Origin of the sequence: Streptomyces roseoviridis (assembly GCF_039535235.1) — a bacterium.
GTDB classification, from domain to species: domain Bacteria; phylum Actinomycetota; class Actinomycetes; order Streptomycetales; family Streptomycetaceae; genus Streptomyces; species Streptomyces roseoviridis.
Genome location: NZ_BAAAWU010000001.1, coordinates 2,798,439 through 2,910,577, shown reverse-complemented (window position 1 = coordinate 2,910,577; position 112,139 = coordinate 2,798,439). Strand labels below are relative to the sequence as shown.

Annotated in this window: 108 protein-coding genes and 1 pseudogene (1 of these 109 only partly in view); 58 read left to right on the top strand and 51 right to left on the bottom strand. The window is 72.8% G+C overall.

Annotated elements, in window-relative coordinates; all coding sequences use genetic code 11:
- From ABD954_RS12965 to sucD, 4 genes are all read left to right on the top strand, one after another.
- Positions 1-905, top strand: partial view of a DUF5682 family protein gene (locus tag ABD954_RS12965; RefSeq protein WP_345486180.1) — the 3' portion only. The gene continues 1,987 nt to the left of window position 1, outside the view; only the last 905 of its 2,892 coding nucleotides appear in the window; its start codon lies beyond the left edge, outside the window; its stop codon occupies positions 903-905.
- Positions 902-2,167 carry a vWA domain-containing protein gene (locus ABD954_RS12960; protein ID WP_345486179.1) on the top strand — a complete coding sequence of 422 codons (1,266 nt, stop codon included), beginning with the start codon at positions 902-904 and terminating at the stop codon, positions 2,165-2,167. The genes ABD954_RS12965 and ABD954_RS12960 overlap by 4 nt, the downstream gene beginning before the upstream one ends.
- 496 nt (positions 2,168-2,663) lie before the next feature.
- On the top strand, positions 2,664-3,842 hold the full coding sequence (sucC, locus tag ABD954_RS12955) for an ADP-forming succinate--CoA ligase subunit beta (protein WP_345486178.1): 1,179 nt from the start codon (positions 2,664-2,666) through the stop codon (positions 3,840-3,842).
- A gap of 19 nt (positions 3,843-3,861) precedes the next feature.
- Positions 3,862-4,746, top strand: coding sequence for a succinate--CoA ligase subunit alpha (sucD, locus tag ABD954_RS12950; protein WP_345486177.1), 885 nt, complete (start codon positions 3,862-3,864; stop codon positions 4,744-4,746).
- 171 nt (positions 4,747-4,917) lie between these two features.
- Here sucD and ABD954_RS12945 read toward each other — a convergent pair whose 3' ends face one another.
- On the bottom strand, positions 4,918-6,372 hold the full coding sequence (locus ABD954_RS12945) for a sigma factor-like helix-turn-helix DNA-binding protein (protein WP_345486176.1): 1,455 nt from the start codon (positions 6,370-6,372) through the stop codon (positions 4,918-4,920).
- Positions 6,373-6,492: 120 nt separating this feature from the next.
- Between ABD954_RS12945 and ABD954_RS12940 the strand changes: the two genes are divergently transcribed.
- On the top strand, positions 6,493-8,001 hold the full coding sequence (locus tag ABD954_RS12940; protein ID WP_345486175.1) for a cell division protein PerM: 1,509 nt from the start codon (positions 6,493-6,495) through the stop codon (positions 7,999-8,001).
- Between the two features lie 378 nt (positions 8,002-8,379).
- On the opposite strand, the gene ABD954_RS12935 is transcribed toward ABD954_RS12940, so the two are convergent.
- Positions 8,380-9,066, bottom strand: a complete 687-nt coding sequence (locus tag ABD954_RS12935) for a hypothetical protein (RefSeq protein ID WP_345486174.1) — start codon at positions 9,064-9,066, stop codon at positions 8,380-8,382.
- Between the two features lie 208 nt (positions 9,067-9,274).
- Here ABD954_RS12935 and purN point away from each other — a divergent pair, with 208 nt between their 5' ends.
- From purN to ABD954_RS12920, 3 genes are all read left to right on the top strand, one after another.
- Complete coding sequence (gene purN, locus ABD954_RS12930; RefSeq protein WP_345486173.1) at positions 9,275-9,904, top strand: phosphoribosylglycinamide formyltransferase; 630 nt, start codon at positions 9,275-9,277, stop codon at positions 9,902-9,904.
- The gene (gene purH, locus ABD954_RS12925; protein WP_345486172.1) at positions 9,879-11,444 is read left to right on the top strand and encodes a bifunctional phosphoribosylaminoimidazolecarboxamide formyltransferase/IMP cyclohydrolase; all 1,566 of its coding nucleotides are present in this window, start codon (positions 9,879-9,881) and stop codon (positions 11,442-11,444) included. Before purN ends, purH begins: the two co-directional genes overlap by 26 nt.
- 232 nt (positions 11,445-11,676) lie before the next feature.
- Positions 11,677-13,149 carry a DUF2079 domain-containing protein gene (locus tag ABD954_RS12920; RefSeq protein ID WP_382745638.1) on the top strand — a complete coding sequence of 491 codons (1,473 nt, stop codon included), beginning with the start codon at positions 11,677-11,679 and terminating at the stop codon, positions 13,147-13,149.
- 84 nt (positions 13,150-13,233) lie between these two features.
- On the opposite strand, the gene ABD954_RS12915 is transcribed toward ABD954_RS12920, so the two are convergent.
- Positions 13,234-13,902, bottom strand: a complete 669-nt coding sequence (locus ABD954_RS12915; RefSeq protein WP_345486170.1) for an RDD family protein — start codon at positions 13,900-13,902, stop codon at positions 13,234-13,236.
- A gap of 228 nt (positions 13,903-14,130) precedes the next feature.
- Between ABD954_RS12915 and ABD954_RS12910 the strand changes: the two genes are divergently transcribed.
- The 3 genes from ABD954_RS12910 to ABD954_RS12900 all read left to right on the top strand — a co-directional run bounded on the left by ABD954_RS12910 (position 14,131) and on the right by ABD954_RS12900 (position 16,827).
- The gene (locus ABD954_RS12910; RefSeq protein ID WP_345486169.1) at positions 14,131-14,991 is read left to right on the top strand and encodes a bifunctional methylenetetrahydrofolate dehydrogenase/methenyltetrahydrofolate cyclohydrolase; all 861 of its coding nucleotides are present in this window, start codon (positions 14,131-14,133) and stop codon (positions 14,989-14,991) included.
- Positions 14,892-15,521: a DUF3017 domain-containing protein gene (locus ABD954_RS12905; RefSeq protein ID WP_345492124.1), complete on the top strand. Its 630-nt coding sequence runs from the start codon at positions 14,892-14,894 to the stop codon at positions 15,519-15,521. The genes ABD954_RS12910 and ABD954_RS12905 overlap by 100 nt, the downstream gene beginning before the upstream one ends.
- 316 nt (positions 15,522-15,837) lie before the next feature.
- Positions 15,838-16,827, top strand: a complete 990-nt coding sequence (locus ABD954_RS12900; protein ID WP_345486168.1) for a malate dehydrogenase — start codon at positions 15,838-15,840, stop codon at positions 16,825-16,827.
- 154 nt (positions 16,828-16,981) lie between these two features.
- Here the strand turns inward: ABD954_RS12900 and ABD954_RS12895 are convergent, their stop codons facing one another.
- Both ABD954_RS12895 and ABD954_RS12890 read right to left on the bottom strand, forming a co-directional pair.
- Complete coding sequence (locus ABD954_RS12895) at positions 16,982-17,710, bottom strand: isocitrate lyase/PEP mutase family protein (RefSeq protein ID WP_382745640.1); 729 nt, start codon at positions 17,708-17,710, stop codon at positions 16,982-16,984.
- The gene (locus ABD954_RS12890; protein WP_345486167.1) at positions 17,707-18,231 is read right to left on the bottom strand and encodes a carboxymuconolactone decarboxylase family protein; all 525 of its coding nucleotides are present in this window, start codon (positions 18,229-18,231) and stop codon (positions 17,707-17,709) included. Before ABD954_RS12890 ends, ABD954_RS12895 begins: the two co-directional genes overlap by 4 nt.
- A 47-nt stretch (positions 18,232-18,278) precedes the next feature.
- On the opposite strand from ABD954_RS12890, the gene pdxR reads away from it, so the two are divergent.
- The gene (pdxR, locus tag ABD954_RS12885) at positions 18,279-19,697 is read left to right on the top strand and encodes a MocR-like pyridoxine biosynthesis transcription factor PdxR (protein ID WP_345486166.1); all 1,419 of its coding nucleotides are present in this window, start codon (positions 18,279-18,281) and stop codon (positions 19,695-19,697) included.
- A gap of 284 nt (positions 19,698-19,981) precedes the next feature.
- On the opposite strand, the gene ABD954_RS12880 is transcribed toward pdxR, so the two are convergent.
- The 3 genes from ABD954_RS12880 to ABD954_RS12870 form a co-directional block, all read right to left on the bottom strand.
- Positions 19,982-21,163, bottom strand: a complete 1,182-nt coding sequence (locus tag ABD954_RS12880; protein WP_345486165.1) for a methyltransferase domain-containing protein — start codon at positions 21,161-21,163, stop codon at positions 19,982-19,984.
- Positions 21,160-21,300 (bottom strand): hypothetical protein, encoded by a 141-nt coding sequence (locus tag ABD954_RS12875; protein ID WP_345486164.1) that lies wholly within the window; start codon positions 21,298-21,300, stop codon positions 21,160-21,162. Before ABD954_RS12875 ends, ABD954_RS12880 begins: the two co-directional genes overlap by 4 nt.
- A 256-nt stretch (positions 21,301-21,556) precedes the next feature.
- Positions 21,557-21,799 carry a hypothetical protein gene (locus ABD954_RS12870; protein WP_345486163.1) on the bottom strand — a complete coding sequence of 81 codons (243 nt, stop codon included), beginning with the start codon at positions 21,797-21,799 and terminating at the stop codon, positions 21,557-21,559.
- 357 nt (positions 21,800-22,156) lie between these two features.
- Between ABD954_RS12870 and ABD954_RS12865 the strand changes: the two genes are divergently transcribed.
- Both ABD954_RS12865 and ABD954_RS12860 read left to right on the top strand, forming a co-directional pair.
- Positions 22,157-22,984, top strand: a complete 828-nt coding sequence (locus ABD954_RS12865; RefSeq protein WP_345486162.1) for a helix-turn-helix domain-containing protein — start codon at positions 22,157-22,159, stop codon at positions 22,982-22,984.
- Positions 22,981-23,187: a DUF397 domain-containing protein gene (locus ABD954_RS12860; RefSeq protein WP_345486161.1), complete on the top strand. Its 207-nt coding sequence runs from the start codon at positions 22,981-22,983 to the stop codon at positions 23,185-23,187. Before ABD954_RS12865 ends, ABD954_RS12860 begins: the two co-directional genes overlap by 4 nt.
- 123 nt (positions 23,188-23,310) lie before the next feature.
- Here the strand turns inward: ABD954_RS12860 and ABD954_RS12855 are convergent.
- Positions 23,311-23,622: pseudogene (locus ABD954_RS12855) on the bottom strand (hypothetical protein); the annotation flags it as partial.
- Between the two features lie 111 nt (positions 23,623-23,733).
- On the opposite strand from ABD954_RS12855, the gene ABD954_RS12850 reads away from it, so the two are divergent.
- On the top strand, positions 23,734-24,018 hold the full coding sequence (locus ABD954_RS12850) for a hypothetical protein (protein ID WP_345486160.1): 285 nt from the start codon (positions 23,734-23,736) through the stop codon (positions 24,016-24,018).
- 6 nt (positions 24,019-24,024) lie between these two features.
- A complete protein-coding gene (locus ABD954_RS12845) occupies positions 24,025-25,215 on the top strand; it encodes a glutathionylspermidine synthase family protein (RefSeq protein ID WP_345486159.1) in 1,191 nt (396 codons plus the stop codon).
- Between the two features lie 164 nt (positions 25,216-25,379).
- Here the strand turns inward: ABD954_RS12845 and rocD are convergent, their stop codons facing one another.
- From rocD to ABD954_RS12830, 3 genes are all read right to left on the bottom strand, one after another.
- Positions 25,380-26,585 carry an ornithine--oxo-acid transaminase gene (gene rocD, locus ABD954_RS12840; RefSeq protein ID WP_345486158.1) on the bottom strand — a complete coding sequence of 402 codons (1,206 nt, stop codon included), beginning with the start codon at positions 26,583-26,585 and terminating at the stop codon, positions 25,380-25,382.
- 143 nt (positions 26,586-26,728) lie between these two features.
- Positions 26,729-27,511: a hypothetical protein gene (locus tag ABD954_RS12835; protein WP_345486157.1), complete on the bottom strand. Its 783-nt coding sequence runs from the start codon at positions 27,509-27,511 to the stop codon at positions 26,729-26,731.
- On the bottom strand, positions 27,504-28,217 hold the full coding sequence (locus ABD954_RS12830) for an RNA polymerase sigma factor (RefSeq protein WP_382745643.1): 714 nt from the start codon (positions 28,215-28,217) through the stop codon (positions 27,504-27,506). Before ABD954_RS12830 ends, ABD954_RS12835 begins: the two co-directional genes overlap by 8 nt.
- A gap of 17 nt (positions 28,218-28,234) precedes the next feature.
- On the opposite strand from ABD954_RS12830, the gene trpS reads away from it, so the two are divergent.
- Positions 28,235-29,248 carry a tryptophan--tRNA ligase gene (trpS, locus tag ABD954_RS12825; protein WP_345486155.1) on the top strand — a complete coding sequence of 338 codons (1,014 nt, stop codon included), beginning with the start codon at positions 28,235-28,237 and terminating at the stop codon, positions 29,246-29,248.
- A gap of 110 nt (positions 29,249-29,358) precedes the next feature.
- Positions 29,359-29,955: a 2'-5' RNA ligase family protein gene (locus ABD954_RS12820; protein ID WP_345486154.1), complete on the top strand. Its 597-nt coding sequence runs from the start codon at positions 29,359-29,361 to the stop codon at positions 29,953-29,955.
- Between the two features lie 100 nt (positions 29,956-30,055).
- Here ABD954_RS12820 and dprE2 read toward each other — a convergent pair whose 3' ends face one another.
- Together dprE2 and dprE1 are read right to left on the bottom strand one after the other, a co-directional pair.
- Positions 30,056-30,811 carry a decaprenylphospho-beta-D-erythro-pentofuranosid-2-ulose 2-reductase gene (gene dprE2 / locus ABD954_RS12815; protein ID WP_345486153.1) on the bottom strand — a complete coding sequence of 252 codons (756 nt, stop codon included), beginning with the start codon at positions 30,809-30,811 and terminating at the stop codon, positions 30,056-30,058.
- 9 nt (positions 30,812-30,820) lie between these two features.
- A complete protein-coding gene (dprE1, locus tag ABD954_RS12810; RefSeq protein ID WP_345486152.1) occupies positions 30,821-32,197 on the bottom strand; it encodes a decaprenylphosphoryl-beta-D-ribose oxidase in 1,377 nt (458 codons plus the stop codon).
- A gap of 164 nt (positions 32,198-32,361) precedes the next feature.
- Between dprE1 and ABD954_RS12805 the strand changes: the two genes are divergently transcribed.
- The 4 genes from ABD954_RS12805 (at position 32,362) to ABD954_RS12790 (ending at position 35,389) form a co-directional block, all read left to right on the top strand.
- Positions 32,362-32,940, top strand: a complete 579-nt coding sequence (locus ABD954_RS12805) for a phosphatase PAP2 family protein (RefSeq protein ID WP_345486151.1) — start codon at positions 32,362-32,364, stop codon at positions 32,938-32,940.
- Positions 32,933-33,892 (top strand): decaprenyl-phosphate phosphoribosyltransferase, encoded by a 960-nt coding sequence (locus ABD954_RS12800; protein WP_345486150.1) that lies wholly within the window; start codon positions 32,933-32,935, stop codon positions 33,890-33,892. The genes ABD954_RS12805 and ABD954_RS12800 overlap by 8 nt, the downstream gene beginning before the upstream one ends.
- 77 nt (positions 33,893-33,969) lie before the next feature.
- Positions 33,970-34,359 (top strand): GtrA family protein, encoded by a 390-nt coding sequence (locus tag ABD954_RS12795; RefSeq protein WP_345492120.1) that lies wholly within the window; start codon positions 33,970-33,972, stop codon positions 34,357-34,359.
- A gap of 16 nt (positions 34,360-34,375) precedes the next feature.
- Entirely contained in the window at positions 34,376-35,389 is a 1,014-nt protein-coding gene (locus ABD954_RS12790; RefSeq protein ID WP_345486149.1) for a YihY/virulence factor BrkB family protein, read from the top strand.
- On the opposite strand, the gene ABD954_RS12785 is transcribed toward ABD954_RS12790, so the two are convergent.
- Positions 35,343-36,614: a D-alanyl-D-alanine carboxypeptidase family protein gene (locus tag ABD954_RS12785; RefSeq protein ID WP_345486148.1), complete on the bottom strand. Its 1,272-nt coding sequence runs from the start codon at positions 36,612-36,614 to the stop codon at positions 35,343-35,345. The two genes, ABD954_RS12790 and ABD954_RS12785, sit on opposite strands and share 47 nt — an antisense overlap.
- Before the next feature lie 133 nt (positions 36,615-36,747).
- Here ABD954_RS12785 and ABD954_RS12780 point away from each other — a divergent pair, with 133 nt between their 5' ends.
- The 3 genes from ABD954_RS12780 to ABD954_RS12770 all read left to right on the top strand — a co-directional run bounded on the left by ABD954_RS12780 (position 36,748) and on the right by ABD954_RS12770 (position 40,186).
- Entirely contained in the window at positions 36,748-36,993 is a 246-nt protein-coding gene (locus ABD954_RS12780) for an SCO4848 family membrane protein (protein ID WP_345486147.1), read from the top strand.
- Positions 36,994-36,997: 4 nt separating this feature from the next.
- Positions 36,998-38,443: a metallophosphoesterase gene (locus ABD954_RS12775; RefSeq protein WP_345486146.1), complete on the top strand. Its 1,446-nt coding sequence runs from the start codon at positions 36,998-37,000 to the stop codon at positions 38,441-38,443.
- Positions 38,444-38,626: 183 nt separating this feature from the next.
- Positions 38,627-40,186, top strand: a complete 1,560-nt coding sequence (locus tag ABD954_RS12770) for an ABC transporter substrate-binding protein (RefSeq protein ID WP_345486145.1) — start codon at positions 38,627-38,629, stop codon at positions 40,184-40,186.
- A 64-nt stretch (positions 40,187-40,250) separates the two neighbouring features.
- On the opposite strand, the gene ABD954_RS12765 is transcribed toward ABD954_RS12770, so the two are convergent.
- From ABD954_RS12765 to ABD954_RS12755, 3 genes are read right to left on the bottom strand one after another with little or no spacing between them, the layout of a single operon-like run.
- A complete protein-coding gene (locus tag ABD954_RS12765; RefSeq protein ID WP_345486144.1) occupies positions 40,251-40,991 on the bottom strand; it encodes a TetR/AcrR family transcriptional regulator in 741 nt (246 codons plus the stop codon).
- 23 nt (positions 40,992-41,014) lie between these two features.
- Entirely contained in the window at positions 41,015-41,482 is a 468-nt protein-coding gene (locus ABD954_RS12760; RefSeq protein ID WP_345486143.1) for a thiol-disulfide oxidoreductase DCC family protein, read from the bottom strand.
- Between the two features lie 19 nt (positions 41,483-41,501).
- Positions 41,502-41,951, bottom strand: coding sequence for a hypothetical protein (locus ABD954_RS12755; protein WP_345486142.1), 450 nt, complete (start codon positions 41,949-41,951; stop codon positions 41,502-41,504).
- Positions 41,952-42,075: 124 nt separating this feature from the next.
- Here ABD954_RS12755 and ABD954_RS12750 point away from each other — a divergent pair, with 124 nt between their 5' ends.
- Both ABD954_RS12750 and ABD954_RS12745 read left to right on the top strand, forming a co-directional pair.
- Positions 42,076-42,858, top strand: coding sequence for an alpha/beta fold hydrolase (locus ABD954_RS12750; RefSeq protein WP_345486141.1), 783 nt, complete (start codon positions 42,076-42,078; stop codon positions 42,856-42,858).
- 442 nt (positions 42,859-43,300) lie between these two features.
- A complete protein-coding gene (locus ABD954_RS12745) occupies positions 43,301-43,834 on the top strand; it encodes a MarR family winged helix-turn-helix transcriptional regulator (protein WP_345486140.1) in 534 nt (177 codons plus the stop codon).
- A 3-nt stretch (positions 43,835-43,837) separates the two neighbouring features.
- On the opposite strand, the gene ABD954_RS12740 is transcribed toward ABD954_RS12745, so the two are convergent.
- From ABD954_RS12740 to ABD954_RS12715, 6 genes are all read right to left on the bottom strand, one after another.
- A complete protein-coding gene (locus ABD954_RS12740; protein ID WP_345486139.1) occupies positions 43,838-44,362 on the bottom strand; it encodes a hypothetical protein in 525 nt (174 codons plus the stop codon).
- Positions 44,363-44,460: 98 nt separating this feature from the next.
- Positions 44,461-45,219 carry a succinate dehydrogenase iron-sulfur subunit gene (locus ABD954_RS12735; RefSeq protein WP_345486138.1) on the bottom strand — a complete coding sequence of 253 codons (759 nt, stop codon included), beginning with the start codon at positions 45,217-45,219 and terminating at the stop codon, positions 44,461-44,463.
- The gene (gene sdhA / locus ABD954_RS12730; RefSeq protein ID WP_345486137.1) at positions 45,219-46,973 is read right to left on the bottom strand and encodes a succinate dehydrogenase flavoprotein subunit; all 1,755 of its coding nucleotides are present in this window, start codon (positions 46,971-46,973) and stop codon (positions 45,219-45,221) included. The genes ABD954_RS12735 and sdhA overlap by 1 nt, the downstream gene beginning before the upstream one ends.
- 25 nt (positions 46,974-46,998) lie before the next feature.
- A complete protein-coding gene (locus tag ABD954_RS12725; RefSeq protein WP_128982419.1) occupies positions 46,999-47,475 on the bottom strand; it encodes a succinate dehydrogenase hydrophobic membrane anchor subunit in 477 nt (158 codons plus the stop codon).
- A gap of 8 nt (positions 47,476-47,483) precedes the next feature.
- Positions 47,484-47,864, bottom strand: coding sequence for a succinate dehydrogenase, cytochrome b556 subunit (gene sdhC, locus ABD954_RS12720; protein ID WP_189948009.1), 381 nt, complete (start codon positions 47,862-47,864; stop codon positions 47,484-47,486).
- Between the two features lie 192 nt (positions 47,865-48,056).
- Positions 48,057-48,557, bottom strand: a complete 501-nt coding sequence (locus tag ABD954_RS12715; RefSeq protein WP_382745656.1) for a 2-oxo-4-hydroxy-4-carboxy-5-ureidoimidazoline decarboxylase — start codon at positions 48,555-48,557, stop codon at positions 48,057-48,059.
- A 288-nt stretch (positions 48,558-48,845) separates the two neighbouring features.
- On the opposite strand from ABD954_RS12715, the gene ABD954_RS12710 reads away from it, so the two are divergent.
- The 4 genes from ABD954_RS12710 to ABD954_RS12695 all read left to right on the top strand — a co-directional run bounded on the left by ABD954_RS12710 (position 48,846) and on the right by ABD954_RS12695 (position 52,344).
- A complete protein-coding gene (locus ABD954_RS12710; RefSeq protein WP_345486135.1) occupies positions 48,846-50,486 on the top strand; it encodes a beta-N-acetylhexosaminidase in 1,641 nt (546 codons plus the stop codon).
- A gap of 174 nt (positions 50,487-50,660) precedes the next feature.
- Positions 50,661-51,308 (top strand): DUF4328 domain-containing protein, encoded by a 648-nt coding sequence (locus ABD954_RS12705; RefSeq protein WP_345486134.1) that lies wholly within the window; start codon positions 50,661-50,663, stop codon positions 51,306-51,308.
- Positions 51,309-51,373: 65 nt separating this feature from the next.
- Complete coding sequence (locus ABD954_RS12700; RefSeq protein WP_345486133.1) at positions 51,374-51,904, top strand: hypothetical protein; 531 nt, start codon at positions 51,374-51,376, stop codon at positions 51,902-51,904.
- Positions 51,905-51,918: 14 nt separating this feature from the next.
- On the top strand, positions 51,919-52,344 hold the full coding sequence (locus tag ABD954_RS12695; protein ID WP_345486132.1) for a hypothetical protein: 426 nt from the start codon (positions 51,919-51,921) through the stop codon (positions 52,342-52,344).
- Between the two features lie 56 nt (positions 52,345-52,400).
- Here ABD954_RS12695 and ABD954_RS12690 read toward each other — a convergent pair whose 3' ends face one another.
- On the bottom strand, positions 52,401-53,165 hold the full coding sequence (locus tag ABD954_RS12690; RefSeq protein WP_345486131.1) for a Clp protease N-terminal domain-containing protein: 765 nt from the start codon (positions 53,163-53,165) through the stop codon (positions 52,401-52,403).
- A 364-nt stretch (positions 53,166-53,529) separates the two neighbouring features.
- On the opposite strand from ABD954_RS12690, the gene ABD954_RS12685 reads away from it, so the two are divergent.
- Positions 53,530-54,231 carry an RNA polymerase sigma factor gene (locus ABD954_RS12685; protein ID WP_345492118.1) on the top strand — a complete coding sequence of 234 codons (702 nt, stop codon included), beginning with the start codon at positions 53,530-53,532 and terminating at the stop codon, positions 54,229-54,231.
- Complete coding sequence (locus ABD954_RS12680) at positions 54,231-55,283, top strand: hypothetical protein (protein ID WP_345486130.1); 1,053 nt, start codon at positions 54,231-54,233, stop codon at positions 55,281-55,283. The genes ABD954_RS12685 and ABD954_RS12680 overlap by 1 nt, the downstream gene beginning before the upstream one ends.
- Before the next feature lie 231 nt (positions 55,284-55,514).
- On the opposite strand, the gene ABD954_RS12675 is transcribed toward ABD954_RS12680, so the two are convergent.
- Positions 55,515-56,408 (bottom strand): L,D-transpeptidase family protein, encoded by an 894-nt coding sequence (locus ABD954_RS12675; protein WP_345486129.1) that lies wholly within the window; start codon positions 56,406-56,408, stop codon positions 55,515-55,517.
- Between the two features lie 226 nt (positions 56,409-56,634).
- Here ABD954_RS12675 and ABD954_RS12670 point away from each other — a divergent pair, with 226 nt between their 5' ends.
- From ABD954_RS12670 to ABD954_RS12660, 3 genes are all read left to right on the top strand, one after another.
- Positions 56,635-58,215 carry an acyl-CoA mutase large subunit family protein gene (locus ABD954_RS12670; protein WP_345486128.1) on the top strand — a complete coding sequence of 527 codons (1,581 nt, stop codon included), beginning with the start codon at positions 56,635-56,637 and terminating at the stop codon, positions 58,213-58,215.
- 90 nt (positions 58,216-58,305) lie between these two features.
- On the top strand, positions 58,306-58,959 hold the full coding sequence (leuE, locus tag ABD954_RS12665) for a leucine efflux protein LeuE (RefSeq protein WP_345486127.1): 654 nt from the start codon (positions 58,306-58,308) through the stop codon (positions 58,957-58,959).
- A gap of 37 nt (positions 58,960-58,996) precedes the next feature.
- Positions 58,997-59,818, top strand: coding sequence for a MerR family transcriptional regulator (locus ABD954_RS12660; protein WP_345486126.1), 822 nt, complete (start codon positions 58,997-58,999; stop codon positions 59,816-59,818).
- 15 nt (positions 59,819-59,833) lie between these two features.
- On the opposite strand, the gene ABD954_RS12655 is transcribed toward ABD954_RS12660, so the two are convergent.
- Together ABD954_RS12655 and ABD954_RS12650 are read right to left on the bottom strand one after the other, a co-directional pair.
- Positions 59,834-61,153, bottom strand: a complete 1,320-nt coding sequence (locus ABD954_RS12655; protein ID WP_345486125.1) for an alpha-2,8-polysialyltransferase family protein — start codon at positions 61,151-61,153, stop codon at positions 59,834-59,836.
- Positions 61,150-62,145, bottom strand: a complete 996-nt coding sequence (locus ABD954_RS12650; protein ID WP_345486123.1) for a glycosyltransferase family 2 protein — start codon at positions 62,143-62,145, stop codon at positions 61,150-61,152. Before ABD954_RS12650 ends, ABD954_RS12655 begins: the two co-directional genes overlap by 4 nt.
- Positions 62,146-62,344: 199 nt before the next feature.
- Between ABD954_RS12650 and ABD954_RS12645 the strand changes: the two genes are divergently transcribed.
- The 12 genes from ABD954_RS12645 to ABD954_RS12590 all read left to right on the top strand — a co-directional run bounded on the left by ABD954_RS12645 (position 62,345) and on the right by ABD954_RS12590 (position 76,344).
- Entirely contained in the window at positions 62,345-63,646 is a 1,302-nt protein-coding gene (locus ABD954_RS12645) for a DUF6716 putative glycosyltransferase (protein WP_345486122.1), read from the top strand.
- The gene (locus ABD954_RS12640; RefSeq protein WP_345486121.1) at positions 63,646-64,845 is read left to right on the top strand and encodes a cytidylyltransferase domain-containing protein; all 1,200 of its coding nucleotides are present in this window, start codon (positions 63,646-63,648) and stop codon (positions 64,843-64,845) included. The genes ABD954_RS12645 and ABD954_RS12640 overlap by 1 nt, the downstream gene beginning before the upstream one ends.
- 14 nt (positions 64,846-64,859) lie before the next feature.
- Positions 64,860-65,756, top strand: a complete 897-nt coding sequence (locus tag ABD954_RS12635; RefSeq protein WP_345486120.1) for an N-acetylneuraminate synthase family protein — start codon at positions 64,860-64,862, stop codon at positions 65,754-65,756.
- Complete coding sequence (locus ABD954_RS12630) at positions 65,753-66,931, top strand: hypothetical protein (RefSeq protein WP_345486119.1); 1,179 nt, start codon at positions 65,753-65,755, stop codon at positions 66,929-66,931. Before ABD954_RS12635 ends, ABD954_RS12630 begins: the two co-directional genes overlap by 4 nt.
- A 116-nt stretch (positions 66,932-67,047) precedes the next feature.
- Positions 67,048-68,277, top strand: coding sequence for an amidohydrolase (locus ABD954_RS12625; protein WP_345486118.1), 1,230 nt, complete (start codon positions 67,048-67,050; stop codon positions 68,275-68,277).
- Positions 68,278-68,592: 315 nt separating this feature from the next.
- Entirely contained in the window at positions 68,593-69,645 is a 1,053-nt protein-coding gene (locus ABD954_RS12620; RefSeq protein WP_345486117.1) for a BMP family lipoprotein, read from the top strand.
- 151 nt (positions 69,646-69,796) lie between these two features.
- Positions 69,797-71,509, top strand: a complete 1,713-nt coding sequence (locus tag ABD954_RS12615) for an ABC transporter ATP-binding protein (RefSeq protein ID WP_345486116.1) — start codon at positions 69,797-69,799, stop codon at positions 71,507-71,509.
- Positions 71,506-72,618, top strand: coding sequence for an ABC transporter permease (locus ABD954_RS12610; protein ID WP_345486115.1), 1,113 nt, complete (start codon positions 71,506-71,508; stop codon positions 72,616-72,618). Before ABD954_RS12615 ends, ABD954_RS12610 begins: the two co-directional genes overlap by 4 nt.
- The gene (locus tag ABD954_RS12605) at positions 72,615-73,880 is read left to right on the top strand and encodes an ABC transporter permease (protein WP_345486114.1); all 1,266 of its coding nucleotides are present in this window, start codon (positions 72,615-72,617) and stop codon (positions 73,878-73,880) included. Before ABD954_RS12610 ends, ABD954_RS12605 begins: the two co-directional genes overlap by 4 nt.
- Positions 73,881-73,885: 5 nt before the next feature.
- Positions 73,886-74,278 carry a cytidine deaminase gene (locus ABD954_RS12600; RefSeq protein WP_345492116.1) on the top strand — a complete coding sequence of 131 codons (393 nt, stop codon included), beginning with the start codon at positions 73,886-73,888 and terminating at the stop codon, positions 74,276-74,278.
- 83 nt (positions 74,279-74,361) lie between these two features.
- Positions 74,362-75,639, top strand: a complete 1,278-nt coding sequence (locus tag ABD954_RS12595; RefSeq protein WP_345486113.1) for a thymidine phosphorylase — start codon at positions 74,362-74,364, stop codon at positions 75,637-75,639.
- Between the two features lie 117 nt (positions 75,640-75,756).
- Positions 75,757-76,344 (top strand): Uma2 family endonuclease, encoded by a 588-nt coding sequence (locus tag ABD954_RS12590; protein ID WP_345486111.1) that lies wholly within the window; start codon positions 75,757-75,759, stop codon positions 76,342-76,344.
- On the opposite strand, the gene ABD954_RS12585 is transcribed toward ABD954_RS12590, so the two are convergent.
- Positions 76,337-77,422, bottom strand: coding sequence for a HEAT repeat domain-containing protein (locus ABD954_RS12585; protein WP_345486109.1), 1,086 nt, complete (start codon positions 77,420-77,422; stop codon positions 76,337-76,339). The two genes, ABD954_RS12590 and ABD954_RS12585, sit on opposite strands and share 8 nt — an antisense overlap.
- On the bottom strand, positions 77,419-78,078 hold the full coding sequence (locus ABD954_RS12580) for an HAD family hydrolase (RefSeq protein ID WP_345486107.1): 660 nt from the start codon (positions 78,076-78,078) through the stop codon (positions 77,419-77,421). Before ABD954_RS12580 ends, ABD954_RS12585 begins: the two co-directional genes overlap by 4 nt.
- A 44-nt stretch (positions 78,079-78,122) precedes the next feature.
- Here ABD954_RS12580 and ABD954_RS12575 point away from each other — a divergent pair, with 44 nt between their 5' ends.
- Both ABD954_RS12575 and ABD954_RS12570 read left to right on the top strand, forming a co-directional pair.
- Positions 78,123-78,455, top strand: a complete 333-nt coding sequence (locus ABD954_RS12575) for an STAS domain-containing protein (protein ID WP_345486105.1) — start codon at positions 78,123-78,125, stop codon at positions 78,453-78,455.
- 95 nt (positions 78,456-78,550) lie between these two features.
- Positions 78,551-80,653, top strand: a complete 2,103-nt coding sequence (locus ABD954_RS12570; protein WP_345486103.1) for a ligand-binding sensor domain-containing protein — start codon at positions 78,551-78,553, stop codon at positions 80,651-80,653.
- A gap of 67 nt (positions 80,654-80,720) precedes the next feature.
- Here the strand turns inward: ABD954_RS12570 and ABD954_RS12565 are convergent, their stop codons facing one another.
- The 3 genes from ABD954_RS12565 to ABD954_RS12555 form a co-directional block, all read right to left on the bottom strand.
- On the bottom strand, positions 80,721-81,671 hold the full coding sequence (locus ABD954_RS12565; protein ID WP_345486101.1) for a sigma-70 family RNA polymerase sigma factor: 951 nt from the start codon (positions 81,669-81,671) through the stop codon (positions 80,721-80,723).
- Positions 81,672-81,772: 101 nt separating this feature from the next.
- Positions 81,773-82,468, bottom strand: a complete 696-nt coding sequence (locus tag ABD954_RS12560; RefSeq protein WP_345486098.1) for a L,D-transpeptidase family protein — start codon at positions 82,466-82,468, stop codon at positions 81,773-81,775.
- Positions 82,469-82,548: 80 nt separating this feature from the next.
- Positions 82,549-83,850, bottom strand: coding sequence for an MFS transporter (locus ABD954_RS12555; RefSeq protein WP_345486096.1), 1,302 nt, complete (start codon positions 83,848-83,850; stop codon positions 82,549-82,551).
- A 62-nt stretch (positions 83,851-83,912) separates the two neighbouring features.
- Here ABD954_RS12555 and ABD954_RS12550 point away from each other — a divergent pair, with 62 nt between their 5' ends.
- Positions 83,913-84,866, top strand: coding sequence for a LysR family transcriptional regulator (locus ABD954_RS12550; RefSeq protein WP_345486094.1), 954 nt, complete (start codon positions 83,913-83,915; stop codon positions 84,864-84,866).
- Here ABD954_RS12550 and ABD954_RS12545 read toward each other — a convergent pair.
- Both ABD954_RS12545 and ABD954_RS12540 read right to left on the bottom strand, forming a co-directional pair.
- Positions 84,855-85,625, bottom strand: coding sequence for an alpha/beta fold hydrolase (locus ABD954_RS12545; RefSeq protein WP_345486092.1), 771 nt, complete (start codon positions 85,623-85,625; stop codon positions 84,855-84,857). The genes ABD954_RS12550 and ABD954_RS12545 overlap by 12 nt on opposite strands.
- 127 nt (positions 85,626-85,752) lie before the next feature.
- Entirely contained in the window at positions 85,753-86,550 is a 798-nt protein-coding gene (locus ABD954_RS12540; protein WP_345486090.1) for a GNAT family N-acetyltransferase, read from the bottom strand.
- A 107-nt stretch (positions 86,551-86,657) separates the two neighbouring features.
- On the opposite strand from ABD954_RS12540, the gene ABD954_RS12535 reads away from it, so the two are divergent.
- Both ABD954_RS12535 and ABD954_RS12530 read left to right on the top strand, forming a co-directional pair.
- The gene (locus ABD954_RS12535; protein WP_345486089.1) at positions 86,658-87,812 is read left to right on the top strand and encodes an adenosine deaminase; all 1,155 of its coding nucleotides are present in this window, start codon (positions 86,658-86,660) and stop codon (positions 87,810-87,812) included.
- Positions 87,813-87,995: 183 nt separating this feature from the next.
- Entirely contained in the window at positions 87,996-88,424 is a 429-nt protein-coding gene (locus ABD954_RS12530) for a hypothetical protein (protein WP_345486087.1), read from the top strand.
- A gap of 78 nt (positions 88,425-88,502) precedes the next feature.
- Here the strand turns inward: ABD954_RS12530 and ABD954_RS12525 are convergent, their stop codons facing one another.
- From ABD954_RS12525 to afsQ1, 5 genes are all read right to left on the bottom strand, one after another.
- Positions 88,503-88,703: a PspC domain-containing protein gene (locus ABD954_RS12525; RefSeq protein ID WP_345486085.1), complete on the bottom strand. Its 201-nt coding sequence runs from the start codon at positions 88,701-88,703 to the stop codon at positions 88,503-88,505.
- 89 nt (positions 88,704-88,792) lie between these two features.
- Positions 88,793-89,368: a VanZ family protein gene (locus ABD954_RS12520; RefSeq protein WP_345486083.1), complete on the bottom strand. Its 576-nt coding sequence runs from the start codon at positions 89,366-89,368 to the stop codon at positions 88,793-88,795.
- A gap of 55 nt (positions 89,369-89,423) precedes the next feature.
- A complete protein-coding gene (locus ABD954_RS12515) occupies positions 89,424-90,056 on the bottom strand; it encodes a hypothetical protein (RefSeq protein WP_345486082.1) in 633 nt (210 codons plus the stop codon).
- Entirely contained in the window at positions 90,053-91,642 is a 1,590-nt protein-coding gene (locus ABD954_RS12510) for an ATP-binding protein (protein ID WP_345486081.1), read from the bottom strand. Before ABD954_RS12510 ends, ABD954_RS12515 begins: the two co-directional genes overlap by 4 nt.
- Positions 91,639-92,316 (bottom strand): two-component system response regulator AfsQ1, encoded by a 678-nt coding sequence (gene afsQ1, locus ABD954_RS12505; protein ID WP_265869013.1) that lies wholly within the window; start codon positions 92,314-92,316, stop codon positions 91,639-91,641. The genes ABD954_RS12510 and afsQ1 overlap by 4 nt, the downstream gene beginning before the upstream one ends.
- Before the next feature lie 169 nt (positions 92,317-92,485).
- Here afsQ1 and ABD954_RS12500 point away from each other — a divergent pair, with 169 nt between their 5' ends.
- A complete protein-coding gene (locus ABD954_RS12500) occupies positions 92,486-93,208 on the top strand; it encodes a SigE family RNA polymerase sigma factor (RefSeq protein ID WP_345486080.1) in 723 nt (240 codons plus the stop codon).
- Positions 93,209-93,341: 133 nt separating this feature from the next.
- Here ABD954_RS12500 and ABD954_RS12495 read toward each other — a convergent pair whose 3' ends face one another.
- The gene (locus ABD954_RS12495; protein WP_345486078.1) at positions 93,342-94,040 is read right to left on the bottom strand and encodes a uridine kinase family protein; all 699 of its coding nucleotides are present in this window, start codon (positions 94,038-94,040) and stop codon (positions 93,342-93,344) included.
- Positions 94,041-94,104: 64 nt separating this feature from the next.
- On the opposite strand from ABD954_RS12495, the gene ABD954_RS12490 reads away from it, so the two are divergent.
- Positions 94,105-94,497, top strand: a complete 393-nt coding sequence (locus ABD954_RS12490) for a hypothetical protein (RefSeq protein ID WP_345486076.1) — start codon at positions 94,105-94,107, stop codon at positions 94,495-94,497.
- Here the strand turns inward: ABD954_RS12490 and ABD954_RS12485 are convergent.
- A complete protein-coding gene (locus ABD954_RS12485) occupies positions 94,430-95,974 on the bottom strand; it encodes an MDR family MFS transporter (RefSeq protein ID WP_345486074.1) in 1,545 nt (514 codons plus the stop codon). The two genes, ABD954_RS12490 and ABD954_RS12485, sit on opposite strands and share 68 nt — an antisense overlap.
- A 2-nt stretch (positions 95,975-95,976) precedes the next feature.
- Positions 95,977-96,567, bottom strand: a complete 591-nt coding sequence (locus ABD954_RS12480) for an NADPH-dependent FMN reductase (protein WP_345486072.1) — start codon at positions 96,565-96,567, stop codon at positions 95,977-95,979.
- 137 nt (positions 96,568-96,704) lie between these two features.
- Between ABD954_RS12480 and ABD954_RS12475 the strand changes: the two genes are divergently transcribed.
- Entirely contained in the window at positions 96,705-97,448 is a 744-nt protein-coding gene (locus ABD954_RS12475; protein WP_345486070.1) for a TetR/AcrR family transcriptional regulator, read from the top strand.
- Between the two features lie 51 nt (positions 97,449-97,499).
- On the opposite strand, the gene ABD954_RS12470 is transcribed toward ABD954_RS12475, so the two are convergent.
- From ABD954_RS12470 to deoC, 3 genes are read right to left on the bottom strand one after another with little or no spacing between them, the layout of a single operon-like run.
- Positions 97,500-98,387, bottom strand: coding sequence for an aldehyde dehydrogenase family protein (locus ABD954_RS12470; RefSeq protein WP_345486068.1), 888 nt, complete (start codon positions 98,385-98,387; stop codon positions 97,500-97,502).
- Positions 98,380-99,816 carry an aldehyde dehydrogenase family protein gene (locus ABD954_RS12465; protein ID WP_345486067.1) on the bottom strand — a complete coding sequence of 479 codons (1,437 nt, stop codon included), beginning with the start codon at positions 99,814-99,816 and terminating at the stop codon, positions 98,380-98,382. Before ABD954_RS12465 ends, ABD954_RS12470 begins: the two co-directional genes overlap by 8 nt.
- Positions 99,817-99,821: 5 nt before the next feature.
- Positions 99,822-100,781, bottom strand: coding sequence for a deoxyribose-phosphate aldolase (deoC, locus tag ABD954_RS12460; RefSeq protein ID WP_345486066.1), 960 nt, complete (start codon positions 100,779-100,781; stop codon positions 99,822-99,824).
- A 456-nt stretch (positions 100,782-101,237) separates the two neighbouring features.
- Between deoC and ABD954_RS12455 the strand changes: the two genes are divergently transcribed.
- Positions 101,238-101,885 (top strand): PH domain-containing protein, encoded by a 648-nt coding sequence (locus ABD954_RS12455; RefSeq protein ID WP_345486064.1) that lies wholly within the window; start codon positions 101,238-101,240, stop codon positions 101,883-101,885.
- An 81-nt stretch (positions 101,886-101,966) separates the two neighbouring features.
- On the opposite strand, the gene ABD954_RS12450 is transcribed toward ABD954_RS12455, so the two are convergent.
- From ABD954_RS12450 to ABD954_RS12430, 5 genes are all read right to left on the bottom strand, one after another.
- Positions 101,967-105,377 carry a FlgD immunoglobulin-like domain containing protein gene (locus tag ABD954_RS12450; RefSeq protein WP_345486063.1) on the bottom strand — a complete coding sequence of 1,137 codons (3,411 nt, stop codon included), beginning with the start codon at positions 105,375-105,377 and terminating at the stop codon, positions 101,967-101,969.
- 129 nt (positions 105,378-105,506) lie between these two features.
- Positions 105,507-106,682 (bottom strand): mannosyltransferase family protein, encoded by a 1,176-nt coding sequence (locus tag ABD954_RS12445; protein WP_382745658.1) that lies wholly within the window; start codon positions 106,680-106,682, stop codon positions 105,507-105,509.
- 336 nt (positions 106,683-107,018) lie between these two features.
- On the bottom strand, positions 107,019-108,677 hold the full coding sequence (locus tag ABD954_RS12440) for a phospho-sugar mutase (protein ID WP_345486061.1): 1,659 nt from the start codon (positions 108,675-108,677) through the stop codon (positions 107,019-107,021).
- Between the two features lie 230 nt (positions 108,678-108,907).
- Positions 108,908-109,711, bottom strand: coding sequence for a purine-nucleoside phosphorylase (locus tag ABD954_RS12435; protein ID WP_345486060.1), 804 nt, complete (start codon positions 109,709-109,711; stop codon positions 108,908-108,910).
- A 259-nt stretch (positions 109,712-109,970) separates the two neighbouring features.
- Positions 109,971-110,408 (bottom strand): gamma-glutamylcyclotransferase family protein, encoded by a 438-nt coding sequence (locus ABD954_RS12430; RefSeq protein WP_345486059.1) that lies wholly within the window; start codon positions 110,406-110,408, stop codon positions 109,971-109,973.
- A 240-nt stretch (positions 110,409-110,648) separates the two neighbouring features.
- Between ABD954_RS12430 and ABD954_RS12425 the strand changes: the two genes are divergently transcribed.
- Positions 110,649-112,088: an NAD(P)H-quinone dehydrogenase gene (locus ABD954_RS12425; protein ID WP_345486057.1), complete on the top strand. Its 1,440-nt coding sequence runs from the start codon at positions 110,649-110,651 to the stop codon at positions 112,086-112,088.
- The last annotated feature ends 51 nt before the right edge of the window (positions 112,089-112,139 follow it).

Sequence of the window (112,139 nt, the reverse complement as noted above, 5' to 3'; positions counted from 1 at the left end):
GGTCGGCCCCGGACGAGGACGTGCCGGCCCGGGCCGACGAGGGCCCGCCCACCGAGGCCGAGGCGGCCGGGACCCCGGCCGGCCAGACCCACGCCGCCGGACGGGAGGCCGCCGGGCCCGCCGGACGGGAGGCCGCCGGACCGGAGGCCGCCGGGCCCGCCTCGGCCCGACCGGACCACCACAGGGGGCCCGCCGACGCCCGAACGGCCGCTGCTGACGGTGACCGCCCCGCCCATGCGAGGACGGGCCTGGCCGGGCCCGAGGCCGCCGTGCCCGACGCTGTCGTACCCGAAGCCGTACCCGACGCCGCCGCGTCCGAGGCCGTGCCCGGGGCCCCCGGGCCGGGTCACGGCGGCCCCGCCCAGCCACCGGCCCGGCCCTCCGAGCCCCACACCGGGCTTGCCTCGCGGTGGAGCGGTGTGCTGTGGCGGCTCGTCGGGCGGGAGCGGGTGCCCGGGGTGTTGCGGGGGCGGGCAGCACGGTTGCTGTTCGACGAGGGGCGGATCGGCGAGGGCGAGGCAGCGCGGCTGATGGGGCTCGCGCTGTCGCCCGGTACCCCGCCCGCCGACGCCGCCGCGTGGATCGAGGGATTCGTCGGCGGCGCCTCCGGAGGCGGTCTGCTGCTCGTCCACGACGAGCGGCTGCTCGGCCTGGTCGACGACTGGCTGGGCGCCGTACCGGCCGAGGCGTTCACCGACGTGCTGCCGCTGCTGCGCCGGACCTTCGCCGCGTACGAGACCGGTGTGCGCCGCACCCTCGGCGAGCTCGTCGCCCGTGGCCCCGCCACGGCCGGCCCCGGCCGGCCCGCCGCCGTACCCGGCTTCGCGCCGGACCTCGACGAGGGGCGCGCCGACGCCGTCCTGCCCCTGCTCCACCTCATCCTCGGCACGGAGGCATCCGTATGAACGCCACCCCGCACCCGACCGGTGCCGCCTCGGTCCCCGCCGTCACTCCGCACTCGACCGCCGCCGCCCCGGTCCCCGCCGTCACGCCGCACCCGACCGCCGCCGCCCCGGTCCCCGCCGTCACCCCCGCCACCGCCGACGAGCGGCTGCGCCGCTGGCGGCTGGTCCTCGGCGGCGGCGAGGCCGACGGCACCGGCCGCGCCCTCACCGGTAGTGACGCCGCCATGGACGGTGCCCTCGCCGCCCTCTACGACAAGGCGCCCCGCGGCCGCGAACGCTCGGCCGGTCTCGGCGGATCCGCGCCCTCCGTGGCCCGGTGGCTCGGCGACATCCGCACCTACTTCCCCCAGACCGTCGTCCAGGTCATGCAGCGCGACGCGATCGACCGCCTCGGGCTCGCCACCCTCCTCCTGGAACCGGAGATGCTGGAGGCCGTCGAGCCGGACGTCCATCTCGTCGGCACCCTGCTGTCCCTGAACAAGGCCATGCCGGAGACCACCAAGGAGACCGCGCGGGCCGTCGTCCGCAAGGTCGTCGAGGACCTGGAGAAGCGGCTCGCCACCCGCACCCGGGCCGCCCTCACCGGCGCCCTGGACCGCTCGGCCCGCATCAGCCGCCCCCGCCACCGGGACATCGACTGGGACCGCACCATCCGCGCCAACCTCGCGCACTACCTGCCGGAGTACCGCACGGTCGTCCCCGAGCGGCTGATCGGCTACGGCCGGGCCTCCAAAGCGGTCAGGAAAGAGGTCGTCCTGTGCATCGACCAGTCCGGTTCCATGGCCGCTTCCGTCGTCTACGCCTCCGTCTTCGGCGCCGTCCTCGCCTCCATGCGGGCGATCACCACCCGGCTCGTCGTCTTCGACACCTCCGTCGTCGACCTCACCGACCGGCTCGACGACCCCGTCGACGTGCTCTTCGGCACCCAGCTCGGCGGCGGCACGGACATCAACCGCGCGCTCGCCCACTGCCAGTCGAGGATCACCCGCCCGGCCGACACCGTCGTCGTCCTCATCAGCGACCTCTACGAGGGCGGCATCCGCGACGAGATGCTCAAGCGGGTCGCCGCGATGAAGGCGTCGGGCGTGCAGTTCGTCGCCCTGCTCGCCCTCTCCGACGAGGGGGCGCCCGCCTACGACCGGGAGCACGCGGCCGCGCTCGCCGCCCTCGGCGTCCCCGCCTTCGCCTGCACCCCCGACCTCTTCCCCGAGGTGATGGCCGCCGCCCTCGAGAAGCGCCCGCTGCCGATACCCGCCACCTGAGGCCGCCGGGGGCGAGACCGGCCACGGTCCGCCGGGGAGGCTGCCCCGGGAGTACACCACCGGAGTCCACGGGGCGGGTCCCGTCGCCTGTCCGCCGCCTCCGGCCGGTGCGGAATCCGTCGCGGCCCGACCGCCCGGACGGGTGCCCGGCGGCCGACTGAGGTCCATATCACAGTCCGGCCCCGGCGGCCCTCACCTCGCGGGGCGGCGCGCCGTGAGGGGCCCGACGCCCGCGCGCGGCCTGCCACAAGGAGGTGATGCGGCGCCGTCACGGGGCCTACGGAACGCCCCGCCGCCCCTACGATCTGTGACCCGTATCACCGCTCCGTTGTGACCTGCGATTTAGGGACCCACGGCCCACGGGGATAACCTGCGAGACGGACATGCCGCGTCCACGGACACCGTGTACGCCTCCCTAGTGACAGCGCAGTCACGTTGCCCTTCGCGGCACGCCCACGCAGACAACGAACCGCGATCATCTAGAAAAGGGACGCGCGTGGACCTGTTCGAGTACCAGGCGAGGGACCTCTTCGCCAAGCACGGTGTACCGGTGCTGGCCGGTGAAGTCATCGACACGCCTGAGGCGGCGCGCGAGGCCACCGAGCGGCTTGGCGGCAAGTCGGTCGTCAAGGCGCAGGTGAAGGTCGGCGGCCGTGGCAAGGCCGGCGGCGTCAAGCTGGCCGCCACCCCGGACGAGGCCGTCGCCCGTGCGACGGACATCCTGGGCATGGACATCAAGGGCCACACGGTCCACAAGGTGATGATCGCGGAGACCGCTCCGGAGATCCTCGAGGAGTACTACGTCTCGTACCTCCTCGACCGCACCAACCGCACCTTCCTCGCCATGGCCTCCGTCGCCGGTGGCATGGACATCGAGGAGGTCGCCGCGACGACCCCCGAGAAGCTGGCGAAGGTGCCGGTCGACGCCAACAACGGCGTCGACATCGAGAAGGCCCGCGAGATCGTCGCCCAGGCGAAGTTCCCGGCCGACGTGGCCGAGAAGGTCGCCGAGATCCTCGTGACCCTGTGGAAGACCTTCGTCGCCGAGGACGCGCTCCTCGTCGAGGTCAACCCGCTGGCGAAGGTCGCCTCCGGCGACGTCATCGCCCTCGACGGCAAGGTGTCCCTGGACGCCAACGCCGACTTCCGTCAGCCCGAGCACGAGGCGCTCGAGGACAAGGCCGCAGCCAACCCGCTCGAGGCTGCCGCCAAGGCCAAGGGCCTCAACTACGTCAAGCTCGACGGCGAGGTCGGCATCATCGGCAACGGCGCCGGCCTGGTCATGTCGACCCTGGACGTCGTCGCGTACGCCGGTGAGAACCACGGCGGCGTGAAGCCCGCCAACTTCCTCGACATCGGCGGCGGCGCCTCCGCCGAGGTCATGGCGAACGGCCTGGAGATCATCCTCGGCGACCCGGACGTCAAGTCCGTGTTCGTCAACGTCTTCGGCGGCATCACCGCCTGTGACGAGGTCGCCAACGGCATCGTGCAGGCCCTGGAGCTTCTCGCCTCCCGTGGCGACGAGGTCACCAAGCCGCTGGTCGTGCGCCTCGACGGCAACAACGCGGAGCTGGGTCGCAAGATCCTGTCGGACGCCAACCACCCGCTGGTCCAGCGCGTGGACACCATGGACGGCGCGGCCGACAAGGCCGCCGAGCTCGCGGCTGCGAAGTAAGGGACGAGGACAAACAGCCATGGCTATCTTCCTCAACAAGGACAGCAAGGTCATCGTCCAGGGCATGACCGGTGCCACGGGCATGAAGCACACCAAGCTCATGCTGGGTGACGGCACCAACATCGTCGGCGGCGTGAACCCGCGCAAGGCCGGCACCAAGGTCGACTTCGACGGCACCGAGGTCCCGGTCTTCGGCACCGTCGCCGAGGCGATGAAGGAGACCGGCGCCAACGTCTCGGTCCTCTTCGTCCCGCCGGCCTTCGCCAAGGCCGCCGTGGTCGAGGCGATCGACGCCGAGATCCCGCTCGCCGTGGTCATCACCGAGGGCATCGCGGTCCACGACTCCGCCGCGTTCTACGCGTACGCCGTGGAGAAGGGCAACAAGACCCGCCTCATCGGCCCGAACTGCCCCGGTCTCATCACCCCGGGCCAGTCGAACGCCGGCATCATCCCGGGCGACATCACCAAGCCGGGCCGCATCGGCCTGGTCTCGAAGTCCGGCACGCTGACGTACCAGATGATGTACGAGCTCCGTGACATCGGCTTCTCCTCCGCCGTCGGCATCGGTGGCGACCCGGTCATCGGCACCACGCACATCGACTGCCTGGCGGCCTTCGAGGCCGACCCGGACACCGACCTGATCGTCATGATCGGCGAGATCGGCGGCGACGCCGAGGAGCGTGCGGCCGACTTCATCAAGGCCAATGTCACCAAGCCGGTCGTCGGCTACGTCGCGGGCTTCACCGCCCCCGAGGGCAAGACCATGGGCCACGCCGGCGCCATCGTCTCCGGCTCCTCCGGCACCGCCCAGGCGAAGAAGGAGGCCCTCGAGGCCGCCGGTGTCAAGGTCGGCAAGACCCCGACCGAGACCGCCAAGCTGGCGCGCGCCATCCTCGCCGGCTGACACACGCCGCGCACACCGTGCACGTCGGCACGAGCCGACGCGACCGGACACGGGCTGACTCGCACAGCAGCCTGACAGGCCGTCACGACGCGGACGGCCGTACGTGAGCGGGCCCCGCCCCTCCCGGGAAACCGGGCGGGGGCGGGGCCCGCTCGCATGCGCGCCGCCGGCTCACTCGGGGCGCGGTACCAGCCGCTCCGGTCCGGGGTGCGGGGCGGACCGCAGCCGGTCGCGGAGTTCCTTGTCCTCCGGGCCCAGCTTCTGCGGGCCGCCGCTGACCGGGACGCCCTCGACGACCTCGCCGGGGGCGTTGACGGGGATGTACCGGGTCGGCGCGGTCGCCGCGGTGAAGGCCGTGACGCCGATCAGCGCGGCCGTCAGCCCCATCACCGCCCGGGTGAACAGCCGGGTCCGCCGCTCGCTGCCGCTCCGGACGCTGCTCGCCGGGGCCAGCGTCGCCGTCGGCGCCTCCGCGACGAGCGCGCTCAGCCGACGCTGCAGGGCCTCGGGGTCCGCGAGCTCCGGCACCCGCTGCCCGATGACCGCGCGGGCGTGCAGCAGCCGGTTGCCGGCCGCCGGGGTGCTGGCCTCGGTCTCCGCCGCCGTGTCGGGCAGGTCGAGGCCGAGGCCGTCGTAGAGCAGGACGGTGCGGCGGTACGGGGGCGGCAACTCCAGCAGGGCCCCGAGCAGGGCGCGCCGGGACGCCTCGGTCGGCGGGGAGTCGGGGTGCCGGTGGCGGCGCCGGAAGCGGTGCCAGGGGGACAGCGCGTACTCGTGCGCCACCGCGCGGACCCAGCCCACCGGATCGGCGTCGACGGCGACCTCGGGCCAGCGCTGCCAGGCGTGGTGGAAGGCGTATTCGACGGACTCGCGGGAGAGCCGGCGGCGGCCTGTGAGCAGATAGGTCTGGTGGACGAGGCCCGGGGCGGCGTACGCGTACAGGGCGTCGAAGGCCGCCTCCGGGGTGAGCGCGGGCGGATCCGGCTCGGCGGCGATGTCGATGTCGATGTCGGGCTCGCTGGTGGCGGTGGGGGCCGTGGCGGTGGTCGCGACGGGCGCGGGGGTCTCCCTCGGCTCACCGGGCTCACCGGGCTCACCGGACTCGCCGGGCCCTCCCGGCAGGAGGGAGACCTCCCGAGCCTGGGACGGCTTCGCCGCGTCCGCCGCGTAGGCCGCCGAGTACGCCCTGTCCGCCGTGTCCGCCGTGTCCGGCGTCGCGTCCACTGGGGCGGGTTTCAGGCGTTCCCGGGGCGGGCGGGACCCTTCCCGGGCCACGGAGGCGGCGGTCGCCGATTCCGGCACGCCGGTGGAGCCGGGCGTCGTGGGCGACTTGGGCGGCCGGGCGGTGCCCTTCGCGGCCGGGCGCGGCCGCGTGGCGGCGGGCGCCGGGCGGGCGGGCTTCTCGGTGCGGGGCGCCGTCGGCTCCTCGTACACGCCGAGCAGCTTCGCGTACGCCTCCCGCTTGCGTCCCCGGGGGGAGCTGCGGCCGGTCTCCCAGGCGCGGACGGTGGCGCGGGTGACACCCAGAGCCTCCGCGACCTGCTCCTCGCTCAGCGAGAGCACCTCACGCAGCCGGCGCCTCTCCTTGGGAGAGGGCAGCGAGACGGACGGACTCGTCGGGCTCATCGGCGTCGACCTCCCGCGGCGCAGCTCTGGGCGGAAAAGTACATAAACGTATATTGAGCGACACAACGGTCATTCGCCCGTTACGAGGGCGAACAGCGTGTCGCTGGCAGCATGGGCCCCGTGACGTACGTGACCGAACAGCGCCCGCCCCTGGTGCCCGAGGCCGCCGCGCCGGGCCGCCGTTCCGCGGCCCTGGCCACCGCGTTCGTGCGCGGCGGGGTCGCGGCCGGGCTCGGGCTCGGTGCGCTGTCCGTCCTCGTGATCGCCGCCTGGATCGCCTCGCCCTTCTCCGACAGCGGCCCCGGAGGCGCCCTGCGCACCGCCGCCGGGCTGTGGCTGCTCGCCCACGGCGCGGACCTGATCCGCACCGACACGGTGTCCGGTGTCCCCGCGACCCTCGGCGTCACCCCGCTGCTGCTCAGCGTCCTGCCGTGGTGGCTCGCGCACCGCGCGGCCCGTGACACCCTCGATCCGGACGACGGCCGTCCCGCGCCCTCGACGGCCGGTGCCGTCGCCGCCGTGACCGGGGGATACCTGCTGGTCGCGGCCGTGGCCCTGGTCTACACGGAGGCCGGGACGCTGCCCGCGGACCTGCCCACGGCGGGCGCCTGGACGCCCCTCACCGTCCTCGGTGCCGCGGCCGCGGGCGCCTGGACGGCGCACGGCCGCCCGCTGCCCGGCCGGGAACAGAGCGCGGTCGCCCTGCGCGCCGCCGGGCTCGCGCTCGCCGGCCTCCTCGGCGGCGCCTCCCTCCTCACGGCGGCCTCGCTCCTGTGGCACGTCGGCGCCGCACAGGCGTCCTTCCACGGCCTGGCCGGGGAGTGGTCCGGCCAGGTGTCCCTGGCCCTTCTGGTGCTCTCCCTGCTGCCGAACGCGGTCGTCTGGAGCGTCTCGTACGGGCTCGGGCCGGGCTTCTCGCTCGGTACGGGCGCCCTCGTCACCCCGCTCGGCTCCACCGGCAGTCCCGCGGTGCCCGACTTCCCGCTGCTCGCCGCGCTCCCCGCCGAGGGCCCCACCCGGTGGCTGCACTGGACGGCGGCGGCGATCCCGGCGGTGGCGGCCCTGGCGCTCGGGCGCCGCGTGGGCCGGGCCGCCGGTGCGTGGACGGGCCGGGAGACGGCGCTGGCCGCGCTCGGGGCGTCCTGGGCCTGCGGGGCGGCCGTCGCGGTCCTCGCGGCGGCGGCCGGCGGCCCGCTCGGCTCGGACCGGCTCACGTCCTTCGGGCCGGTGTGGTGGCAGACGGGCGCGGCGGCGGTGCTGTGGTGCACGGCCGTGGGCGCGCCGACGGCCCTGGCGGTACGGGGATGGGGGCGCCGCCGCCTGCGCCGCGCGGCGGAACGTGCGGCCGCCGCGGCGCCGCCGCAGCCCGCACTCCCGCCCTCCCCCTCAGGTACGGGCGCCAGGGCGGCATCCGGCTCCGACGCCGGCAAGAACCGGCAGGGCCTCGGCTCCCCGGACGGCTTCCACGCCTCCGCCGGCGCGCTCGCGGCCCTGGACGCTCTGGACGCCCTGGACGAGGACCCCTCCGACGAGGGCTACGGCTTCCTCCCCGCCGCGTGGGAGCCCTCCACGCGACCCGCCACCCCGCCACCGCCGCCACCGTCGTCCCCGCCGCCACCCGCGAGCTGACCCCGTCCGGCAGGCGTGGCTGGGCCCGCTCCCGCCCATCCGCCCGGTTCCGTACGCTGCGGTGCCGGGCGGTCGGTGCGGCCCCGCTGCCGTGCGCCCACCTGGTCCGTACGCCGGCCCGCCGTCCGCCCGTACGCCGTACGCCGTCCGCCGTCCGCCGGTACGCCCGTACGTCGGCCCGCCGTCCGCCCGTACGCCGTCCGCCGGCACGCCGTCCGCCCGTACGCCGGCCCGCCGTCCGCCGGCACGCCCGTACGTCGGCCCGCCGGCCGCCGGTCGGCCGACGGCGCCGGGGCTGCGGCCGCCGTCGGCCCGCCCCGTCCGCCTTCGTCCGCCGTATACGCGCGCCCCTTCACCGCCCCCTGCGCCGGAAGCGTCCTACTCCCGCACCCCGAACGTGTCCTGCAGCGGCTTCGGCAGCAGGTCGTTGCAGGCCAGCTGGCTCTGCTTGGTGAGGGCGTCGGCACGGCACTCGTAGAAGTCGCGGTACGCGAGGTGCATCGCGAAGCCGCTCGCCACGATCATCAGGGCCACCGCGGAGGCGACCAGGCCGCTGATCGCGGCCGTCCGCTGGGAGCGGGCCGCGCCCGCGGCGGCGGACGTCTGGGCGGGGGAGTGGGGCGCGTCCGGGGTCTTCGCCTTGGCGCGCAGGCCGCTGATCGCCCAGTACAGGCCGAGCGCGCCGAGCAGCAGCGCCAGCTCGGGGATGTCGAAGATCGCGAAGAAGAAGGCCCACATGCCCGACAGCACCGCGTACCGCGCGCGGCGCTGGGCCGGGTCGGTCGGGTCCCAGCGGAGCCCCGGGCCCTGGCCGCCCTCGGGGCCGCCCCGGCCGCCGCCCGACGGCTGCTCGGGACGGCGGCCGAAGCCGTCGGAGGAACGTCCTGGCTGGCTGCTGCTCCAGCCGGGGCCGGACGCCGAACCGTCCCCGTGGGCCCCGTCGGCCCCCTGTCCCTCCTGCCCTTCCTGACCCTCCGGGCGCCGCGGGCGCCACGGCTGGTCCGGCTGCCCCTCCGGGGGCGGTGCGAACGGGTTGTCGTCGTTCGTGGACTGGCGATCCGGCATGTGCTGGATGTCTTCCCTCTGTCTGTCGTGCGCGGGTGTGGCGTGTCGTCGGACCCAGACGCTACCGCCCGGCCCCGCCCCCGTCCCGTGGGGGCCGTCCGGAGTGCCGGTATCGTTGCTGACGGTCGGCCCCTTCGTAGGGTTCCCCGTATCGAGGGGCGCGATTCGTTCGTACGACCGCACAAACACCACGGAAAGAGTGACCCCAGTGGCTGCCGCCCGCCTCGTCGTCCTGGTCTCCGGCTCCGGCACGAACCTCCAGGCACTGCTCGACGCGATCGCCGCCGACCCCGAGGGCTACGGCGCCGAGATCGTCGCCGTCGGCGCCGACCGCGACGGCATCGCCGGACTCGACCGGGCCGAACGCGCCGGGCTCCCCACCTTCGTGTGCCGCGTCAAGGACCACGCGACGCGCGAGCTGTGGGACCGTGCCCTGACCGAGGCCACCGCCGCGTACGAGCCGGACCTCGTCGTCTCGGCCGGCTTCATGAAGATCGTCGGCAAGGAGTTCCTCGCCCGCTTCGGCGGCCGGGTCGTCAACACCCACCCGGCGCTGCTCCCCAGTTTTCCCGGTGCCCACGGCGTGCGCGACGCGCTCGCCTACGGGGCGAAGGTCACCGGATGCACCGTCCACTTCGTCGACGACGGTGTCGACACCGGCCCGATCATCGCGCAGGGCGTGGTCGAGGTGCGGGACGAGGACGATGAAGCCGCGCTCCACGAGCGCATCAAGGAAGTCGAGCGCTCGCTGCTCGTCGAGGTCGTGGGGCGCCTCGCCCGCAACGGCTACAGCATTGAGGGACGAAAGGTTCATGTCGGTGAACACGGACACCGTTAAGCCCATCCGCCGCGCGCTGGTCAGCGTCTACGACAAGACGGGGCTCGAAGAGCTGGCCCGCGGTCTGCACGAGGCCGGGGTCGAGCTCGTCTCCACCGGCTCCACCGCGTCGAAGATCGCCGCGGCCGGCGTTCCGGTCACCAAGGTGGAGGAGCTGACCGGCTTCCCCGAGTGCCTGGACGGCCGCGTCAAGACCCTCCACCCGCGCGTGCACGCCGGCATCCTCGCCGACCTGCGCCTGGAGTCCCACCGCGAGCAGCTGGCCGAGCTGGGCGTCGAGCCCTTCGACCTGGTCGTCGTGAACCTCTACCCGTTCCGGGAGACCGTCGCCTCCGGTGCCACCCCCGACGAGTGCGTCGAGCAGATCGACATCGGCGGTCCGTCGATGGTCCGCGCCGCGGCCAAGAACCACCCGTCCGTGGCCATCGTCACCAGCCCCGAGCGGTACGCCGACGTCCTCGCCGCGGTCCAGGCCGGCGGCTTCGACCTGACCGCCCGCAAGCGGCTGGCCGCCGAGGCGTTCCGGCACACCGCCGCCTACGACGTGGCCGTCGCCGGCTGGTTCGCCGACGACTACGCGGCGGCCGACGACAGCGGCTTCCCCGGCTTCCTGGGCGCCACCTACGAGCGCAAGAACGTGCTCCGCTACGGCGAGAACCCCCACCAGGGCGCCGCGCTGTACGTCGACGGCACGGGCGGCCTCGCCGAGGCCGAGCAGCTGCACGGCAAGGAGATGTCGTACAACAACTTCACGGACACCGACGCCGCCCGCCGGGCCGCGTACGACCACGACGAGCCGTGCGTCGCGATCATCAAGCACGCCAACCCGTGCGGCATCGCGGTCGGCGCCGACGTCGCCGAGGCGCACCGCAAGGCGCACGCCTGCGACCCGCTGTCCGCGTTCGGCGGCGTCATCGCCGTGAACCGCCCGGTGTCGGTCGAGATGGCCGAGCAGGTCGCCGAGATCTTCACCGAGGTCATCGTGGCCCCCGGCTACGAGGACGGCGCCGTCGAGATCCTCGCCCGGAAGAAGAACATCCGCGTGCTGCGCGCCGAGGGCGCCCCGGCGGGCCCGGTCGAGGTCAAGCCCATCGACGGCGGCGCCCTCCTCCAGGTCACCGACCGCCTCCAGGCCGACGGCGACGACCCGGCCAACTGGACCCTGGCCACCGGCGAGGCCCTCTCCGCGGAGGAGCTGGCCGAGCTGTCCTTCGCCTGGAAGGCGTGCCGCGCGGTCAAGTCCAACGCGATCCTGCTCGCCAAGGACGGCGCCTCGGTCGGCGTCGGCATGGGGCAGGTCAACCGCGTCGACTCCGCGAAGCTGGCCGTCGAGCGGGCGGGCGAGGAGCGGGCGCGCGGCTCGTACGCCGCCTCCGACGCCTTCTTCCCCTTCCCCGACGGCCTGGAGATCCTGACCGCCGCGGGCGTGAAGGCGGTCGTGCAGCCGGGCGGATCGGTGCGCGACGAGCAGGTGATCGAGGCCGCGAAGAAGGCGGGCGTGACGATGTACTTCACGGGCACGCGCCACTTCTTCCACTGAGCCCCCCCGCGTGTGACGCGGACAAGGGCTCGCCGGTACGAGGTGCGTACCGGCGGGCCCTCCGCGCGCCGCCGGCCGCCCGTCCGGCACCGTCTGCCGTCCGCCCCGGTGCCCGCCCTCCCCAGGGCCGTCCGCCCGGCGCCGCGGACCGGCCCCGGCCGCCGATTCCGCCGGTCGGGTGGTTCTGTTCTAATGGGTTGCTCTTTGTCGGCGGCTGGTCCATGGGGGCACGGTGTTGGATGTGCACGACGGTTCCGCGGCGGCGGCCTCCGCCCCGGCGGACGGCCGGCGCCCGTCCGGCGAGGAGGTTCCGGCGGCACCGCCGGCGCCCGCGGCCGCGCCCCTCCTCCCGTACGCGCTGATCGCGACGGTGCTCGGCGGCCTGTACTTCCTCTACTCGTGGGTCCAGTACGAGCGCTTCCGCACGCCCTCCTGGGACCTCGGGATCTTCGAGCAGTCGGTCCGGGCCTACGCCGAGCTGCGCGCCCCGATCGTCGACATCAAGGGCCCCGGCTTCCTCATACTCGGGGACCACTTCAGTCCGGTGACGGCGCTCCTCGCGCCGTTCTACTGGGTGTGGTCCTCCCCGCTCGTCCTGCTCCTCGCCCAGGCCGCGCTGTTCGCCGCCTCCGCCGTCGTCGTGGGCCGCACCGCCCAGCAGGTGCTCGGCAGCCGTGCCGCCGGGATCGGCCTCACCGTGGCGTACGGGCTGTCCTGGGGGCTCCAGGAAGCGGTCAAGTCCGACTTCCACGAGATCGCCTTCGCCGTCCCGCTGCTCGCCCTGGTCTGCCGGGCCCTGCTCCTCGGCCGCTGGAACGCGGCCGTCGCCTGGTCCGTGCCGCTGGTCCTCGTCAAGGAGGACATGGGCCTGACGGTCGCCATGGTCGGCGCGGTCCTCGCCGTCAAGGGCCAGAAGCGGCTCGGCGCCGCCCTCGCCGGCTTCGGCGCGGCGTTCTTCGCGCTGACGGTGCTGGTCCTCATCCCGGCCGCGAGCCGGGTCGGCCAGTACGACTACTGGGCCAAGATCGAGAAGACCGGCGACGGCGCCGAGGTCTCGTTCCTCGACTCCCTCCTCGGGGCCTTCGCGCACGGCGAGAAGTGGGAGATGCTCCTCTTCCTCGTCGGCATCACCGGCTTCCTGTGCCTGCGGTCGCCGCTGATGCTGCTCGTGCTGCCGACCCTCGGCTGGCGCTTCCTCTCGCACGACCCCAACCACTGGGGCATGTTCTGGCACTACAGCGCCATCCTCATGCCGGTCGTCTTCCTCGCCCTGGTCGACGCGGTCCGCGCCGTCCGCAGCTCGCCGCGCCCCTGGCTCGCCTCGTACGGGAAGGTCGTCGTCCCCGTCGTCACGGCGATCGCGATCGTGCACGCCCTGGACATGCCACTGCGCGAGCTGCTGCGCTCCGAGACCTACCGGACCGACGCCCGCACCCTGGACGCGCGGCAGGCGGTGGCCGCGGTGCCGGAGGGCGCGAGCGTGGAGACCAACGTGACGCTCATGGCCCACCTCACCGGGGACCGCACGGTCTACTGGGTCGGCGGGGCGCAGGGCGTCAGCCCCGACTACCTGGCGCTCGACCTCGCCTCCGGCTGGTCCCAGCCGGTCACCGACCCGGTCGGCCTGGCCTCCCAGCTGCACCCGGAGGCGCGCTACGAGGTGTCGGCGCGGGCCGGGCAGTTCGTGGTGCTGAAGCGGACGTAGGCGTACGTACGCGGGCGGGCCCCCGGTTCTCCTCGAACCGGGGGCCCGCCCGCGTACGTCCGTCAGCCCGTCAGGGTGCCGCGGTCAGCGGTTCTCCTTGATGACGACCGTGCTGCACATCTTGTCGGAGAAGGTCTGCTTCTTGTCGTCCCAGATGGGCCACAGGTAGCCGATGTAGCAGGCGATGCTGTCGACGAAGTGGGCCAGCTGGCGCACGAAGGCCATGCCGAAGCCGAGCGGGGCGCCGGTCGCCTCCTTGAGGGTGCGCGTGCCGACGAGCTTCTTGCCGATGGTCTGGCCGGTGGCGCCCTCCTTGTAGATCTGGAAGAAGAACATGCCGACCATGTAGAGCAGCCCGATCAGGGCCAGGACACCGCCCACGCCGCTGCCCTGGCCGTCGGACATCGCCATGCCGATGCCGCCCAGCAGGTAGTACGGGACGAGCATGATGAGGGAGTCGATCAGGCGGGACAGGAAGCGCCAGCCCCAGTGCGCCAGCGGCGGCTGGGCGCCGTAGCCCATCGGGGCCTGCGGGTAGCCGCCGCCGTACGGCTGCTGGACCGGCGGCGCCTGCGGGTAGCCGTACTGCTGCGGCACGCCCTGGGGGGCCTGCTGCGGGTAGCCGTAACCGGGCTGACCCTGGGGCTGGCCGTAACCGGGCTGACCCTGGGGCTGGCCGTAGCCCGGCTGTCCCTGGGGCTGGCCGTAGCCGGGCTGCTGCCCGTAGGGGTTGTTCGGGTCGCCGAAGCTCATGGGGGGGTTCCTCCGTGGGGTCTTTGCGGGGACGACGCGGCCCGCACCGAGGAAAAGTCAGCGAACACAAAAGAGCGGTCTGTCCCCCCAGCACTGCCCGCGGCACTGCGCAGATCATCGTCGTCAAGTGCCGACTCCTTGTCCAGTCGGTAGGCGGTGCGGTTGTGCATCTGCAATCTCGGCTTCCGAATTGGAAACCGGCGGGGTCCATCCGGGAGGATGGCCCGCATGAGCGCCCAGATTCTCGATGGCAAGGCCACCGCAGCCGCGATCAAGTCCGACCTGACCGCCCGTGTGGCGGCCCTCAAGGAGCGGGGCGTGACGCCCGGACTCGGCACCGTCCTGGTCGGGGACGACCCGGGCAGCCAGAAGTACGTCGCGGGCAAGCACCGCGACTGCGCCCAGGTCGGCATCGCCTCCATCCAGCGCGAACTGCCCGCCTCCGCCACCCAGGAGGAGATCGAGGCGGTCGTGCGGGAGCTCAACGAGGACCCGGCGTGCACCGGGTACATCGTGCAGCTGCCGCTGCCCAAGGGCATCGACGAGAACCGCATCCTGGAGCTGATGGACCCGGCCAAGGACGCCGACGGCCTGCACCCGATGAACCTCGGCCGGCTGGTCCTCAACGAGCCCGCCCCGCTGCCGTGCACACCGAACGGCGTGATCACGCTGCTGCGCCGGCACGGCGTCGAGATCAAGGGCGCGGAGGTCGTGGTCGTCGGCCGCGGTGTCACCATCGGGCGCCCGATGCCGCTGCTGCTCACCCGCCGCTCCGAGAACGCGACCGTGACGCAGTGCCACACCGGCACCAAGGACCTCGCGGCCCACCTGCGGCGCGCCGACATCATCGTCGCGGCGGCCGGTGTGCCGCACCTGATCAAGCCGGAGGACGTGAAGCCGGGCGCGGCCGTGCTCGATGTCGGCGTCTCCCGCAACGACGAGGGCAAGATCGTCGGCGATGTGCACCCCGGCGTCGCCGAGGTCGCCGGCTGGATCTCGCCGAACCCCGGCGGCGTCGGCCCGATGACCCGCGCCCAGCTCCTGGTGAACGTCGTCGAGGCCGCGGAGCGCGCGGCCGGGATCCGCTGACCGTGTCCTCCTCCGTGTCCTCCGCCGCCACGCCGGAGGAGCCGGGCCGGGCGGACGGGGCGGGAGCCGCGAGCGGGTCCGGCGGTACGGGTGGTACGGACGGTGCCGCCGACGCGGCCGGCGCGCCCGTCTCGCGCCGGCACCCCCGCGCGAAGCTGACCACGACGACCGCCCGTCCTGAGGGCGGCGGCCGGGCGGCATCCGGGGACGCCCCGGCGCCGGCCCGTCAGTGGCCGCTGCTCACCGTGCTCGGGATGGCCGCGCTCGGCCTGCTCATCACCGGCACCGACCTGTTCCCGCAGTCGTTCCGGGTCGGCACCCTGCTGGTCGGGGTCGCGCTCCTGACCGGGGCGGTGCTGCGGCGCGCCCTGCCCTCCGTCGGCATGCTGGCAGTGCGCTCGCGGTTCACCGACATGATCACGTACGGGGTGATGGGCGGCCTGATCGTGCTGCTGGCGCTCATGGTGCAGCCGGAGCCCTGGCTGCGGATCCCGTTCCTGGAGGACGTCCTCCACCTCACGGTGACGTAGCCGCCGGCAGAACGGGGCGCCCGTCCTCTCCCCCGAGGGAGGACGGGCGCCCCGCGATCAAGAGTCATGTACGTGCCAAGGGTGGTTCAAGGGCTGCTGGCGCGCTGTGGCACGGAGGTGACCATTCCGGTACCTCCCTGTCCGGTAGGCGGGTGGCAGTGAGCCGTCCCACAAGGGGGCGGGGATTGGGCGGGGCCCGGGTCGGATAGCCTGACCGCTGGATATCTCTTCATGTCGAGACACCGATCGATCAAGAGGGGTTATCCCACCACCAGGGGCAGGGACCCCCACCGCCAGCTGTCTTACGGAGATCGCCATGACCCGCACTCCCGTGAATGTCACCGTGACCGGCGCGGCCGGCCAGATCGGCTACGCGCTGCTCTTCCGCATCGCCTCCGGCCACCTGCTCGGCGCGGACGTGCCGGTCAAGCTGCGCCTCCTCGAGATCCCGCAGGGCGTCAAGGCCGCCGAGGGCACCGCCATGGAGCTCGACGACTGCGCCTTCCCGCTGCTCAAGGGCATCGACATCTTCGACGACCCGAACAAGGGCTTCGAGGGCGCCAACATCGCGCTGCTCGTCGGCGCCCGCCCGCGCACCGCGGGCATGGAGCGCGGTGACCTGCTCTCCGCCAACGGCGGCATCTTCAAGCCCCAGGGCAAGGCCATCAACGACCACGCCGCGGACGACATCAAGGTCCTCGTCGTCGGCAACCCGGCCAACACCAACGCCCTCATCGCCCAGCAGTCGGCCCCGGACGTCCCGGCCGAGCGCTTCACCGCGATGACCCGCCTGGACCACAACCGCGCCCTGTCGCAGCTGGCCCAGAAGACCGGCGCCTCCGTCGAGGACATCAAGCGCCTCACCATCTGGGGCAACCACTCCGCCACCCAGTACCCGGACATCTTCCACGCGGAGATCGCCGGCAAGAACGCCGCCGAGGTCGTGAACGACGAGGCGTGGCTGGCCGACACCTTCATCCCGACCGTCGCCAAGCGCGGTGCCGCGATCATCGAGGCCCGTGGCGCGTCCTCCGCCGCCTCCGCCGCCAACGCCGCCATCGACCACGTCCACACCTGGGTCAACGGCACCCGCGAGGGCGACTGGACCTCCATGGGCATCCCGTCGGACGGCTCCTACGGCGTCCCCGAGGGCCTGATCTCCTCCTTCCCGGTCGTCTGCAAGGACGGCAAGTACGAGATCGTCCAGGGCCTGGACATCAACGAGTTCTCCCGCGCCCGCATCGACGCCTCCGTCAAGGAGCTCGCCGAGGAGCGCGACGCGGTCCGCGAGCTCGGCCTCATCTGAGTCCGCCGAGCGCGCTGAACCGGCTGGGCCCCCGAGCCCACCAGGGCACCCGTTCTCGACGCGGCGCCCCCGGCCCCACCGGCCGGGGGCGCCGCGCGTTTCCAGCCGCCCCCGGCCGGTTACCGCTTCGAAAAACCGTTCCCTCCACCGGCCGTCAGGACGTGAGCAGCTCCTCGGCCAGTTCGCCGACGTGCACCAGGGTGCGCAGCAGCAGCCCCGGCCCGAAGGTGATCCGGGTCGCGCCGAGCCGTCCCAGCTCCGCGAACGACGGATCCCCGGGCCGGAAGAGGAAGTTGAGCGGTCCGCGGACCGCCGCCCGGATCTCCGGCAGGTCCCCGGCCGGTGCCGTGATCGGGTAGACGCAGTCGGCCCCGGCCGCCTCGTAGAGCAGGGCCCGCTCGACCGCCGCGGCCGCGGTGTGCCCGTGGAGGTACGTGTCGACGCGCGCGTTGACGAAGAGCTCCCCTCCGGCCTCCGCCCGTACCGCCGCGAGGAAGTCCGCCTGCGCGGCGGGCTCCTCCAGGCCGTGCGCGCGGTCGGAGTCCTCCAGGTTCACCCCGACCGCGCCGGTCTCCAGGACCCGGTGCACCAGCTCCTTCGGGGAGAGGCCGTAGCCGCCCTCGACATCGGCGGTGACCGGTACGGACACGGCCCGGGCGATCCGTGCCACGGCGGCGAACATCTCGGCGGCCGGGGTGGCGCCGTCCTCGTGACCGAGTGCGGCGGCGACCCCCGCGCTCGGGACGGCCAGGGCCGGGAACCCGGCCGCCTCGAAGGCGCGCGCGGAGGCCGCGTCCCAGGGGCCGGGCAGGACCAGCGGGCGGCGGCTGCCGGCCCGCACGAGGTGCAGCTCGCGCAGCACCTCGGCACCCGCGGCGCTCACCGCTTGTACGCGCCGGGGGTGTAGTGACCCGGGGTCGTGCGGGTGGTGACGCCGATCCGGTTCCAGGCGTTGATGACCGTGATCGCGCCGATCACCTGCGCGAGTTCGGCCTCGTCGAAGTGCGCGGCGGCCTGCGCGTACACCTCGTCGGGAACGAAGCCGTCGGTGAGGACGGTGACGGCCTCCGTCAGGGCGAGGGCGGCCAGTTCGCGCTCGGTGTAGAAGTGCCGCGATTCGCGCCAGGCGGACAGCTGGACGATCCGCTGCACGCTCTCACCGGCCGCGAGCGCGTCCTTGCTGTGCATGTCCAGGCAGAACGCGCAGTTGTTGATCTGCGAGGCACGGATCTTGATCAATTCGTAGAGGGTCGGGTCGATGTGCCTCGACGCGGCGATCTCCAGGCCCACCATGGCCTTGTAGAACTCCGGGTGCTGCTCGGCGAAGGCGAGCCGGGGCGGGTGCTCGGCGGCGTACGGGCTCGGGGTGCGCGGTCGGTGCAGTTCCTGGGCGATGGTCGTCATGACGATGACCGTACGGGCCCAGTGGTGCCCGGGTATGGTCCACTTCCATGGGGAAGGACTGGGCCACTTTCGGCGTCGACCTGCATCTGGAGATGACGGGGAAGGGCCTGCGCAACGGGCTGATGGACGCCCTGCGGGAAGCCGTGCGCAGCGGTCGGCTCGCGGCGGGCGTCCGGCTGCCGTCCTCGCGCGCCCTCGCCGCCGACCTCGGCGTGGCCCGCAACACCGTCGCCGACGCGTACGCGGAGCTGGTCGCCGAAGGCTGGCTCACGGCCCGGCAGGGCTCCGGGACCCGGGTGGCGCCCAGGTCGGCCCCCCGTCGCCCCACGACCCCCGGCCGGGCGCCCGTCCCGCCGCCCCCGAGCGGCAAGCCCACGTACAACCTGCGGCCCGGCACGCCCGACCTCGCCTCCTTCCCGCGCGCCGAATGGCTCAAGGCATCCCGCAAGGCACTCATGGCCGCGCCCCACGAGGCCTTCGGTTACGGCGACCCGCGCGGCCGGATCGAACTGCGCACCGTGCTCGCCGAATACCTGGCCAGGGCGCGGGGCGTGTACGCGACGCCGGAACGGATCGTCGTCTGCTCCGGGTTCGTGCACGGACTGATGCTCATCGGGCAGGTGCTCCGCGCCCGTGGCGTGCGGGAGGTGGCCGTCGAGTCGTACGGCCTCGACATCCACTGGGACCTGCTGGGCCGCGCCGGCATCCGGATGCCCGCCCTGCCCCTCGACGAACACGGCACCCGCACCGAGGAGTTGGGATGCGGGGAGCTGGCCGGTGCGGGAGCGGTCCTGATGACCCCCGCCCACCAGTTCCCGCTGGGCGGCGCGCTGCTGCCCGACCGGCGGGCGGCGGCCGTCGACTGGGCGCGCGCGGCGGGCGGCCTGATCCTGGAGGACGACTACGACGGGGAGTTCCGCTACGACCGCCAGCCGGTCGGCGCGCTCCAGGGCCTGGACCCGGAGCGTGTGGTCTACCTCGGCACCGCGAGCAAGTCGCTCGCGCCGGGGCTCCGGCTGGCATGGATGGTGCTGCCGGAGCACCTCGTCGAGGAGGTGGCGGCGGCGAAGGGAAAGGTGGACTGGATGTCCAGCGCCACGGACCAGCTGACCTTCGCGGAGTTCCTCGCCTCGGGGGCGTACGACCGGCACGTCCGCGCGATGCGGCTGCGCTACCGGCGCCGCCGCGACCAACTGGTGGAGGCGGTCGCCGCCCGCTCGCCCGCGACCCGGATCAGCGGCATCGCGGCCGGACTCCACGCGGTCCTGGAACTGCCCGCCGGCACCGAGGCGTCCGTCACCCGCGCCGCCGCCTTCCAGGGCCTCGCCCTCCTGGGCGTCAACCGCTTCCGCCACCCCACCGCACCCCCCTCCCGCGACGCCCTCGTCGTCGGCTACGCGACACCCCCGGACAGCGCCTGGTCGGGCGCGCTGGAGGCGCTGATGCGCGTCCTGCCGGACTCGTGACGCGAAGGTGCCCCGCTCGGCTCTGACCATTCGCGGGCCACGCGGTCACCCCGCGACGGCGAACGCGGACACGGGGAACGGGGGCCCTCGTCCGTGTACGGGTGGTTCACGCCGCACGTGCCGCGTTCGACCGCCCGGAGCCGTTCGCTGATCCCTCCGGAATTCCCCATGCCGTCGTCCAGGGCGTACGGGCCGGTCGTCGCTCTCTTTCGCTCCCGCATCCCCGAGAGCGAGCCCCGCCGATGCACCACGGGGGCAGCGCACGGACGGGGCGGTCTTACAGATCAGCGCGCCGTGGGGACGGGCTGATCGGGGGTGTCCAGCCACGCGGACTCTCCCGTGGCGGTGACTGTCAGGCCGAAGCGTTCCGGGCCGGGACGGTCGTGCAGCAGCCACCATGCGTGTGCCGCTTCCACCTCGCCCCAGAGTCGGCGCGGGCCGTGCTGCCACACCGTGAACCGGTCGTCCGACTCCCCGTCCCAGTCCACGGCGGCCCACGACGTGGCGTCGGTCGTGGCGACCCACAGCCGGGAGGTGACCCCCTCCACGTCCGGCTTGTCGTGCCACGTCCACCACACGTCTCGGAGCTGTAGCCCCATGGCGAACTGCGCGGCCAGGTCGTCACCGGTCACCCGCCACGGCGGAAGGCTGGTGGTCGACTCGTCGGGCTGGTGGTCGTCGCGCACCACGTCCCGGTAGATCCGCAGGTCCGTGCGCTGGTTCCGCATGAGCATGAACGCGGAGTGAGGCGAGAACGGGCCCGACGCGGTGCCGGTGTCGTCCACGGTCATGCGCAGCAGCCCGTAGCAGACCCAGGGGCTTTCCCACGGCGTCAGGATGACGCCCCCGGGCTTCACCTGGTCGACCCATGGACGCGGGACGGACCGCACGGAGCACGTCGCCACGAGCCGGTCATACGGAGCGTGGTCCGCGTACCCCTCGGCACCGTCGCCGGTGATCACGTCCGCGGGCACGTCCTTCCCGCAGAGCCGTTCCCGCGCTTCGGACGCCAACGCGGGGTCGACTTCCACGGTCGTCACGTTCCCCGGGCCGGCGGCGTGGGCCAGGAGACCCGCGCTCCAGCCGGTTCCGGTGCCGATCTCCAGGACCCTGTGTCCGTCGTGCACGTCGAGCATGTGCAGCATCCGGAACACGATGCTCGGGGCGCTCGCGGACGAGGACGCCCACCGTTCCCCGCCCTCGGGGTCCTCGCCGTCGTTGATCTGCGTCACCACGGAGTCGTTCGCGTAGACCGCCCGCAGCCACGTTTCCGGGGCGTTGGTGCGGTCGCACGGCTCCAGTTCGTCACCCAGGTAGATGCGCTCGGGGACGAACGTGGAGCGGGGCACGGCCCACGCCGCACGCTCCCACTCGGACCCCATCGGCGTACCCAGGTCGTCGTTCACCGCGCCGAGCAGACCGCAGAGGGCGATGCGCTCGGTCGCTGCGAGATCCGTTGCCGTCACGCGCGCTCGTCCTTCTTGTGCTTCGGCGGGTCCTTCGGCTTGGCCGTGTCGGACGACGGCTTGGACGTGCCCGGGTCCTTGCCCCCGGAGTGCTGCCCGTTGCCGCCGCTGCCGCCCTTGCCCGTTCCCCATCCCATGCTGTTCTCCTCTTGTCGGTCATGGCCTTCTGCGGAACCCGCCCGGCGGTCTTCCGTCCCCACGGAGGGACCACCGGGCGGGCGTGCTGCCCCCGGACGCGTCGGCGCGGGTCGGACAGGATGCGCCCGGGGTGTTCGGCTCCGAGACCCGGCGGGACGCCGGTCTGATTCGTCGTGCCCGTTCACTGCCGGGGAACGGACTCCGCCGGATCTCGGAAGTCTGTGGATGGTGCGAGCAGTGCCCAGCCGGTCGCCGTCACCGCCGCGGTGGGGTGCCCTCGGGGATGGCCAGTTTCGGCGGCTCGTGCGGATGGTTCCGGATCTCCACCACGCAGTCCGTGGCGCGGGAACCGTCGCCCCCCGCGGAGTAGTAGCGGGACCACTGCGCCAGGACGCCGCAGGCCCCGCACCCCTCGGCCGGCTCGACACGGGAGGGGAATCCTTCGTCCTCGGACAGCGCCGGAGGATGCTGCGGGCGGCTCGGACGCTCGCCCGTCACCGCTCCACCTCCGTCACCCGCGTGGTGAGAACGCGGATACGCGTGCACTCCTCCTCGGTCGGTCGGCGCAGCGCGTCAAGGCCGGCGGTCCATGCGGCGCCTCCGCCGGGGGGTGTGAGGCGGACCAGTTCACCGTCCCACGAGGTCACCCTGCCGAGCCTGGGCCCCGTCTCGGTGTCTTCCACCATGAACGTTCCGAGGCCGGGGACCATCGTCGGTCCCGGATCCGGACGAGCGTCATGTTCGAGCACGATCGATCCTCTCCGTAGCGCTCCAACTGCGAAGCGTCGCCAGAGTGGCCTACAGTCGAGAGCCTTTCAACGTGTCAGGAAAGGACGGAAGGTTGGTGACGGGCCCTTGAACATCAAAGAGTTAGACCCGGACGCATCCCCGCAAGCGGCATTCGGAGCGCGTCTGCGCAGGCTGCGGCAGGAACGGGGCTGGTCCCAGGATGAGTTGGGCGAGGCGATGGAGTACTCGTCGACGCATATCTCGTCCGTTGAAACTGGACGCAAGATGCCGACCTTGCGCCTCGCTCGGCGCGCGGACGCGGCGTTGGGGACCAGCGACACGTTCGAGCGTGAGTGGCGCGAGATGACGCAAGGGGCCCTCCTGGAGGGCTTTCCCGAGTACGTGGAGCACGAGGGGCGAGCTGTAGAGCTGAGGTTGTTCGAGGTCGGGATCATTCCTGGCCTGATGCAGACGCCGGAGTACGCCCAGGTTCTCGCGGACAGTGCCGTGCGCCGGGGTGCCATCACAGCCGAGCAGGCAAGGGAGCGCGTCGACTTCCTTGCGGAACGGCAAGCGGCGATCATGCGGGCGAACCCGCCTACGCTCATGATCGTGATGGACGAGAGCTGCATCCGTCGTCCGATCGGCAGTCCGAAGGTCATGGGCGACCAGCTCGACCGCTTGGTGGAGCTTGCCCAGCTGCCCTTTACGGTCGTCCAGGTGGCCCCGTTCCACATAGGTGAGCGGCGAACCTTCGGCCTGCCCGTCAACCTCCTGACCCTGCCCGACTGGACAGTCATCGCGTACGCCGAATCCCAGGCACAGGGCCACTTGCAGCGTGAAACGGCGAGTGTGCTGCCCATGTTGACGGCCTACCATCAGCTTCAGGCCGAATCGCTCACGCAAGCGGACTCCGTGGCGATGATCAGCGAAGCGCGAAAGGGTTACCCGTGACGACCGAACACCCGCAGTGGTTCACGTCCTCTTACAGCAACAACGGCGGCAACTGCGTGGAGGTCGCCCGCAATCTCGCCGTCTCCCGCGGCGTCGTTCCCGTCCGTGACTCCAAGGACCCGAGCGGCCCGGCCCTGGCCGTGCCCGTCGTCGCGTTCTCCTCGTTCATCGCGGGGGTCAAGGACGGCAAGCTCGACGCCTGAACTGCCAAGGCCCCGCCCCGCCCGTCCCCAGCAGGGAGCCTGGCGGGGCCTTGTCGTAGAGCACGTAGGCCGCGGTGCCGCCGAGGAGGAGGGCGTGGAGGGCGGGTCGGCCGGGTCGTCCCGGTCGATCCGGCGCAGCCGCACCCCGAGCAGTCGTGAGGCGGTCAGCACCGTCACGGCGAGACCGGCCGCGAGCGACGCCCCCACCACGTAGATCGGCAGCGTCCGCAGGGCCACGATCTGGAGCAGGAAGCCGAGACCGTCCAGGCCGAGCCCGGCCACGTACCGCCACTGGCGCAGTGCCCGCCACATCAGGGCGACGTCGACTCCGCCGCCCGTGCCCGGCGCGGCGGCCCGGGCGCCGAGTGCCTGGAACACCGGCGCGGCGCCGAAGCAGAGCGCGGAACCCAGTGCGCACACCCTCCCAAGAAGCACGAAAGGGACTCCAGTGCGACGGGAGGCGGGCGCCCCTGCGCCCCGGGCCTACACTGTGCGATCGCAACCAGGCACGGGCGGCGTCGCCGGGCGGACAGGGGAGAACGGAACATGCGCAGACTGAGGTCCGGCACGGTGGTGCTCGGCGGCGTGAGCGTGCTCGCGGCCACGCTCACCGCATGCGGCTCGGAACCCGACCGCCGCTGCGTCGACCCGGTCACCTACAAGGAACTGCCGGACTACAAGTGCGACTCCAGTGGTGACGGCTCGTCCACGAGCGGCCGCTACTACTACGGCGGATCGGTCAGCGGCGGGCGGGCCAGCGGCGGCAGCTTCGACAAGTCGGCCGTCGACAGCGGCGGCTTCGGCGGCGGATCCTCCTCCTCCGGCGGCTGATCCCGCATGGAGCGCCACACCATCGAGCCGCGCCCCGGCTGGCAGGAAACGGTCGAGGAGCAGGGGCTGATCTATCCGTTGACCCGCTACCCCGACGGCTCGCTGCGGCCCTACTGGGACGAGAGCGCCTACTACTCCTTCAGCCTGCCCGAGGTCGAGGCCCTGGAGGAGGTCGTCGAGGAGCTGCACGCGCTGTGTCTCGCGGCGGCGGCCCACATCGTCGAGAAGGATCGTTTCGCCGAGCTTGGCATCACCGACCCCCGGCTCGTCGCCCGGGTCACCGAGGCCTGGCGCCGCCGGGCCGAACTCCCCACCCTCTACGGGCGCTTCGACCTCCGCTACGACGGTACGGGCCCGGCCAAGATGCTGGAGTACAACGCCGACACGCCCACCTCCCTGGTGGAGGCCGCGAGCCCGCAGTGGTTCTGGATGGAGGAGCGCTTCCCCGGCGCCGACCAGTGGAACTCCCTCCACGAACGGCTCGTCGACGCCTGGAAGCGGCAGGCGCACCTGCTGCCGCCCGGCAGCCCGGTCCACTTCGTGCACTCCGAGGGCGACGAACTCGGCGAGGACCTGATGACCGTCGCGTATCTGCGCGAGACCGCCCAGCAGGCCGGTCTCGACACGGAGGCGCTCTCCGTCGAGCGGATCGGCTGGGACCGGATCTCCGGCCGCTTCGTGGACGACCGGCTGCGGTTCATCCGGGCCTGCTTCAAGCTCTATCCCTGGGAGTGGCTGACCACGGACCGCTTCGGCCCGTACGTCCTCGACACCCTCGACAACGGCGGCGGCACCGGCACCACCTGCTGGATCGAGCCGGCCTGGAAGATGCTGCTGTCCAACAAGGCGCTCCTCGCGATCCTGTGGGAGCTGAACCCGGGCCACCCCAACCTGCTGCCCGCCTACCTCGACGGCCCGCGCGAACTCGCCGCCGCCGGCGGCCCCGGCTACGTCGCCAAGCCGCTGCTCGGCCGGGAGGGCGCCGGCGTCACCCTCCACGAGCCGGGTGCCGAGCCGGTGCGGCGCGAGGAGCCCTGCTGCTACCAGGAGCTGGCCCCGCTGCCCGACTTCGACGGCAACCGGGTGGTGCTCGGCGCGTGGACCGTCGGGGACGAGTCGGCGGGGCTCGGCATCCGGGAGTCGGCGGGCCTCGTCACGGACGAGTACGCCCGCTTCATCCCGCACGTCATCCTCTGACGCGGGCGCCCGGACCGGGCCTGCTCGCGGGCGCCGTCCCGCGGAGCCGGTACCACGGGCCCGGGCCCCGGCCGTCGGAGCCCGCCGGCCCCCACCGGTCCCCGCCCACGCTCGGCGCCGCACCGGCCGGTGGGTGCCCGCCGGCCGGTGCGGCGCCTGGCGGCTCAGGCCGACAGAACCGCCCGGAGCTGTTCCAGGCCCCAGTCCAGGTCCTCCTTGCCGATCACCAGCGGCGGCGCGATGCGGATCGTCGAGCCGTGGGTGTCCTTCACCAGCACGCCCCGCTCCATCAGCCGTTCCGAGATCTCCCGGCCCGTGCCCTTCGCGGGGACGATGTCCACGCCCGCCCACAGGCCGCGCCCGCGCACCGCCTCCACGGCCCCGCCGCCCACCAGCAGGCCCAGCTCCGCGTGCAGGTGCTCGCCCAGCTCGGTCGCCCGCTGCTGGTACTCGCCGGTGCGCAGCATCGCGATCACCTCCAGGCCCACCGCACAGGCCAGCGGATTGCCCCCGAAGGTCGACCCGTGCTCCCCGGGCCGGAACACCCCGAGCACGTCCGCGTCCGCGACCACCGCCGACACCGGCACCACGCCGCCGCCGAGCGCCTTGCCGAGGATGTAGACGTCCGGCACCACGTCCTCGTGCTCGCACGCGAAGGTCTTCCCCGTGCGGCCCAGGCCCGACTGGATCTCGTCCGCCATGAACAGCACGTTCCGCCGGGTCGTCAGCTCCCGCACCCCGCGCAGATAACCGGCCGGCGGGACCAGGACCCCCGCCTCCCCCTGGATCGGTTCCAGCAGCACCGCCACGGTGTTCTCCGTGACTGCGCTCTCCAGCGCGGTCAGGTCCCCGTACGGCACGATCTCGAACCCCGGCGTGTAGGGGCCGTAATGGTCGCGCGCCTCGTGGTCCGTGGAGAAGCTGACGATCGTCGTGGTCCGGCCGTGGAAGTTGTTGGCCGCCACCACGATCTTCGCGTGCCCGTCCGGCACGCCCTTCACCTCGTACCCCCACTTGCGGGCGGTCTTCACCGCCGTCTCCACGGCCTCCGCCCCCGTGTTCATCGGCAGCACCATCTCCTTGCCGCACAGCTCGGCCAGGCGCGCGCAGAACTCGGCGAACCGGTCGTGCTGGAAGGCGCGCGAGGTGAGCGTCACCCGCTCCAGCTGGGCCCTGGCGGCGTCGATGAGGCGCCGGTTGCCGTGGCCGAAGTTCAGCGCCGAGTACCCGGCGAGCAGGTCGAGGAAGCGGCGCCCCTCGACATCGGTCATCCACGCCCCTTCGGCGGTGGCGACCACCACCGGCAGCGGGTGGTAGTTGTGGGCGCTGTGCGCGTCCGCGGCAGCGATCTCGTCTTGCGTCCTCGACACGGGATCTCCGTTCGTCCTGCGGGAGGGGCGGGTGTGGCTCCCCTTTCTTATCGTCGCTCGGATACCGGACGGGGAAACCTGCGCGACGGCGCGCCCGCCACTGTGGAAACACCCACGGCGGCCGTCCGGAGCGGGCCCGGCCGCTACGGAACCGAGCCCGCGATCCGTATCGCCTCCGCCCGGTCCGCCACCCCCTCCAGGCGGAGGGTCAGCGCGCCCCCGTTCCCGGTCCACAGAAGCGTGGGGCCCGCCGTGCGGGTCGAAGCGGTCCAGCTGCCGCCGGCCGGGTCCGTCAGCGGGAAGGTCAGCAGGTGCGGCCGGGCGAACCAGTACGCCTCCGTCCCGTCCGGCAGCGCCACCCCCTGAGGAGGGGAGCGCACCGACTTCGCGAAGCCCAGGTCGAGGCTGCCCGGGAAGACGTCGAGCCGCACCACGCTGCCTTCCCCGGCCCGCCAGCACAGGCCGACCACCGCGCGCGGCCCGGCCCCCGTGACGGTCACCGCGTCCGGCGCACCCAGCGCCCGCGGCAGCACCGGCGTGAACCCGGCCCGCCGTCCGGCCTCCGCGACGCTCAGCCCGGGGCCGCCGGCCGGGCAGCCCGGCACCGGTGCTCCCGGTGCGGGCCGCGCACCCGGCTCGTACCGCACGTCGACCCCGCCGAAGCCCAGCCACTCGACCACCCCGGCCCGCACCGGCGGCGTCAGCACCAGCACCACCAGCAACCCGGAGAACGCGGCGAGCAGCCGCTTCCAGCGGTCCCGCAGCCAGGCGAGGCGGCGCGGAGGCGGAGCCGGCGGGGGCACGCGCTCGGCGAGCAGCTGGGCCAGCACCCGCTCGGCCATCGTCCCGCCGTCCACGTCCGGCACCGGCAGCCGGCGCCCCAGCTCCCGCAGCTCCTTCGGCAGCCCGCCCTCCCGGTCACCCATGCTCCTCACCCCCTTCCTCCGGAAGCCGTGCTCCCAGCTTCTTCAGCGCCCGGCTCAGCCGGGACTTCACCGTCCCCCGCGGCCAGCCCAGCGCCGCGGCCGTCTCCCCCTCGTCCAGCTCCAGCAGATAGCGGTGGACCACCACCAGGCGGTGCTCCTCGCCCAGAGCGTCGAGCGCCGCAAGCAACTGCCGCCGCCGCTCCAGCTCCTCCGCCGCCACCGCCGGGTCCGCGCCCTCCGGTATCAGCGGCTCGCCCGCGAGCAGCTCCGCCTCCCGGCCCGCCACCGCCCGCTGCCGGCCCGCCGAGCGCAGTGTGTTCCTCGTCTCATTGGCCACGATGCTCAGCAGCCACGGCCGGAACGACGCCCCTTCCTTGAAGCGCCCCAGCGAGCGGTACGCCTTGAAGAAGGCCTGCTGCACCACGTCCTCGGCGTCGGCGCCCGCCCCGCAGGCCACCGCCGCACGCAGCGCGACCCCCGTGTGGGCGCGGACCAGCTCCGCGTACGCCTCGGCCTCCCCGGCGCGTACGCGTGCGATCACCGCGGCCTCGTCCTCGACGACGCCCCCCTCCCCAGACTCCCGCCGGGACCCGGCCCGGGATCCGTCCCCGGACCCCTCCGGAGACCCGCCCCGAGCCCCCTGCCGGCTCTCCTCCCGCGTCCTCACACCTCTGATACACCGGCAGTCCGGGATCGGTTCCCACACCTGAGAGAATGATGGGCATGGCCTCTGAACGTCCTCGCGTGCTCTCCGGAATCCAGCCCACGGCAGGCTCGTTCCACCTCGGCAACTACCTCGGTGCGGTGCGTCAGTGGGTCGCGCTGCAGGAGTCCCACGACGCCTTCTACATGGTGGTGGACCTGCACGCGATCACGGTCCCGCAGGACCCCGCGGAGCTGCGCGCCAACACCCGGCTCGCCGCCGCCCAGCTGCTCGCCGCCGGCCTCGACCCGGAGCGCTGCACCCTCTTCGTCCAGAGCCACGTCCCCGAGCACGCGCAGCTCGGCTGGGTCATGAACTGCCTCACCGGCTTCGGCGAGGCCTCCCGCATGACCCAGTTCAAGGACAAGTCCGCCAAGCAGGGCGCCGACCGCGCCACCGTCGGCCTCTTCACGTACCCGATCCTCCAGGTCGCCGACATCCTGCTCTACCAGGCGAACGAGGTCCCGGTCGGCGAGGACCAGCGCCAGCACATCGAGCTGACCCGCGACCTCGCGGAGCGGTTCAACGGACGCTTCGGCGAGACGTTCACGATCCCGGCGCCGTACATCCTCAAGGAGACGGCGAAGATCTACGACCTCCAGGACCCGGCGATCAAGATGAGCAAGTCGGCGTCCACGCCGAAGGGCCTCATCAACCTCCTCGACGACCCGAAGACGACCGCGAAGAAGGTCAAGAGCGCGGTCACGGACACCGACACGGTCATCCGCTTCGACCCGGAGAACAAGGCCGGCGTCTCCAACCTGCTGACGATCATGTCCGTGCTCACCGAGACGTCGGTCGCGGACCTGGAGAAGAGCTACGAGGGCAAGATGTACGGCGCCCTCAAGACCGACCTGGCCGAGGTCATGGTGGACTTCGTCACGCCGTTCCGGACCCGCACCCAGGAATACCTGGACGACCCCGAGACGCTGGACTCGGTCCTGGCCAAGGGCGCAGAGAAGGCGCGGGCGGTCGCCGCGGAGACGCTGGCGCAGACCTACGCGAAGGTGGGCTTCCTGCCCGCCAAGCACTGAGTCCGAGGACCCTGGCCGAAAGGGTGGTGCAGGCCGCACACTGGCGGCGGCACCACCACACGGGTGCCGGCGGACGACGACGGACGACGAGGGACGATGGAGGAGAACGAGTGGGGACCGTAACGATCGGTGTCTCGATCGCGGTCCCGGAGCCTCACGGCAGCCTGCTCCAGGAGCGGCGCGCGGGCTTCGGGGATCCCGCCGCGCACGGCATTCCCACCCATGTCACGCTGCTCCCGCCGACCGAGGTGGACCGGGAGCGGCTGCCCGGGATCGAGGCGCACCTCGCCGGGATCGCGGCGGTCAGCGACCCGTTCACGATGCGCCTGGAAGGCACCGGAACGTTCCGGCCGCTGTCCCCGGTCGTCTTCGTGAAGCTCGTCGAGGGCGCCCTCGGCTGCGACCGGCTCCAGCAGCGCATCCGCGACGAGGCCGGCCCGGTCCCGCGCGAGCTGCAGTTCCCGTACCACCCGCACGTCACCGTCGCCCACGGCATCCCCGACGCGGCGATGGACCGCGCCTTCGAGGAGCTGGCCGGTTACACGGCGCAGTGGACCTGTCGCTCCTTCGCGCTGTACGAGCAGGGCGCCGACGAGGTGTGGCGCAAGCTCTACGACTACGAGTTCGGCAGCGGCCGGACCGCCTCGGCCGTCCCGGCCCAGGGCGGAAGCCCGGTCGAGAGCCCGGCCGCGTCTCCCGCGCGCTGAGCCGGCCCCACACCGCCAGGGGCCGGAACAGCGGCTCCCCCCGGGGGCTCGGCCTCACATCGGCAGGCGGCCGGATCAGCGGCTCCCCCGGGGGCCGGCCTCACACCGGAAGGCGCCGGAACAGCGGCCTCGGTACGTGTCGCAGCGCCGCCATCACCATCCGCAGCGTGCCCGGCACCCACACCGTCTCCGAGCGGCGCCGCAGTCCCAGCTCGATGGCCGTCGCGACCGCCTCCGGGGTGGTCGCCAGCGGCGCCTCCGCCAGGCCCTCGGTCATCTTCGAGCGGACGAAGCCGGGCCGCACCACCATCACGTGCACCCCGGTGCCGTGCAGCGCGTCCCCGAGGCCCTGCGCGAAGGCGTCGAGCCCGGCCTTGGAGGAGCCGTAGATGAAGTTGGCCCGCCGGGCCCGCTCGCCGGCCACCGACGACAGCACCACCAGCGAACCGTGCCCCTGCGCCTGGAGGGCCTGGGCGCAGACCAGACCGGCCGAGACCGCTCCCGTGTAGTTGGTCTGGGCGACCCGGACGGCGGCGAGCGGGTCGGCCTCGTCGCGCGCCTGGTCGCCGAGGACGCCGAAGGCGAGCAGCACCATGTCGATGTCGCCCTCCGTGAAGAGCTTGCCGAGCCGCTCCTCGTGGGACTCGGTGTCCAGGGCGTCGAACGGCACGGTGTGCACCTCGGCGCCGAGCGCGCGCAGCGACTCCGCGGCGGCGGTCAGGGCGGGGGAGGGGCGCCCGGCCAGCCACACCGTGCGGGTGCGGCGGGCGATCAGCCGGCGCGCGGTGGCGAGCCCGATCTCGGAGGTGCCGCCGAGAACGAGCAGGGACTGGGGGGCGCCGAAGGCGTCCTTCACGGCGATCTCCTAGAGGTCGAGGCGACGGGCCAGGTCAGAGACGAAGACGGACCGCGGGTCGAGGGCGGCCCGCAGCTCGCGGAAGTCGGCGAGCCGCGGGTACATCGCGGCGAGCAGTTCGGGCCGCAGCCGCGAGTCCTTGGCGAGGTACACCCGGCCGCCGGCGGCGACGACCTCCTCGTCCAGCTCGTCCAGGAAGGCGCCGAGGCCGCTGAGCGAGGCCGGGATGTCGAGGGCGAGGGTCCAGCCGGGCAGCGGGAAGGACAGCCAGCCGGGGTCCGCCTCGCCGAAGCGCTTCAGCACGGCGAGGAAGGACGGGCAGCCGCGGCTCGCGATCCGCCGTACGACCCGGCGCAGGGTCTCCTCCTGCCCGTACCCGACGACGAACTGGTACTGCACGAAGCCGCCGCGCCCGTACAGCCGGTTCCAGTGCGGGACCCCGTCGAGGGGGTGGAAGAAGGAGGAGAGCCGCTGGAGGCGGCCGGTGGAGCGGCGGGGGGCCTTGCGGTACCAGAGCTCGTTGAACAGGCTCACGCCCGTGCGGCCGAGCAGCCCCTCGGGGACGTACGCGGGCGCCGCCGGCAGCTGCCCCGGCCGGAAGGCGAGCGGCGAGCGGCGGGCCCGGCGGGCGCGGACCGGCAGGGCGTCGTACGGGGCGTGGTCGCCGCGGGTCAGGACGGCGCGGCCGGTCGAGGCGCCGCGCGCGAGCAGGTCGATCCACGCGACGGAGTAGCGGTAGCGGTGGTCGCCCTCGGTGAGACGGGCCATCAGGTCGTCGAGGTCACGGGCGCGTTCGGTGTCGACGCTCATCAGGGAGGTCTCGACGGGCAGCAGGCGGAGGGTGACGGACAGGATCACCCCGGTCAGCCCCATGCCGCCGGCGGTGGCCTCGAACAGGGGCGTGCCGGGGACGACCGTCCGCAGCTCCCCGTCGGCGGTGAGCAGGTCGAGGGAGACGACGTGCCGCGAGAAGGAGCCGGAGACGTGGTGGTTCTTGCCGTGGATGTCGGCGCCGAGCGCCCCGCCGACGGTCACGTACCGGGTGCCGGGGGTGACGGGCACGAACCAGCCGAGCGGCAGCAGCGCCTCCATCAGGCGGTGCAGGCTGACGCCCGCGTCGCAGACGACCAGCCCGGCCTCGGCGTCCACGGCACGGATCCGGGCGAGCCCGGTCATGTCGAGCACGGCGCCGCCGGCGTTCTGGGCGGCGTCGCCGTAGGCCCGGCCGAGGCCGCGCGCGATCGACCCGCGGGCGCCGCACGCGCGGACGGCGGCGGCGGCCTCCTCGTACGTGCGGGGGCGGATCACGCGGGCGAGGGTGGGGGCGGTGCGGCCCCAGCCGGTGAGGGTGTCGAAGTCCTCGTCGGCGTGTGTGTCGGCAGCCATGAGGTGACCGTATCGTCGTGACTGTCGCTTATGCCGGGATTGGTGGGCGGTTCGTCGAAATGGGTGATTAAACGAGTGTCAGGAAAGAGTCCCGAGCCGTACGACGCCCCAGCGCGTCAGAGTCGCCCCTGGTTGACGGCAGCACGGGGAGGCGGGCGAGACTCATGCGACACCGGGACGGGACCGTGGCCGACCACCGGGTGCTGGCCGCGCTGCGCGCCTGCGGACGGCGACCGGCCGTGGCGGCCGCCGCCCGCGCGCTCTCGCACGGCGGCGAACACGCGGCGCTCTGGCTCGCCGCCGGGCTCACCGCCGCGGCCGCGGACCCGCCGCGCCGCGCCGGCTGGCTGCGCGCGACCGTCCTGATCGGTGCCGCCCACCTGGCGGGCTCGGCCGTCAAACAGGTCGTACGACGGCCCCGGCCGTGCGCCGAGACGTACGCGCCGCTGGTGCGCACCCTCGGCCGGCACTCCTTCCCCAGCTCCCACGCCGGCTCCGCCGCCGCGGCCGCCGTCGCCTTCACCGCCCTGCACCCGCCCGCCCGGAACCTCGCCGTCCCGGCCGCCGCCGCGATGTGCCTCTCCCGCCTCGTCGTCGGCGTCCACTACCCGAGCGACGTCGCCGCGGGCGCGCTCCTCGGCGCCGCCACCGCGACGGCGGGCCGCGCGTGGGTCCGGGCGGCCACGGGGAGCGGCGGGCGCGCCGGGGCCACCGGGGCCACCGGGGGAGGCCGCCGTGGCTGAGCGCACCACCGGGATCGCCGTCCTCGACCCGCCCGCCGCAGCACACCGGTACCCGGGGCGGCCGGGAGCCCTCGCCGTCGCCCGGGGCCTCGTGCGGACCGCCCGCCCGCGCCAGTGGGTGAAGAACACCCTCGTCCTCGCGGCCCCTCTCGCCGCGGGCCGGCTCGACTCCTGGCCCGGCGCGGCCCGGCTCGGCCTGGTCTTCGTCCTGTTCACGGCCGCCGCCTCCGCCGTCTACCTGGTCAACGACGCCCGCGACGCCGAGGCGGACCGCGCCCACCCCGTGAAACGGCACCGCCCCGTCGCCGCGGGCCTCGTCCCCGTACCCCTCGCGTACGCCACCGGCGCCGTGCTCGGCCTCGGGGCGGCGCTCGCGAGCGCCCTGCTGTGCAACGCGATGACGGCGCTGCTCCTCACCGCGTACCTCGCGATGCAACTCGCCTACTGCGTCCGCCTCAAGCACGTCCTCGTCGTCGACCTCACCGTCGTCACCACCGGCTTCCTCATGCGCGCCATGACCGGCGGGATCGCGCTCGGGATCCCGCTCTCGCGCTGGTTCCTCATCACCACGGGCTTCGGCGCGCTCTTCATGGTCGCGGCCAAGCGCTACTCCGAGGCCGTGCAGATGGAGGCCGCCGGCGGCGCGACCCGGGCGCTGCTCACCCAGTACACGACCGGCTACCTCCGCTTCGTCTGGCAGCTCGCCGCCGGGGTCGCCGTCCTCGGCTACTGCCTGTGGGCCCTGGAGAGCGGTGGCGTGGCCGCCGGCTCCCTGCTGCCGTGGCGTCAGCTCTCCGTCGTCGCCTTCGTCCTCGCCGTGCTGCGCTACGCCGTCTTCGCCGACCGCGGCACGGCGGGCGAACCCGAGGACGTCGTCCTGCGCGACCGCCCGCTCGCCGTCATCGGACTGGTGTGGGCGGCGATGTACGGCATGGCGGTCGCGGACCTGTGAGCCGGCGTTCCCCGGACCCCCGGCACACCGGCGCCCGCGCCGGCCGCCGCACGGGCGGCCGCGCCCATCCGCGCGAGGTGCTCGGATTCCTCGCGGTCGGCGGCGTGGCCTACGCCGTCGACCTGGGCGTCTTCCTGTGGCTGCGCGCCGCCCACGGCCAGGACCCGATCGCCGCCAAGGTCTGCTCCTTCGTGGCCGGCTGCACCGTCGCCTACCTCGGCAACGCCCTCGGCCCCTACCGCCGCCGCGCCGCCCCCGCCCTGCGCGAGTACGCCGCCTTCTTCGCCGTGAACCTCGCCGGCGCCGCCGTCCAGCTGCTCTGCCTCGCCGTCTCCCACCACGGCCTCGGGCTCACCTCCGCCCGCGCCGACACGGTGTCAGGGCTCGGCGTGGGCATGTTCCTGGCGACCTGTCTGCGATTCTGGGGTACGCGGACCCTGGTGTTCCGCAAGAGCCCCGCCGCCTGAGGGAGACGCGCACGACATGGACTGGCTGACCAAGCTCCCCGTCGTCGGCCCCTGGGCGGCCCGCCTGATGAAGACCCACGCCTGGCGCTCGTACGAGACCCTCGACCAGGTCCACTGGACCCGGCTCGCCGCCGCCCTCACCTTCATCAGCTTCCTGTCGCTGTTCCCGCTGATCACCGTCGCCGCCGCGATCGGCGCCGCGCTGCTGTCCGCCGAACAGCTCGACCGGATCGAGGCGAAGATCGCCGACCAGGTCCCCGGCATCTCCGAACAGCTCGACATCGGCGGCCTCGTCGACAACGCCGGCACCGTCGGACTGGTCGCGGGCGCCGTGCTGCTCTTCACGGGCATCGGCTGGGTCGGCTCCATGCGCGAGTGCCTGCGGGCGGTCTGGGGCCTGGACGACGCCGACGAGGACAACCCGGTCCTGCGCAAGGGCAAGGACGCGGTCGTGCTGCTCGGCCTCGGCGGCGTCATGCTCGGCTCGCTCGCCGCCTCCTGGCTCGGCTCCACCGCCGTCGGCTGGTCCGCCGAACGGGTCGGCGTCTCGCACGAGGGCGCCGGCGGGATCCTGCTGGAGGCCGCCGCGGTCCTGGTGGCGGTCGTCGCCGACTTCCTGATCCTGTCGTACGTCCTGACGCTGCTGCCCGGCGTCGAGCCGCAGCGCCGCGACCTGGTGATCGCGGCGCTGCTCGGCGCGGTCGGCTTCGAGCTGCTGAAACTGCTGCTCGGCGGCTACATGAAGGGCGTCGCGGCGAAGTCGATGTACGGGGCGTTCGGCGTGCCGGTCGCCCTGCTCCTGTGGATCAACTTCATGGCGAAACTGCTGCTGTTCTGCGCGGCCTGGACGGCCACCGGCGCCAGGGCCCGGTCCGACGGCGGGGCACCCGCCGCCGACGCGGAGGCCGGCGCCCCGGCGGCCGGAGACCGGGACGCCGGAGACGGGGACGCCGGCGGCGCACCGGACGCCGGCGACCCGGACGTCAGGGATTCACGCTCTCGTCGACCGGAGGGGCCGTCCGGCCCGTAGCCGCCTGCGGCCAGCGCCGGTTGACCAGGAAGACGGCGCCCGCGATCAGGACGAGCATGCCGCCCGCCACGGCGAGCGCGATGCCCGCGCCGCCCGACTTCTCCTGCGCCACGGCCGCCTGGTCGGTGCCGGCCGGCGCGTTCTCGCCGGGCGCGGGCGTCGAACCGCCGTCCGTCCCCGAGTCCGCGGCCGGCGTCGTACGCACCGACCTCGGCGGCACCAGCTCGCCCACCGGCGTCACCTTGCCGGCCGCCGCGAAGCCCCAGTCGAGCAGCCGCGCGGTCTCCTTGTAGACGGCGTGCTGCTCCTTCGACGAGGGGTTCATGACGGTGACGAGCAGCACCCGGCCGTTGCGCTCGGCGACGCCCGTGAAGGTCGCCCCGGCGTGCGTGGTGTTGCCGTTCTTGACGCCGGCGATGCCCTGGTACGCGGGGACGCCGAGGTCGCCCGTGAGCAGCCGGTTGGTGTTCTGGATCTCGAAGGTCTCGCGCTTCTTGCCGGGCTTGAGCTCACCGGGGAACGCGGCGCGCGGCGTCGCGGCGTACTCGCGGAAGTCCGGGTTCTGCATGCCGCTGCGGGCGATGAGGGTGAGGTCGTACGCGGAGGAGACCTGGTGCGGCTCGTCGTAGCCGTCCGGGGACTTCACGACGGTGTCCAGGGCCTGGAGCTCGTCCGCGCGCGCCTGCATGTCCCGGACGGTCTGCTCCTTGCCGTTGTTCATCGCGGTCAGGACGTGCACGGCGTCGTTGCCCGAGCGCAGGAAGACGCCCAGCCACAGGTCGTGGACGCTGTAGGTCTGCTTCTCCTTGATGCCGACCAGGCTGGACCCGGCGCCGACGCCGGCCAGGTCCTCGGGCTTGACGGTGTAGTTCTGCGTCCGGGGGAACTTCGGCAGCAGGGTGTCCGCGAACAGCATCTTCAGCGTGGAGGCCGGGGCGAGCTTCCAGTGCGCGTTGTGCGCGGCGAGGACCTGGCCGCTCTCCGCGTCCGCGACGATCCAGGAGCGCGCGCTGAGCTCCTTGGGCAGCACCGGGGCGCCCGGGCCGAGCCGCACCTGGGTGCCGGGGAGGCTGAGCAGCCTGCCGCCGACGGACGACATGCCGGAGGGCGGCTTGGGCTGCTTGTCCTTGCCGTCCGCATGGGCGGGGGACACGGCGAGGAGGGGGAGCAGCGCGGCGGCGGTGACCGTCAATGCGGTCTTCGCGGTCTTTTTCGAAGCGGACACGGTCGAGAACGTACATCGCCGGAACCTGCCGCCGAACCCCGCGGGGCGGTTCGTCCCCGCTCGTCCACCCGTCCGCAGGCTCCCGTGCGGGCCCGTCGCCTGGGCCTGTGGGGCGGATGGTGATACTGGGACCATGAAGCTCAGTCGGCCCGTCTCCTGGTTCCTGCTCGCGTTCGGGGTGTGGAGCTGGTTCATCTGGATCACTTTCATCAAGAACCTCTGGAACGACGCGAGCGGTCTCGCCTTCGACGACGCGGGCGATCCGACGGCCTACTTCTGGGTTCACCTGCTGCTGGCCATCACGTCCTTTGTTCTGGGGACGGTCGTCGGGGTGATCGGGTTGCGTGGCGTGCGCGCACTTCGGCGCGAGCGCGGATAGGGGTATGTGGGGCGTGGTCGTCTTCCTGCTGGTGCTGGTCGTGGTCCTCGCCCTTCTGGGCGGGGTCCACTGGTACGTGTGGCGGCGTCTGGTGCGCGACCTGACGGCGCCGGGCGGTGTGGCGCGCCGCATCGGCACGGCCGCTGCGTTCGTCCTGCCGCTGCTGTCGGTCGCGGCGCTCGTCTCCGGGCGGGCCGGTGCCCCCTTCGTGGTCCAGCAGATCGTCGCCTGGCCGGGCTTCCTCTGGCTCGCGCTGCTGCTGTACGTGACGCTCGCCCTGGTGGTGACGGAACCGCTGCGGCCGCTGCTGCGACGGTGGGCGGCCCGCCGTGCCCAGGCCCCCGCTCAGGGCCAGGCCCCGGCCCTGCCCGTGGCCCCGGCCCAGCCCCGGACCTCGGCCGTCGACCCGGCCCAGGCCGTGGCGCGGCCCGCCCCCGCTCCGGCCGCGGCGCCGGCAACGGCCGGGGCGCCCGAGCCCGTGGCCGCCACCGCGCCGGCCGCCGCGCCCGCGCCCGCGGGGGTGACGGACCCGGTGCCCGCGCCCGTCACGGAGCCCGCTCCGGAACCCGGGCCCGCGCCGGAATCGCGGCCGGCACCCGCCCCCGTACCCGAGGGGCCCGGTCTCTCCCGGCGTCTCTTCGTCAACCGCCTCGTCTCCGGCACGGCCGCCGCCGTCGCCGCCGGGACCGTGGGCCACGGCGCGTACGGGGTGCTGCGCGGCCCGCGGGTGAAGCGCGTCACCGTACCGCTGGCCAGGCTGCCGCGCGGCGCGCACGGTTACCGCATCGCCGTCGTCTCCGACATCCACATCGGCCCCATCCTCGGCCGCGCCCACACCCAGCGGATCGTCGACACGATCAACGCCACGCAGCCCGACCTGGTCGCCGTCGTCGGCGACCTGGTCGACGGCACGGTGGAGAACCTCGGGTCCGCCGCCGAACCGCTCGCCCGGCTGCGGGCACGGGACGGGGCGTTCTTCGTGACGGGCAACCACGAGTACTTCTCCGGCGCCGACGCCTGGGTCGACCACGTCCGCGAGCTCGGCCTACGGCCGCTGCGCAACGCGCGCGTGGAGATCGGCGCGGGCTTCGACCTCGCCGGCGTCGACGACGTGGCGGGCGAGAGCGTGGGGCAGGGCCCCGACTTCGCGAAGGCCCTCGGGGACCGCGACCGGGCCCGCACCGCCGTGCTGCTCGCGCACCAGCCGGTCGTCATCGACGACGCCGTCCGGCACGGCGTCGACCTCCAGCTCTCCGGGCACACCCACGGCGGCCAGCTCTGGCCCGGCAACTTCCTCGCCGAGCTCGCCAATCCGACGGTGGCGGGCCTGGAACGCTACGGCGACACCCAGCTGTACGTGTCGCGCGGCGCGGGTGCGTGGGGGCCGCCGGTCCGGGTCGGCGCGCCGTCCGACATCACCGTGGTGGAGCTGGCGTCGACGTCGGCGTGACGGAGCGCTTGGTGACTGATACGTACCGTTCGGTCACCCGAAACCCCTTATCCCTGGACATATGCGTGCGGTGTGAAGGTTTACCCTTCCACCAGTGAAGGCCGTGTGGTTGGGTGGCGCCATCGCGGGCGGCGCGAGCCGGTCGCGACTGGGGTGGGGTACGCGACAAAGGAAGCACGTCTCATGCGGTCGACGGTCCGTCTGCGCGTTCTGGTCACTTGTGGGGTCGTCCTCGCCGCCGGGATCGGCGGCTGGCAGCTGCTGCCCTCCGACGACGTGCGGACCGACCCGATCACCGTCGGCACCACGGACGAGGTGACCTCGCTCGATCCGGCCGGTGCCTACGACGCCGGTTCCTGGGCGATGTACAGCAACGTCTACCAGTCGCTCCTGACCTTCAAGCCCGGCTTCACGACCCCGGTGCCCGACGCCGCCGAGAGCTGCAGGTTCGTCGGCACGCGGCTGACCACGTACCAGTGCACGCTCCGCGACGACCTCACCTTCGCGAACGGCCGCGAGATCACCGGTGAGGACGTCCGACACTCCTTCGAACGGATGCTGGCGATCAAGGCGGACGTCGGTCCGCAGCCGCTGTTCCCGACCCTGAAGAAGGTCGTGGCCGACGGGCGGAAGGTCACCTTCCAGCTCAGCGGCCGGGACGCCACCTTCCCCTTGAAGCTCGCCACCGGCGCCGGCTCCATCGTCGACCGCACCGCCTACCCGGCCGGGGCGCTGCGCGGCGGCGACGCGGTCGACGGCTCGGGGCCGTACGTGCTCAAGGACTACCGGCCGGGCGTCAGTGCCCGCCTGGAGCCCAATCCCCGCTACCGGGGCGCCCTCGGCAAGGCCGGGCGGACGGTCGTCGTGAAGTACTTCAAGGAGTCCGGGCAGCTCGCCGACGCCTGGAAGAACAAGCAGGTGGAGGTGACGCACCGGCAGATGCCGCCGGACTTCATCAAAGCGCTGGAGGAGGGTCCGCAGCAGGGCACCCGGATCACCGAGGCCGAGAGTGCCGAGACCCGCAACCTCAACTTCAACGTGCGGCCCGGCTCGGCGATGGCGAAGAAGGCGGTCCGGCAGGCCGTCGCGGCCCTGGTCGACCGCCCGGCCATCACCACCGGTCCGTACAAGGGCACCGTCGAGCCGCTGTACTCCCTCATCCCGCGGGGCTTCCTCGGCCACAGCACGGCCTTCTACGACCGCTATCCGGAGCCCAGCGCCGCCGTCGCGAAGAAGCTGCTGGGGGACGCCGACGTCGACACCCCGGTGAAGTTCACCCTCGGCCACCGCGAGGACGCCGCCTACGCGGCCGAGGCGGCCGAGCTGAAGAGGCAGCTGGAGGAGACCGGGCTGTTCGAGGTCGAGGTCCGGTCCGTCGAGTGGCAGTCCTTCCAGAAGAAGTACGCGGCGGGCGAGTTCGACGCGTACACGGTGGGCTGGGTCCCCGACTTCCCGGACTCCGACAGCTTCACCGCCCCGCTCGTCGGCAAGGACAACACCCTGCACAACGGCTTTTCGAGCCCCGTGATCGACGCGCTGATCACCGCGACGCAGCAGTACGGTGACCGGGCCCGGGCGACCGCCGACTTCAAGGCCGTCCAGGCCGAGGTCGCCAAGGAGGTGCCGCTGGTGCCGCTGTGGCAGAAGAAGGACTACGTGCTGTCGACGGAGGCGGTGGCCGGTTCGCAGTACCTGTCGGACGGTACGGGCATCTGGCGCCTGTGGGAGCTCAGCTGGATCTGAGGCCGGTCGGACTCCGCCATCCCGGCCGGGCCGGGAGGCCCGGCCTCGCCCCCGCGGCCGTACGTCACGCCTTGCGGTTGCCGCGCTTCGGCTTGCCGGAGGCCGCCATCCCGGCCGCCGTCGGCATGAAGTCGGACAGGACGTCGTGGACGTCGGTGACCAGCGGGCGCAGGATGCGGAAGCGGGAGAGCGAGATGGCCCGGGCGGTGACCGGGGCCAGCCGTTCCACCAGGCGGCGGCTGTTGGCGGCGCCCTCGGAGCGGTCGTAGACCCAGAACAGCACCAGGCCCATCTGCTGGAGCCACAGCAACCGCGGCAGCGGCTCGGCGAGTTCGGGGTCGACCTTCACCGAGGCGCCGCGGATGACCTGCCGGTGGACCTCGATCGCGGCCTCGCGCGGGCCCTCCGACTCGGGGGAGAAGGGGCTGAGCGGGCTGTCCGGGTCGGCGGCGTTCTTGAAGAACTGGGCGGCGAACTCGTGGTACGGCTCGGCGATGTCGAGCCAGGCGAGGAGCACCCCGCGGATGCGGGCGGTCAGGTCCTTCTCGCCGCTCTCCAGGATGGGCCGGACCGCCGCCTGGTGCTCCTCGGCGATCCGGTCGTAGAAGCCCTGGACGAGGTGCTCCTTGGAGGAGAAGTAGTAGTACGCGTTGCCGACGGAGACCCCGGCCTCCTGCGCGATGGCCCGCATGGTCGTCTTGTCGTAGCCGCGCTCTTTGAACAGCCGGAGCGCGGTCTCCAGGATGAGCGCGCGGGTCTGCTCGCTCTTGGGAGCCTTGGCGGGCCGGTCCTGCTTCTCTTCCATCGCGTTCTCCACGGGTCCTGAGCCTAGCCGGAGGCGCCGGGTCTCCCGCACCGCCCGTCTCCGCAGGCTCCGCTCCCGCCCGCCCCGTCCCCGGCCGCCCCGTCTCCGGCCGCCCCGTCCCCGGTGTCGGTCTTGAGGAGTTCGCGCCACTTGGCGGCGGCGAGGACGGTGGCGCGGGCGAAGGGCTGTCCGGCCGGGGTGGCCAGCCAGTGGGCCCTGGGCCGGTGTTCGGCCAGCGCCCACAGGCAGACGATCCAGGCGGCGGTGGAGCGGTAGACCTGGCCGCCGTCCCCGATCACGGTGATCTCCCGCAGGGTGGAGTCGTGGTCGAGGGCCGGGAAGCGCCGCCGCGCCTCCTGGGAGCCGGCCGGGACGAGGTGCAGCGGTACGAGCTGGGGCTGGCGCAGCAGCCAGTGCCGCAGGTGGACGCAGAGCGGGCAGTCGGCGTCGTAAAGGACGGTCAGGTGCCGTACCGGCGCGTTCCGGTTCATCGGGTGCCCGGCCGGGGTGTCAGGCGCCGGTGGCCGGGGTCGCCCAGGGGCCGGGGCCCTGGGGGCCGGGCCTGCCGGGGGCGGTCCAGCCCTGCGGCGGAACCGGCGGGACGTGGGTGCGCTCCATGACGCTCCGGCGGCGGATCTTGTTGAGGACGTAGACGTTGGCGAGGTGCATCACGCCGAGGACGAGCAGCACGACGCCGAGCTTGACCGAGAGGGCCTCGAAGAGCCGGCGGGCGTCCGTGACGGCCTCGTCCTGGCTCAGATAGAGGGCGACGAAGCCGAAGTTGACGAGGTAGAAGCCGACGACGAGCAGATGGTTCACGGCGTCGGCGAGCTTCTCGTCGCCGCGCAGCACGTCGGCGAGGAAGACCTTGCCGTTGCGGCTGAGGGTGCGGGCGACCCAGACGGTGAGCCCGACGCTGATGAGCAGATAGACGACGTACGCGACGACAGTGAGGTCCATGCCCTCACGCTCCCTTGAACGCGTTCAAAGCTGACGATCATGACTGTAGACCCCTCTTTGAACATGTTCAAGCGCGGGTGGAAAAGGAGAGCGGGCCGGAGGGGCGGCCTCTAGAGTCACGGCCATGACACTTGCTCACGACGTGGCCGGCGACGGCCCCTCGACCGTCCTGCTGCTCCACTCCGGCGTGTGCGACCGGCGTATGTGGGACGGGCAGTTCCACGCCCTCGCCCGGGCCGGGCACCGCGTGGTCCGCTGCGACCTCCGCGGCTTCGGCGACACCCCCGTCGACGGCCCCCACGTCCACGCCGACGACGTCGCCGCCCTGCTCGACGACCTCGGCGCCGAACGGGTCGCGCTCGTGGGCTCCTCCTTCGGCGGCGGGGTCGCCCTCGAGTTCGCCGTCCGCCACCCCGGACGGGCCGGCGCCCTCGCGCTGCTCTGTGCCGACGCCCCGGTGGACCTGGAACCGGGCGAGAGGCTCCGGGCCTTCGGCAGGCGCGAGGACGAACTGCTCGAGGCCGGTGACCTGGACGCCGCCGTCGAGCTCAACGTGGACCTCTGGCTCGGGCCCGAGGCGGACGCCGGGGCCCGGGAGCTCGTCCGGCGGATGCAGCGCCGCGCCTTCGAACTCCAGCTCGCCGCCCCCGAGGAGTTCGCGCCCCGCCCGGCCGGGGTCACCGAGGCCGACCTCACCAGGATCGACGTCCCGGTCCTCGCCGTCTCCGCGGACCACGACGTCCCCGTCTTCCGGGAGGTCGCGACCTGGCTCGCCGGCCGCCTCCCGCACGCCCGCCACCTGCCCCTCGACTGGGCCGGTCACCTGCCCGCCCTGGAACGCCCCGAGGAGACCGCGCGCCTGCTCACCGGCTTCCTCGGCTCCGTCCCCGCCCTCAGCCGGCCCTGACGCCCCGCACCCCGGGCACGAACGCCACCGGCGGACAACGGCCCGCCACCGCCACCCCGCGGCCGCCACTGCCACGCCCGCGGCCGTCAGCGCCACGCCCGCGGCCGTCAGCGCCACGCCCGGCCCTCACCGCCACGCCCGCGGCCGTCACCGCCACCCCGCGGCGGTCAGCGCCACGCCCGGCCGTCACCGCCACCCTCGCGGCCGTCAGCGCCACCCCCGCGGCCGCCACCGCCACGCCCGGCCCCCACGCCGATCCGGCTCGCTGTGGGCGACGCCCGTCGCCGCGTCGGCCCGTTGCGGCGCCTGGGCCGCGACCGTGCCCGTGACCAGCGGGGCGACGGTTGGGGACGCGAACGCGCCGGCCGCGCCGCCGATCACCCCGACGGTGGCGATCACCGCCTGACGGTGCGGCGCGGCCCGTGCGTCGTACGATCGCCCCATGGCCCCCACCGGCGAACCCCGCGCGACCCCGCACGACTGGACCGACGAGCACGTCGCCCGCTGGAAGCCCGTCCTGCCCGGTCTCGACCCGGTCGTCGAGGGCGCGGTCACCCGCATGAAGAAGCTGTCCGTCCACCTCCGCCGGGTGCGCGAGCAGTCCCTCGTCGACTTCGACCTGGAGCGTCACGAGTTCGACACCCTCCACAAGCTCGCCGGGCGCGGCGGCAGCGCCGCCCCCTCCGAACTCGCCCAGGACCTCGACCTTCCCCCCGCCTCCGTCACCGGCCGTCTCGACGCCCTGGAGAAGCGCGGCCTCGTCCGCCGCGCCCCGTCCACCACCGACCGCCGCCGCGTCGTCGTCGAACTGACCGACTCCGGGCGCGCGACCTGGCTCGGCGCGATGGACGTCCTCGGTCACGAGGAGGAACGCCTCCTCGGCGTCCTGACCCCCGAGGAACGCCGCATCCTCAACGACCTGCTCCGCCGCGTCATGCTCGCCGCGGAACAGGACCCGGCCTCGACGGGGCCCTGAGCCTCACATGCTCAGCGAGCGCGCGTAGTTCAGCTGCCCCATCACCCAGTGGATCGTGTCCGGGCCGGTCGCCGGGATCATCGTCGCGTGGTGGCGGCCGCCGCTGGTCACCGTGACCTGGATGAAGCCGGTCGTCCGCTTCTCCTTCATCAACAGGAACAGCAGACCCAGCAGGCAGAAGAGGAAGAACACGATCGCGAGCACGATCGCCACCGTCGGCATCTTCTCCTCGGTCCGCGACATGTCCATCGCGTTCCACACCGCGCCCTTGAGCGGCATGGGCCCGGCCGGCGTCATGATCTGGTCGCCCATCACCGTGATGTCCCCGAGGCTCAGCAGCGGCGCACCGGCGCCGGCCGGGACCGGCGCGTGCTGCGGGGGCACCGGGACACCGGCCGCCAGGGTCGGCTGGTAGGCGGGCGGCGGGGGCGTCTGCGGATAGCCGTAGCCCGGCGTACCGGCCTGCTGGCCCGGGCCCCACTCGTAGGCCCCGGAGTCCTCCGACTTGTAAGGGTTCGGCTCGCTCATCAGTCCCCGTCTCCCCGCACACGTCCGTGCGGACACGAAAAAGCCCGCTTCTGCACGACGCAGCGTACAGAAGCGGGCTTCCCCGTCGTGACCAGGTGTCAGAAGCGGCGGGTGATCAGCGCGCGCTTCACTTCCTGGATCGCCTTGGTGACCTCGATGCCACGCGGGCAGGCGTCCGTGCAGTTGAACGTCGTGCGGCAGCGCCACACGCCGTCCTTGTCGTTCAGGATCTCCAGGCGCTGCTCGCCCGCCTCGTCACGGCTGTCGAAGATGAAGCGGTGCGCGTTGACGATCGCGGCCGGGCCGAAGTACTGGCCGTCGTTCCAGAAGACCGGGCAGGACGACGTGCACGCGGCGCACAGGATGCACTTGGTGGTGTCGTCGAAGCGCTCGCGGTCCTCGGCGGACTGCAGGCGCTCGCGGGTCGGCTCGTTGCCCTTGGTGACCAGGAACGGCATGACGTCCCGGTACGCCTGGAAGAACGGCTCCATGTCGACCACGAGGTCCTTCATCACCGTCAGGCCCTTGATGGCCTCGATGGTGATCGGCTTCTCGGGGTTGATGTCCTTGATCAGCGTCTTGCAGGCGAGCCTGTTCTTGCCGTTGATCCGCATCGCGTCCGAGCCGCAGATGCCGTGCGCGCAGGAGCGGCGGAAGGTGAGCGTGCCGTCCAGGTCCCACTTGATCTTGTGGAGACCGTCGAGCACGCGCTCCTTCGGGTCGATCTCGATCTGGAAGTCCTCCCAGACCGCCGCGTCCGACACCTCGGGGTTGAAGCGGCGGATGCGGAAGGTGACCGTGATGTAGGGGGACGCGGCGGAGTCCTTCTCCACCTTGTCCAGTACGGGGGTAGCCATCAGTACTTACGCTCCATCGGCTGGTAGCGGGTCTGGACGACCGGCTTGTAGTCGAGACGGACGGTCTCGGAGCCGTCCTCGCCGACCTCGCGGTACGCCATGGTGTGGCGCATGAAGTTGACGTCGTCGCGGTTCGGGTAGTCCTCGCGGTAGTGACCGCCGCGGGACTCCTTGCGCGCCAGGGCCGAGACGGCCATGACCTCGGCCAGGTCGAGCAGGTTGCCCAGCTCGATGGCCTCCAGGAGATCGGTGTTGAAGCGCTTGCCCTTGTCCTGGATGGACACGTTCTTGTAGCGCTCGCGCAGCTCGGCGATCTTCTCGACGGCCGTCTTGATGGTCTGCTCCGTACGGAACACCATCACGTTGGCGTCCATCGTCTCCTGGAGCTCACGGCGCAGGTCGGCGACCCGCTCGTTGCCGGTGGACTCGCGGAGCCGCTCGATCTGCTCCTGGACGAAGGAGGCGGGGTTCTCCGGCAGCTCGACGTAGTCGGCCTTCGCCGAGTACTCCGCCGCCGCGATGCCCGACCGCTTGCCGAACACGTTGATGTCGAGCAGCGAGTTGGTGCCGAGGCGGTTGGCGCCGTGCACGGAGACACAGGCGACCTCGCCGGCCGCGTACAGACCCGGGACGACGGTGGTGTTGTCCGCGAGGACCTCACCCATCACGTTGGTCGGGATGCCGCCCATGGCGTAGTGCGCGGTGGGCTGGATCGGGATCGGGTCCGTGTACGGCTCGATGCCGAGGTACGTACGGGCGAACTCGGTGATGTCCGGGAGCTTGGCGTCCAGCTGCTCCGGCGGGAGGTGCGTCAGGTCCAGGTAGACGTGGTCGCCCTCGGGACCGCAGCCGCGGCCCTCGCGGATCTCCGTGTAGATGGAGCGGGAGACGACGTCACGGGACGCGAGGTCCTTCATGACCGGCGCGTACTTCTCCATGAAGCGCTCGCCGTCCTTGTTGCGCAGGATGCCGCCCTCGCCGCGGGCGCCCTCCGTGAGCAGGATGCCCATGCGCCAGATGCCCGTCGGGTGGAACTGGAAGAACTCCATGTCCTCCAGCGGGATGCCACGACGGTAGCAGGCGGCCTGGCCGTCACCGGTCAGGGTGTGGGCGTTGGACGTCACCTTGAAGAACTTGCCGGTGCCGCCGGACGCGTAGATCACGGCCTTCGCCTGGAAGACGTGGATCTCGCCGGTGGCCAGCTCGTAGGCGACCACGCCGGCCGACTTCTTGATGCCGTCGACCTCGGTGATCAGCTGGTCCAGGACGTAGAACTCGTTGAAGAACTCCACGCCCTCCTTGACGCAGTTCTGGTACAGCGTCTGGAGGATCATGTGACCGGTGCGGTCCGCGGCGTAGCAGGACCGGCGGACCGGGGCCTCGCCGTGGTTGCGCGAGTGACCGCCGAAGCGGCGCTGGTCGATGGTGCCGCCCGGGGTCCGGTTGAACGGCAGGCCCATCTTCTCCAGGTCGAGGACGGCGTCGATGGCCTCCTTCGCCAGGATCTCGGCGGCGTCCTGGTCGACCAGGTAGTCACCGCCCTTGACCGTGTCGAAGGTGTGCCACTCCCAGTTGTCCTCCTCCACGTTCGCCAGCGCGGCGGCCATGCCGCCCTGCGCGGCGCCCGTGTGGGAGCGGGTGGGGTAGAGCTTCGTCAGGACCGCGGTGCGGCTGCGCTTCGTCGCCTCGATGGCGGCGCGCATGCCGGCGCCGCCGGCGCCGACGATGACGGTGTCGTACTTGTGGATCTTCATGACGTGGATTACCTCAGCCCCGTGCCTAGCGGATGTTCGGGTCGAAGGTGAAGATCACCAGCGTGCCCAGAAGGATGGTGAACACCGTGGCGGTGTACAGCAGGCCCTTGAGCCACAGGCGCGTGTTGGCGCGCTCCGCGTAGTCGTTGATGACCGTGCGGAGGCCGTTGGCGCCGTGCAGCATCGCCAGCCACAGCATCAGCAGGTCCCAGACCTGCCAGAACGGGGACGCCCAGCGGCCGGCCACGAAGGCGAAGCCGATCTTGGAGACGCCGCCGTCCAGGAAGAGCTGGATCAGCAGGTGGCCGAGGACCAGGACGACCAGGACGACACCGGACAGGCGCATGAAGAGCCACGCGGCCATCTCGAAGTTGCCGCGGGTCGCCCGGGGGGTCTTGCCGGTGCGCTTGCGGGGGGCCTCGATGTACGGGGCCGGGTTGTCCACGTCGTAGTGGGCGCCGCCCTCGACGGGACCGATCGCGGTGGAGGTGTCAGCGGACATGAGTGGCGTCAGCTCCCGAACAGTTCACGTGCGGCGTGGCCGAGGACGGGGTAGATCGAGCCCGCCATCAGCACGACCCAGATGCCCACGACGGTCCAGAGCATCTGCTTCTGGTAGCGCGGGCCCTTGGACCAGAAGTCCACGGCGATGACACGGAGACCGTTCAGCGCGTGGAAGAGGATGGCGGCGACGAGGCCGTACTCCAGCAGAGCGACGATCGGCGTCTTGTAGGTCGCGACCACCTCGTCGTACGCCTCGGGGGAGACACGGACGAGAGCGGTGTCCAGCACGTGTACGAACAGGAAGAAGAAGATGAGGACGCCGGTGACTCGGTGAGCCACCCAGGACCACATTCCTTCCCGGCCGCGGTACAGCGTTCCAGCCGGCACGGAAAAACCCTCCGGGAGCGGGGATCAGGGCCGGCCGGCTTCTCTGTCGGTCAGGCCCGGCCGGGTACGGTCCACCGGCCCCGGTCATCGTAGCGACGAGTTGTCGGTTCGCTCGCGCGGGGTCCATAGGTGTGATCAAACAGGCACGGACGGGCTATCGTTCGGCCCCGAATCGCCGCATTCCGGACGAACTCACCACGCGGCGATCGAACGCGTGAGCCGCGTCCGGGCGAGCCGGCGCAGTTCGTCGGCGGCGACGACCCGTTCCTCGTCCCTTTCGTTGCCGAGACGTGACCGGATCCCGGCCAGGACCTGGTCGAGCCGCTCGCCGGCCGGCACTCCGTCCAGGCTGATCACGAACGCGTGTCCGAAGCCGGCCTCGTACGCGGCGAGGGCCGCCCGCAGCGCCGTCCGGGCGGCCGGCGGCGCGTCCGGGTGCGGCAGCGCGGAGGTCTCGCGGGACAGCGCCTCGTCGAGATCGGCCCCCGACAGGTCGTAACCGGCCTCGTCGGCGGCGGCGAGCAGCGCGTCCAGGGTCGGGTACGGCCGGTGCGCGGCCACCCGTTCGGCCCAGCGGCGGCTGCCGCAGCAGTCGAGCAGCAGGTTCTCGGCGACGGAGGCCGGGGCCGCGTTGAACCGCACGAGCCCCGAGAGGACGCCGAGGTGCCGGGCGGCACTCTGCCGGGCAGGTATGACGGGGCGGGCCGGGGTCCGGCAGGAGGCGGCGTGGGTGTCGCTGGTCAGCGGGGACTCCGGAGGCGAAGGGCGCGAGCCGGACGGAAGCGGGAGGGGGGCGAGCGGCCGAGGGAGCGGCGACAACCGATGGGGTGGATGTGACGCCACGCTATCGGCGGGACGGGGGAAGTGTCCGACGGATGCGCGAATTTCACCTGGACGAGTGGGTTTCGCCGAAGGGGTGGACGGAAGCGCCGGAAAACCCCGGGATGCCGTGCTTCACCCGATGAGAGAGGATTCCGAGTGATGCGGTACTCCATACGAGGGCCCCGCCGGGGCCCCGCACTGATGGCGACCGCGGTGGCACTGGTCACCGTGGCGGCCTGCTCCAACGGTTCTCCGTCCGCCCCGCCGGCCGTCCCCCCGCCCACGGGAAGCTCTCCTTCCGGGCCGGTCACCAGCACGGCGGCTCCGCCCCCGAGCCCGACACCGACGCCCACGCCGAGCCCGACGAAGAGCTACCCGCTCTCGGCCGCGCCCCAGGTCGTCCCGGCCGTCCGTGACCACACGGCGGCCCGCGGTCCCGGCTGGAAGCCGGGACCGGGCACCGGAGTCGTCGTCGCCGCCAAGGACGAGCGGGCCCTCGCCGACGAGGCCCGGCTGGTCGCCGGAGAGCTGGGCGTCCCCTACCGGGGCACCGCGGCCGCCCGGCCCGGCGACGTGAGCCTCGCCCTCGGCGGGCAGGGCGCCCCCGAGTCGTACCGCCTCGCCGTCCAGGGCGGCGGCGTCCGCATCACCGGACCCGACCAGGCCGGCGTCTTCTACGGCACCCGGACGCTCAAGCAGTCCGTCAGGTCGACCGGCGCCGTGCCCGAGGGAGTCGTCACCGACGCCCCCGCGAAGCCCCAGCGCGGACTGATGGTGGACATCGCCCGCAAGCACTTCACCGCCGGCTGGATCGAGGCCCGGCTGCGCGAGATGGCCGACCTCAAGCTCAACCAGCTCGGCCTGCACTTCTCCGACGACCAGGGCTTCCGCATCGCCTCCGACAGCCACCCCGAGGTCGTCTCGGCCCAGCACCTCACCAAGGCCGAGGTCCGGCGGATCGTCGCCCTCGCGGCGAGCCTGCACATCACGGTCGTCCCCGAGATCGACTCGCCCGGACACCTCGGCGCCGTCATCGCCGCCCACCCCGACCTCCAGCTCGTCAGCGCCACGGGCCGCACCCCGCGCGGCGCCGTCGACATCTCCAAGCCCGCCGCGGCGAAGATCGTCGACGAGCTGCTGCGCGAGTACGCCGGTCTCTTCCCCGGCGGCCACTGGCACCTGGGCGCCGACGAGTACGTGGCCCTGATGTCCCGGAACCCCGAGGCGACCTACCCCCAGCTCGCGCGCGCCGCGACCGCCGAGTACGGCGCCTCCGGCCGGGTCCAGGACCTGGCGACCGGCTGGCTCAACGACCGCGCGGCCGTGGTCCGGCCGACCGGCAAGGCACTGCGGGCCTGGAACGACGGCTTCTTCACCGGCGGCGTGGTCAGCGCCGACCGGGACATCCAGGTCGCCTACTGGACCGGCAAGGAGATCGGAGCGCGGACCCCGGCCTCGTACCTGAGCGCCGGCCGCAAGCTGATCAACTACAACGACGAGTACCTCTACTACGTCCTCGGCCAGCCCAACCAGTTCACGTACCCGACCGGCCGCCGCATCTACCAGGAGTGGACCCCGCTGGTCGTGCGCGGCACGGCTCCCGTCCCCGCCCGCTACGACCCGCAGATCCTCGGCGGCATGTTCGCCGTCTGGTGCGACCTCGCGGGCGCCCAGACCCAGGCGCAGGTGGCGGACGGCATCCGGATGCCGCTGACGGCGACGGCCCAGAAACTGTGGGACGCCCGCAAGCCGACGCTGAGCTGGGCGGAATTCCGCTCCCTGGCGGGGCGCGTGCGCTGAGCGGGGCGGGTGGGGCCCAGCGGGCGCGCCCGCGCCTCCCGGGCCGGGCCGGCTTGTCGGGTCCGATGGACACGCGCACGGCGGACGGCGTACGGTCCCGGCCTCGGCGGCCGTGCGGGCGCCCGGCGCTCCTGGGGTGGGGACGCCGTTGTTCCGTGGGGGGTCCACATCGCCATGAGTTCCGTCGTGCTCCGCAACCCGAACGGACTGTCGTACGCCGTCGTCACGCTGCTCGCGGGCAACATCGCCTTCGACGCCCTGCTCGCCCTGATCGACGTGCGGGGTCTGCTCGCCGACGACCCCTTTTCCTTCGACGCCGCCGTGTTCGGCCCCGTCGACCTGAACGTCGCCTACGGCATGGCGTTCACGCTGTTCACGGCGACCGGGATCGTCTTCATCGTCTGGTTCCACCGGCTGCGGCGGAACGCCGGCGTGTGGGCCCCCGACGTGCCGAGCCGCGGCCCCGGCTGGGCCGTCGGCGGCTGGTTCGTCCCCATCGCGAACCTCTGGATCCCGCGGGGGATCGCCGCCGAGATCTGGCGGGCGAGCCGCCCGAACCCGCACGGGGCCGACGGGGCCCGTGAGCTGACGCTCCTGAACGGCTGGTGGACCGTCTGGGTCACCGGCACGGTCGTGGACCGGATCGCCACGGCGCTCTTCGGCGACGCGGACACCGTTTCGGCCTGGACCACGGCGACCTGGTGGTCCCTCGCCGGCTATCTGCTGAACATCGCCGCCGCCGTCCTCGCGATCCTCGTCGTCCGCCGCCTGACCTCTATGCAGCACGCGAAGGCCACTGGCATGATTCCGGCCGCGCAGTGACGAAAAAGCGCCGAACGGCGCAGTAGTGGAAGTACTGCGTCCGCATCGCTGGCGAGGAGGCGTCCATGACGTCCGTGACGAGCACGAGCCTGCAGGAACTGATCGAACGCGCCGACGCCCGTGGCCTCGCCGCCGCCGGACTCGCCTGTCTGGACCGGTGCCTGCCCCTGCTCGCGCCGGAGCGCGCCGAGGTGCTGCGGCCGGTGTGGGCCGCGGTGGCGCGCGGAGACGGCGCGACGTGGGCCGAGGCGGTCGCCAAGGCACGGGTCGAGCTGGAGGGCGCGGGCGGCGCGGACGCGGACGCCGGCGGAGTCGTCACCATGGTGCGCGCGATGCTGGACGGCGTGCCCGGGGAGTGGGCCGAGGAGCCGCTGCGGGACTGGACCGGGCGCTGCTCCGCGGTCGCGCTCGCCGTGCACCGCCTCTACGACGCGACCGAGGCCGGTCCGCTCCACGCGGGCGAACTCCGCCGCCAGCAGGCCGTCCTGGAGGCGGCCGCGCACGGCCCGACCGGCCTGCGCCGGGCCCGCGAGCTGTCCATCGAGGGCGGCCGCGTCCTGCGAGCCGTCGTCTCCCGCCGCGCGCGGACCGCCTGAGGCACGATGACCCCATGGTCCGACGGGGGAGGGCGGCCGTGGCCGCCGTGACGACGGCGGTGCTCGGCGGCTGCGGCACCGCCGCGGGCGAGAAGCCGGTCGCGCCGCAGGTGCGCACCGAGGAGCGCCCGATCGAGCGGCGTTTCCCGGAGTTCGGGGACATCGAGAGCACTCGCTGGTCCGCGCGGCCGCTGGGGGACCAGGACTCCCGTGTCCCGGGTCCGACGGACGTTCGCCTGGAGGGCCGGGCGACGCTGTCCGCGCGGGACGTGCGGCGGCTGCTCGACGCGTACCGCTGGACGCCGGCGGACGGACCCTGGCTCACGAGCGAGGGGTTCACGGCCGCGGTCACGGAGGGCCGGTACGCGGCCGACCTCCGGCTGGACCCGACGGCGCGGGTCGTGCGGTTCGACGCCGTGAACCCGGTGGTGAAGGAGTAGCGGGGGCGGGTCCGGTGTCCGGCCCCGCCCCCGGCCCGCTCAGGCTCCCGGCTCGCTCAGGCCCCCGGCTCGGTTTCCGTCGCCGGCTCGTCGATGTGCATCGAGGCGATCGCCTCCGCGATCTCCCGCTCCGCCCGTGCCTTGTCCAGGCCGAGCCCCGTGAGCGGCCCCTTGCCGTCCTCGAACTCGAGCAGGGCGAGCAGGATGTGCTCGGTGCCCACCCAGGCGTGGCCGAGGCGCAGGGCCTCGCGGAAGGTGAGCTCCAGGACCTTCTTGGCGTCCGCGTCGTACGGGACGAGCGCGGGCACCTCCTCGGCGGCCGGCGGCAGCGTCGGGGTGACCGCCTCGCGGAGGCGGTCGGGGGTGACGCCCTGGTTGGTGATCCACGCCAGCGCGAGCCCCTGGGGTTCGGCGAGCAGGCCGAGCGCCAGGTGGGCCGGGACCGTCTTGTCGTTGCGGGCGGCGGTGGCCTCGTTCTGCGCTGCCATCACGACGTTGCGGGCCCGGGGGGTGAACCGGCTGAAGCCGGCACCGGGGTCCGCCTTCGCGGCGTCGGCCCCCTTGTCGTCCTTGGGGACGAAACGCTTCTGGGCGGCCTGCCGGGTGACGCCCATGCTCTTGCCGATGTCGGTCCAGGAGGCGCCGGCCCGTCGCGCCTGGTCTACGAAGTGGCCGATGAGGTGGTCGGCGACCTCGCCGAGGTGGTCCGCCGCGATGACCGCGCCGGACAGCTGGTCGAGGGCGTCCGTGTGGGACTTCTTGATCGCTTCGATCAGGTCGTCGAGACGCACGGGACTGGTCGTGCCGAGTGGTGTCGTCATAAGCGCAACCCTAGGTTGACACCCAGGGGGTGTCAACCTAGGGTTGACAGTGTGCGGGCAAAAGAAAAGGGCGCCCTCACTGGACGCCCCAAGGACCCGAACAGGAAGACGACCGGGGCCGCCACCCCCCACAGGAGAGGCCCCGGTCGTCGTCCGCGGAGCCGCGGACGGCCCCGTACTCCTAACAGCGCCGCGCATGCGTTTTCTGTCACACCCCCTCGCGCCGCGCGAAAGTTCGAGTTGTACAAAGAACCGGACCCGCGTGGACGCGGCGCCCGAAAAGGACGTAGCGTTCTGTTGCGCCCTGGGCGGCGTGGCGGTGACGACCAGCCGCGATGAGCGCGACGACGAACAGGTGTGGGGAGTGCTGGGGGACGAGGCGGAGCTGACGGCCGCAGTGCTCGCCGCGCAGAACGGTGACGACGACGCCTTCCGCACCGTGTACCGCGCGGTGCATCCGCGGCTCCTCGGCTACATACGCACCCTCGTCGGCGAGGCCGACGCCGAGGACGTCGCCTCCGAGAGCTGGCTGCAGATCGCGCGCGACCTCGACCGCTTCAGCGGCGACGCCGACCGCTTCCGCGGCTGGGCCGCCCGCATCGCCCGCAACCGCGCCCTCGACCACATCCGCATGCGCGGCCGCCGCCCCGCCGTCGGCGGCGACGAGACGGAGCTCACCGACAAGCCCGCCGAGTCCGACACCGCCGGCGAGGCCCTGGAGGCCCTGGCCACCGGCCGCACCATGCACCTCATCGCCCAGCTTCCGCAGGACCAGGCCGAGGCCGTCGTCCTGCGGGTCGTCGTCGGCCTGGACGCCAAGAGCGCCGCCGACACCCTCGGCAAACGCCCCGGAGCGGTTCGTACCGCCGCCCACCGGGGCCTCAAGAAGCTCGCCGAACTCCTCGGTGCGGCCGGTCACGGCGGTGACCTCCCGCAAGGCCCCGAGGGCGGCCCCGACGGCGATTCCCCGCTCGACGGCGTACCTCCGCAGCGCGGTCGCCGGGCGGGGGCCGCGACGCCTGGCGGTGTGACGCAATCGCGCGCGCGGACGCAGAAGGACATGTGATGGCCGACGAGCGGTACCAGTGGCTCGACCAGGAGGCCGCGGAGCGGCTGCTGCGCGGCGAGCCGGTCGACCCCGTCGACGACGCCTCCCGCGCGCAGGCCGAGCTCCTCGCGCGCGCCCTCGACACGGCACGTACGCCCTCGGCCGCCGCCACTGCCGGCGAACTCCCCGGCGAGGAAGCCGCCCTCGCCGCCTTCCGCAAGGCCACCGCCGAGCGCGCCGCCGCGGCCGGACCCGCCGGGACGTCCGCCCCGGCCGACCTCGGCGCCGTCCGCATCGCCCCCGTCCCCACCGGCCGGCGCTGGGGACGCTCCCTGCGCTACGGACTCGCCGCCGCGCTCGCCGCCGTCACCGTCGGCGGAGTCGCCGTCGCGGCCGGAACGGGCATGCTGCCCCTGACCTCCGAGCCCGCTTCCGGGCACTCGGTCAGGGCCGTCGACACCACCGGGCCCACCGCGTCCGGCTCGCCGGGCGACGGCACCGGCACCGGCACCGGCACGAACGCCCCCGGCGTCCCCGCGGACCCCGACCGGACGACCGGCACCCCCGGACCCACCGGCGGCCCCTCCAGCGCCACGCCCGGAGCCGGCGACACGGCCGGCGCCACCGCCGAGCCGGACCGGACCACCGCCGGCCCGGACGGTGACGGCGCGAGCCGGGACAAGCGGATCGTCGAGGCGTGCAAGGAGTACCGCGCCGGCCGGCTCACCGACAGCGGCCGGCAGCGGCTCGCGGGTTCGCTCAGGAGCGGCGAGACCGTGAAGCGGTACTGCGAGCGGGTGCTGGCCGGCGCGCCCTCCTCCGGTGCGGCCCAGCCCTCGGCGGGACGCACCACCGGCGGCAGCGGCGGCAGCGGCGGCTCCGGCAGTGGCTCCGGCGGCGGCGGTCCGGAGTCGGGCAACGCCGACGGCGACGACAAGGACGACCGAGGCGACGGCGACCGCAAGGGCGGTGGCAGCGGCGGCGCCCGGGGTTCCGACGGCGGCGCCGGCGACCGCGGACCCGTCTCCGGCGGGCCCGGCGCGCACGGCAAGGACCGCCCCCGTTCATAGCGCGGCAAGAGCGCCGCAAGACGGGTGTGACACTTTTCGACCCGCCGACGCAGTACTGAGTGAGCCGACTGGTCATCGGCGAGCGCACGGAGCCGGGGTTCCCCCCGTACCTTCGGCTCGGCGCATCGGCGCGGGTGGGACACGTTCCCCCGGTCCCACCCGCGCCCCTTCTCCTCCTCGCGCGCCTTCCTCGCGCATCCGCGGCGCACGCCGGTCACCGGCGCGGCCGGATCACCAGTGCACGACGACCTTGTCGCCCACCTTCACCTGGTCGAACAGCACCGCGAGCTTCGCCTTGTCCCGTACGTTCACGCAGCCGTGCGAGGCCCCGTTGTAGCCGCGGGCGGCGAAGTCCGACGAGTAGTGGACCGCCTGGCCGCGGCTGAAGAACATCGCGTACGGCATCGGCGTGTGGTAGATCGTCGAGGTCCAGTCCCGGGCCTTCCACTCGACCTTGAACTCGCCCTCGCGGGTCGGGGTGTTCTCCGAACCGAAGCGCACGTCGAAGGACGAGACGACCTTGCCGTCGATCATCCAGGCGAGCGTCCGGCTCTCCTTGCTGATGCACATCACCCGGCCGGTCGTGCAGCGCGGGTCGGGCGTGTCCAGCTTGTGGGTGGTCGACGGCCGCAGCTCGTCGGCGGTCGGCTCGCGCGTCGCGGCCACCAGCCGCTTCCAGGTGACCTCGTCGACCGAGCCGGTCCGCGGCAGCTCCCGCTTCTTCTGGAAGGTCTTCACCGCGCCCCCGGTCATCGTCCCGTAGAAGCCGGTGGGCGCCCGGTCGAAGTGCCCGAGCTGCCGCAGCCGGGCCTGGAGCTCGCGCACCTGGGCGCTCTCGTCGCCGTCGTCCATCAGGATCCTGGCCGCGGGTGCGGGCGTTCCGCCGGAGCCCGAGGCGGAGGACGACGGTGCCGGCGACGAGGGCTTGTCGTCGGTGCCCGGGGCGGTCCGCGAGGGCGCCGGGGCCGGTGCGGTGGACGCCGTCGCCGGCGTGGAGGGCGGCGTGGTGCCCGTGCCGCCGGAGGCCGCGGCCCCGGGCACGCAGCCCGCGGCCAGGGTGACGGCCGCGACGGCCAGGACGGCTCTGTGCAGGACGGCTCTGCGCAGGACGGACGAACGCTTCATCGGTGCCCCCCGGGAAATGACGTGTGTACGGAGGGATGGTTCCCGTGCCCGCGCGGTTGCGCACGTGACCGAAAAGAGACGGGCATGCTGTGAGGAAGGTCCCAGCGTGCTGCTCTCCACCCGGCCGCACGCCCGCCGCTACAGTCCGCAACGAGGGCGGGTACCGCTCAGTAGCGGGTCTTGATCAGCAAGCAGTGAGCAGCAGGTCTATCGGGAGGCACAACACATGGCGCGCGAGTCGGAGTCGGGGCTGCCCATCGAGCCGGTCTACGGACCGGACGCCCTGGAGGGATGGGACCCGGCCGAGAAGCTGGGCGAGCCGGGGGCGTATCCCTTCACGCGCGGTGTGTACCCGTCGATGTACACCGGCCGGCCGTGGACGATGCGCCAGTACGCCGGTTTCGGCACCGCGGTGGAGTCCAACGCCCGCTACAAGCAGCTGATCGAGAACGGCACGATGGGTCTGTCGGTCGCCTTCGACCTGCCGACGCAGATGGGCCACGACTCGGACGCCCCGATCGCGCACGGCGAGGTCGGCAAGGTCGGCGTGGCGATCGACTCGATCGACGACATGCGCGTGCTGTTCGACGGGATCCCGCTGGACAAGGTGTCCACGTCGATGACGATCAACGCCCCCGCCTCCCTGCTGCTCCTGCTGTACCAGCTCGTCGGCGAGGAGCAGGGCGTCCCGGCGGACAAGCTGACGGGCACGATCCAGAACGACGTGCTGAAGGAGTACATCGCCCGCGGCACGTACATCTTCCCGCCCAAGCCGTCCCTGCGGCTGATCGCGGACATCTTCAAGTACTGCAAGGCCGAGATCCCCAAGTGGAACACGATCTCGATCTCCGGCTACCACATGGCCGAGGCGGGTGCCTCGCCGGCGCAGGAGATCGCGTTCACGCTGGCCGACGGCATCGAGTACGTCCGCACCGCGGTCGCGGCCGGCATGGACGTGGACGACTTCGCGCCCCGACTCTCCTTCTTCTTCGTGGCGCGCACGACGATCCTGGAGGAGGTCGCGAAGTTCCGTGCGGCCCGCCGGATCTGGGCGCGGGTGATGAAGGAGGAGTTCGGCGCGAAGAACCCCAAGTCGCTGATGCTCCGCTTCCACACCCAGACGGCCGGCGTGCAGCTGACCGCCCAGCAGCCCGAGGTCAACCTGGTCCGGGTCGCCGTGCAGGGCCTCGCGGCCGTCCTCGGCGGTACGCAGTCGCTGCACACCAACTCCTTCGACGAGGCCATCGCCCTGCCGACGGACAAGTCGGCGCGCCTGGCGCTGCGCACCCAGCAGGTCCTCGCCTACGAGACCGACGTCACCGCCACCGTCGACCCCTTCGCGGGCAGTTACGTGGTGGAGAAGATGACGGACGACGTCGAGGCGGCCGCCCTGGAGCTGATGGCGAAGGTGGAGGAGCTGGGCGGCGCGGTCAACGCGATCGAGCGCGGCTTCCAGAAGAACGAGATCGAGCGCTCCGCGTACCGGATCGCGCAGGAGACCGACTCCGGGGAGCGGGTCGTCGTCGGCGTCAACCGCTACACGATCGACGTCGAGGAGCCCTACGAGCCGCTGCGGGTCGACCCGGCGATCGAGGCCCAGCAGGCCGAGCGCCTCGCCAAGCTGCGCGCCGAGCGCGACCAGGCGGCCGTGGACGCGGCCCTCGCGGAGCTGAAGAAGGCGGCCGAGGGCACGGACAACGTGCTCTACCCGATGAAGGACGCGCTCAAGGCGCGCGCCACCGTCGGCGAGGTCTGCAACGCGCTGCGGGAGGTCTGGGGCACGTACGTCCCCACCGACGCCTTCTGATTCCCCTCCCGCGGGGCCGGCCGCCGGCGGGTCTTCCGTGATGCGAAACACCCGGGCGGAGTGTCGTACCCACGTGCGACACTCCGCTCCATGCTGGGTGTCACCGATCTGCCGACCTATCTCGCCGGGCTCGTCCTCATCATCCTCCTGCCCGGGCCGAACTCGCTGTACGTGCTGTCCGTCGCCGCCCGCAAGGGCACCCGGACCGGATACCAGGCCGCCGCCGGCGTCTTCACCGGCGACGCGGTCCTGATGACGCTGGCCGCCCTCGGCGCCGCCTCGCTGCTCCAGACCACGCCCCTGCTCTTCATGATCGTGAAGTACGCGGGCGCCGGCTATCTGGCCTGGATGGCGTACGGGATGCTGCGGGCCGCGTGGGCGATGTGGCGCACGCGCCACGAGACCGTCGAGGACGCGTCCGCCGAGGCCCCGGCCGGCCCGTCGGAGCACCCCTACCGGCGTGCCCTGATCATCAGCCTGTTCAACCCCAAGGCGATCCTCTTCCTGATCTCCTTCTTCGTGCAGTTCGTGGACCCGTCGTACGCCTATCCGGCGCTGTCCTTCCTGGTCCTGGGCACCCTGCTCCAGCTGGGCAGCTTCCTCTACCTCACGACGCTGATCTTCGGCGGCACCCGCCTCGCCGCCGCCTTCCGGCGCCGCAGGCGGCTGTCCGCCGGGGCCACCACGGCCGCCGGAGCCCTCTTCCTCGGCTTCGCCGCGAAGCTCTCGCTCGCGGGTCCTTGACCCTGACACGGTGTGAGGCCGTTCCGTAGGGGGCGTCATGTTCGTCATCGGAGACTTCGCCCGGCACGGGCGGGTGTCGGTCCGGATGCTGCGCCACTACGACGCCATCGGACTGCTGCGCCCGGCCCATGTCGACCCGCACAGCGGCTACCGCTTCTACGAGGCGGCCCAGCTCGCCCGGCTCAACCGTGTCATCGCGCTCAAGGAGCTCGGCTTCACCCTCGAACAGGTGCGGTCGATCCTCGACGAGGAGGTGGGCGCGGAGGAGCTGCGCGGGATGCTGCGGCTGCGGCAGGCCGAGCTGGAGACGGCCCTCGCCCAGGCGCGGGCGCGGCTCGCCCAGGTCGGTGCGCGGCTCCGAGCCATCGAGAGCGAGGGACGCATGTCCGCACAGGACGTCGTCGTCAAGAAGGTTCCCGCCGTCCGCATCGCCGAGCTCAGCGGCGTCGCCGCGAGCTTCGGCCCGCAGGACATCGGCCCGGTCATCGGCCCGCTGTACGAGGAGCTGTGCGGCCGCCTGGAGGCCGCCGGCGTCACCGGGTTCGGCCCGGGGATCGCGTACTACGAGGACGCGGGCAGGGGGGACGGCTCGGTCCTCGTGCACGCCGGGATGACCGTGCCCGAGGGCACGGTGGCCGAGGGCGTCGAGGTGCGCGTGCTGCCGGGGCTGGAAGAGGCGGCGACCGTCGTCCACCGGGGCTCCATGGACGAGATCCTGCCGACCGCCCAGACGCTGGCGAGCTGGATCGACACCCACGGGTACGTGTCGGCCGGGTACGCCCGCGAGCTGTATCTGGAGTGCCCCGACGACACCAGCCGCTGGGTGACCGAGCTCCAGGAGCCGGTCACCCGCGCGTAGCCGCCGGCCCGGTGCTCACCGGCCGCCCAGCGCCTGCCGCTTCAGCCTCAGGGCGCGGCGGGCCAGGCGGCGCAGGCCCGGGTGGCGGGGGACCGGAAGGCCGCCGGGCAGGCCCAGGGAGGTGAGCCGGCGGCGGGTGAAGTGGTGCCGGGTGGCCGCCGCGAGCGGCCCGGACAGGTGCCGTACGGCCGCCTCCCGCAGGTCGGGCCTGATCCTCGGCTGCATCGCGAAGCCGACCGCGGCGACCAAGCCGGTGAGCTCCGGCAGCCCCAGTGGCTCTCGGCCCGGCCGCTCCAGGTCGGGGACGAGCGCGTCGGCGAGCAGCACGGGCACCCGGTTGCTGTTCTGGTACGGCGAGAGCCGGGCGAGCAGCGGCCGGGTGCCGACCCGGGCGGTCTCGATCCCGTAGAACGCGCTCGCGGTGAACAGGGCGGTGGAGAAGCAGCCGACCACCAGGGCGGGCCGCAGCTCGCGGTAGAGCACCTCGGCGAGCACCGGCCGGTCGAGCACGGTCAGTTCGGCGCCGAGCGCCTGCGCTTCGCGCACCAGGGCCCGCGACCAGGCGTCGGGGGCCGTGGGGTGCGGCTTGAAGACCAGGCGGCGGTGGCCGCGGGCGACCGCGCCGCGGACCATCCGCAGGTGCAGTTCGCCCTCCTCGGCGGGGGTGAGCAGGGACAGTGCCGCCAGGTACTGGCCGAGCAGCAGCGCGGGGCCCTCCTCGGCCGCGACGGGCCCCGACAGTTCCTCGACGACCTTGGTGAACGCCTCGGCCGGCACCGCCTCCGGGACCGCCCCGAACTCGGCAAGGAGCAGCGGGGTGAGGCCCGGCACCAGGTCCAGGTGGAGCAGCCGGCGCACCCGCTCGCCGACCAGCGGGTCGATCTTGTTGCGGGTCGGGCCGTAGCTCATCAGCCCGTCCGCGTAGACGTCGATCGACGCGTCCGGGAAGAGCTGGGCGATGGTCAGCGCGGGCGCCACCTGGAGGGACTCCACGACGAGTTCGATCCGGTCGGTGCCGAGCCCCCACAGCCGCCGCAGATGCCGCTGGAGCAGGGGCAGGTCGTCCGGCCGGGGCGTCCAGCCGCCCGGGTGCAGGGGCTCGATCGTCCCGTTCCAGTCGAGGACGCCGTCGAACCGGCCGCGCAGCCGCTCGAAGCCGGGCATCGCGTCCAGCGGGGTGGTCGTCTCGGGCACCGCCGCGTTGGTGGACACCAGCAGCAGGCGCCGCCCGGCGGGCCGGAAGCAGCCGCTGTCCAGGGTGGCGGCCAGGGTGGCGGCCCCGTACAGGGTGGAGGCGTAGAAGATCTGCGTGGTGCCGGTTCCGGTGGTGCTCATGCGGCGTTCGTCTCCCGAGGGGCCGGTGCGGGGGCGGGGCGGCGGCGCTTCAGCCGGCGCAGCGGTCCCGCCCGTTCCTCGCCCATCGCCGTCAGCGCCCCGGCGAGGACGTCCTGCGGCATGCGCCGCAGCGCGCCCGCACTCATCGCGCGCAATTTCCGTCCGACCTCGGGTTCGAATTTCGCCATGTTTCCGATGTGGTGGGAAATCACCGCGCAATAGGTCCGGACGGCCTTCGGGAGAAGCCGTTCCGCGTCCGGATCATTCTTCGTCTCGTCGATCACCTGGTCGAAAGCGCGAATGAAATCGAGCTGCCGGACATCGCCGATCTGCGTGAGCGAGGTGGCGACGCCGCGGCGGTAGAAGACTCCCAGGTCACCGGTGACCGCGAAGGACTCCGCCTCCCGGTGCAGCCGCCAGATCCACGGCCGGTCCTCCGCCGTCCGCAGTCCCGGCGGGAAGTGCAGCAGCCCCCGGTCGAGCAGCCGCCGGTGGTACATCCCGGCCCAGGCGTACGGGTAGTCCACCGAGGTCGTCCGGTCGGCCGGCAGGATCGCGTCCCTCGGCCGCAGCAGTTCCCCGCGCCGCCCCACCGGCGCCCTGCGCACCGACCTGTTCCGGCCGGTCACGCGCACGTGGTCGGTGCGCAGGAAGTCGCAGCCCAGCTCGTCCATGTGCGCGACCAGGCCCGCGTAGAAGCCGGGGGACAGCCAGTCGTCGCCGTCGAGGAAGGCCAGATAGGTGCCGCGGGCCGCGTCGAGACCGGTGTTGCGGGCGGTCGCGAGGCCCTCGTTGCGCGTGTGCCGGAGCAGCCGCGCCCCCGGGAGCTCGCGCACCGCCCGTTCCAGGAGCTCCGCGGTCCCGTCCGTCGAACAGTCGTCGACCAGCAGGAACTCGAAGTCCGCACGGGCGTTCGCGCGCAGGCTTCTGAGGGCGTCGGGGGCGTATGTCTGCACGTTGTAGAACGGCACGACGACGGAGAGCTTGACCACGCACCCGACGCTAGGCGCCGCCCCGGCATTCGTCCTGACCGGAAAGGGGATGCCCGGTGAACACAAAGCGGCGGGCCCCTTAACCACCTCGTATGCGAATCCCTTTCTGTCCGTTTCCCGCAATGCGTCATGGCGCTGTTAACCATTTGTTGTGGCCCAGTTGGGCCGCCAATCCCCTGGCCCTCCTAGCGTCCTCGACGTGCCATCACGCAACCAACGAGCGGCGCGCGTCGCCGTGCTCGCCGACTCCGACACCCGGTGGAAATGGGGCGTGCTCACCGCACGCAGAATCGCACCCGACAGCACGGTCCCCACCGGATTCGTCCTGCGCGGCCGTGCCACCCCCACCGCCCGCCAGCTCGCCGAGACCGGGGTGTCCGACACCGCCCCGCGCGAGGTCACGGGGACGGAGTTCCTGCGTGAGGTGCGCGACGCGGCCGGCCGCGGCGAGGGCTACGACGTGATCGTGCTCGCCCTGGTCGGCGGCACCGTCCGCGCCCTGCTCCAGGGCCTCGCCGAACTCGCCCTGGAACGCCGCCCGGTGCTCGTGACCGGCTATGTCGGCGTCGTCTACGAGAAGCTCGCCGACGGGCTCCTGCTGCGCCACGGCGCCGACGTCGTGCTCGCCAACTCCCGCCACGACGCCGAGCGGTTCCGCGCCGTCTACGAGGGCGTCGGCGCCGACCCGGCCGCCGTCGTCGAGGCCGCCCTGCCCTTCCTGGGCGGCGCCCCGTACATGTCCGAAACCGGCCGTGACACCCTCGTCTTCGCCGCCCAGCCCTCCGTGCCCGTGACGCGGGCCGAACGCGCCCACGTGCTGCGCCGGCTGGCCGGACACGCCCGGCTCCACCCGGGCCGCGAGGTGCTCCTGAAACTCCGCTCCAAGCCGGGCGAACACACCACGCACCTGGAGGAGTTCCCGTACCAGAAGCTGGTGCGCGACCTGCCGGTGCCGCCCAACTTCCGCCTGGTGTACGGGCACATGGGCGAGGTCCTGGACCGCACCGACCTGCTGGTCACCGTCTCCTCCACGGCCGCCCTCGAAGCCCTCCACCGGCGGATCCCCACCGCGATCCTCACCGACCTCGGGGTGCGCGAGGCGCTCGGCAACCACCACTTCATCGGCTCCGGGCTGCTCACCTCCTTCGACCGCCTCGACCGGGGCGAGGTTCCCGTACCCGACGAGCGGTGGCTGTCCCGGCAGGGCGTGGGCGTCGGCGGCCCGGGGACCGTCCCGTACGAGCGGGCCTTCGACGCGGCCCGCGAGCGGGTCGCCGCACTCCTCGCGGGCCCCGCGCTGCCGCCGATCGCCCCGTACTACACGGCCGAGACCGCCGGCGGCTACCTGCCCGGCGTCCTCGCCCGCCACCGCCTCGACGTCACCGCGCCCGAGCCCCGCGAGAGCGGGGTGCGCCGGATCGTCCGCGAGGTGGCGCGCGGCGCCTACCGCCACGGCGTGCAGCGCGTGGCCCCCGTCATCCGCCGCCTGGGAGAACTGTGATGCCGACGACCCCGCCGACCGTGCTTGCCGTGATCCCGGCCCGAGGCGGCTCCAAGGGCGTCCCCGCCAAGAACCTCGCCCCGGTGGCCGGCATCCCCCTGGTGGGCCGCGCCGTCCGGGCCTGCCTGGCCGCCCCGCGCGTCACCGACGTCGTCGTCTCCACCGACGACCCGGCCATCGCGGAGACCGCCCGGGCCTTCGGCGCGCAGGCCGTCCAGCGTCCCGCCGGCCTCTCCGGCGACACCGCCACCAGCGAGTCCGCCGTCCGACACGCCCTGGACGCCTTCGAGGCCGCCTCCGGCCGCGCCGCCGACGTGGTGCTGCTCGTGCAGTGCACCAGCCCCTTCCTCACCGCCGAGGAGGTGGACGCCACCGCCGCGCGGATCGTCTCCGGCGAGGCCGACACGGCCTTCACCGCCGCCCCCACCCACGGCTTCCTGTGGAAGGAGAACCCGGGCGGCGCCGACGGGGCCACCGGCGTCAACCACGACAAGGCGCACCGCCCGCGCCGTCAGGACCGCGAGCCCGAGTACCTGGAGACCGGCGCCGTCTACGCCATGGCCGCCGACGGCTTCCGCACCCACGGCCACCGCTTCTTCGGCCGCACCGCGCTGGTCGTCACCGACCCCGCCCGCGCCCTGGAGATCGACGACCCGCACGACCTCGCCCGCGCCCGCGCGCTCGCCCCGCTGCTCGACGCGCCGGTCACCCCCACCCTCGACGACGTCGACGCCGTCGTCCTGGACTTCGACGGCACCCAGACCGACGACCGCGTCCACATCGACGCCGACGGACGCGAGTTCGTCTCGGTGCACCGCGGCGACGGCCTCGGCATCGCCGCGCTGCGCAGGGCCGGCGTCCCCCTCCTGATCCTGTCCACCGAACAGAACCCGGTCGTCGCCGCCCGCGCCCGCAAGCTCCGCGTCCCCGTGCTCCACGGCGTGGACCGCAAGGACCTCGCCCTCAAGCAGTGGTGCGACCAGCGGGGCGTCGACCCCCAGCGCGTGCTCTACGCCGGCAACGACGTCAACGACCTGCCCTGCTTCCACCTCGTCGGCTGGCCCGTCGCGGTGGGCAGCGCCCACGACTCCGTACGGGCCGCCGCCCGCGCGGTCACCCACACCCCCGGCGGCTCCGGAGCGATCCGCGAGATCGCCGCCTGGCTCCTCGGACCCGAGCTCCACACCCCCGACGCGTAAGGAACCCCCGAACCATGAGCGACACCCGCCTCCGCACCCTCGGCAGCAAGACCGCGGGCCCGGGCCGGCCCGTCTACGTCACCGGCGAGATCGGCATCAACCACAACGGCGACCTGGACAACGCCTTCGCGCTCATCGACGCCGCCGCCGAGGCCGGCTGCGACGCCGTCAAGTTCCAGAAGCGCACGCCCGAGATCTGCACGCCGCGCGACCAGTGGGACATCGAGCGCGACACCCCCTGGGGCCGGATGACCTACATCGACTACCGCCACCGGGTGGAGTTCGGCGAGGACGAGTACCGCGCCATCGACGCGCACTGCCGCGAGCGCGGCATCGACTGGTTCGCCTCCCCGTGGGACACCGAGGCCGTCGCCTTCCTGGAGAAGTTCGACGTCCCGGCCCACAAGGTCGCCTCCGCCTCCCTCACCGACGACGAGCTGCTGCGCGAACTGCGCGCCACCGGCCGCACGGTCATCCTCTCCACCGGCATGTCGACGCCGAAGCAGATCCGGCACGCGGTCGAGGTCCTCGGCAGCGACAACATCCTGCTCTGCCACGCCACCTCCACCTACCCGGCCAAGGCCGAGGAGCTCAACCTGCGCGTGATCCAGACGCTCCAGGAGGAGTACCCCAACGTCCCGATCGGCTACTCGGGCCACGAGACCGGCCTGCAGACCACGCTGGCCGCCGTCGCGCTGGGCGCCACCTTCGTCGAGCGCCACATCACCCTCGACCGCGCCATGTGGGGCTCCGACCAGGCCGCCTCCGTCGAGCCGCAGGGCCTGCAGCGCCTGGTCCGCGACATCCGCACCATCGAGACCGCGCTCGGCGACGGCGTGAAGAAGGTCTACGAGTCGGAGCTCGGCCCGATGAAGAAGCTCCGCCGGGTCCCGGGACTCGTCGCCGCATGACCGGCCAGCTGGCGTTCGTCGAGAGCCCGGTCCAGCTCCTGAACGTCCTGGAATGGGCCCACGCCACGGCCCTGCGGGACGCCCCGTACCACCCCCCGGCGACACCCGGCCGGCCCGCCGGCCGCGACCAACCCCCGCCCGACCCGGCCGGGCGGGCCGGCTCCGGGCAGCCCCCCGCCCGCCCCGGGCCGGCCGGCGCGGGACCGGCCGGGCGGCTCCCGCTCGCCGGACTCCGGCTCACCGTCGTCGTGCTGTCGCCCACCGACCCGATGTCCCGGGGCCAGCTCCGCCGCATGGCGCAGCTCGCCAGGGACGAGGGCGTCACCGTGAAGTGGCAGGACGCCCGGGACGGCAGGGGCGCCGTGGCGCGGACGCTGCGGGAGCTGGCCGGGCCCCTGCGGGCCGCCGAGCGGGTGATCGTCGGGGATCCGTTCTCGCGCTACGTCCAGCTGCTGCTCACCCTGTTCGGCCCCCGCCGGGTCACCGTCGTCGACGACGGCACCGCCACCATGGAGTTCGCCGGGCAGCTCGCCCGCGGCGAGCGTCTGGTGCGCTGGCACCGGCGGGGCAGCCGGGGGCCGCGCGAACTGGTCCTCGCCCCGGTGACCTCGCTGGCCCGCCGCAAGCTCGCGCCCGGGCGCCGCCGCACCGTGGAGATCTTCACCTCGCTGCCGGTCGAGCCGCCGCCGGGCACCACCGTCCTGGTCAACGACTTCTCCTGGACCCGCACCCGCTTCGGCCCGCCCCGGCTCACCCGCGGCGCCGACCTCGTCGGCACCTCCCTCGTGGAGACCGGCGTCGTCGACCCCGACGAGTACCTGCGGGCCGTCGCCGTCCTGGCCCGCACCCACGGCGCCACCCGCTACTTCGCCCACCGCCGCGAGAGCACCGGGAAACTGCACCGGATCGCGGTCGAGACCGGCCTGGAGGTGGTCCGCCCCGACCTCCCGCTGGAGCTGATCGCCCGCCGCGGCCCCATCGGCCGTACGGTCGTCAGCTTCCCGTCCACGGTCGTCCACACCCTGCCGCTGGCCCTCGCCGGGACCGGCGTGAAGGTCGCCGTCTGCGCGATCGCGCCCGAGTGGCTGCGGGACAACGCCTCACCCCGCGCCCAGGGCTTCCTGGCCGGCGTCGCCGGCACCGCCACGCGTACGGAGAGGTTGGAATTCGGGTAACCATACCCACACGGGGTGTGCGTCATACCTGTGAAACAAGATTTCTATCCCCTAACGGGCTGAAGTTTTCGTGATCAAGGGCCAGTTGATCTTCCGGGGGCCGTACCCTTCAAAAGGTGAACCAGTTGAAGTCCCGTGAGCCCGGCCCCGACGCGGCGACCGCAGCGCTGCCCGGAACGCTGACCGAACCGCTGCGTGCCGAACTGATCGCGTTCCGCCGGGATCTGCACATGCACCCCGAGCTCGGCAAGCAGGAGTTCCGGACCACCGCGGCGCTCAAGACCCGACTGGAAGCGGCCGGACTGCGCCCCAGAGTGCTTCCCGGCGGCACCGGACTCATGTGTGACGTCGGCACCTGGGACCGCGCGAGGCCCATGCTGGCGATCCGCGCCGACCTCGACGCGCTGCCCATCCCCGACACCAAGACCGTCGCCTACCGCTCCACGGAGCCCGGCCGCGCCCACGCCTGCGGCCACGACGTCCACACCACCGCCGCCCTCGGCGCCGGCCTCGTCCTGGCCGAGCTCGACCGGCAGGGCCGGCTGCCCGTGGCCGTACGGCTGGTCTTCCAGCCCGCCGAGGAGGTGCTGCCCGGCGGCGCGGCCGACGCCATCGCGGCCGGCGTCCTGGACGGCGTGGGCCGGATCATCGCCGTGCACTGCGACCCCAAGGTCGACGCCGGGAAGATCGGCCTGCGTCCCGGGCCCATCACCTCCGCCTGCGACCGGCTGGAGATCACCCTCGGCGGCCCCGGCGGCCACACCGCCCGCCCGCACCTGACCACCGACCTGGTCACCGCCGCCGCCCGGATCGCCACCGACGTGCCCGCCGTGCTGGCCCGCCGGATCGACGCCCGCTCGGGCCTCTCGGTCACCTGGGGCCGCATCGCGGCCGGTCACGCGCCCAACGTCATCCCGCAGCACGCCGAGCTGTCCGGCACGGTCCGCTGCCTCGACCTGCCCGCCTGGCGCGACGCCCCCGACATGGTGCACGCGGCGATCGACGAGATCGCCACCCTGCACCGGGCCAAGTCGACCGTCGACTACGTCCGCGGCGTCCCCCCGGTCGTCAACGACCCGGTGATCACCGAGCTGCTCCGCGACGCGATGTCCGCCCGGCGCGGGCCGTACGCGATCGAGGACACCGAGCAGTCCCTCGGCGGCGAGGACTTCTCCTGGTACCTGGAGCTCGTCCCCGGCGCCATGGCCCGCCTCGGCGTCCGCACGCCCGGCGACACCCGGGTGCGCGACCTGCACGCCGGTGACTTCGACGTGGACGAGCGGGCCATCGGGGTGGCCGTGGAGATGTTCACGGCGGCCGTCCTGCTCGACGCCGCGTCCCGCTGATCCGGGGTTTCCCCCACGGGGGAAATCCGGGTGGCGAATTCCCGAGTTCAAGTACGACTTAATGCGGGGCCGGGACCGGTTCACCCCTCCGGCCCAGCCCCCGGCGTGTCGCCCGCGGGGCCGGGCCGGTCGCCCGCACCGGCGTGTATGACGGGCGGTATCGGGGCGGACGCCGCCGGTGGCCGCCTTGGCCGGTTCGCGTCGATCCGATAACGACTCATGAACGGGTCTTTAACTGACATCTACGCGCGTTACGATCGCCGCGAAACCAGCGCCGGAAGAGGCGCTTTCGGTCAGTCTTGAAGGGACCTCCTCTTGCGCCGGATCACCAGGATCACCACCGTGGGCATCGCCTCCGCGGCGCTCGCCCTGTCCGCCACCGCGTGCGGCAAGTCGTCGACGGACTCGGGTTCGGGCACGGACTCGAAGGCCGGCAAGGCCGCCATCGCCTACGACATCGGCGGCCGTGGCGACCAGTCCTTCAACGACGCCGCCTACGCGGGCCTGAAGAAGGCCGAGGACGAGCTCGGCGTCAAGGGCGCCGAGGCCGAGCCGTCGGAGGGCGAGGGCGACGCCGACAAGGTGCAGCGCCTCACCGCGCTCGCCCGCGCCGGCAACAACCCGGTCATCGGCGTCGGCTTCGCCTACGCCCCGGCGATCGAGAAGGTCGCCAAGGCCTACCCGAAGACCACCTTCGGCCTCATCGACGACACGTCGAAGACCGGCCCGAACATCGCCAACCTGGTCTTCAACGAGGAGCAGGGCTCCTACCTGGCCGGCGTCGCCGCCGCCAAGGCGTCCAAGACCGGCACGGTCGGCTTCATCGGCGGTGTCGAGGTCCCGCTGATCAAGAAGTTCGAGGCGGGCTTCGCCCAGGGCGTCAAGGACACCAACCCGAACGCCAAGGTGCTCACCCAGTACCTGACCCAGCCGCCGAACTTCGACGGCTTCGCCAAGCCGGACCTCGGCAAGGCCGCCGCCCAGGGCATGCTCGACCGCAAGGCCGACGTGATCTACGCCGCCGCCGGTCTCGCCGGCTCCGGCGCGATCGAGGCGACCGCCAAGGCCGGCAAGTGGGCCATCGGCGTCGACTCGGACCAGTACAACCAGAAGGGTCTGGCCGCCTACAAGGAGCGGATCCTCACCTCGGTCACCAAGGACGTCTCGGACTCCGTCTTCAACCTGATCAAGTCGGTCAAGGACGGCAAGCCGCAGACCGGTGAGGTCCGCTACGGCCTCGCGGCGGACGGCGTCGGCCTGGCCGACTCCAACCCGGAGTACAAGAAGATGACCGACCTGATCGCCGCTGTCGACAAGGCGAAGAAGGAGATCGTCGACGGCAAGATCACGGTCAAGACCGCGCCGTAACGGCGCCAGGTTCCTCGACCTGGACCCGCGGGCCCGGCGACGGTGGCACCCCCACCGGAACCGGGCCCCCGGCCCGTGTCGACCCCGTTTCCCCCGTTCCGGGCCCGATTCCCGTACGGGTTTTCAATTTCCGGCAGTGCTACGCGTGTAGATGTCCCAGCGGCACGATAACTTCGCCCCGCCCTGCCCTCCGCTCCCACTCCTTTCCGGCCAAGGAGAGTGCGCCATCAACGCGTCCAGCCCCCCTGCCGTAGAACTCCACGGCATCACCAAGCGCTTCCCCGGCGTCGTCGCCAACAAGGACATCGACATCACCGTCCGCAAGGGCACCGTGCACGCCCTCATCGGTGAGAACGGTGCCGGCAAGTCGACCCTGATGAAGATCCTGTACGGCATGCAGAAGCCGGACGAGGGCACCATCGCCATCGACGGCGAGCAGGTCGCCTTCTCCAGCCCGGCCGACGCCATCGCGCGCGGCATCGGCATGGTGCACCAGCACTTCATGCTCGCCGACAACCTCACCGTCCTGGAGAACGTCGTCCTCGGCGGCGAGAAGCTCTACGGCATCGGTGCCAGGGCCCGCAGGAAGATCATGGAGATCTCCGACGCGTACGGCCTCGGTGTGCGCCCCGATGCGCTGGTCGAGGACCTCGGCGTCGCCGACCGGCAGCGGGTGGAGATCCTCAAGGTCCTCTACCGCGGCGCCCGGATCCTCATCCTCGACGAGCCGACCGCGGTGCTGGTCCCGCAGGAGGTCGACGCGCTCTTCGACAACCTGCGCGAGCTCAAGTCCGAGGGCCTGACCGTCATCTTCATCTCGCACAAGCTGGGCGAGGTCCTGAAGGTCGCCGACGACATCACCGTCATCCGGCGCGGCACCACGGTCGGCACCGCCGACCCGAAGACCGCCACCACCAAGCAGCTCGCCGAGCTGATGGTCGGCACCGAGCTGCCCTCGCCGGAGACCCGCGAGTCGACGGTCACCGACGTGCCGATGCTGAAGGTCGAGGGGCTGACGCTGAGCGAGGCCGGCGCCGCGGCCGCCGCGCCGCTGACCACCGCCGCCCCGCCGGACCCGTCCGGCGCCGTCGGGCTCCTGGAGGCCGGCACGGGCCGCAAGCTGCTCGACGACATCTCGTTCACCATCCACAAGGGCGAGATCCTCGGCATCGCCGGCGTCGAGGGCAACGGCCAGACCGAGCTCATCGAGGCCCTCATGGGCCTGAGCACCCTCGACGCGGGCGTCATCACCCTCGACGGCCAGGACATCACCAAGGTCTCGGTGCGCAAGCGCCGCGAGGGCGGCGTCGGCTACATCCCCGAGGACCGCCACCGCCACGGCCTGCTCCTGGAGGCCCCGCTCTGGGAGAACCGCATCCTCGGTCACGTCACCGAGGAGCCCAACTCCAAGCGCGGCATCCTCGACCCGAAGGCCGCCCGCCAGGACACCGAGCGGATCGTGCGCGAGTACGACGTGCGCACCCCCGGCATCGACGTCACCGCGGCCTCCCTGTCCGGCGGCAACCAGCAGAAGCTGATCGTCGGCCGGGAGATGAGCCACGCCCCCAAGTTCCTGATCGCCGCCCACCCCACCCGCGGTGTGGACGTCGGCGCCCAGGCGCAGATCTGGGACGCGATCCGCGACGCCCGCCGCGAGGGCCTGGCGGTACTGCTGATCTCCGCCGACCTCGACGAGCTGATCGGCCTGTCCGACACGCTGCGGGTCATGTACCGCGGCCGGCTGGTCGCCGACGCCGACCCCGCCACCATCACGCCCGAGGAGCTGGGCTCCGCCATGACCGGCGCGGCCACCGGCCACCTCGAAGGCACCGAAGAGCAGTCCGAAGACGGTGACGCCCGATGATGAAATTCGACAAGGACAAGCTGGTCATCGGGGCCGCGGGCCCCGTGCTCGCCCTGGTCTCCTCCTTCGTGCTCACCGTGCTGGTGCTGCTCGCCACGGGCATCGACCCGATCGAGCCGATCCGGCTGATGATCGAGAACGCCGGGTTCTCCGACATCCAGGTGCTGATCGTCAACCAGACCGGCATCTACTACCTGGCGGCGCTCGCGGTGGCCATCGGCTTCCGCATGAACCTCTTCAACATCGGCGTCGACGGCCAGTACCGCCTCGCCGCGATGCTCTCCGCCGTGGTCGGTGCCGCCGTCGAGCTGCCCGGTCCGCTGCACGTCCTGCTGATCGTGCTCGTCGCGGTCCTCACCGGTGCCTTCTGGGCCGGCATCGCGGGCATCCTCAAGACCACCCGCGGTGTCTCCGAGGTCGTCTCGACGATCATGCTCAACGCCATCACGACCTCGCTGGTCGCCTGGCTGCTGCTGCCGAAGAACTTCGGCGAGCAGGTCGCCGGATCCAACAACCTCACCACCGGTGAGATCGCCGAGTCCGGCTGGTTCCCCGGCATCGACACCGGCAACGGCGTCGTCTACGGCTTCACCTTCGTCGCGCTCGCGCTCGGCGTCGTCTACTGGTTCGTCCTCAACCGCACCCGCTTCGGCTTCGACCTGCGCGCCACCGGCGCCAGCGAGTCCGCGGCCCAGGCCAGCGGCGTCGACGCCAAGAAGATGATCCTCACCTCGATGCTGATCTCGGGCGGTCTCGCCGGTCTGTCCGGCATGCCGACCCTGCTCGGCGAGACCCACACGTACAGCCTCGACTTCCCCGTCGGCGTCGGCTTCACCGCCATCGCCATCGCCCTGCTCGGCCGCAACCACCCGGTCGGCATCTTCTTCGCCGCCCTGCTCTTCGCCTTCCTGGACAAGGCGTCGTCGTCGCTCGACGTCGCCGGTTATCCGAAGGAGATCACGCAGATCATGCAGGGCATCATCGTGATCGCCGTGGTCGTCTCCTACGAGCTCGTCCGTCGTTACGGCCTCCGCCGCCAGCAGCAGAAGGTCGGCGAGCAGCTGGCCGCCGGCGGCGCCATCAAGACCGACAAGGAGGTGGCGGCATGAGCACCGGCACCGTTGCCAAGCCGAGCGCCGCGCCCAAGAAGGCGGGCGGACGCCGCAAGCTGACCTGGCCCTGGATCCTGCTGATCGTCGCGGCCGGTCTCGTGCTCTTCTCGCTGGTCCGGGTCATCTCCGGGGCCAACGACCTCACCTCCGTCGGACAGGTCTCCGGCGCGCTCCAGCTCGCCGTGCCGATCGGTCTCGCGGGCCTCGGCGGCCTGTGGGCCGAGCGTGCGGGCGTGGTCAACATCGGTCTCGAGGGCATGATGATCCTCGGCACCTGGTTCGGCGCCTGGGCCGGCTACCAGTGGGGCCCGTGGACCGGCGTCCTCGTCGGCATCCTCGGCGGCGCGCTGGGCGGTCTGCTGCACGCGGTCATCACCGTCACGTTCAACGTGAACCACATCGTCTCCGGTGTGGCGCTGAACATCCTCGCGGTCGGCTTCACCCGCTACCTGTCGAACTTCACCTTCGCCGAGGCCGAGGGCGGCTCCTCCAAGCAGTCCCCGCGCATCGACGAGATCGCCAAGATCACGATTCCGGGTGTCTCGGACTGGCTCCAGGAACTCCAGGCCAAGCACTGGTTCCTGATCTCGGACCTGGCCGGCATCCTCGGCGGCCTGGTCACCAACCTGTCGCTGCTGACCGTGGTCGCCGTCCTGCTGATCCCGGCCACCTGGTGGCTGCTGTGGCGCACGGCCTTCGGCCTGCGGCTGCGCTCCTGCGGTGAGAACCCGGTCGCGGCCGAGTCGCTGGGCGTGAACGTCTACAAGTACAAGTACATCGCCGTGACCATCTCCGGCGGTCTGGCGGGTCTCGGCGGCGCCTTCCTCGCGATCGTGGCGACCAGCATCTACCAGGAGGGCCAGACCGGCGGTCGCGGCTACATCGGTCTCGCCGCGATGATCTTCGGCAACTGGATGCCGGGCGGCATGGCGATGGGCGCCGGCCTGTTCGGCTTCACCGACAGCCTCAAGCTGCGCGGCGGCGCCGAGAACGTCCACGCGCTGCTGCTGCTCGTCGCCCTGCTGCTGGTGATCGCCGTGCTGTGGCAGCTGTACCGCAAGAAGTACGTGACGGCCGCGATCGCCGCCGTCTTCTCGGTCGGCTTCTTCCTCTGGTACGCGTTCACCGACGAGGTCCCGAGCCAGTTCGTGGACGCCGCCCCGTACGTCACCACGCTGCTCGTGCTCGCCCTGTCGGCGCAGCGGCTGCGGATGCCGAAGGCGGACGGTCTGCCCTACCGGAAGGGCCAGGGCAAGTGACGGCCCTGCCCGAGGCCGACTGGGAGCGGCTGCGTCAGACCGCCCGGGAGGCGATGTCCCGCGCGTACGCGCCCTACTCCGGCTACCCGGTCGGCGCGGCGGCACTGGTCGACGACGGGCGGGTGGTCTCCGGCTGCAACGTCGAGAACGCCTCGTTCGGCATCGGCCTGTGCGCCGAGTGCGGTCTCGTCTCGCAGCTCCAGGCCACCGGCGGTGGCCGGCTGACCCACTTCGTGTGCGTCGACGGCCGGGGCGAGTCCCTGGTGCCGTGCGGGCGGTGCCGGCAGCTCCTCTACGAGTTCGGCGGCCCCGAACTCGTCCTGGAGACGCCCGCCGGGTTCGTCACCCTGGCGGACATGCTCCCGCAGGCGTTCGGCCCGGACCACCTGGCGAAGTAACACCTCCGAGCGGCCCTTCCGGCACGATGGGAAGGGCCGCTCCTCCTTTCCCCTTCTATGCGCGTAGAAAGAGGCACCTTCACATGGACGTCATCTCCGTCATCCGCACCAAGCGGGACAAGGGCGAGCTGAGCCCGGAGCAGATCGACTGGGTCATCGACGCCTACACCCGCGGGGAGGTCGCCGACGAGCAGATGTCCGCCCTGGCCATGGCGATCCTCCTGAACGGCATGAACCGCGACGAGATCGCCCGCTGGACCGCGGCCATGATCGCCTCCGGCGAGCGCATGGACTTCTCCTCGCTCTCCCGCCCCACCGCCGACAAGCACTCCACCGGCGGCGTCGGCGACAAGATCACCCTGCCGCTCGCCCCGCTGGTCGCCGCCTGCGGCGCGGCCGTCCCGCAGCTCTCCGGCCGCGGCCTCGGCCACACCGGCGGCACCCTCGACAAGCTGGAGTCCATCCCCGGCTGGCGCGCGCTGCTGTCCAACGAGGAGATGCTGCACGTCCTCGACACCACCGGCGCGGTCATCTGCGCGGCCGGCGACGGCCTCGCGCCCGCCGACAAGAAGCTCTACGCGCTGCGGGACGTCACCGGCACCGTCGAGGCCATCCCGCTGATCGCCTCCTCGATCATGTCGAAGAAGATCGCCGAGGGGACCGGCTCGCTGGTCCTGGACGTCAAGGTCGGCACCGGCGCCTTCATGAAGAACATCGAGGACGCCCGCGAACTCGCCTCCACCATGGTCGCGCTCGGCACCGACAGCGGCGTGAAGACGGTCGCCCTGCTCACCGACATGTCGACCCCGCTCGGCCTCACCGCCGGCAACGCCCTGGAGGTCCGCGAGTCGGTCGAGGTCCTCGCCGGCGGCGGCCCGGCGGACGTCGTGGAGCTGACGATCGCGCTGGCCCGCGAGATGCTCGACGCGGCCGGCGTCAAGGACGCCGACCCGGCCAAGGCCCTCGCGGACGGCTCCGCGATGGACGTGTGGCGCCGCATGATCGCCGCCCAGGGCGGCGACCCGGACGCCACCCTCCCGGTCGCCCGCGAGCAGCACGTCGTCACGGCGCCCTCCTCGGGCGTCCTGACCCGCCTCGACGCCTACGACATCGGCATCGCCGCCTGGCGCCTCGGTGCCGGCCGCGCCCGCAAGGAGGACCCGGTCCAGGCCGGCGCGGGCGTCGAGCTCCACGCCAAGCCGGGCGACACGGTGACCGCGGGCCAGCCGCTGCTGACCCTCCACACGGACACCCCGGAGAAGTTCGACTACGCCCTGAAGTCCCTGGAGGGCGCGTGGGACATCGCGGCGGCGGGCACGGCGTTCACGCCGAACCCGATCGTGCTCGACCGCATCGCGTGACGGGCTGATCGCCTCTGGCATGTGCCAGTGACACGTTTGGGTGAACGGGGCCGATGGACGACCGTCGGCCCCGTTCGGCATGCTGGGATCGGTGACGCACCGATAGAGGAGACCGCCATGAGCGCACTCATCGTCGACCACTCGTCCCACGGGTACGAGTGGAGCGACCTCGTCCGGATCTGGGAGGAGACGGACGCACCCGAGGGCTGCAAGGTGGAGATCATCGAGGGGATCATCACCGTGTCACCGCCGCCGTCCAACAGCCACAACATGATCGCCGCGAAGGTCCAGCGGCGGCTCTACAGCGTGATCCCGGAGGACTGGGGGATCTACCAGACTCTCGGCGCCTCGATTCCCTCGAGGGACGGCCTCTTCATCCCGGACCTGGCGGTGATGCCGGAGGCCGCGCTCAATACGCCGGGCCACTTCGTCCCCGCCGCTGATGCGGAGCTGGCCGTGGAGATCACGTCTCCGTCGAATGCCGGCACGGACCGGATCACGAAGGCTGCCGGATACGCCCAGGCCGGAGTGCCGCTCTCTCTCCTGATCGACTCCTTCGCCCCAGGCGGCCCCACCGTCACCCTCTACGGCGAGCCGAAGGGGGGCGTCTACCGCGTCCTCGGCGCTGTCCCGTTCGGCGAGAAGCTCCACCTCCCCGCCCCCTTCGACCTCACCCTCGACACCGCCGAGTTCCCCGTCAGCTGAGCCCCCGCCACTCCTCCCGCTCGTCCGGCAGCCCCAGCCCCCGCAGGGTGATCCTCCGGTTCCCGTTCGTCGCTCCCCACAGCTCCTCCCGCGCCACCATCTCCCGGGCCAGGCCCCGCTGCTGATCCGTCGGACGCTCCGGCCATCCGTCCGCGAACGCGACCTCCAGGTACGGCCCCAGGTCCGGGCAGGGCGCCAGCCGGAAGGCGTGCGGGAGGGCCGCGAGGGCCGCCTCGTACAGGCGCGAGAAGTCCGGGACCCGGGGGCACAGCACCGCGATCAGGGTCCAGCGCGGCGGCTCGCCGCCGAAGCGGGGCAGGCCCGCCAGCGCGTCGAAGTCGGTGGCCCGACGGGCCATCGCCAGCAGCTCCTCGTGCGCCGCCGGATGCTCCGCCAGCGGCGGGGTCAGCGCCGCCGCGCACCGCACCAGCGGGCTCGGGTCGTCGAGGAACGGCAGCGGATCCCCGCCGAGTTGCCCGAGGTCCATGACCAGCGAGGCCCGCTCCTCCACCGACTCGGCCGCCTCGGCCCGCCGCGCCAGACGCGGCACCAGCCCGGACGCCCGGGGCGCCGCGTCCGGGTGGACCAGGAGCTGCGCGAGCGTCGCCCACGCGCCCGCCCGGACCTCCTCGTCGCCGTCGTCCAGGAACTCCGCCACCGGCTCCACCAGCTCCGGCAGCAGGTCCCAGCAGTCCAGGGCCGCGCCCGCCAGGACCAGTTCCCCGGTCCCGTCCTCGTCGTCCCACAGGTCGACCTGCTCGTCCTCGTCGGCCGCCGCGTACGCGGCCGTCCACTCCTGCGTCGGCGCCGCCGCCACCCGCGCCCGCAGCTCCTCGGCCTCGTCCCCGAGCCGTACGGCCGAGGCCACGTCCCGGACGAAGGACAGCCCCAGGACCGGGGCCTCGGCCAGGCGCCCTGCCACGATCCTCAGCACCGGCGGCGTCGCGGGCCAGACCGAGCCCTGGTGCAGGATCGCCGACCACAGGTGGTCCCCGGCCGTCTCCAGCGGACCGGCGAGCACCTCGGCGGTGTCGGTCGCAGCCCCGTACGCGTGGAACAGCTTTGACCAGTCGCTCACGCCGCCATCACCCCGAGCAGCGCCGGCAGCCGGCGCATGTCCTCGAAGACGACCGTCCGCTCGCCCGTCAGCCGGTCCGCGGCCGTCAGTCCGCCGGTGTAGCCGAAGGCGCGCATCCCGGCCGCGCGGGCGGCCCGGACGCCGTACGCGCTGTCCTCGACCACCGCGCAGCGCTCGGGCGCGACGCCCATGGTCGCCGCCGCGTGCAGGAAGAGGTCCGGCGCGGGCTTGCCGCGGGCCACGTCATGGGCGCTGAAGATCCGGCCCTCGAAGCGGTCGAGGAGGCCCGTACGGGTCAGGTTGCGGCGGATCGAGTGGTGACTGCCGTTGGACGCCAGGCAGAAGGGGACGTCCAGCGCGTCGAGGACGTCGGTCACCCCCTCGACCACCGTGAGCTCGGCGTCCAGCGCCGCGTCGTAGAGGGGGCGGAAGGGCTCGTGCCAGTCCGGGGGCAGCGGTTCGCCGCGCCGCTCCTCGACCAGCGCCGTCCAGATCTCCTTGGGGGAGCCGACGAAGTGCTCCACCAGCTCGGCCTCCGTGAACTCGGCACCCAGCCGCGCGAACACCTCGCGGTCCACCCGGCAGTAGATCCGCTCGCTGTCCACCAGGACGCCGTCACAGTCGAAGATCACCAGCTCGACGCGATCACCAGTCATGACGCCGATGCTAGAGGGCGGGTCGGACACGAGTGCGGGGGCCGATGAGTTCCGGACCCGTCGGCGGTCTGCCCGGTGTGGACACCCCTCGCACCCTCGAACTGCGCCTCTCCGGGCGGCTGGCCCCCGACGACATCGGCCGCCTGTGCGCCCGCCTTGCGGCGGCCGAGCCCGCCGACGTCGTGTGCGCGGTCGACGGCCTCGCGCCGGCCGGTCTGGCCGCCGTCGACGCCCTCGCCCGCATCCGGCTCGCCGCCGTCCGGCACGGCCACCGGCTGCGGATCGAGGGCGCGGGACCCGAACTGCGGGCCCTGCTCGCGTTCACGGGCCTCGACGAGGTGCTCGGACTGCCCAGGGTCGACGTTGATCAGCCGTAGGCCGCGTGATCTCATGAGCGCCGATTGAACAAGGGTGCGATCTGGGGGGCTCCGTCTCGTCCGTGCGTGCCCGAGACGGACACCTTGGAGGTCCCATGACACGCCGCCTTCTGCTGCCCCTCCTCGCCGCCCTGCTGGCGGTCCTCTGGCCGCTGTGGCCCGCGCCGCCCGCCACCGCGGCGGTCATATCGGACTGCACCGTCCCCGCCTGGCAGTCCCACGGCACCGCCTCGTCGACCTGGGCGATCTCCGGCTCCCTCGTGCACGACGGCCGCGCCTTCGTCACCAGCCGCGGCCGCAAGCCCGTCGTGATCGCCGAGTACGACCTCGGCAAGAAGACGGTCGTCGCCGGCAGCGAGCGGGAGATCCCCGACGGCCCCGGCCCCGGCGCGCCCGAGGGCGCGTACGGACTCGCGGTGCACAACGGCAAGATCTACATCGGCACGTACACCGAGGCCGCGCTCTACAGCTACGACCTCGTCACCCGCGAGGTGAAGCACCTCAGGACCATCGGGGGCGAGGGCGACTTCATCTGGAGCCTTGCCGCGGCCTCGGACGGGACCCTCTACGCGGGGACCTACAACGACGGCAAGGTGTACGAGTACAAGCCCCCGACCAACGCTCTCCGCGACCTCGGCCTCCTCGCCACCGGCGAGCGCTATGTGCGGTCCCTGGACGTCGACGACACCAACGTCTACGCCGGACTGCTCGACACCAAGAAGATGGTCGCCATCAACCGGTCCACGGGCGCCGTCCGCGTCCTGGCCCAGGGCGGCACCGGGTTCACCACCGTCTCCGTCGGCCGCACCCGCGTGCGCGGCACCAGCGGCAGCACCCTGTACGACGTGAAGACCGACGGCACCGACCTCAGGACGGTCCCGATCGCCGACCCCGACGGCAACGCCGAGACGGCCGACATGGTCACCCTCGCGCCCGACTACACCATGTACCTGTCGACCCGCCCGAACGGCAACGTCTACGAGTACAAGACGGGTTACGCCAAGCCCCAGCACCTCGGCACCCCCGTGCCCCTGGACGAGACCCGCGGGCTCGCCCTGGACGGCACCACCCTTACCGGCTTCACCGGCTTCGGCAAGGTCTGGCGGATGGACCTCACCACCCGCCAGTCGTCCTTCGTCGAGCTGAAGAAGGCCGGGTTCAGCGAGGGCGCGGAGAAGCCCCAGTCCCTCCTGCGCTCCTCCGACGGCACGGTGTGGGTCGGCGGCCACTTCATCATGACCGTCCACCGTCCCGACGGCGGCAAGGACCACATCGAGATCCCCGGCGAGGCCAAGACGCTCGTGGAGCGGGGCGGGAAGATCTACTCGGCGCTCTACCCCAGCGGCCGCCTCATCATGATCGACCCGGCGGCGGCGGTGACCGACCCCGAGACGGGCGGGAAGACCTACCCGGTCGGCATCGTCGGCCAGCTCCCCAGCGCTCAGCAGCGGCCGTGGGACATGGAGTACGACGCGGCCCGCGACCGCATCCTCGTGGCGACCGCGCCGCTCGGCACCGGTCTGCAGGGTGCGCTGAACGTCTTCCGGTTCTCCGGCCCGGCCGAGGCCGCTCCGGCGTACACGCCGGACTCGTTCCCCGTCGTCACCAACGAGAGCCTGATGAGCCTCAGCATGGGCCCGGACGGCACCGTCTACGTCGGCACCGACGTGCGCGGCGGCGGCGGGGCCCCGGTGGCCTCGTGGAACACCGCCGCCAGCGTCGCCGCGTTCGACGCCGAGTACGTCGACCCGGCGACCGGGAAGAAGGGCCGGCTGCTCTGGGCCATGGACCCGTTCGCGGCGGACGGCTACGACACCCTGCAGGACGTCAAGGTCCACAACGGCGTCCTGTACGGCGTCTACAAGCGCACGCCCACGACGGCCAAGCGCTGGTTCGCCATGAACCTGGCCACCCGCCAGATCGTCCAGCAGGGCGACCTGCCCGGCTACGGCGAGATCGACGTCCACAACGACAAGGTGTTCGCCTCCACCTTCTTCAACGGCGACGTGCACCTCATCGGCCCCGGCCTCACCCAGGCCCAGCACCTCGCCACCGCCCTCGGCGACGAGTGGTACACCAACCCCCAGCTCGCGTTCGTCCCGGGCACCTGGACGGCCTACGGCCTGGTCGGCCGCGACCTCGCCACCCTGCGGCTCGACCCGTCCTGCCCCAAGGTGATCGGCCCCTTCCCCTCCTGACGCACCACCTGAGCCGAAGGGGCGGGGCCGTCACCGACGGCCCCGCCCCCGTTCCGACACCGGCGAACTACGCCTCCAGCCGCTCCGGCAGCTCGAACAGCGGGAACCAGCGCTTGGTGTCCAGGAAGAAGTCCATTCCGCCGATCTTCCCGTCGTTCAGCTGGAGCACGATCAGCGCCCACGGGGCGTAACCGCCCTCCGGGTCCGGGTGGTAGTGCGCGAAGGCCGGCTGGCCGTTCGCCACGGTCGGCACCAGCTTCGAGCCCCGGCACGCCTCGCCGACGCCCAGCATCCAGCCCACGATGTCCTCGTGGCCGCGCAGCCACAGGTCGTACGGCGGCATGGACATCGTCGCGTCCTCGTGCAGCAGCGCCGTCAGGGCCTTCATGTCGTAGCCCTCGAAGGCCGCCACATAACGCTCCAGGAGCGCCTTCTGCTCCTCGTCCAGCGGGTCGGCGGCGTCGGCGGCGGCCGGCGCCTGCTCGGAGAGCGTGGCCCGGGCCCGCTGCAGCGCGCTGTTGACCGAGGCGACGGTCGTGTCCAGCAGCTCGGCGACCTCGCTCGCCTTCCACGCGAGGACCTCGCGCAGGATCAGCACCGCCCGCTGCTTCGGCGGCAGGTGCTGGAGCGCCGCCACGAACGCGAGGCGGACCGTCTCCCGCGATACCGCGGTCTCCGCCGGGTCCGCCACCGACGGCAGCACCCGCCCGTCCGGCACCGGCTCCAGCCAGGTGATCTCCGGGCGCTCGTTGAGCCGGGCCTGCGCCACGGGCGTCGGATCCGTCAGGTCCATCGGACGGGCCCGCCGGTTGCCGGCGCTGAGCGAGTCGAGACAGACGTTCGTCGCGATCCGGTAGAGCCAGGAGCGCAGCGAGGAACGGCCCTCGAAGGACTCCAGCGAGCGCCAGGCCCGCACCATGGTGTCCTGCACCGCGTCCTCCGCCTCGAAGGCGGAGCCCAGCATCCGGTAGCAGTAGCCGGTCAGCTCCGTACGGTACTTCTCCAACTGGTCGCTCATGCGGTCCACCCCACTCGCCCCTCATCGGCGCCCGTTCGGCACCGACGAGGGGAAGCTACCGCAGCCCACCGACAGCGGGGGCGAACTCCGCGGAGGTTACGTCACGTTCCGGGCTTGCGCCCGTAGACGAACACGTCGTCGCCGTTCCGGAGCATGCCCCAGTACGCCTTGGCGTCCTTCGTCGTCATGTTGACGCAGCCGCCCGAACCCGGCGGGTTCCACATGGACTTGGTCGTCGAGTGGAAGGCCTGGCCGCCGTCGAAGAACTGCGCGTACGGCATCGACACGTGGTAGAGCGTCGACCAGTGGTTGATGTTGCGCCAGTAGACCTTCTTCAGGCCGGTACGGGTCTCCGTGCCGTCCTTGCCCGTGCGCACCGGCACCGGACCGTACTTCAGCCGCGACCCGTCCTGGATCCAGGTCAGCTGCCGGGTCAGGTCGACGCAGGCGATCCGGCCCTTGTTCGTCGGGCACTTGCCGTCCTTGTTGGGGTTGGTCCCCGCGGCCTTCTGCGCCAGCATCGTCGACATCGTGCGCCAGGTGATCGTCCCGGCGTACCCCATCGTCGGCGTGATGCCGTGCTTGCGCTGGAACGCCTGGATGGCCGTGCAGTCGGCGGCAGACTGCCTGCCGTCGACCGGCCGGCCGAGGAACTTCTCCACCTGCTTCTGGTACGGGCCGGTCGTGACGTTGCACGACGCCGCCTGCGCCGGGGCGGTGCCGAGCGCCACCGTCAGCGGTACCACGAGAGACGTGACGGCGAGCCCGATGCCCGCTCGTCTGCGTATTCCGTCCATGTCCGTCAACTCCCCCTAGAGTCCTGACCCCTTTGACGCTCGGGGGAGCCGAACAGTTGCAGTGCGCCGGGCACCGGATCTCAGCAGGCGGCCGGCTGGTGCCGACGGGCCTCGACCCGGGCGCTGTGCGAGCCGTACAGGGTGATCGACACGACGCCGAGCACCGCCACCAGACCGATCAGCACCGTCCCGGCCCAGCCGCCCGCGTGGAAGGCGATCGCGCCCGCCGTGCCGCCCGCGCTGCTGCCGAGGTAGTACGCCGACTGATAGAGCGCCGACGCCTGCGCGCGGCCCGTCCTGGCCGTACGGCTCACCGAGGAGGAGGCGACCGCATGCCCGGCGAAGAAACCGGCGGTGATCAGCACCAGACCCACCAGGACGGCGCCGAGCGCGTCGGCCAGCGAGAGCAGCAGACCGGCCGCGGTCGTGGAGACCGCGAGGTAGAGCGCGCCGCGCCGGCCCAGCCGGCCGACCAGCCCGCCGGCCGCCGCCGAGGAGACCGTGCCCACCAGGTAGACCAGGAAGACCGAGCCGACGACGCCCTGCGGCAGCGAGAACGGCGCCTCGACGAGCCGGTAGCCGATCACCGTGTACACGGCGCCGAACACCGTCATGAACAGCGCGCCGATCGCGTACAGGCGCAGCAGCAGCGGGTCCGCCAGGTGCGTGCGGACGGTCGCCGCGAGCGCCCGCGGGTTCAGCGAGCCGGGCGTGAAGTGCCGGGCCTTCGGGATGAGGAGGCGGAAGGCGAGCGCGCAGACCACGGCCAGCAGGCCGACGGCCGCCAGACCCGTCCGCCAGCCCCACAGCTGGGCGGCCCAGCCGGTGACGATGCGGCCGCTCATGCCGCCGATGGAGTTGCCCGCCACGAACAGGCCGATCGCGGCGATCAGGGCCTTCGGCCGCACCTCCTCGGCCAGGAACGCCATCGCCGAGGCCGGCACGCCGGCGAGCGCGGCGCCCTGCAGCGCGCGCAGCGCCACCAGGCTCTCCAGGTTCGGTGCCAGCGGGACGAGCAGACCGACGACGACGGCGACCGCGAGCGAGGCCGTCATCATCGAGCGCCGGCCGAAGCGCTCGGACAGCGCGCTCAGCGGCAGCACGCACAGGGCGAGCGCGCCGGTCGCGGCGGAGACCGTCCAGGAGGCGGCCGACGCGGTGGCGCCGAACTCGGCCGAGACGGCCGGGAGCAGGGCCTGGGTGGAGTAGAGGAGGGCGAAGGTGGCCACTCCGGCGGCGAACAGCGCGAGGCTCATCCGGCGGTAGCCGGGAGCGCCGGGGGCGAGCCGGGCGTCGGAGTCGGGGCCCGGGACGGGGCCGGAGTCACGGCGGGAGTCGGCGACCGCGTGGGTGGCGGCCGCCTCGGTACTGGCGGAAGGCATGCCTCGAACGTAGGCCGCCCCGTTTCATGCGTCCAATGCACGGAACTGCTGTAATCGTTCCCATGGTGCATGAGTACAGGTCACAGCATCGCCTGTCACCGAACAGTAACGAAGAAGACATGGGGCTGCTGCTCGCCCCGCGTCTCGCGTACTTCGCGGCGGTCGCCCGGCACGAGCACGTGACCCGGGCGGCGGCCGAGATGGGCGTGCCGCAGTCGACCCTGTCACGGGCCATGGTCCGGCTCGAAGAGGACCTCGGCGTCGCCCTGTTCGCCCGCCGCGGCCGCACGGTCTCGCTCACCCCGGCCGGCCGCCGCTTCCTCACCGCCGCCGAGCGGGCGCTCGCGGAGGTCGAGCGGGCCGCCGACACCGTACGGGCCGACGCCGACCCCACGGCCGGCCGGGTCGCCTTCGGCTTCCTGCACACCATGGGCTCCGAGACCGTGCCCGGCCTCATCCGCGCCTTCCGGGTCGACCACCCCCGGGTCCGCTTCACCCTGGTCCAGAACTACGGCGAGGCGATGATCGAACGGCTCCGGGCCGGCGACCTCGACCTGTGCCTGACCTCGCCGGTGCCCGACGCCCCCGACCTCGTGGCCCGCCGCCTGGACGAACAGCGGCTGCGGCTCGTCGTGCCCGACGACCACCGGCTCGCCTCCCGCAAGCGGATCCGCCTCGCCGAAGCCGCCGACGAGACCTTCGTGACCCTGGAGCCGGGCTACGGCCTGCGCCGCATCACCGACGACCTGTGCGCCCAGGCCGGGTTCAAGCCCCGCGTCGCCTTCGAGGGCGAGGAGGCCGAGACCCTGCGCGGCCTGGTCGCCGCCGGCCTCGGCGTCGCCCTCCTGCCCCCGCCGGCCGTCGCCCGCCCCGGGGTCGTCGAACTCGGCGTGACCTCCCCGCGCGCGGTCCGCGAGATCGGCGTGGCCTGGCTCGACGGCCACCCGGACACGCCGCCGGTCGCCGCCTTCAAGAAGTTCCTGCTGGGCAAGCGGGGCAGCCTGCTACCGGAGTGAGCCGAACCCCGCCGCCAGCGGCATCCGCAGCCCCAGCGGCGGCGGCGCGGCCATCGCGTCCGCGAGCGGTCGGCTCGGGGTGCGGGCGAACAGCGCGGAGAGCACGAAGTCGGCGGCGAGCGCCCGTACCTCGTCGGCGTACTGGCGCAGTCCGTGGCCGTCCGTGTGGACCTCGAAGCGGCAGGTGTCGTGGTTGGACTTCTTGGCCCGCTCGGCGAAGCGGTACGACAGCTCAGGATCGGTGCGGGCGTCGTTCGTGCCGTGGACGATCAGCACCCGCCGGCCCACCAGCTGCCGCACCGGCTCCGGTTCGGCCGCCCGGTCCTCCTCCGGCAGCCACGGCGCGAGCGCCAGGACCGCCGCGACCCCCGCGTGCCCACCGGCGCGCAGCGCCGCCCGCGCCCCCATGCCGCGCCCCGCCAGGCACACCGGTACGTCCCCGTAGCGCCGCACCGCCTCCTCGACCGCCCAGGAGGCGTCCGCCGCGAGCTGCGCGTCGGCACCGTTCCAGCCGCGCCCCCGGTAGCGCACCGCATGCGCCACCAGACCGTCCGCGCGCCCGGCCCGCACGAGCCGCCGCCCCAGCGGCAGCATCCCGGCGTACCCCCGCCGGGAGGGGCCCCGCCCGGACTCGGGCTCCCCGTCCGGCAGCAGCAGGACCACCCCGCCCGCCTCGGTCACCGGGTTCGTCGCTCCGACGGGCCGACCGAGCCGGGGCGTCCGTCCTCCGGCCGGTCCCACGAGTGCGTTGTGCGCCATGGCGGAACAGTCTCAGAAGCCGAGGTGTATGACACCCGTACGGACGGTCAACTGATGGTGAAAGTTGCCTTGTTTTCAGCCCCGCGCAAGCTCCCCGTAGCCCCGCGCTCGCCGACCGGAGGACGGCCTAGCCCCGCTCGAAGCAGTCCACGCTCCCGACGGACACAAAGCCCCGCCGCTCGTACCACCGCCGCGGCCAGTCGTCGGCGAACGCCGTCAGGAAGCGGGTGGTGCAGCCCGCCTCGGCGGCCGTCAGCAGGGCCGTGTCCAGGACCACCCCGGCATGGCCCTGCCCCAGATGCGCCTCGGCCGTCACCAGGTCCTCGATCTGCGCGATTCCCGCGACCGGGTCCATGTACAGGTCGGCCCAGGACGCCACCTCGCCCCACTCGTCGTGCGAGGCGAGGAAACGGACGTCGTCGGCGCCCCGCCGACGGGCCACCCGGCGCTCCACCAGGGCGTCGATCACGTCCTCGCCGACGTCCGGCAGGAAGCGCCGCCAGCTCTCGGCCAGCGGCCCGCGCAGGGCGGGCAGATCCACCTCGCGGGCCCCGCCGCGCTCCGGCACCGGCCCGGTGTGCAGCATCAGGTCGACCGCCGTGCGCGTGTACCCGGCCCGCGCCAGCGGACCCGCGCACGCCTCGGCCGTCGCCGCGTCGGTCACGTACACCGCCCGGTGCGGCAGATGCGCGAGCACCTCCTCCACCCGGGCGGGCAGCGCCTCGGGATCGGTGGGGCCGTCGATCAGGACGTGGTTGTCGGCCCGCGACAGGGCGTAGGTGTCGTCGAGCGCGGCGAACCCGCCCGGTATCTCCACCGTCCGCTCGGCCTGACGGCGGGCGAACGCGGAGAGGAAGCCGTGGATCCGGCGCAGTTCGGGGTCGGCCGCGCCGAGGTCGTCGGTGCCGTTCGCGACAGGGGTCATCCCGGCAGGCTAGGCGCCCCCGCCCGCCGCCCGCACCGGAGAAAACCGTCCGGCGGATCCGGCCCCGAAGGGGCGCGCTCTACGCGCGTAGGCGCTAGAGTGCCGCAATGACGAGCCAGATCCCCAGCACCCCCACCGCGGACCAGATCCGCCGCGCCCCGAAGGTCCTGCTGCACGACCACCTCGACGGCGGACTGCGCCCCGGCACGATCATCGAACTCGCCCGCGCCCAGGGCTACGACCGCCTCCCCGAGACCGAGCCGGACAAGCTCGGCATCTGGTTCCGCGAGGCCGCCGACTCCGGATCCCTGGAGCGCTACCTGGAGACCTTCGCGCACACCTGTGCCGTCATGCAGACCCGCGAGGCCCTCGTCCGCGTCGCCGCCGAGTGCGCCGTCGACCTCGCCGAGGACGGCGTCGTCTACGCCGAGGTCCGTTACGCCCCCGAGCAGCACCTGGAGGCCGGCCTCACCCTCGAAGAGGTCGTCGAGGCCGTCAACGAGGGCTTCCGCGAGGGCGAGCGCCAGGCCCGCGCGAGCGGGCACCGGATCCGGGTCGGCGCGCTGCTCACCGCCATGCGGCACGCGGCCCGCGCCCTGGAGATCGCCGAACTCGCCAACGCCTACCGCGACTCCGGCGTCGTCGGCTTCGACATCGCGGGCGCCGAGGCCGGCTTCCCGCCCACCCGCCACCTCGACGCCTTCGAGTACCTGAAGCGGGAGAACAACCACTTCACCATCCACGCGGGCGAGGCCTTCGGTCTGCCGTCGATCTGGCAGGCCCTCCAGTGGTGCGGCGCCGACCGTCTCGGCCACGGCGTGCGGATCATCGACGACATCGAGGTCGCCGAGGACGGCTCCGTGAGCCTCGGCCGGCTCGCCGCGTACGTCCGCGACAAGCGGATCCCGCTGGAGATGTGCCCCACCTCCAACCTCCAGACCGGCGCCGCCGCCTCCTACAAGGAGCACCCGATCGGTCTGCTCCGCAAGCTGCACTTCCGTACGACCGTCAACACCGACAACCGGCTGATGAGCGGCACCAGCATGAGCAAGGAATTCGAATTCCTTGTCGAGGCATTCGACTACACGCTCGACGACATGCAGTGGTTCACGGTCAATGCGATGAAATCAGCGTTCATTCCTTTCGATGAACGACTGGCGATGATCAACGAAGTCATCAAGCCCGGATATGCCGAGCTGAAGTCCGAATGGCTGTTCCAGCAGACGGCCACCACCAGCGACTCTTCCCGTCGAACGGGCTGATCGCACCCTTCGGGACGGCGATCTCGGCGGCCGGGCGCACCACGCCCGGCCGCATTTCGGTGTTTGCGGGCGGCGGCTTTCGCTGGTTAGTTTGCGTAGCCACTCTGCATTCCCCGAAACGCCCAGCTCTCGGGCCCTCCCCGACGCCCCGAGACACTCGAGATTCCCGAGGAAGATTTTCTGATGAAGCAGTCTGCCGCCAAGACGCTCGGTGTTGCCGCTCTCGGTGCCGCTTTCGCCGCTGCCGCCGCCGGAACGGCCTCCGCCGCCCCGTCGCTGCCGCTCGGCCCCGACGCCCTCGGCCTGGTGACCAGCACCCTGCCCCTCGGCGAGGACCTGACCGAGCTCCCCTCGGGCGCCGGCGAGGCCCTCGCCGGCGGCCAGGGCGCCCTCGGCACCAGCGTCGAAGAGGGCGTCGTCAAGACCCTCCCGGGCGCCGTCGAGCAGGCCCAGACCCTCCCGGGCGAGCTGCAGGAGCAGGCGCAGAACCTCCCGATCGACGGCGCCAAGAGCGGCCTGGACGCCACCCCGCTCGGTGCGGCCGGCGGCCTCCTCGGTGGCCTGCCGGTCGGCGGCCTCGGCGGACTGCCGGTGGGTGGCCTCGGCCTCTGAGCCCGTACGCGCCGAGGGCGCCCGTCCCCGCACCGGGACGGGCGCCCTCGACCTTTGGGGGGGCGGACGCGGCCGGGGCTACCAGGCCGTGCTCGGCGCCTTCTCCGCCGGCAGCAGCACCCACAGCGCCACGTAGAGCAGGAACTGAGGGCCGGGCAGCAGGCACGAGGCCAGGAAGATCACGCGCATCGTCGTGGCGGACATGCCGAAGCGCCGTGCCAGCGCCGCGCACACTCCGCCGATCACGCGTCCGTCACGAGGGCGGGTCAGTGCGGCCATGGTGGGCTCCTTCGGAGTCTCGCGGGGACCGTCTCTCCGGCCCCCGATCTGTCTCCATCCTCGCCCCGCCAGGGGGACAAAGCGTCCGTCTACGGGGCGATCCCGACCCTGGGAATCGTCGGGGTAGCCCCCTGAGAAGAACGCTCCGGCCTCCTCCTGGAGGAGGAGACGCCGCCGGCCGGCCGGCGCCCGCGCGGGCCGCGGCGCAGCCACGCCCGCCCCGCCGGTACGAGCAGCACGTGCGCCAGCGCCACCCCCGCCGTGTTCAGGAGCACCGAGTCCACGTCCACGACCTGACCGGGCACCGCCGTCTGCAACAGCTCCACCGCGAGCGACACCAGCGCCCCCGCGGCGGTCGTCCGGGCCAGCGACGCCCACGGCGAGACGGCGAGCCGCCCGTCGGCCATCGGCAGCAGCACCCCGAGCGGGGCCAGGAGCAGCAGACCGCCGCCGATCCGCCGGGCCGCCTCGACCGGGCCGAGCGCCAGGTCGAGTCTGATCCCGGCCAGCGGTGTCAGGTTGGGCGCGGTCACCCACGCCACGTCGCGCGGGCGGAGCGTCACCCAGGCGACGACCAGCAGATGCGCGAGGAGGAGGACGAACCCCGCCACGCGTACGACCTTGGCGACGCTGTCGCCGGAACCGCCGGAACCTTGACGCTGCACGCCCCCCAAGACGCGCTTCCCGGCGGAATCGGTTCCGCCGGGTCCGCGGTCTCGTTCAGGAGGCCGGCGCGGAGGCGCCCGGCGCCCCCGGGGAGGCCGCGGGAACCGACGGAACCGAAGACTCCGGACGCTCCTTCAGCTCCCGCGTACAGCTGTAGCGCCGCGGCTCGTACTTCCCCGGGCCGCCGAGCACCACCGACGTGCTGCCCGCGCCCGCCGTGCTCTCGGCGAAGGTGCACACGATCTGCGCGAGGGCCGTCGGCGGCAGGTCCTCCGGCTGCCGGCTCAGCCGCAGCGTGCCCGCCGGGTCGCCGCGATGACCCGCGCTCACCACCAGCGGGCCCTTCACCGCCGTGGCGAACCCGGCCTGCCGCTCCTCCTCCGACGGCTCGCCCTGCAACTGGGCGAGCAGCGCCGACGCCGTGCGCACCGGGTCGCCCGCCACCTTCTCCTCGGGCAGCGGCGAGCGCCGCTCCACCGCCTCCAGCTGGGCCCCGCACAGCAGGTACACCCGCAGCGGGAGTCCCTGCGCCGCGGAGGCACCCGCGTCGTCCGCCACGCTGCACGGCACCCGCGAGGGCGCGGCGCCCGCGTCCACCGGCACCGAGGTCGTACGGATGCCGCAGCCCGCGAGCAGTACGGCGCCCACCGCGCCCAGGACCACACGGCCCGTACGGCGACGTCTCAACTCTCCTCCACCTCGCCCTGGCTGCTGCGGGTCCGCAGCTCCCGCGCGATCCCCGAGCCGTCCCGGGGCAGCCGCAGCACGAACACCGCGCCGTCCACCCGGCCGTCCTCGTCCGTCGAGTTGGCGGCCGCGATCGAGCCGCCGTGGATCAGCGCGTTCTCCATCGCGATCGACAGGCCGAGCCCGCTGCCGTCCGACCGCGGCCGGGAGGCGCTCGCCTTGTAGAAGCGGTCGAAGACGTGCGGCAGGACCTCCTCGGGGATGCCGGGCCCGTGGTCGCGCACCGCGATCACCAGGTCCTCCCCGGCCTCGCCGTCCTCCCCGGCCTCGCCGTCCTCCCCGTCCTCGGCGGTCCCGGCCGAGGGCTCCGTCCGCACCGAGACCCGCACCGGCGAACCGCCGTGCTTGAGGGCGTTGCCGATCAGGTTCGCCAGGATCACGTCCAGGCGGCGCGGGTCGAGCCGCGCCACGATCCCGCGCTCCGCGTCCAGGTCGACCGCGTCCAGCCAGGCCCGCGCGTCGATGCACGCGGTGATCTGGTCGGCGATGTCCACGTCGTCCAGGACCAGACGGGCGGTGCCCGCGTCGAAGCGGGTCACCTCCATCAGGTTCTCCACCAGGTCGTTCAGCCGGCGCGTCTCGCTGACCACCAGCGCCACCGCCGGGGCGATCATCGGGTCGAGCGCGTCCTGCTCGTCCTCCAGGACCTCGGTCACGGCCGTCAGGGCGGTCAGCGGGGTGCGCAGCTCGTGCGACATGTCGGCGACGAAGCGGCGGCTCGCCTCCTCCCGCGCGCTCATGTCCGCGACCTTCTTCTGAAGCGACTCGGCCGCGCTGTTGAACGTACGGGACAGATCGGCCAGTTCGTCGTTGCCCGAGACCCGCAGTCGGGTGTCCAGCTTGCCCTCGCCGAGCTGCCGGGCCGCCTCACCGAGCCGGTGCACCGGCCTGAGCACGGTCGTCGCCGCGACCTGCGCGAGCAGCACCGAACCGATCACCGCGAGACCGGTGGCGATCCCGAGCGACCAGGCCAGCGAGTTCAGGTCCGCCTTCTCCGCGGCGAGCGACTTGAACATGTAGCCGGTCGGACCGCCGCCGTCGACCTTCGTCCCGCCGACCAGGTACGGCGTGCCGTCGCGCTGCGTCCGCTGCCAGAACAGGTGGTACGGGTAGTCGTTGGTGTCCGTCACCGGCCGCTTCGTGCCCACCGCCGTCCGCAGCGAGCGCGGCACGTCCGCCAGCGTGAACACGTCCGGGTTCGAGGCGCCGACGATCGGCTTGCCCGCGTCCCGCTCGCCGATGAGCAGCACGCTGTAGCCGGCGCTGCCGCCCGCCATCTGCTCGGCGGTGCGCCGCAGCTCCTCCTCGGTGGGGCGCAGCGGCAGCGTCGCCGCCCGGTTCTGCATCTCCTGCCGGAAGTCGTTGAGCGCGCTGTCCTGGGTGCGCTTGAGGACGGCCTCGCGGTTCAGCCAGTACGCGATGCCCGAGGCCGACACGGCCGCGGTGAGCGCGACCAGGGCGAAGACGACGACGAGGCGGAGCCGCAGACTGGTGAACCGCAGCACCGAGATGATCCCTTTGCTCACGCAGGGACGTCCAGCCGGTAGCCCACGCCCCGTACGGTGCGGATCAGGGTCGGCGACGACGGCACGTCCTCCACCTTGGCGCGCAGCCGCTGCACGCAGGCGTCCACGAGCCGCGAGTCGCCCAGGTAGTCGTGCTCCCACACCAGCCGCAGCAGCTGCTGCCGGGACAGGGCCTGGCCGGGCCTCCGGCTCAGCTCCAGGAGCAGCCGCAGCTCGGTCGGGGTGAGCTGGAGGTCCTCGCCGTTCTTCGTCACGGTCATCGCCGAACGGTCGATCACCAGGGAGCCGAAGGTCGCCGAGTCGGTGGCCTCCCGCTCGCCACGGCGCAGCACGGCGCGGATCCGGGCGTCGAGCACCCGGCCCTGCACCGGCTTCACCACGTAGTCGTCGGCGCCCGACTCCAGGCCCACCACCACGTCGATGTCGTCGCTGCGGGCCGTCAGCAGGATGATCGGCAGCTGGTCGGTGCGCCGGATGCGACGGCACACCTCGAAGCCGTCGATGCCCGGCAGCATCACGTCCAGCACGACCAGGTCGGGCCGCTGTTCCTTCAGCAGCTTCAGGCCGTCCTCGCCCGTCGCCGCGGTGGCCACTCGGTGGCCCTGGCGTGACAGCGAGAGTTCGAGGGCCGTGCGGATGGCGTCGTCGTCCTCGATCAGCAACAGGAAAGGCACGGCCTCATTCTGTCGCATGCGGCCGTCCGAGTTCGACCGTCCGGTCACGCGGCCGTCGCACCGCCCCCTGTGACACGGCTGTGACAGTCGGCGGACACCGCGATGAAGTGGCGGGGGCAGGATTTTCCTCATCAAGGACCTACGGACTCCAACCGACGGGGGGCGCGAGATGAACGCAGTGCACAGCACCACCTCGAGCGCAGTTGTCACGCGTCTCCACGACGTCACGCGGAGCACCGAGAAGTCCGGCGGTGTGAACGGGCGGGGGTGCGTTCGCGGCGTCGGGCGTCAGCGGAAGGCGCCGTACATGGCCGCCGTCCCTGACGGGGGAGCGGTGTACGGGGAGGCCACGGGGGAGCGCTCCAGCTGTTCGGAGGCCGAGTTCACGGCCTACGTGCAGGAGCGCCGGGCCTCCCTGTACGCCACCGCCTACCACCTGACCGGTGACCGTTTCGAGGCCGAGGACCTGCTCCAGAGCGCGCTGTTCTCCACGTACCGCGCCTGGGACCGGATCAGCGACAAGGCCGCGGTCGGCGGCTACCTGCGCCGCACGATGACGAACCTGCACATCAGCGCCTGGCGGCGGCGCAAGCTCAACGAGTACCCGACCGAGGAGCTGCCGGAGACGGTCGGCGAGACGGACGCGATGCGCGGCACCGAGCTGCGCGCCGTCCTGTGGCAGGCCCTCGCCCGGCTGCCCGAGCTCCAGCGCACCATGCTGGTGCTGCGCTACTACGAGGGCCGCACCGACCCGGAGATCGCGCAGATCCTCGACATCAGTGTCGGCACGGTGAAGTCGAGCATCTGGCGCTCGCTGCGGCGGCTGCGCGAGGACGAGGTGCTGAGCTTCGGCCGTGACGAGGAGGAGTCCTTCGGCGAGCTGGTGGCCTGAAGGAGAACGGGGGGATCACGGGGGATCACGGGGGACCGTACGGAAGTACGGGCAACGGGGGAAACGGCGAGGGCCGGACAGGATCGGGGGTTCCTGTCCGGCCCTCGCCACATCCGTGTGCGGGCGTACGGGGTCAGGCGCGGGCGGCCGGGACGAGGCGGCGGCCGGCGGCCGCGGCGGCCAGACGGCCCAGGGCCTCGTCCTTGGCGCACGGGTGGGCGCCCAGGGCGGTCTGCCGGGCCACGATCGACCGCTCGGCCCGCATCAGGCGCCAGCCGCGGCGCAGCAGGAACGGGACCGACTTGCGGCCCTCCTTCAGGTCGCGGAGCAGCCGGCGGCGGAAGGTCGTCGCGGGGCGGCCGCGCAGACACAGCGCGTCGGCGAGCACCCCCAGCTCGCGGCAGCGCGCGACGATGTCGGCGGCGAAGATGCCCTCCGCGACGAACAGCGGCGTCCGCTCGATGTCGAGCGTCTCGCGGTCCACGCGGGAGCTGGTGGAGATGTCGTACACGGGCACGTCGGTCCGACCCGTACGGCACAGCTCCGTGATCGCGGCGACGGCGGCGTCCGCGTCCCAGGAGAGCGGGGAGTCCCAGTCGATGTCCGAACTGCCCTCCACCAGAGGCAGGGAGGGGTCGTCGCCCTCCTTGTAGAAGTCGTCGAGGCGCAGTACCGGCAGGCCGGTGGCGGCGGCGAGGGACGACTTGCCGGAGCCGGAGGGGCCCGCGAGCAGGACGACCCGGGCGGGGATCGGTTGGGAACTCACGGGACACCAGTGTGAACCATTCCCCCGTGCAGGGGACCCCCGAGGCGGCCGGTTGGTATCGAGCATCACACCTCCACTACGCTCGGTGTCCGCTCGGTCACCCCTCTGACAAGTCCCTGGAAGGACCGCCATGGCGCGTCACGCACAAGCCCGCACTCCCCGCCGCAGCGCCCTGCTGAAGGCCGGACTGACCGTCACGGCGGCCGGCGCCGCCGTGTTCGGGGCGGGCGCCGGTGCCCAGGCGGCCGAGGGAGTGGCCGTCCCGCTGCCGCCCGACTCGCTCACCCGGGTGGACGGCACCGCGGCCCTGGACGGCGTCGGCCACGGGGTCGCGCCGCTGACCCGCCTTCAGCTGGACCCGCTGGCCAACACCGGTGTCGACCCGCTGGACAACGGCATCGGCACCCAGGTCGCCGACTTCAAGCCGGTCGGCACCGACCTGGTCACCGACCACGTCACGAAGGGCGGGGCGCTGGCCGACCTGCCGGTGGCGGGACCGCTGAGCCAGAGCCTGCTTCCGTAGCGGGCGCGGGAGGCGCCGGGGGACCGGGGGGCCCGGACCGTCGCGGCGGAACCTCCCGTACGAGCCAGGCGGCGGCGAAGGCGAGCGCGGAGAGCAGCGCGGTGCCCAGGAGCACCCCGTGCAGCCCGCTCGTCAGCGCCGCCCGGAAGGCCTCCCGTACCGGCTCGGGCAGCATCGCGACCTGGGCCGGGGTGCGGTCGGTGTCGTGGCCGGCGAGCCGGGCGGTGAAGACCGCGCCGAGCACGGCCACGCCGAGCGAGCCGCCGAGGGTGCGGACGAGCGTGAGCGTGCCGCTCGCCGCGCCCATGTCGCGCGGCTCCGCGCCGTACATCGTGATCAGCGTCGTCGACTGCGTCAGGAAGCCCATGCCCGCGCCGAGGACGACGGTGAGCGCCGAGGCGGCGACGGTCGGCGTGCCGACGTCCAGGAGCAGCAGGAGGAGGGCGCCCGCGGTCATCAGCGCGCCGCCGGTGATCGTGTGGATCCGGTAGCGGCCGGTGCGGGCGACGCTGCGCCCGGTGGCCAGTTGGACGGCCACCATGCCGAGCAGCAGCGGGAGCAGCAGCAGTCCGCTCGCCGTGGACGACTGCCCACGGACGAACTGCAGGTACTGCGGCAGGTGGTTCATCACGGCGAGCATGGCGGCGCCGACCAGCAGGCTGAGCAGCTGGGCGACGGCGAAGTCGCGGCCGCGGAAGAGCCGGGGCGGGATGACAGGTTCCTCAGCGCGCCGCTCGACCCGTACGAAAGCGGTGAGCGCGGCCACCGCGACGGCGGTGAGGGCCAGGATCCGCGGCGAGGTCCAGGCGTGGGTGGTGCCGGCCCAGGTGGCGAGCAGGGTGAGGGCCAGGATGCCGGTGGTGAGGAGCAGGGCGCCGGCCCAGTCGACCCGGGCGCGGACCCTGGTGGTGGGCGCGGTCAGGGCGAGGGAGACGAGGAGCAGGGCGGCGAGGCCCACGGGCAGGTTGACGTAGAAGGCCCAGCGCCAGTTCAGGTGGTCGGTGAGGAGGCCGCCGACGAGGGGGCCGCCGGCGAAGGCGAGCGGCAGCATGGTGCCGGTGATCGCCTGGACCCGGGGACTGTCCCCGGGGGCGATCAGGGTGCCGATCAGGGCGAACGCGCCGACCATCAGGCCGCCGGCGCCGATGCCCTGGAGCGCGCGGAAGACGATGAGCTGGTCCATGGTCTGGGCGAGTCCGGAGAGGACCGAGCCGGCGAGGAAGACGCCGACGGCGGACAGGTAGGCGCCCTTGCGGCCGTGGAGGTCGCCGAGCTTGCCCCAGAGGGGCGTGGACACGGCGGCGGTGAGCAGATAGGCGGTCACCACCCAGGACAGCCGGTCGAGGCCGCCGAGCTCGCCGGCGATGGTGGGGAGCGCGGTACCGACGATCGTGCCGTCGAGGGTGCCGAGGACGATGCCGAGCATGAGCCCGGAGATGCCGAGGTAGGGAATGCCCGAGGGCTGGGGCCGGGTCATCGTCAGGCTCCGTAGGGCTTCTTGGCGCGGGCTTCGCGCAGGGCCTCGCCCCACCAGGCGAGTTGGTCGAGCATCGCCTTGGCGGCGCTGTCGGTGGCGGGGTCGACGGCCCGGCCCTCCCCGTCGAACCGCCCCCACACGCCCTGGAGTCCGACCGTCTCGCGGATGGTGACGGCGTGCAGCTCGGCGAAGACGCCGCGCAGGTGCTCCACGGCGCGGAGGCCGCCGGAGAAGCCGCCGTAGGCGACGAAGCCGACGGGCTTGGCGTGCCACTCCTTGTTGTGCCAGTCGATCGCGTTCTTCAGGGACGCCGGGTAGCTGTGGTTGTACTCCGGGGTCACGACGACGAAGGCGTCGGCGGCGGCCAGCCGCGGGGACACGGCGTCGAGCAGCTCCCGGTCCGCCGCGTCGGCCGGTCCCCGGCCGAGCTGCGGGAAGACGGTGGGCAGCGGGGTCTCGGCGAGGTCGACCAGGTCGACGGACATGTCGGGGCGGGCCGTGGCGTGCCGGGCGAGCCAGGCGGCGACGGTCGGGCCGAGGCGCCCGTCGCGGGTCGAGCCCTGGATCACGGCGAGGCGCAGCGGAGTGCTCATGGGTCCCCCTGGGACGGAAGGGCGTGCGGGACGCGTACAGACGATGTGTACGGCGTATACCCGAGTGTGTACAACGTACACGCCACCGTGTACGGCGTCCACAAGGCATACGCTGTACGCGACACGAGGAGGCCGGAGTGCCGAAGAAGGACGAGACGGAGAGCGTCTCGCTCTGGGAGCGCCTGGAACGACCCGCGGCGGCGCCCAGAACCACGCTCACCCCACGGCGGATCGCCGAGGTCGCGGTCGGGATCGCGGACCGGGAGGGCTTCGCCGCCGTCACCATGCGCAAGATCGCCGCCGAACTGGGCGTCGCGCCCATGGCCGCCTACCGGCACGTGGACGGCAAGGACGAGCTGTGGTCGCTCATGGTCGACCAGGTGTCGGCCGAACTGGAACCGGCCGGGGCGGACGCGTCCGACGCGGGCTGGCGCGAGACGCTGCGCGCCCACGCCCGGTGCACCCGTGAGTCGATGCTGCGCCACCCCTGGCTCGCCCAGCTCCCGGCGCCGCTCTTCGCGCTCACCCCGCACCGGATGGCCGCGGCCGAACGGCAGTTGGCCGCGCTCGACGGCCTCGGGCTCGACGTCGACACGATGATGGCCGCCTTCCGCGCCGTCAGCGCCTACGTCCACGGAGCCGTCCAGGCCGAGGTCTCGCTGCGCGCCTACATGCGCGAACAGGGCTGGGAGAGCGCCGACGAGACCCGCCGGGGCCTCGCCCCGCAGATGGGCTATCTGCTCGGCACCGGGCGCTATCCCACCTACCTCCGGTACGCGCGGGGCGCGGCGCGCAAGGACGACGCCGCGTGGACCTTCGAGACCGGACTGGAATGCGTGCTGGACGGCGTCGCCGGGCTCGTCGAGCGCGGCGGAGCATGACGAAGGGCCCCCGACCGGGTCGGTCGGGGGCCCTTCGTCACGAGCGGGTGACTAGTACGAGGAGCCCGAGGCGCCCAGCGAGCCCGTCGGGTGCCAGACCGTCTTCGTCTCCAGGAACGCGGTCATGCGGTCCGTGCCCGGGGACGCGGTGAAGTCCTCGGTGCGCGGGCGCAGGACGCGCTTGAGGTTGTCCGCGGCGGCGATCTCCAGGTCACGGGCCAGGTCGGCGTCCGCTCCCGTCAGGTCGATCGCGTTGACGTCCAGGTGGGCCGCCAGGTGCGGGCCCATCTCGGCGGCCTTGCCGGACAGGATGTTGACGACACCGCCCGGCAGGTCGGAGGTGGCCAGCACCTCGCCCAGGGACAGCGCCGGCAGCGGGGCCTTCTCGGAGGCGATGACGACGGCCGTGTTGCCGGTCGCGATGACCGGGGCGACCACCGAGACCAGGCCGAGGAAGGACGACTCCTGCGGGGCGATCACGGTGACGACACCGGTCGGCTCCGGGGTGGACAGGTTGAAGTACGGGCCCGCCACCGGGTTCGCGCCGCCGACGACCTGGGCGATCTTGTCCGTCCAGCCGGCGTACCAGACCCAGCGGTCGATCGCGGCCTCGACGACCTCGGCCGCCTTGTTCTTCGACAGGCCCTCGGCGTGCGCGACCTCGTGCACGAACTGGCCCTTGCGGCCCTCCAGCATCTCCGCGACGCGGTAGAGGATCTGGCCGCGGTTGTACGCCGTGGCGCCCGACCAGCCGCCGAACGCCTTGCGGGCGGCGACGACCGCGTCACGGGCGTCCTTGCGGGAGGAGAGCGGCGCGTTCGCCAGCCACTTGCCCTTGGAGTCCGTCACCTCGTACACCCGGCCGCTCTCGGAGCGGGGGAACTTGCCCCCGACGTACAGCTTGTAGGTCTTGAAGACACTCAGTCGCGCGTCAGACATCGAGGTAGGCCTCCAGACCGTGGCGGCCACCCTCGCGGCCGAAGCCCGACTCCTTGTAGCCGCCGAAGGGCGAGGTCGGGTCGAACTTGTTGAACGTGTTGGCCCAGACGACCCCGGCGCGGAGCTTGTTCGCCACCGCCAGGATGCGGGAGCCCTTCTCCGTCCAGATGCCCGCCGACAGGCCGTACTGGCTGTTGTTGGCCTTGGCGACGGCCTCGTCGGGGGTACGGAAGGTCAGCACGGACAGGACCGGGCCGAAGATCTCGTCGCGGGCGACGGTGTGCGCCTGGGTGACGTTCGTGAAGAGCGTCGGGGCGAACCAGTAGCCCGAGGCCGGGATCTCGCACGCGGCGGTCCAGCGCTCGGCGCCCTCCGCCTCGCCCTGGTCGACCAGCTTTGTGATCCGGGCCAGCTGCTCCTCGGAGTTGATGGCGCCGATGTCGGTGTTCTTGTCGAGCGGGTCGCCGAGACGCAGGGTGCTCAGCCGGCGCTTGAGCGAGTCGAGGAGCTCGTCGTGGACCGACTCCTGCACGAGCAGGCGCGAGCCGGCGCAGCAGACCTGGCCCTGGTTGAAGAAGATGCCGGTGACGATGCCCTCGACGGCCTGGTCGATCGGCGCGTCGTCGAAGACGATGTTGGCGCCCTTGCCGCCCAGCTCCAGGGTGAGCTTCTTGTCCGTGCCGGCCACGGCCTTGGCGATGGCCCGGCCGACGGCGGTCGAGCCGGTGAAGGCGACCTTGTTCACGTCCGGGTGCTCGACGAGCGCGGCGCCGGCGTCCCCGTAACCGGGGAGGATGTTGACGACGCCCTTCGGCAGCCCGGCCTGGCGGCAGATGTCCGCGAAGAACAGGGCGGAGAGCGGGGTGGTCTCGGCGGGCTTCAGGACGACCGTGTTGCCGGTCGCGAGCGCCGGGGCGATCTTCCACGCCAGCATCAGCAGCGGGAAGTTCCACGGGATGACCTGGCCGGCCACGCCCAGCGGGCGCGGGTTCGCGCCGAAGCCGGCGTGGTCGAGCTTGTCGGCCCAGCCCGCGTAGTAGAAGAAGTGCGCGGCGACCAGCGGGAGGTCCGCATCGCGGGTCTCCTTGATCGGCTTGCCGTTGTCCAGGGTTTCGAGGACGGCCAGCTCGCGGCTGCGCTCCTGGATGATCCGGGCGATCCGGAAGAGGTACTTGGCGCGCTCGGAGCCGGGCAGTGCCGACCACTTCAGATACGCCTTGCGGGCCGCCTTCACCGCGCGGTCCACGTCCTCGGCGCCCGCCCGGGCGACCTCGGACAGGACCTCCTCGGTGGAGGGGGAGACGGTCTTGAAGACCTTGCCGTCGGCCGCGTCCGTGAACTCGCCGTCGATGAACAGGCCGTAGGACGGCGCGATGTCGACGACGGACCGGGACTCGGGCGCCGGTGCGTACTCGAATGCAGATGCCATGTTGATCAGTCCACCGTCACGTAATCGGGGCCGGAGTAGTGGCCGGTCGCCAGCTTCTGACGCTGCATCAGCAGGTCGTTGAGCAGGCTGGAGGCACCGAAGCGGAACCAGTGGTTGTCCAGCCAGTCCTCGCCGACGGTCTCGTTGACCAGGACCAGGAACTTGATGGCTTCCTTGGTGTTGCGGATGCCGCCCGCGGGCTTCACGCCGATCTGGACGCCGGTCTGGGCGCGGAAGTCGCGCACGGCCTCCAGCATGAGGAGCGTGTTGGCGGGGGTGGCGTTGACCGCGACCTTGCCGGTCGAGGTCTTGATGAAGTCCGCGCCCGCCATCATGCCGAGCCAGGAGGCGCGGCGGATGTTGTCGTACGTGGACAGCTCGCCGGTCTCGAAGATCACCTTGAGCCGGGCGCGGTCGCCGCACTCGGCCTTGATGGCGGCGATCTGCTCGAAGACCTCCAGGTAGCGGCCGGCGAGGAAGGCGCCACGGTCGATGACCATGTCGATCTCGTCGGCGCCGGCGGCGATGGCGTCGGCCGTGTCGGCGAGCTTCACGGGCAGCGCGGCGCGGCCGGCCGGGAAGGCGGTGGCGACCGAGGCGACCTTGACGCCGGAGCCCGCCAGGGCGGCCTTGGCGGTGGCCACCATGTCGGGGTAGACGCAGACGGCGGCGGTCGTCGGGGTCGTGCGGTCGGTCGGATCGGGACGGACGGCCTTGGCGGCGAGCGCCCGGACCTTGCCCGGGGTGTCCGCGCCTTCGAGCGTCGTCAGGTCGATCATCGAGATGGCCAGGTCGATGGCGTACGCCTTGGCCGTGGTCTTGATCGAACGCGTACCGAGCGACGCGGCGCGCGCCTCCAGGCCGACGGCGTCGACGCCGGGCAGCCCGTGGAGGAAGCGGCGCAGCGCGCTGTCGGACGCGGTCACGTCGGCGAAAGCAGTAGCTGCGGGTGCAGTGGTGGGCATGGTCACCAGTCGAGCATATCTACGCGCGTAGCGGCCTGTACAGGGGACTGCTCGGACGAGCGGGCGAAAGCGCAGGTGGGTGTGGGGAGACGGAGGCGGAAGTGAAACCCGTCACGTGCTGGTGACGTGGCCCGGGGCGGGCCGGCCCGCCGCCGTGTCGGAGCCCGTGCGGGTCGGAGCGCTGACGGGAGTGGTGGACGGTGGCCCGCAGGAACCCGGAGCGCAGGGCGGCGCGTCCGTACGTATCGGAACCCGTACGCGTCGGGGCGCGCGACCGGAGCGGGGCGCCGAGCGGTCCTTCCCGAGGAAGAAGGTCCCTCGGCGACACCGCGCGGCCCGAGCTCCGGCTGACCGCCTGCGGCGGCGAGCTCGTCGGCGGCCACCGGCCCGACGACATCGTCGGGTACGCCGACCTCGTCACCGCGGGCGCGTGGGCGCTGAGGCAGAATCGGGCGCATGACGACGTCCGAGCCGCCTTCCGCACAGCCCTCCGAGCCCGACCGCGAGGAGCAGGCGTTCCGCTCGCGCATGGGTATCGCCGGCGGGGTCTTCCTGCTCGGCCTCACCCTGTTCTTCGGCGTCGACACGATCATCCGCGGGCGCGGCGACGACCCCTGGGTGGCGCTCGCGACGCTGCTGTTCCTCGTCCCGCTGATCTTCGCCTTCACCATCCGGCCGGCCGTCTTCGCCGACGACGCGCGCCTGCGCGTCCGCAATCCCTTCCGCAGCATCACCCTCCCCTGGGGATCGATCGCCGACATCCGCGCGAGCTACTCCAGCGAGGTCTTCACCCAGGACGGCGCCAAGTACCAGCTCTGGGCCATCCCGGTCTCCCTGCGCCAGCGCAAGCGCGCCGCCCGCCGCGCCGCCACCGCCTCCCAGGACGACCCGCTCGGCCGTACCTCGGCCACCGCCGACGTCACCGACACCGCGTCCCGCACCGCCTCCGCCGACCAGACCGTCGCCGACCTGCGCGAGCTGGCCGAGCGCCTCGGCAGGCGGCCCGAGAACAAGGGCGAGCCGCGGATCCGGTGGGCGTACGAGATCCTCGCGCCGACCGCCGCCGGACTCGTCCTGCTCGTCGTCCTGCTCTCCCTGCGCTGAGCCCGAGGCGCGGAACGAAAGACCCGGGGCCGGGCACACCGTGAGGGTGTGCCCGGCCCCGGGGCGTCGTACGGGCCGCCGTCAGTGGGCGAAGTACCCGGCGACGTCGGCCAGCAGGTCGACGGTGCCGCCGTGGTTGTAGAAGGTGACCTTGCCGTCCTTGACCGGGACGACGACCAGGTTGGGGACGGTCTGTCCGGCGACCACGTTGAGGTTCGACACGCCGGGGCGGGTCGTCCCGTAGGGGTAGACGGAGACGTACGTCGCCGAGGTCGGGTTGGTGGCGGTCACGTTGAGGACCACGGCCGTGACGCCGGTGGCGGGCACCCCGCCGCGGCCGGCGACCGTGAGCGTGACCGTCTTGCCCGTGCCCACCTTGGCCTTGGGAACTCCGGTGCCGTCGAGGGTGCTCATCACGCGCGCCGGGGTCACCGGCTCGTACAGGGAGCCCGTGCCCGCGAGCGTGTAGTACCCGGCGACGTCGGCCAGCAGGTCGAGCGAGCCGTTGCGGTTGTAGAAGGTGACCTTGCCGTCCCTGACGGGGACGACGACCAGGTTGGGGACGGTCTGTCCGGCGACCACGTTGAGGTTCGACACGCCGGGGCGGGTCGTCCCGTACGGGTACACGGAGACGTACGTCCCCGCCGTCGCGTTCGTCGCCGTGACGTTGAGGACGACCGCGGTGACGCCGGCGGCGGGCACCCCGCCGCGCCCGGCGACCGTCAGGGTCACCGTGCGGTCCGCGCCCAGCTTCGCCTGGGGGACTCCGGTGCCGCTGAGGGTGCTCATCACGCGCGCCGGGGTCACCGGTTCGTACAGGGAGCCCGTGCCCGCGAGCGTGTAGTACCCGGCGACGTCGGCCAGCAGGTCGAGCGAGCCGTTGCGGTTGTAGAAGGTGACCTTGCCGTCCCTGACGGGGACGACGACCAGGTTCGGAACGGCCCGTCCGGCCGTCACGTTGAGGTTGGACGTGCCGGGGCGGGGCGTCCCGTAGGGGTACACGGAGACGTACGTCCCCGCCGTCGCGTTCGTCGCCGTGACGTTGAGGACCACGGCCGAGACGCCCTTCGCGGGCACTCCGCCGCGGCCGGCGACCGTGAGCGTGACCGTCTTGCCGGCGCCCACCTTGGCCCTGGGGACTCCGGTGCCGTCGAGGGTGTTCATCACGCGCGCCGGCGTCACCGGCTCGTACCGCCCGGTGGCCAGCTCGGACTGCCCGCGCACCACCGCCAGTCCGCCGGTGCGGGTGAGCGCCGGGCCCGCTCCGTCCGCCGGGACGGCCGTCAGGGTCCAGTCGTACAACCCGTCGGGCAGCACGGTCCCGGTCGTGTCCTTGCCGTCCCAGGCCGCCGTGACCAGGCCGCGGGCCTCGCCGCCCCCAAGGGTGCGCACGACCGTGCCCGCCTGGTTCCGGACGTCCACGCGCCACGAGGCGGCGGGCTTGGACAGCCACCACTTCGCCGACCACACCGGCTGCGCGGCCCGGCGGTCCAGGATGCCGGGCACCTCGGTGTCGAGCGGCGTCAGCGCCGAGGCGGGCACCCCGCTCGGCACGACGTGGACGTTCTCCTCCGCGTCGACGTAGGTGACGTGGCCGCCGAAGCGGTCCACCGTCCAGCCGCGGCCCGCGACCGAGTCGCCGACGGTGCCGACGGTCCGGGTCGTGCCCGCCCCGACGAGCGGCGTGACGGACAGCGTGCCGCCCTTCTCGTGGGCCACGTAGCCGTCACCCAGCAGGGCGGAGGTGTGGGCGGGCAGTGCGGTGGCGGCCTGTGTGCCGAGGTTCTTCACCCCGGCCCCGCTCGCGCACTTCCAGTACGCGAAGGAACGATTCACCTGAAGGCCGGTCAGGTCGCAGGCGGCGAGCTTCACCGTCCGCTTCGTGGCGCCCGTGCGCACGTCGACCGCGTCCACGGCACCCGTGGTCGTGCTCTCGATCCACAGGGTGTTCGCGTCCAGGGACGTCCGGCGGTCGCCGATCTTCGCGCGGAACACGACCTTCTTGGCGTCGAGGTCGAACACCTCGTGGCCGGCCTCCCCCGTGTACGAGACGTACCGGCCGGAAGCCTGGAGCGGCACGGACCCCCACGCGGGAGCGGCGGCGGTCCCCTCGCGCTCGTGCAGGGTCTTGCCCTCCTCGACCACGTACACGTTGCCCGGGTACGACCGGAACACGAACCGCCCGTCGCCGGTGGGCACGATCGGCTCGCACCCCTGACGACAGTCCCCGGGGATCACCGCCTCGGGGTCGTACTCCCGGTCGACCTTCGGGCCGGCGGCGAGCTCTCCTCCGACGGTGAGGTTCCGGGTGGTCACCGCCCCGTACATGTCGTTCCACCAGCTCTCGGAGCTGTGCACCACGCCTTGGGCGACGGCGACGCGCTCGGTGCGGACGACACCGAGGGGGGTGTCGTAGACGGGCGCGCGCACCGGTGCCGAACCGTCCTGCGGGAACCGGACGCTGTCGATCGAGGGACGCCCGTCCCCGCCCTTGACGACCGCCAGCACCCCGCCGTCCGGGGCCGGGTAGACGTTTGACGCGTCGAACGCGGGGCGGTCCGCACCGCCGTCGAGCGGTCGCAGCACGTACGGGTGGTACCTCTCGCCCGGCCGGTACTCCGCCACGACCAGGGCCTCGTCGCCGACCAGGGCGCCGACGGGGTTACCGGTCCACGGCACGTCCTTGACCGGCTTCGACAGATCGCCCGCGGTGTCCCAGACGGTGAGGCGCTGACCGGGGAGGTTCTGGATGGTGGCGAGCGAGCCGAAGAACCGGGCGCCGCCCATCTTGTTGGTGGGCCCGGATTCGCTCGGGACGCCCGTCGGGCGGACGGTCAGCCCGGCGAGGTCGAGCCAGCCGGTGTGCCGGATGCGGTCCACCTCGTAGGTGACGAAGAAGCCCCGCTCGGTGCCCGCCTCTCGGGGATACATCCCGGCTGCGCCCGCCGGGGCGGCCACCTTGCGGTCGGTCACGACCCCGTTCTCGACGGAGAGGACGTGGACGAAGGTGCTCTCCGTCGTGATGACACGGCGACCCTGCACATGGCGGAAGTGCTGCCCCCGGGGGATCGCCACGGTCGTCTCGGGCCCGGCGGGGCCTTCCTGGAAGACGACCTTCGTGGTCGTGCCGGCACCGTAGAGGCGCGCGATGACGTCCCCGCCCGCGCTGACCGCCTTCTCCGCGCCCTTCATGTCGTACGGCACGGCCTTGCCGTCCGCGTACGAGACCCACGTGTAACCCTGTGGGTTCTCGTGCAGGAACCCGCTCGTGCCGACGGCGTGCACGGCGCCGGGGCTCGGGTACGTCTCCGCCGGGATCGTCAACGGCGCCGGCGTCGTCGCCACCGCCGTCGTCGGGGTGTCCGCCGCGACCGCCGTCCCCCCGGTGAGCGGTGCGAGCGAGGCGACGGCCGCCGCGACGGCCACGGCGGTCGCCGTCAGACGTCTGGAGCGCCCGATGCCCGGCCGCCCGCCCAGTTGTGTGTCACGCAATGTGCCCCCCTCAGAGTCATGGATGCGTCACGTGTCCAACCTTCCGAGGCTAAACCGGGCTCACGGCACGATTCCGCGCCGGACGTCACAACCTCGTCCGTTCTGTCACAGCCTTGTCACAGGCGGCGCCTACGGCGGGCCGTGCCACACCAGGAGCATGTAGCCCCCCAGCCACGCCGACGACAGCGCCGCGCCCCCGAGCACGAGGGCGGCCACCGGGAGGCGCGCCCGGGCCACGGCGACGGCCACGGGCAGCAGCAGCGGGAAACCCGGCAGCAGGAAGCGGGCCCGCGGGAAGTACACACCGCCGCTGCCCAGGACCACGATCAGCAGCACCCCGGTGAAGACGAGCAGCGGCAGCGGCTGACGGTCCGCCACCGACAGCACGTACAGGGCCGTGAAGAGGATCAGCACCACCGAGACCGCCACCAGGAACAGCTGCGGCCGGCGCGCGTACACCAGCAGCTCCCGCAGCACCTCCAGCGTGCCCAGGCCGCCGTCCCACTGGTTCTCCCACGTCCGCTGCACCGCGAAGTAGCCGTCCCAGCGGCCGAGCCGCAGTCCCACCCACCCCACGAAGCCCAGCCACCCCAGCGGGGCCGCCGCGGCGGCCGCCAGTGCCACGGTCCGGGCCCGGCCCGCGCACCGGCGGGCCGCGACCAGGGCGGCCACCGACACGGCGGCCGCCACCGCGATCCCGGTCGGCCGGGTGAGCCCCGCCGCCACCGCGAGGCCCGCCGCCCACTCCCAGCGGCCGTCCAGGACCGCGTACAGCGCCCACGCCGCCAGCGCCGTGAACAGCGACTCGGTGTAGCCCATCCACTGCACCACCGCCGCCGGTGCCGCCCCCCACAGCACCGTGAGCACCGCGCCCGTCCGCGGCCCGTGCAGCCGGTCGCCGACCGCGAACACCCCGAGGGCGGCCAGCAGCGAGCACACCCCCGCGAGCACCAGCGCCACCGAGGCGCGCGAGCCCGGGGTGACGGCGGCGAAGACCTTGATCAGGGCGGGGTAGAGCGGGAAGAACGCCAGGTTGTTGTGGTTGGTGCGGGTGCCGAGCTCGTGGTCGTACCCGTGGTCGGCGATCCCCAGGTACCAGTTCGAGTCCCAGGAGGTGGCGATCGTCGGCCACACGCCGTGCCCCTTGAGGTGCGTCCAGCGGGCCAGGACGACCAGGCCGAGGAGCCGTACCGCCAGATAGCCCAGCAGGGCCGGGACGGCCCGCCGCAGCAGCCCGGGACGGGGGCCGGGCACGGGGCCGTGCCCGACGGGGGCGGAGGGGCGCGGGATCAGCACCTGGGACACGGAGGACACCGGGTCACCCTGGCCCCGGCACCACGGGCCCGGACCGCGCCTTACGTCACCTGCCGTACCGAATTCACTCGGAAGAGGCGGCGGCGGGAGTAAACCGCACACGGCCCGAGGCGCCCCGGCCGCTCAGGGCCCGAGGCCCCCGGTCGCACCGGGCCGGGAGCCCCCGGAGAGCCCGCGGCCGACCGGGGACCGCCCCGGCCCCTCGCGGACCGCCCGGGGCCGGTGCCAGACCGCCCGGAAAGGCCGGAGGGCCCGTACGGAAAGGCCGGAGGGCCCGTACGGAAACGATTCCGTACGGGCCCTCCGGCGACGTCGAGGGCACCGGCCTCACAGACCGGCGGCCTCCGCCAGGTCCTTCTTGATCGCGGCCAGCACGCCGGCCGCCGTGGCCCGCGCCGTCCCCAGCTCGCTCGCGTCCGCGACCGGGACCACGACCTCCAGGTAGCACTTGAGCTTGGGCTCGGTGCCGCTCGGCCGGACGATCACCCGGGCCTTGTAGTCGCCCTCCAGGTAGTAGCGCAGACCGTCCGTCGGCGGCAGCGTCTCCGTGCCCTTCGTCAGGTCCTCCGCCGAGACCACCGTGAGCCCGGCGAGCCGGACCGGAGGCTTCTCGCGCAGCGCCGCCATCGCGTTCGCGATGACGCTCAGGTCCTCGACCCGCACCGACAGCTGGTCCGTGGCGTGCAGACCGTGCGCCACCGCCAGGTCGTCGAGCAGATCGGTGAGCGTGCGGCCCTGCTCCTTCAGCTCCGAGGCCAGCTCGGCGACGGCCAGCGCCGCCGTGATGCCGTCCTTGTCGCGCACGCCCTCCGGGTCGACGCAGTAGCCGAGCGCCTCCTCGTAGCCGTACCGCAGGCCCTCCACGCGGGCGATCCACTTGAAGCCGGTCAGCGTCTCCTCGTGGCCGACGCCCGCCGCCGCGGCGATCCGGCCGAGCAGCGAGGACGACACGATCGACTCCGCGAACACGCCCCGGGCGCCCTTGTGCACCAGGTGCGCGGCGAGCAGCGCGCCCACCTCGTCGCCGCGCAGCATCCGCCACCCGCCCTCGACGGAGGCGTCCGGCACGGCCACGGCGCAGCGGTCGGCGTCCGGGTCGTTCGCGATCACGATGTCGGGGTCCACGGCCCGGGCCGCCTCGAAGGCCAGGTCCATCGCCCCCGGCTCCTCCGGGTTGGGGAACGCGACCGTCGGGAACGCCGGGTCCGGGTCCGCCTGCTCGGCGACCAGCGCCGGCGGCGGGAAGCCGTGCCGGGCGAAGGCGGCCGTCAGGACGTCCTTGCCGACGCCGTGCATGGCCGTGTAGACGGTCCGCACGCTCCGCGGGGAACCGGGGGTGAGCACGGCGTCCGTCCGCGCCAGATACGCCTCCAGGACCTCGTCGCCCAGCACCTCCCAGCCGCTGTCCGGCCGGGGCACGTCGGCGAGCGCGCGGACCGCGTCGATCTCGGCGGCGATCTCCGCGTCGGCGGGCGGCACGATCTGCGAGCCGTCACCCAGGTACACCTTGTAGCCGTTGTCCCGCGGCGGGTTGTGGCTCGCGGTCACCTCGACGCCCGCGACGGCACCCAGATGCCTTATCGCGTACGCCAGGACGGGTGTCGGCAGGGGGCGCGGCAGCAGCGCGGCGCGCAGCCCGGCGCCGGTCATGACGGCGGCGGTGTCGCGCGCGAAGTCGGCGGACTTGTAGCGGGCGTCGTAGCCGATGACGACGAGGCCACCCGTCTGCCCCTTGGCCTTCAGATAGGCGGCGAGGCCGGCGGCCGCGCGGATGACCACGGAGCGGTTCATCCGCATCGGGCCCGCGCCCAGCTCGCCGCGCAGTCCGGCGGTGCCGAACTGCAGCGTGCCGGCGAAGCGGGCGGCGAGCTCGTCGCGCGCGGCCTCGCCGCGGCCGAGGAGCGCGCCGAGCTCCTCACGGGTCTCCGGGTCGGGGTCCTCGGCGAGCCACGCCTGGGCGCGGGTGAGGAGGTCGTCCTGGGTCACGGTGCGTGTGCCTTTCGGTGGAGCGGGGCGGTGGAGCCGGGCGGTGACGGGGCGGGCGGTGGCGGATGAGGACGCCGCTGCGCGGGACCTTTCCCCGCCCCGCCCCTTCCCGTAACCGCGGGCTCCACCCCCGGGCCCCCGCGCCTCGGACGGGGAAACGGCCGTCGAGCCGTACGGGGGCCGGGCCGGAGCCCCGGTCACGGGGCGCCCGGAGGAACGGTTCGGAGGACTCAGATGCGGTCGAGGACCCGCGTCAGCAGTTCGCCCATCCGCGCCGCCGAGTCACGGCCGGCCTGGAGGACCTCCTCGTGGTTCAGCGGCTCGCCCGACAGGCCCGCCGCCAGGTTGGTGACGAGGGAGATGCCGAGCACCTCGGCGCCGGCCTCACGGGCCGCGATGGCCTCCAGGACCGTGGACATGCCGACGAGGTCGCCGCCCATGACGCGGACCATGTTGATCTCGGCCGGGGTCTCGTAGTGCGGCCCGGGGAACTGGACGTAGACGCCCTCCTCCAGGGTCTCGTCGACCTCCTTGCACAGCGCGCGCAGGCGCGGCGAGTACAGGTCGGTGAGGTCCACGAAGTTGGCGCCGACGATCGGGGAGGCGGCCGTCAGGTTGATGTGGTCGCTGATCAGGACCGGCTGGCCGGGGCGCATGCCCTCGCGCAGACCGCCGCAGCCGTTGGTCAGGACGATCGTCTTGCAGCCGGCGGCGACGGCGGTGCGCACGCCGTGGGCGACCGAGGCGACGCCGCGGCCCTCGTAGAAGTGGGTGCGGCCGAGGAAGACCAGGGCGCGCTTCTCACCGATCTTGTACGAGCGGATCTTGCCGCCGTGGCCCTCGACGGCCGGCGGCGGGAAGCCGGGCAGCTCGGTGACCGGGAACTCGGCCTCGGGCGCGCCCAGGGCGTCGACGGCCGGGGCCCAGCCCGAGCCCATGACCAGGGCGACGTCGTGGTTCTCGACTCCGGTCAGCTCGCGAAGGCGGGCTGCGGCGGCCTCTGCGGCCTCGTACGGGGTGGCAGTAGCGTTCACTGACTCTCTCGCCTCGGGGAGGGGGGTCCGAGGGAAGCCCCGGACGGATTTGATACGCGCAGCAGCCTAGCCGGAGAATCCCTACGCGCGTAGATGACGGCGCGCACGGAGCTGCGATCGTTGTCTTGTCGTTTCCCACGAAGGTCCGACGAACGACCGGCGAAGGCGCCTCCGACCGGCTCCGAGCGGCCCGTCGGGGCCGCCGGCCGCCCCCACGGGCGGGACCGCTCCCGACCGGACCCTTCGGGCCCGGCGCCGGTCAGCACGGACGCTTGCGCAGCTCCATCACGTAGTCGTGCGGTGCCCCCGCCGACTCGGCGGCGTCCGCGACCTCGCCCAGGTAGCGGGCCGAGGGCAGCCCGCCCTCGTAGGCGTTGAGCACGTACACCCAGGCCGGCTCCTCGCCGTCCAGGGTGTGCACCCGGACCCGCATCCGCCGGTAGACGTCGAGGCCGACGCCCTCCCACCGGTCCATCGAGTCCTCGTCCATGGGCGCGATGTCGTACAGCGCCACGAAGACCTGCGAGCGCGGCGCCTCCACGATCGTGGCCAGCGCCCCCTCCCAGCCCATCTGCTCCCCGCCGAAGGTCAGCCGCCAGCCGTTCAGCCAGCCCGTGCCGCGCAGCGGCGAGTGCGGTGCGCGGCGGCTCATCAGCCGCGCGTCGAGGTTGCCGGCGTAGGCGGCGTAGAGCGACATGGGGTCGAGGGTACGGGAGGGGGCGGGGTGGGCGGCGACGACCGGGGCGGGGCCGGGGCGCGGGCCGTGGTCGGGCCCGTGCGGCAGGGGCCCGTCGCGGTGGGGCGGCCCCGGCGCGAGACTCGCCCGTACGTACGGGACAATGGGGTACGCACTTGAAGCGTGCGGGACAATGGCGTACGCACTGCAGCCCACGGGGGGCTCCCCCCGGCAGAACGAGAGCGCGAGGCGTAGATCCCAGTGACCCGGATCGTGATCATCGGCGGCGGACCCGGCGGATACGAGGCGGCCCTGGTGGGCGCCCAACTCGGCGCGGAGGTGACCGTCGTCGACACCGACGGCCTCGGCGGCGCGTCCGTCCTGACCGACTGCGTGCCCTCCAAGACCCTGATCGCCACGGCGGAGGTGATGACCACCTTCGACTCCTCGTACGAGGAGCTGGGCATCATCGTCGCGGACGACACCCCGCACGTCGAGCAGTCGGCCCGGGTGGTCGGCGTGGACCTGGGCAAGGTGAACCGCCGTGTGAAGCGGCTCGCGCTCGCCCAGTCGCACGACATCACCGCCTCCGTCACCCGGGCGGGCGCCCGTGTCCTGCGCGGTCGCGGCCGGCTCTCCGGGCGGCAGGCCATGGACGGCTCCCGCCAGGTGGTCGTCACGGCCGCCGACGGCACCGAGGAGACGCTGACCGCCGACGCCGTCCTGATCGCCACGGGCGGCCACCCGCGCGAGCTGCCGGACGCCAAGCCGGACGGCGAGCGGATCCTGAACTGGACCCAGGTCTACGACCTCGGGGAGCTCCCCGAGGAGCTCATCGTGGTCGGCTCCGGCGTCACCGGTGCCGAGTTCGCCGGCGCCTACCAGGCGCTCGGCTCCCGGGTCACCCTCGTCTCCTCCCGCGACCGCGTCCTCCCGGGCGAGGACCCGGACGCCGCCGCGGTCCTGGAGGACGTCTTCCGCCGCCGCGGCATGAACGTCATGGCCCGTTCCCGCGCCGAGTCCGCCAAGCGGGTCGGCGACCGGGTGGAGGTCACCCTCTCCGACGGCCGGGTCATCTCCGGCACCCACTGCCTGATGGCCGTCGGCGCCATCCCCAACACGGCCGGGATGGGTCTCGAGGAGGCCGGCGTCCGGCTCAAGGACTCCGGTCACATCCGGACCGACAAGGTCTCCCGGACCTCGGCGCCCGGCGTCTACGCGGCCGGTGACGTCACCGGCGTCTTCGCGCTCGCCTCGGTGGCCGCCATGCAGGGCCGGATCGCGATGTACCACTTCCTCGGCGACGCGGTGGCCCCGCTCAACCTGAAGACGGTCTCCTCGAACGTCTTCACCGACCCGGAGATCGCCACCGTCGGCTACACCCAGGCCGACGTGGACGCCGGCAAGATCGACGCCCGGGTCGTCAAGCTGCCGCTGCTGCGCAACCCGCGCGCGAAGATGCAGGGCATCCGGGACGGCTTCGTCAAGATCTTCTGCCGTCCGGGCACCGGGATCGTGGTCGGCGGCTGTGTCGTCGCCCCGAAGGCGAGCGAGCTGATCCATCCGATCTCGATCGCGGTCGACAACAATCTGACCGTTGAACAGATCGCAAATGCTTTCACCGTGTACCCCTCCCTGTCGGGCTCGATCGCGGAAGTGGCACGGCAGTTGCACACCCGAAAGACCGCGGGCGAGGCCTAAGGGCCCGTACGGCCACCGGCCCCGCCTGCGGGAACGGTTCGCCGACTCGGA

Excerpts from the sequence above, each read along its gene's own strand:
- ABD954_RS12540 (WP_345486090.1), bottom strand. The coding sequence starts at position 86,550 with ATGACCCCTGTCGCGAACGGCACCGACGACCTCGGCGCGGCCGACCCC.
- ABD954_RS12735 (WP_345486138.1), bottom strand. The coding sequence starts at position 45,219 with ATGGCTACCCCCGTACTGGACAAGGTGGAGAAGGACTCCGCCGCGTCC.
- ABD954_RS12525 (WP_345486085.1), bottom strand. The coding sequence starts at position 88,703 with ATGGCCGCACTGACCCGCCCTCGTGACGGACGCGTGATCGGCGGAGTG.
- ABD954_RS12670 (WP_345486128.1), top strand. The coding sequence starts at position 56,635 with ATGGCGCGCGAGTCGGAGTCGGGGCTGCCCATCGAGCCGGTCTACGGA.
- ABD954_RS12560 (WP_345486098.1), bottom strand. The coding sequence starts at position 82,468 with ATGGACGGAATACGCAGACGAGCGGGCATCGGGCTCGCCGTCACGTCT.
- ABD954_RS12695 (WP_345486132.1), top strand. The coding sequence starts at position 51,919 with ATGGTCCGACGGGGGAGGGCGGCCGTGGCCGCCGTGACGACGGCGGTG.
- ABD954_RS12655 (WP_345486125.1), bottom strand. The coding sequence starts at position 61,153 with ATGAGCACCACCGGAACCGGCACCACGCAGATCTTCTACGCCTCCACC.
- ABD954_RS12845 (WP_345486159.1), top strand. The coding sequence starts at position 24,025 with ATGGAGCGCCACACCATCGAGCCGCGCCCCGGCTGGCAGGAAACGGTC.
- ABD954_RS12615 (WP_345486116.1), top strand. The coding sequence starts at position 69,797 with ATGTCCCAGCGGCACGATAACTTCGCCCCGCCCTGCCCTCCGCTCCCA.
- ABD954_RS12740 (WP_345486139.1), bottom strand. The coding sequence starts at position 44,362 with ATGAGCGAGCCGAACCCTTACAAGTCGGAGGACTCCGGGGCCTACGAG.
- sucD (WP_345486177.1), top strand. The coding sequence starts at position 3,862 with ATGGCTATCTTCCTCAACAAGGACAGCAAGGTCATCGTCCAGGGCATG.
- ABD954_RS12680 (WP_345486130.1), top strand. The coding sequence starts at position 54,231 with ATGGCCGACGAGCGGTACCAGTGGCTCGACCAGGAGGCCGCGGAGCGG.
- ABD954_RS12780 (WP_345486147.1), top strand. The coding sequence starts at position 36,748 with ATGAAGCTCAGTCGGCCCGTCTCCTGGTTCCTGCTCGCGTTCGGGGTG.
- ABD954_RS12555 (WP_345486096.1), bottom strand. The coding sequence starts at position 83,850 with ATGCCTTCCGCCAGTACCGAGGCGGCCGCCACCCACGCGGTCGCCGAC.
- ABD954_RS12890 (WP_345486167.1), bottom strand. The coding sequence starts at position 18,231 with ATGACGACCATCGCCCAGGAACTGCACCGACCGCGCACCCCGAGCCCG.
- ABD954_RS12935 (WP_345486174.1), bottom strand. The coding sequence starts at position 9,066 with ATGCCGGATCGCCAGTCCACGAACGACGACAACCCGTTCGCACCGCCC.
- ABD954_RS12700 (WP_345486133.1), top strand. The coding sequence starts at position 51,374 with ATGACGTCCGTGACGAGCACGAGCCTGCAGGAACTGATCGAACGCGCC.
- sdhA (WP_345486137.1), bottom strand. The coding sequence starts at position 46,973 with ATGAAGATCCACAAGTACGACACCGTCATCGTCGGCGCCGGCGGCGCC.
- pdxR (WP_345486166.1), top strand. The coding sequence starts at position 18,279 with ATGGGGAAGGACTGGGCCACTTTCGGCGTCGACCTGCATCTGGAGATG.
- ABD954_RS12900 (WP_345486168.1), top strand. The coding sequence starts at position 15,838 with ATGACCCGCACTCCCGTGAATGTCACCGTGACCGGCGCGGCCGGCCAG.
- ABD954_RS12850 (WP_345486160.1), top strand. The coding sequence starts at position 23,734 with ATGCGCAGACTGAGGTCCGGCACGGTGGTGCTCGGCGGCGTGAGCGTG.
- ABD954_RS12570 (WP_345486103.1), top strand. The coding sequence starts at position 78,551 with ATGACACGCCGCCTTCTGCTGCCCCTCCTCGCCGCCCTGCTGGCGGTC.
- ABD954_RS12640 (WP_345486121.1), top strand. The coding sequence starts at position 63,646 with ATGCCGACGACCCCGCCGACCGTGCTTGCCGTGATCCCGGCCCGAGGC.
- ABD954_RS12590 (WP_345486111.1), top strand. The coding sequence starts at position 75,757 with ATGAGCGCACTCATCGTCGACCACTCGTCCCACGGGTACGAGTGGAGC.
- ABD954_RS12755 (WP_345486142.1), bottom strand. The coding sequence starts at position 41,951 with ATGGACCTCACTGTCGTCGCGTACGTCGTCTATCTGCTCATCAGCGTC.
- ABD954_RS12430 (WP_345486059.1), bottom strand. The coding sequence starts at position 110,408 with ATGTCGCTCTACGCCGCCTACGCCGGCAACCTCGACGCGCGGCTGATG.
- ABD954_RS12835 (WP_345486157.1), bottom strand. The coding sequence starts at position 27,511 with ATGGGTGACCGGGAGGGCGGGCTGCCGAAGGAGCTGCGGGAGCTGGGG.
- ABD954_RS12630 (WP_345486119.1), top strand. The coding sequence starts at position 65,753 with ATGACCGGCCAGCTGGCGTTCGTCGAGAGCCCGGTCCAGCTCCTGAAC.
- ABD954_RS12580 (WP_345486107.1), bottom strand. The coding sequence starts at position 78,078 with ATGACTGGTGATCGCGTCGAGCTGGTGATCTTCGACTGTGACGGCGTC.
- ABD954_RS12605 (WP_345486114.1), top strand. The coding sequence starts at position 72,615 with ATGAGCACCGGCACCGTTGCCAAGCCGAGCGCCGCGCCCAAGAAGGCG.
- ABD954_RS12725 (WP_128982419.1), bottom strand. The coding sequence starts at position 47,475 with ATGTCCGCTGACACCTCCACCGCGATCGGTCCCGTCGAGGGCGGCGCC.
- ABD954_RS12765 (WP_345486144.1), bottom strand. The coding sequence starts at position 40,991 with ATGGAAGAGAAGCAGGACCGGCCCGCCAAGGCTCCCAAGAGCGAGCAG.
- ABD954_RS12610 (WP_345486115.1), top strand. The coding sequence starts at position 71,506 with ATGATGAAATTCGACAAGGACAAGCTGGTCATCGGGGCCGCGGGCCCC.
- ABD954_RS12575 (WP_345486105.1), top strand. The coding sequence starts at position 78,123 with ATGAGTTCCGGACCCGTCGGCGGTCTGCCCGGTGTGGACACCCCTCGC.
- ABD954_RS12660 (WP_345486126.1), top strand. The coding sequence starts at position 58,997 with ATGTTCGTCATCGGAGACTTCGCCCGGCACGGGCGGGTGTCGGTCCGG.
- ABD954_RS12595 (WP_345486113.1), top strand. The coding sequence starts at position 74,362 with ATGGACGTCATCTCCGTCATCCGCACCAAGCGGGACAAGGGCGAGCTG.
- ABD954_RS12550 (WP_345486094.1), top strand. The coding sequence starts at position 83,913 with ATGGTGCATGAGTACAGGTCACAGCATCGCCTGTCACCGAACAGTAAC.
- ABD954_RS12675 (WP_345486129.1), bottom strand. The coding sequence starts at position 56,408 with ATGAAGCGTTCGTCCGTCCTGCGCAGAGCCGTCCTGCACAGAGCCGTC.
- ABD954_RS12875 (WP_345486164.1), bottom strand. The coding sequence starts at position 21,300 with ATGGGATGGGGAACGGGCAAGGGCGGCAGCGGCGGCAACGGGCAGCAC.
- ABD954_RS12565 (WP_345486101.1), bottom strand. The coding sequence starts at position 81,671 with ATGAGCGACCAGTTGGAGAAGTACCGTACGGAGCTGACCGGCTACTGC.
- ABD954_RS12455 (WP_345486064.1), top strand. The coding sequence starts at position 101,238 with ATGACGACGTCCGAGCCGCCTTCCGCACAGCCCTCCGAGCCCGACCGC.
- dprE1 (WP_345486152.1), bottom strand. The coding sequence starts at position 32,197 with ATGGCTGCCGACACACACGCCGACGAGGACTTCGACACCCTCACCGGC.
- ABD954_RS12495 (WP_345486078.1), bottom strand. The coding sequence starts at position 94,040 with ATGCTCGATACCAACCGGCCGCCTCGGGGGTCCCCTGCACGGGGGAAT.
- ABD954_RS12760 (WP_345486143.1), bottom strand. The coding sequence starts at position 41,482 with ATGAACCGGAACGCGCCGGTACGGCACCTGACCGTCCTTTACGACGCC.
- ABD954_RS12805 (WP_345486151.1), top strand. The coding sequence starts at position 32,362 with ATGCGACACCGGGACGGGACCGTGGCCGACCACCGGGTGCTGGCCGCG.
- deoC (WP_345486066.1), bottom strand. The coding sequence starts at position 100,781 with ATGCCCACCACTGCACCCGCAGCTACTGCTTTCGCCGACGTGACCGCG.
- ABD954_RS12915 (WP_345486170.1), bottom strand. The coding sequence starts at position 13,902 with ATGAGCTTCGGCGACCCGAACAACCCCTACGGGCAGCAGCCCGGCTAC.
- ABD954_RS12770 (WP_345486145.1), top strand. The coding sequence starts at position 38,627 with ATGCGGTCGACGGTCCGTCTGCGCGTTCTGGTCACTTGTGGGGTCGTC.
- trpS (WP_345486155.1), top strand. The coding sequence starts at position 28,235 with ATGGCCTCTGAACGTCCTCGCGTGCTCTCCGGAATCCAGCCCACGGCA.
- ABD954_RS12635 (WP_345486120.1), top strand. The coding sequence starts at position 64,860 with ATGAGCGACACCCGCCTCCGCACCCTCGGCAGCAAGACCGCGGGCCCG.
- ABD954_RS12465 (WP_345486067.1), bottom strand. The coding sequence starts at position 99,816 with ATGGCATCTGCATTCGAGTACGCACCGGCGCCCGAGTCCCGGTCCGTC.
- ABD954_RS12535 (WP_345486089.1), top strand. The coding sequence starts at position 86,658 with ATGACGAGCCAGATCCCCAGCACCCCCACCGCGGACCAGATCCGCCGC.
- ABD954_RS12745 (WP_345486140.1), top strand. The coding sequence starts at position 43,301 with ATGGCCCCCACCGGCGAACCCCGCGCGACCCCGCACGACTGGACCGAC.
- leuE (WP_345486127.1), top strand. The coding sequence starts at position 58,306 with ATGCTGGGTGTCACCGATCTGCCGACCTATCTCGCCGGGCTCGTCCTC.
- ABD954_RS12910 (WP_345486169.1), top strand. The coding sequence starts at position 14,131 with ATGAGCGCCCAGATTCTCGATGGCAAGGCCACCGCAGCCGCGATCAAG.
- ABD954_RS12480 (WP_345486072.1), bottom strand. The coding sequence starts at position 96,567 with ATGAGCACTCCGCTGCGCCTCGCCGTGATCCAGGGCTCGACCCGCGAC.
- ABD954_RS12530 (WP_345486087.1), top strand. The coding sequence starts at position 87,996 with ATGAAGCAGTCTGCCGCCAAGACGCTCGGTGTTGCCGCTCTCGGTGCC.
- ABD954_RS12500 (WP_345486080.1), top strand. The coding sequence starts at position 92,486 with ATGAACGCAGTGCACAGCACCACCTCGAGCGCAGTTGTCACGCGTCTC.
- ABD954_RS12750 (WP_345486141.1), top strand. The coding sequence starts at position 42,076 with ATGACACTTGCTCACGACGTGGCCGGCGACGGCCCCTCGACCGTCCTG.
- ABD954_RS12960 (WP_345486179.1), top strand. The coding sequence starts at position 902 with ATGAACGCCACCCCGCACCCGACCGGTGCCGCCTCGGTCCCCGCCGTC.
- ABD954_RS12710 (WP_345486135.1), top strand. The coding sequence starts at position 48,846 with ATGCGGTACTCCATACGAGGGCCCCGCCGGGGCCCCGCACTGATGGCG.
- ABD954_RS12490 (WP_345486076.1), top strand. The coding sequence starts at position 94,105 with ATGGCGCGTCACGCACAAGCCCGCACTCCCCGCCGCAGCGCCCTGCTG.
- ABD954_RS12790 (WP_345486149.1), top strand. The coding sequence starts at position 34,376 with ATGGACTGGCTGACCAAGCTCCCCGTCGTCGGCCCCTGGGCGGCCCGC.
- ABD954_RS12705 (WP_345486134.1), top strand. The coding sequence starts at position 50,661 with ATGAGTTCCGTCGTGCTCCGCAACCCGAACGGACTGTCGTACGCCGTC.
- ABD954_RS12775 (WP_345486146.1), top strand. The coding sequence starts at position 36,998 with ATGTGGGGCGTGGTCGTCTTCCTGCTGGTGCTGGTCGTGGTCCTCGCC.
- ABD954_RS12485 (WP_345486074.1), bottom strand. The coding sequence starts at position 95,974 with ATGACCCGGCCCCAGCCCTCGGGCATTCCCTACCTCGGCATCTCCGGG.
- ABD954_RS12470 (WP_345486068.1), bottom strand. The coding sequence starts at position 98,387 with ATGTCTGACGCGCGACTGAGTGTCTTCAAGACCTACAAGCTGTACGTC.
- purH (WP_345486172.1), top strand. The coding sequence starts at position 9,879 with ATGTCGGTGAACACGGACACCGTTAAGCCCATCCGCCGCGCGCTGGTC.
- ABD954_RS12690 (WP_345486131.1), bottom strand. The coding sequence starts at position 53,165 with ATGACGACACCACTCGGCACGACCAGTCCCGTGCGTCTCGACGACCTG.
- ABD954_RS12545 (WP_345486092.1), bottom strand. The coding sequence starts at position 85,625 with ATGGCGCACAACGCACTCGTGGGACCGGCCGGAGGACGGACGCCCCGG.
- ABD954_RS12945 (WP_345486176.1), bottom strand. The coding sequence starts at position 6,372 with ATGAGCCCGACGAGTCCGTCCGTCTCGCTGCCCTCTCCCAAGGAGAGG.